The organism is Nocardia sp. NPDC051750 (assembly GCF_044453135.1).
Taxonomy (GTDB): Bacteria; Actinomycetota; Actinomycetes; order Mycobacteriales; family Mycobacteriaceae; genus Nocardia.
Window position 1 is genome coordinate 1,131,699 of record NZ_JBITCK010000002.1, and the last position, 113,502, is coordinate 1,245,200.

Below are 113,502 nucleotides of genomic sequence, written 5' to 3' on the forward strand. Positions count from 1 at the left end.
CCACCCCCCCCCCGGCCCCCCCCCACCCCGGCGTTTTGTTTGGGGTGTGGGGGGGGGGGGGGGGGGGGGGGGGGGGGGGCGCGGGGGGGGGGGGGGGGGGGGGGCCCCCCCCCCCCCCCCCCCCCGCCCTTCCGGCAGTGCGCGCCGGGTGCGTGGCCGACCGTGACGTTATGGCCATGACCGGCGACCGTGTGGCGCACTAGGGTAGGACCTTATGGCTTCGGACAATCCCGACGAGTGGTGGCAGCATGCCCCCGAAGGGCAACAGAACAAGAACTCCCCGTCGGGGCAGTGGCAGCAGGGTTATCAGTCGCAGGGTGGGCAGCAGAGCCCGGCGGCACCGTGGGGGCAGACCGCGGGGCAGGTTCCGCAGCCTCCTCCGCCGCAGGGCGCCTGGGAGGTTCCGCCGCTGGGTTCCGGCGGGCAGGGAGGCCCGCCCAGGAACAACGGACCGCTGATCGCGGTGCTGGCAGTGGTGGTGGTTCTCGTGCTGGTCGGTGTGGTCGGCATGGTGCTCCTACGGTCGGGGGGATCGCAGGAGAACACCGCCTCGGCGACGAGTGCGGCGACCGGAACAACCGACGCGACCACCACCTCGGCCACCTCTACCACCACCACGAGCGCCCCCGCGCCCGCACCGGGTACACCTGCCTTCGAGGAGGGGCTGACACCGGTTGTGCTGAGGGGCTCGACTTTCCAGGACGGTGAAGATACCTACACGATGGCCTTCAAGGACTGGCCGTTCGCCTTCCGGACGCCGGGCTCCTGGGGTTGTATGAAGGGCTCGGTGGACAAGATTCCGGATGCCCAGGCCTGGGGATGTGTCGACGAGGGGGATTCCTCGGCCGGTCAGCGGGTGAACCTTATCCTGCGCAAATGCCCGGCCACCTGTGATCCGGCGACCCGGGTGCAGTTCGACAACGACTGGTTCGACAAGGACGGCGCGGCCGAGCAGTTCGACCCCAACACGTCGTATGTGGAGACCGCTTCGAACGACAAGGGCAAGTACACCATCGATCTCAGCCGCTACATCGCCGCGGAGCAGGGCGGCGAACCGGTCTGGCAATTGGGCGTCTACGTGGAGTCTCCGTCGGCGACCAAGGATGCGGTCCTGAAGACGCTGAACGACATCCTGACGCAAACGCAATAAACATTTTTGTGATTTAGATCACACGCTGATAGTTTGCCAGGTGTTTGGCGACCACCCTTCGGCCGGGCACAATCATCACCGATACCGCTGCTTCCGGACCTCCGGGAGCGGCGGGAACGGTGATCATTTCGTTCGGTTCTACCTGAGTGATGTTGTGCCGGAGTGGATCCTCCGGCATGACACCTGTGGTCCGCGGTAGCCCACCAGTCCGGCGGATGCCGCGAGTTAACCGGGATATCGCATGGTGTCCCGCGCACCGACCGGCAGAAGGGTGGGCACGTGATCGGAATTGCACTGCGCCGGGGTATCGCCGGCCTGTTTCTCGCAACGGCCGTCACCGCGGTGGCGGCGGCACCGGGCTGGGCACAATCATCCGGAAGCGCCAGCGGATCGGCTTCCGGCTCCGGCTCGCTCAGCGCCAGCGGCTCGGCCGGCCTGCCGATATCGACCAGCAACGGTCTCGGCGCGCTGGCCGCCGCGACCTCGCAAACCGGGAAAATGTACGAATGGGGTGCCACCGGCCCCGATACCTGGGACTGCTCGGGACTGGTGCAGTGGGCATTCCGCCAGGTCGGGGTCATGCTCCCGCGGACCACCTGGGAACAGGCGAAAGTCGGTGCCGCGGTGCCGCTGCATGCACTGTCCCCCGGCGATGTGGTGATCATCAACCAGGACGCTTCCCATGTCGGGATCTACGCCGGGCTCGGGCAGGTGCTCAACGCCTACGGCGCCGGAGTACCGGTCGGGCTCACCCCGATCGGGCAGTTCTATGTGCACAGCATCCGGCGCTTCTGACCGGACCCCGATCGTTCCGGCCGCCGCCGGTCACTCCACCTGACGCCGCAGCAGCGGGCCGTAATCGGGATGGGCCAGCGCGGAGGCGAACTGCGCGATGAGATAGTCGCCGGGGTTGCCGGTGTCGTACCAGCGGCCCTGGATGACCTGGCCGTAGACGGCGTGCTCGGTGGCATAGGCGTTGATCGAGTCCGTCAGGTACACCTCGCCGGTGCGGTGGGTGTACCAGTTCTCGGTCTGGGTGCGCAGTTCGTCGATGATCCCGGGGGTCACGACATAGCCGCCGACCGCCGCGTACGCCGACGGGGCGTCCGCGGGCTTCGGCTTCTCCACCAGGCCGGAGATCCGCAACAGCCCGTCGTCGAGATCCTCGCGCACCACCGGGACGCCGTAGCGCTGCGATTCGTTCGGGTTCATCGGCATGAGCGCCAGCACCGGGCAGCCGGTGGATTCGTAGGCGCGGATGAGCTGCTGGGCCCGCGGCACATCGGCCACGAACACATCGTCGGGCCACAGCACCAGCATGGGTTCGTCACCGGCGGTACGTGCGGCATTCAGTACCGGCGTGCCGTTGCCGTACGGGCCGTGCTGGTCGAGATAGGTGATATGCCCGAGCCGGGACAGCTCCCCGACTTCTTCCACCGCGTCGGCATAGGCGCTCTTACCGTCGGCACGCAACTGGGCGACCAGTGCGGGATTCGGCCGGAAATGATCCTGGATCAGCGATTTTCCGCCGCTGACCACGATGGTGATATCGGTGATCCCGGAGGCCACCAGCTCGCGCACCGTATGTTCGATCACCGGTTTGTCGCCGACCGGAAGCATCTCCTTGGGGATGGCCTTGGTCAGCGGCAGCAGTCGTGAACCGATACCGGCAGCAGGAATCACGGCCTTGCGGATCTTCATGGTCCGAGTCTATGGCGCGCGGGCGCGCGCGGGGCCGAGGCCCCCTCGGCGGCAAGTCACGGTGGACGGCGGTCCTGCTCACCTTCCGCCTGTACGGTCCGGTCCGCGCTCCACGCTCATGAGCGCTGTCGGTGGTCCCGCGTAGATTCACGCCTATGGAGACCAGCGGAGTCGTGACCGGGGGCGCGGTGATGTGGAGCCGGGACCGGTCGTCCGGTCGTGAGTGACAGCCATCCGGTGGCGGGTTCCGGGCCGGTGGGGAACCCGTCCGCGGGCGAGACCGCGCGGCGCTGGGTGCTGCATATCGATATGGACGCCTTCTTCGCCTCCTGTGAACAGCTCACCCGCCCGACGTTGCGGGGCCGGCCGGTTCTCGTCGGTGGTACCGGTGCGCGGGGAGTGGTCGCGGGGGCCAGTTATGAGGCACGGGTGTTCGGGGCCCGTTCGGCCATGCCGATGCACCAGGCGCGGCGGCTGGTGGGAGTGACGGCGGTGGTGGTCCCGCCGCGCGGGGCGCTGTACGGCGTGCTGAGCGGTCAGGTGTTCGATACGTTGCGGGCCCGGATCCCGGTACTCGAGACACTGTCGTTCGACGAGGCGTTCGGCGAACCCGCGGAACTGGTGGGGGCGAGTGTGTCCGAGGTGGTGGATTTCTGCGCCGAATTGCGGGCGGCGGTGCGGGAACGAACCGGGCTGGTGGCCTCGGTCGGGGCCGGTGGTGGGAAACAGCTCGCCAAGCTCGCGTCCGGGATGGCCAAACCCGACGGGATCCGGGTGATCGCGCCGAGTGAGCAGCAGCAGCTGCTGGCCGGGCTGCCGGTGCGCAAACTATGGGGTATCGGGCCGGTGGCGGAGAGTCGCTTACGTGTGCTCGGGATCGAAACCGTCGGGGCGTTCGCCGCTCTGTCCGAGGTGGAGGCGGGATCGATCCTCGGCGGCAGTGTCGGTGCCGCGCTGCACCGGTTGGCTCGGGGGATCGACGACAGGCCCGTCGCCGAGCGTGCCGAGGCCAAACAGATCAGCGCCGAAACCACGTACGAGAGCGATATCGTGACGCTGGAGCGGTTGCGTCCGGCGATCACCGAGATGGCCGCGGCCGCGTACCGCAGACTCGTCCGGGACGGTCGCGCCGCGCGCACAGTGGTGCTGAAACTCAAACGCGCCGATATGAGTATCACCACGCGGTCCAGCACACTTCCCTATGCCACCGAGGATCTGGCCACGCTCACCGCGGCGGCGCAGCGGGCCGCGGTGGATCCGCGGGAGCTGGGACCCGTGCGCCTGGTGGGGGTCGGGTACGCCGGATTGTCGGCCATCCGGCAGGAATCGTTGTTTCCCGAATTGGACCGGGTGGGCGCAGGATCCGCGGACCCCGAAACCACCGCCGGTTCCGGCGAAACGGTCCGGTCGCCCGATCTCGCGGTCGATCCCGCTACCGCCGGAAGCCCGGTGCATCCGGCCGCCGCGCCGGAATTTGTGGCTACGGAGCAAGAGAGCTCTGTGGATTCGGTGAGATCTACCGTGGCCGGGCCGCCCGCCGAGGTTCCCGGGCAGACATCCGGCACCGTGCGCGCCGGGTCTGCCGAAACCGGCGATGCGGCCGTGGATTCGGGAGTAACCGCTGGTAGCGCCGTGGACTGGCGGCCGGGATCGGATATCTCACATCCCGAGTTCGGCTTCGGCTGGGTTCAGGGATCGGGGCACGGCCGGGTGACCGTGCGGTTCGAGTCCCGCTCGACAGGACCGGGTATCGCGCGTACTTTCGCTGCCGACAACACCGAGTTGCGCCCTGCGGATCCGCTCGGCAGCCTGTCCTGACATCATGCCGGGTAGGTTGGTCCGGGCAGCGTCGCCGGTTCCGGTGGAGCTGCCGCAGCGCACGACACCGAACCCCGAACGCAAAGGACGAGCAGTTGAACCTTCGCAAGACCGGACGTATCGCGATCGCCGGCGTGGCCGCCGTGGCCGCGCTGACCCTGACGGCGTGTGGTAGCGATGATTCCGACTCGGACACCACTGCCGCGAGCAGCACCACGGCCGCGGCCGAGACCACGGAGGCGGCCGCCGATACGCCGCCGGTGCCGACCGCGGCGGATCTGAACGCTCAACTCCAGCGCGCGCTCGACCCGGCCGTCCCGAACGAGGAGAAGCTGCAGATGGTTCAGGGCGCCGAGGCGGACCCGGAGCTGCCGTCGAAACTGAGCCAGTTCTACACCCAGTCGGGTGCCACGATCGAGGTCACCGAGGTTCAGGATTTCGGTACCGAGATCCAGGCGAAGGCCAACCTCACGCTGAACGGCCAGACCAATGTGGCCGATGTCCCGTTCGTCGCCGAGGACGGGGTGTGGAAGGTGCAGCAGCAGTGGACCTGCACCATGCTCGCCAACGCGCAGATCCAGTCGCCGGCCTGCGCGGCCTGAGTTTCGCGACCTCGAACCCGGCCGGTCCGCGTTGTGCGGACCGGCCGGGTTCGGTCTTTTCTGTGGACGCGGCGTCGTGGTCGGGGTCTGCGGATGAGCCGCACATGATGGGGCCCGTTAGGATTGCGCTCCGTGGCTGACACGATGGTGGTGGCGGCGCCCGAGCCGGCAGAGATCTCCGATAGTCCGCGACCTCCTTCACGGGGTGGCTGGGCCCGGCCGGTGGCGCTGGTGTCGGCACTGATCGGGGCCCTGCTGGCACTGTCGGTGCCGCTGCTGCCGGTGCGCGTGGACGCCGCGACGCTGACCTGGCCGCAGGCCGATTCCGCCGCATCGATCGAGGCGCCGCTGGTGGCCTACGCGCCGCTGAGTTTCGACGCCACTGTGCCGTGCGCCGCGATCCAGCAGTTGCCCGCCGGTGGTGTCCTCACCTCCACCGCGCCCTACGGCGCCGCCGACCTGGAACGTTACGGTTTCCTGGCCCGGGTCCGGCCGCCGACAGCCGAGGCGGGTGCGCAGCTCGATGTGGTGTTGCGCAACCAGTCGCTGTTCAGCGTCCCGGTGGCCGAGCTGGCGCCGGGGTGTGAACTCACCGTGGGTGCCGGGATGACCGAGACCGTGGCCACCCTCACCGGTCACGAATCGGTGGTGCTGGGCGGGGATTTCCGGCCGCAGCTGGTCGGGGTGTTCAGTGATCTCGGCGATCCCGCCGGTGTCTCCGTTGCCGCCGAGGTGGACAGCCGGTTCAGCTCCACGCCCACGCTGCTGAAGCGGATCGCGATCTGGTCCGCGGTGCTGGCGACGGTGATCTCGCTGGTCGCCCTGCACCGGCTCGACAGCCTCGACGGCCGGCGCGCCCGGCGTTTCCTGCCCGCGCGCTGGTGGACCTTCCGGCCGGTGGATTTCGTGGTGCTGGGCACCTTGGTGCTCTGGCATTTCATCGGCGCCACCACCTCCGACGACGGCTACCAGTTCGGGATGGGCCGCACCTCGCAGGCCGCGGGGTATATGGCGAACTATTTCCGGTACTTCGGGGTACCGGAGAATCCGGTCGGCACGCCGTACTACGACATCATCGGCCTGCTGGCGCAGGTGAGTACCGCCAGCCCCTGGGTGCGGCTGCCGACCCTGCTCGCGGGCATCGTGGCCTGGCTGGTGATCAGCCGTGAGGTGGTGCCCAGGTTCGGGGCCGCGCTGCACCGCAACCGGTTCGTCCCGTGGACCGGTGCGCTGGTGTTCCTGTCGGTCTGGTTGCCGTACAACAACGGCCTGCGCCCGGAACCGATCGTCGCCCTGGGCGTCCTGCTCACCTGGTGTTCGGTGGAGCGCGGGATCGCCACGCGGCGGTTGCTGCCGTTCGCGGTCGCCATTCTGATCGCGGCGTTCAGTTGTACCGCCGGCCCGCACGGGCTCATCTGCCTCGCCGCGCTGCTCGCCGGGTTGCGCCCGCTGATCAAGATCATCACGGCGCGGGCGCGGCGGGTCGGCTGGCTCGCGCAGCTGCTCCCGCTGGCCGCCGCGGGCGTTCTGGTCCTGGTCGTGGCCTTCGCGGACCAGCCGTTCACCGCCATGATGGAGATGCGCCGGGTTCACGAACTCGCCGGACCGCATGTGCTCTGGTACGACGAATACCTGCGCTACCAGTACCTGTTCATGGGGACGGTGGACGGTTCGCTGGCCCGCCGGTTCGGGATCTTCGTGCTGATCGCCGGGCTGGCCGTCTGCCTGCTGACCCTGCTGCACAAGGGCGGCCGGATTCCGACCGCCGCGGTGGGGCCCTCCCGCCGCATTCTGGGGGTCACCGTCGGCGCCATGGCGCTGATGATGACGACACCCACGAAGTGGACCCATCACCTGGGTGTGTTCGCCGGACTGGCCGGCGCGGTCGCGGTCCTCACCGCGGTGGCGGTCGGCCCGCGGGTGATGCGCGGGCCGCGGAACCGGGCGCTGTTCGCCGCCGGGGTCGCGTTCCTGATGGCGCTGGTGTTCTCCGGACCGAACGGCTGGTGGTACGTCTCCTCGTTCAGCATTCCGTGGTGGGACAAACTGCCGGCGGTGGCCGGTATCGGCGTCAACAAGGTCTTCCTGCTGGGCGCCGTACTGCTGCTGGCGCTGGCCGCGTGGTGGCATGTGCGCGCACCGGACACCGGGCACCACCGGATCTCCCGCTGGGGGTGGCGTTTCGCGAAGATACCGCCGCTCACGGTGGCGGCCGCGTTCATGGTGCTCTTCGAGGTCGCCTCGTTCGCCAAGGGTGCGATCAGCCAGTATCCGGCGTTCTCGCTGGCGAGTTCGAATCTGAGCGCGGTCGCCGGGAACGCCTGCGGGCTGGCCCCGCACGTCCTGGTGGAAACCGATCCGAATCGGGGCATGCTCGCGCCCCTCGCCGGTGACCCGGCGGCGACTCTGGCCGGTACCGGCACCGGTTTCACCCCGGCCGGTGTCGCGGGCAATCTGAGTGCCGACGCCGAGGAAGGCGCCGACGCCGCCATCGCCGATTCGATGGGTGACGCCGGCGCCGGCACCGATGTCGCCACCGGAACGGACAGTCCGGCACTGCCGTTCGGTCTCGACCCTGCAACTCCGGTGCTGGGTAGCGACCACGCCGACGGCCCGGCCGAGTTGACCAGCGGCTGGTTCCGGCTGCCGCCCGTCGCCGACCGCGCGGATATCCTCGCACTGAGTGCCGCCGGCCGGATCTGGTCGCGCGACGCCGACGGGGTGGTCACGCACGGACAGTCCCTCGAACTCGAATTCGGGTCCACCACCGCCCCGGGCGGATCGGCCACCGAACCCGTCGCGCTGCGCCGGGTGAACCCGATCGATATCGGCCCGGCCCCGTCCTGGCGCAATCTGCGGGTCCCGCTGGCGCCGTATGCGGATGCCGATACGGTGCGGATCGTCGCCGCCGACCGGGATCGTGACGCGCGGCAATGGCTGGCCTTCACCCCGCCGCGGATGCCGCAGACCCAGGATCTGAACACGGTCGTCGGCTCCACCGATCCGGTGCTGCTCGACTGGGCCGTCGGCCTGCAGTTCCCGTGCCAGCGGCCGTTCGACCACCGCACCGGAATCGCCGAGGTACCGAAGTACCGGATCCTGCCGGACCGAGTCGGTGCGCACGACACCAACCTGTGGCAGAACCACGACGGCGGCGGCCCGCTCGGCTGGACCGGGTTGCTGCTGCAGGCGCGCACCCTGCCGACCTACCTGGACCAGGACTGGGACCGGGATTGGGGTCAGCTCCAGCAGTTCCTGCCGATCGACCCCGACGCGGTCCCGGCCCGCCCGCGGATCACCCAGGAGGAGCATCCCGGCACCTGGACACCCGGCCCGATCAACGTCGCCTGGTGAGCCCCCGGTCGCCGCGCTCGATACGCTGACCGTCATGTCGACAACTGTGCAGGCTGTCGGGGAGTCCGGGCTCACCGCCGCCGAGGTGGCGCAGCGGCGCCGGGACGGGCTCACCAATGATGTGCCGGACCGGGCGAGCCGGTCGGTCCGCGATATCGTCCGGGCGAATGTGTTCACCCGGATCAACGCGATCCTGGGTGTGCTGTTCGTCCTGGTCATGGCCACCGGTTCGGTGATCGACGGAATGTTCGGGCTGCTGATCGTGGCCAACAGCGCGGTCGGCATCATCCAGGAGGTCCGGGCCAAGCGGACGCTGGACCGGCTGGCGATCGTCGGTCAGGCCCGGCCCACGGTGCGGCGGGACGGTCGGGCCGAGCAGGTCGCGCCCAAGGATGTGGTGCTCGACGATCTGATCGAACTCGGGCCCGGCGATCAGATCGTGGTCGACGGAGTGGTCGCGGAAGCCGAACTGCTCGAGGTCGACGAATCGCTGCTCACCGGCGAATCCGACGATGTGGCCAAGGAGACCGGCGCACAGGTGCTCTCGGGCAGTTTCGTGGTGTCCGGGTCCGGGGCCTACCGGGCCACCAAGGTCGGCAAGGACGCCTACGCGGCGAAACTGGCCGAGGAGGCCAGTAAGTTCACCCTCGTCGATTCCGAACTGCGCAGCGGGATCGACACGATCCTGAAGGTCATCACCTATCTGCTGATCCCCGCCGGGGCGCTGAGCATCTACAACCAGCTGGTTTCCAGCGGAGAGTCGTGGCGGCCCGCGGTCACCGGGATGGTGGCGGCGCTGGTGCCGATGGTGCCCGAGGGCCTGGTGCTGATGACCTCGATCGCGTTCGCGGTCGGCGTCGTGCGGCTGGGTCAGCGCCAATGCCTGGTGCAGGAACTGCCCGCGATCGAGGGCCTGGCCCGGGTGGACGTGGTGTGCGCGGACAAGACCGGCACGCTGACCGAGAACGGGATGCGGCTGGCCGAGCTCCGGATGCTCGATCCGGGCCCGGACGCGGAATCCGCCGCGCGGCAGGCGCTCGCGGCGATGGCGGCCGATGATCCGCGGCCGAACGCCAGTGTGCAGGCGATCGCGGAGGCGCTGCCGGATACGCCCGGCTGGACATACACCGCGGTGGCGCCGTTCTCGTCGGCCAAGAAATGGAGCGGTTTCTCCTACGGTGCGCACGGCGACTGGCTGCTGGGCGCCCCCGATGTGCTGTTGGACCGCGGGTCCGCCGATGCCCGTGCCGCGGAGGAGCTCGGCGGCGGCGGGCTGCGGGTTCTGCTGCTCGCGCGCGGCGACCGGGTCGTCGATGCGGCCGGTGCGCCCGGGACGATCACCCCGGTCGCCTTGGTCGTCCTGGAGCAGAAGGTCCGGCCGGATGCCCGGGAAACGCTGGACTATTTCGCGAGCCAGGACGTGTCGATCAAGGTGATCTCCGGCGACAACGCCGTTTCGGTGGGTGCCGTCGCCTCCTCGCTGGAGCTGCCCGGCGGCGACCGGGCGGTCGACGCGCGCACCCTGCCCGAGGATCGCGACGAACTGGCCGCGGTACTGGACGAGCAGACCACCTTCGGCCGGGTGCGCCCGGACCAGAAACGCGCCATGGTCGGTGCGCTGCAGTCGCGCGGGCACACCGTCGCGATGACCGGCGACGGGGTGAACGATGTGCTGGCGTTGAAGGACGCCGATATCGGTGTCGCCATGGGCGCGGGCAGTCCGGCTACCCGGGCGGTCGCGCAGATCGTGCTGCTGGACAACAAGTTCGCCACCCTGCCCTACGTGGTGGGGGAGGGCCGGCGGGTGATCGGCAATATCGAGCGGGTCTCGAATCTGTTCCTCACCAAAACCGTGTACTCGGTGTTGCTGGCGTTCCTGATCGGTGTGGCCGGAGTGGGCTCGCAGATCTTCGGCTACGAACCGATCGGCTACCCGTTCCTGCCGCGGCATGTGACGATCGCGGCCTGGTTCACCATCGGTATCCCCGCCTTCATTCTCTCGCTGGCGCCGAACAACGAACGCGCCCGCAGCGGTTTCGTCGGCCGGGTGATGCGGCTGGCCATCCCGTCCGGTGTGGTGATCGGCACCGCGACCTTCGTCGCCTATCTGATCGCCTACGCCGGCCCGGAGGCCAGTGACGCGCAGAAGATGCAGGCCGGAACCACCGCGCTCATCACTCTGATCATGATCGCGGTCTGGGTGCTGGCGATCGTCGCCCGCCCGTACAACTGGTGGAAGCTCCTGCTGCTGGTGGTGTCGGTGGTGGCCTATCTGGTGTTGTTCACGGTGCCGTTCACTCGCGAGTTCTTCGCCCTCGACCCCTCGAACGTCCGTCTCACCACGGCCGCCTTCGTCTGCGGCGCCATCGGAATAGTTCTGGTGGAGGTGGCTTGGTGGCTGAGCGCCACCGTGCGCGGCGAATCCCACAAACTGATCCCCGCCGCACCCGGCGAAGCCTGACCCGCCGGCCCGGCCGAGTTTCCGGGCATCGGATCGCGGCCTATGGTTCGGTCAGCGACCGACCCGGGCCGGGACGCGTGACACCGAACCCTACGACGTCAGGACACAGATGCCTACTTCTCCCGATGTACGGCCGGGCCGCCGTGACGAGATCACCGGTCTGGCACGCACTCTGGCCGCCGCCTTCCAGGACGATCCGGTGATGGAATGGGTCCTGCCGGACCCGCGGCAGCGCCTGCGGGGTGCGCAGCGATTGTTCGCCGCGCAGACCCGGCATCATCATTTCGCCTCCGGCGGTGTGGATATCGCGGTCGACCCCGCCGGTGCGATCAGCGGTGCCGCGCTGTGGGATCCGCCCGGGAAATGGAAGGCCTCACCCCTGTCGGAACTGCGGATGTTCCCGCAACTGGCCCGGGCGTTCGGTACTCGGCTGCTGGTGGGTAAACGCCTGGCGGACACCATGACCCGCGCGCATCCCGAGGAGCCCCATTGGTACCTCGCGACGATCGGCACCGATCCGGAGCGGCGCGGCCACGGATTCGGGCAGGCCTTGCTGCGGGCGCGGCTGGAACAGTGTGACCGCGAGGGGGTTCCGGCCTATCTCGAATCGAGCAAGGAGTCGAATATCGCCTACTACGAGCGGTTCGGCTTCGAGGTCACCGGCACGATCGGTATCCCGGACGGGGGACCGGATCTGTGGCCGATGTGGCGTGCGCCCCGGTGATCCGGCTGGTACCGCCGGCTGCGCGGCCGCGCGAGTAGCTCAGCGGGCGGATTCGGGCGTCCGGTTCCCGGCGCGGCGGGAGCGGCCCGGGGTGTGGCCGAGGATCTCCCGGTACACGTCGATGAACGCACTGGCCGAGGCCCATCCGCAGCGGCCGGCCACCGTGGTGACGGGCAGGCCCTCGGCGAGGAGTTGCACGGCGCGGTGCAGGCGTAGCTGGGTGCGCCACTGCGGGTAGGTCATGGCCAGTTCGGCCCGGAACAGCCGGGTGAGCGTCCGTTCGCTCGCGCCGATCCGGCGGCCCAGAGTGGCGAGGGTCCACACGACCGTCAGATCCTGCTCGACCAGTGCGCACGCCCGCCGCAGGCGTTCGTCCCGGGCGGCGGGCAGGCTCAGCTGCTGGCGTGGGCTACGCCGCAGCTGGTCGAGCAGGACCTGCTGGATGCGGTCCAGTTCGGGCTCCGGCAGATCCGCCGGGGCCGAGCAGGTGATCACGAGTTCGCGCACCAGGGCGGGTGTCGCGAGGACTGTGGGTGTGGTCCAGTCGCCGGCCCCGCCGGGGTGGAAGGCGACGCAGTGGAACCGGGTCGGGCCGTAGAAGTGGTGCTCGTGCCAGTGCCCGGCGGGGATCCAGATCGCGCGGTCGGCCGGTGCGATCCAGCAGCCGGTATCGGTGCGGACCTCCGCCGCGCCGGAACTGGCGTAGACCAGCTGGTGGTCGATATGCCGGTGCCGCTCGATCCGTGATCCGCCGGCGTGATCCCGCACCGAAGTCGGCGCGGGAGAAGGTTGGCTGGTTTCCGGCACAACATGGCATTTTATCGGAAGAAGACACCTCCCTCGCTTTCCTACGCTGAGCGCAGTGGGTAGTAGCGGGAAGGATCCGGTGGTGAGTACATCCGTCGAAACAGCGGTCGCGGTCCCTGGGGAACCGGTATGGAAACGCATGCGGTACTGGGTGTTCGCGCATATCGTCGACGACTTCTATCAGGGCCTGGTACCGGCGAGCATCCCGTTCTTCGTGCTCGAACGCGACTACAGCTACGTCGCCGCGTCCGGACTCGCCCTGGCCGCGACCCTCGGCAGCGCACTGCCCCAGCCGGTTCTGGGTGTCCTGGCCGACCGCCGGAGGTTGCTGTGGCTCGCGCCCGCGGGTCTCGCGGCGGCCGGGATCGGGGCCGGTCTGGCGGGACTGGCGCCCGCCTACCCGCTGGTGTGGACGCTGCTGCTGTTCTCCGGGCTGGGTGTCGCCGCATTCCATCCGGCCGCCGGGCGCGACGCCCGCCGCGCGGCCGGTGACAGCGCCACGGCCATGAGCCTGTTCGCCGCCGGCGGTAGTATCGGTTTCTTCCTCGCGCCCGCGCTCGCGACGCCGGCGCTCGTCGCCTGGGGCGTCGGGGCCACCGCACTGTTCATCCCGCCCGCGGTCCTCATGGCCTTCGTGCTGTGGCGTCACAACCAGCGCCGTGGCGCCCGCGCGACGTCCGCGGTCCGGGTGACCGGGCGCGACCGCTGGATGCCGTTCCTGGTGCTGACCGCGGTCGAGGTGATCCGCTCGGTGATATTCACCGGAATCAACACCTTCGTCGCCGTGTATTGGATAGTGCATCTGGGCGCCACACCCTTCACCGGTGGTCTTGCGTTGACCGCGTTCCTGGTCGGCGGGGTCGCCGGGACACTGGCCGGCGGCCGGTTGGCGGACCGGATCGGAATGCTCGGGACGATCCGGATCGGTTGCGCCGCGGCGTGTCCCGCGCTGATCGCGCTCCGCCTCGCCGATGACCCGGCGCTCGCCCTGGTGCTCGCGGCGATCGCCGGGATGACGGTGAACCTCCCGTTCGCGGTGTTCGTGAAACTGGGCCAGGACTATCTGCCCGCCCGCCCGGGCACCGCCGCCGGTGTCACCCTGGGGCTCGCGGTGAGTGTCGGCGGGCTCTTCGTTCCCGTCTTCGGAGCCCTGGCCGACCGCCACGGCCCCCAAGCCGTCCTGACGACCCTGTGCTGGATACCGCTCGGCGCGGCGTTGCTCTCGCTGCTGCTGTCCCGGCCCGATCCCCGTCCCGGCGTCGGGCCCGGCCGGCCGGGCACGACGTAGAAGATCGGAGGATGTTCTGTGTTCAGCTATCCCGGTAGCGATGGATGCCCGTTGTCGGCGACAACGGTCGGCAGCGGCGACCTCGACATCCTGCTGCTGCACGGCGGCGGTCCCGACCATCACAGTGTGCTGCCGCTGGCGCAGCGCCTGGCCGGTACCGGCCGGCGTGTCATCACCCCCGATATCCGAGGCTACGGCAGGTCGCGCTGCACGGATCCGGCTGCGCACACCTGGGACGTGTACGCCCGGGACACAGTTGCGCTGCTGGACCATCTCGGTACGGAGCGCGCGGTGATCGGCGGTATGGGGCTCGGATCTACCATCGCCGCGCGCGCTCTGCTGGCTCATCCCGCACGGTTTGTCGCCGCAATTCTGATCAGCGTGGAGGATATCGAGGACGATGCGGCGAAACGCGCCGAGACCGAACTCCTGGACGCCTTCGCGGCCACCGTGGTTACGCAGGGCATCGAGGCGGCCTGGGCTCCGATCCTGGGCGGGCTGGCCCCGTTGATCGGGAACCTGGTCCGCGAGGCGATCCCGCGCAGCGACCCGGACAGTATCGCCGCGGCCGCGGCCATCGGACGGGACCGCAGCTTTCGCAGCCCCGCCGAATTCGCCGCACTGACCGCCCCGGTGCTGGTCTTCCCGGGGATCGATCAGCGGCATCCCACCGCGCTGGCCGAGGAGCTGGTGCGGCGGATGCCTGCCGGACAGCTGGCTCCCCCGTTCGCCGGTGTACTCGGCACCGCCGATGAACTCGCCGCCGCGCTGGCGCCACGGATCGTGCGGTTCCTGGCCGAGACCGCTGTGAGCGGTGCGCCATAGAGCGCGAGATGGCTTGTGCGGAGGCTGTATTCGGAGCTGGAGTACCTTCGTGGCATGGAGGTTCTGCTGCACCAGATCGACGCGTTCGCCGACGCACCGTTCTCCGGTAATCCGGCCGCGGTCATGCCGTTGCCCACCTGGTTACCCGACAGCGTGCTGCAACAACTGGCCGAGGAGAACAACCTCGCCGAAACCGCGTTCTACACCTCGCGGTTACCTCCGGAGGCCGGGGCGCCGCCCGCGGACGGGCCCGCGTATCACCTGCGCTGGTTCACCCCGGCGGTGGAGGTGGCGATGTGCGGGCACGCGACGCTGGCCGGCGCCGCGCAGATCCTCACCGATATCGAGCCCGGCGAGGACCGGGTCAGCTTTTACACCCGCAGCGGCTGGCTGCGGGTGGAGCGCACCGACGACGATGTGTACATCCTGGATCTGCCGGCCGGGGCCTCGACCCCGGTGGATCCCGATCCGGCGCTGGTCGCCGCGCTCGGGGTGGAGCCCGTCCGGGCGTTCACGGGCGCCGACGAGGTGATCGTGGTGGATTCCGAGCGGCGGGTGCGCGAACTCGCGCCGGCTTTGCACTCTTTCCCGCCGGTTCCGCGGGGCGTGATCGTGACCGCGCGGGGTGACGAGGTGGATATCGTCTCGCGTTTCTTCGCGCCCGGGGTAGGGGTCCCGGAGGATCCGGTGACCGGGTCCGCGCATGCTCAGCTCGCGCCGTTGTGGAGCGCCGAGCTGGGGCGGGAGCGGTTCGTCGCGCGTCAGTTGTCCCGGCGGGGCGGCACGCTCGGGGTCGAGCTGGCCGGTGATCGGGTGTTGCTGAGCGGCCGGTGCCGCAGGTACCTCGACGGTGTGGTGACCCTGGACTCCTGAGTCAACCGGCCGGTACCGGGCCGTCGTCGGGCCGCGGGGCCACCGGGTCCGGGGAGTCGGGCAGCAGCGGCGCGACCGCGAACCGTTCGGCGACGGCGTCGGCCGGCAGGGCCTGGACCGCCCGGATACCGGGCCGACCGGCGAGGTCGCCGAGCTGCGGCAGCGACGCGTGCACGACCACGCCGGGGGAGCAGGCGCAGCCGGCGCGGAGTCGGGCGATCGACACATCCAGGACCTGGGCGCCGCGGGTACCGTCGGCGACGTACCGGCGGCGGTCGGCCAGCTGCCAGGCCGCATCCGCACCGGATCGCAGCAGCGTGGCCGGTCCGGCCGGAACCTGCACGGACGCGGGGGGCGTCGCGACCCGGGGGAGCGGCACCTGATAGAGCACCTGGCTCACCCGCACATCGCGCAGCAGGCCGGGGAGGACGGCGGGAGGCTGATAGTCGGTGAACGACACCAGTGCCCACCGGTTGCCGTCGTCGGCACCGGTCAGTGAGTCCCGGGCCCGGTCGAGATAGGCGGCGACGGATTCACCCGTATCGGGACCGAGCCGGTCGGTGGAGACGCCCTCGTCCCGCGGCGGATTCGTGACGCCGAGGACCACGACGACCACCGCGCAGACGGCGGCCGCCGCACCGAATCCGGCGGCACGCAGCGTGCCGCGGGTTCCGGCCGGTTGCGGGTCCGCGGGTGCTGTGTCGCCGGGCATGGGGAAGATCAAGCCTCGCGCAGTACGCGCAGCGCGTCGGCGAGGTCGTCCGGGTAGTCGCTGGTGATCTCGAGGTAGCGGCCGTCGGCAGGATGCTGGAAGCCCAGCGACCGGGCGTGCAGCCATTGACGTTGCAGGCCGAGCCGTTCGGCCAGCCGGGGGTCCGCGCCGTAGGTGAGATCGCCGCAGCAGGGGTGGCGGATCGCCGAGAAATGCACCCGGATCTGGTGGGTGCGGCCGGTTTCGAGATGGATATCGAGCAGGCTCGCCGCCTGGAACGCCTCCACCGTGTCGTAATGGGTGACGCTGGGCCGGCCGTCGGAGGTCACCGCGAACTTCCAGTCGTTACCGCGGGCGCGCCCGATGGGTGCGTCGATGGTGCCGCTGCTCGGATCGGGATGGCCCTGCACCAGTGCGTGATAGCGCTTGTCCACGGTGCGCTGTTTGAACGCCCGTTTCAGCACCGTGTACGCGTGTTCGGATTGCGCGACCACCATGACCCCCGAGGTGCCCACATCGAGGCGGTGCACGATGCCCTGCCGTTCATGGGCTCCGGAGGTGGAGATCCGGTACCCGGCCGCGGCCAGCCCGCCGACCACGGTGGGCCCGGTCCAGCCGACTCCCGTATGCGCGGCCACGCCGACCGGTTTGTCCACCGCGACGATATCGTCGTCGGCGTAGAGGATTTTCATCCCTTCGACCGGTTCGGCCTCGATGGTCAGCGCGCGCCGCGGTTCCGGGAACACCACTTCGAGCCAGGCGCCGGCGGTGAGCCGATCGGATTTCCCGGCGGGCAGGCCGTCCAGCTGGACCGAGCCGTCTTCGGCGAGCGCGGCGACCGCGGTCCGGGACAGGCCGAGCAACCGTGCGAGTCCGGCATCCACCCGCATTCCGTCGAGCCCGTCGGGGACGGGCATCGTCCTGGTTTCCCTCATGCGGCGGTGTCCTCCCCGGTGCGTGCGGCCGCGGCGGTGGGCGTGTCGGGGTCCGGGTCGGCGCTGGGTTCGGTGTTCTTCGGGGAAGGAGCCTCGGTGCGTTCGGTGTCCGTGGCAGGCGCCTTGTCACCGGTTGCCGCGGGCTCGGGCGTATTGCGGCGGTAGCGGGTGCCGTCGGGCTCGAAACCGAAGACCGTCAGCGCCACCAGTAGGATCGCGCCGCAGACGATCGAGGAATCGGCCACGTTGAACACGGGGAACGAGCCGACGGAGACGAAATCCACCACGTGGCCCTGCATCGGGCCGGGTGCGCGGAACAACCGATCGACCAGGTTGCCGAATGCGCCGCCGAGGACGCCGCCGAGGCCGATGGCCCACAGCGGTGACCGCAGGGTCCGGCCGATCCGCAGCACACCGATCACGACCGCGGCCGCGATGAGGGTCAGCAGCCAGGTCATTCCGGTGGCCATGGAGAACGCGGCGCCCGGATTGCGGACCAGGACGAGTGTGACGAAATCGCCGATCACCGGGATCCGTTCACCGGGCTGGATCTGCCGGACCACCACGACCTTGGTGATCAGGTCCAGGGTGAACAGCGTCACCGCGATCGCCAGCAGTAGAGCCAGCCGCTGCCGGGGCTGTTTTCCGCCCTCGGTCGGACGGTCGGGATCCTGCTCGCGCGTACGCCGGTCCTCACTCACGCCGACCATCATCTCTCGAGGCGACCGGGCGCGGCACGTGGCACCCGTTCCCGCGATGTCCCAGCCCATCCTCAGGTACGGCTCGTAGGCTGTCCGGCGTGACGGTGTTGTGTTCGCTTCCTCCGGCCCGCGTCGCGCGGTCCAGAGTGCTGATGCTGGTTCTTGCGCTGGGACTGACGACTTTCGGGGCCGGCTGCGCCGACGGCGGCGAATCGGCCACCGAGGCGGACGGTACCGAACCTCTGGGTATCGGCAAGGAGGTCACGGTGCCGATCGCTGCGGCGCAGGTCAGTATCGTGGACCCGGGTAGCGAACCCCGGTCGCTGCTGCGGCCCTCGTATTACGAGGGGACGATCCAGGCGGTCACGCTGAGCACCGATCACCGGATCCAGCAGCAGATCGATACGCAGCAGGTCCGCGACTTCTCCAGTCCCGCGCTGACCATCCCGATGACCGCCACCGCCGGCCCGGACGGGGTCGAACTGACCCTCGGTGAGGTGACCACCCCCGATCCGGCGCTGTCGGAAGCGCTCACCGCGGCCGACGGCTCCCATGCCGGGCTGGAGATGAGCGAGCTCGGTGGTATCACCGCGCTGCGGCTGGCACCCTCCCCGGAGACCTCCAACTCCGCGCGGGCGGCCTTGGAGCAGGCGTTCTATCAGGCCGTGTACCGGTCGATCACCTTCCCCGACGAACCGGTCGGGGTGGGCGCGGTCTGGCAGGTCCACCAGTCGGTGGGCGGCGGGGTGGACCTCGATCAGATCACCACGGCCACGCTGGCGGCCCGCGACGGCGGCCGGCTGTCCATCCATCTGGACGTCACCCAGACCCCGAAATCGAGTACCTGGGACCTGCCGAACGCGGCCGGGACCCTCGATATCGAGGACTACGCGATGCAGGGCAGCGGCGATATCACGGTCGATCTGGGGTTGCCGCTCCCGGTCGCCGGGACGATCAGCATCGGCGGGCATCAGTCGTACCGGAACCCGCGGACCTCGACCGAGCTGCGCCAGGTCATCGAGACGAACGTCAGCTGGGGCGGCTGACGCCGCCACATCACCGGCCGACTCCGCCTCAACGTCGCCGGGGTGGCCGGCGCCGCGAAGGCGCCGGTCAGCCGCGGTGCCGGCAGCCGGGGAATAAGCTCACAGGTGTCCGACAACCGATCCGAGACCGGAGGTCTTGTGATGTCTGATGTCTCCCCCGTACCCGACGGTTATCCCACCATTTCCCCTGGTCTGGCGATTGCGGGAGCCGCCGACGCGGTCGAGTTCTACAAACGGGTATTCGGTGCCACCGAGCGGATGCGGATCCCGGGCCCGGACGGCACGGTGATGCACTGCGAGCTCCTGATCGGCAATTCGGTCCTGATGCTCGGCGACCCGGCCCCGGATATGGCCTTCCGCGATCCGCATTCGATCGGCGGCACCCCGGTCAACCTGTACGTCTACGTGGCGGATATGGACGCCGCCTATGCCACCGCGCTGGGGGCGGGGGCCACCGAGATCAGCGCCCCGGAAACCCAGTTCTACGGTGACCGCACCGGTTCGTTCGTCGACCCGTGGGGGCATCAGTGGACGGTCGCCACCCATGTGGAAGATATCGAACCGGAGGAGATGCAGCGGCGGATGGATCAGCTCGGTTCCTGACCACATCACCGGACCCGCGCCCGCGTCCCGAGAGCGGTGACTACGATGAGCGCGTTGTAGTAGCGGGAAAGGTCGGGCGGATGCGGGTGCTGGCCGTGGATGACGAGCCGCCGGCGCTGGACGAGCTGCTGTATCTGCTGCGTGCCGAACCCACGGTGACCGAACTGCACGGCGCCACCGACGCGACCGGTGCGCTGCGGATACTGCGCGCGCACGGGGCCGACGCGGTGTTCCTGGATATCAATATGCCGGGGCTGGACGGGATGGAGCTGGCGGGCGTTCTCGCCGAATTCGCCGACCCGCCGGCGATCGTGTTCGTCACCGCGCACGAAGACCACGCCGTGGCGGCGTTCGATCTCGGCGCGGTGGACTATCTGCTCAAACCGGTCCGGCAGGCCCGGCTGAGCGCGGCCCTGCGGCGGGTCGCGGCACGCCGGGCACGCACCGGCGCGGACCCGGCCCCGGCGGGGACCAACGAGGTGATCCCGGTCGAGCTGGGCGGAGTGACCACCCTGGTACACCGGTCGCAGGTGAGCTGGGTGGAGGCCGAAGGCGACTACGCGCGGCTGCACACCGATACCGGCTCGCATCTGGTGCGCATCCCGCTCTCGGCGCTCCAGCAACGCTGGCAGGACGGCTTCCTGCGGGTGCACCGGTCGTATCTGGTGGCACTGGACCGGGTCACCGGCTTGCGTACGGTGGGCGCGGCGACCCGGGTCTGCCTGCGCGGGGCGGGGCAGGTGGAGCTGCCGGTGAGCCGGCGGCAGGTCCGCGAACTCAAGCAGCGGCTCGTCCACGGACCGCATTCGGACCGCCGATGATCGGCCCGCCGCCGAAACCGCCGCGGGAGCGGGTGGTGCTCGCCGAGCGGCGCGGGGCGCGCCGGGTGCGGACCCGAGTGGAGGTCGCCGAGCAGACCGAAATCGGGGTCGCGCTGATCGGCGGGCTGATCCGGGCGCAACTCGGGCTGGCGTTGAGCTGCGCGCTGGTGATGACGCTGATCCTCGCGGCGCTGCCGCTGCTGTTCCGGGTGACCGCGGTGGCCGAGACGGTGGTGCTCGGGATCCGGTTACCGTGGCTGCTGCTGGGCGGGGCCGCATACCCGCTGCTCTGGCTCACCGGCCGGATCTATGTGCGGCTCGCCGACCGCAACGAGCACGACTTCCTCGACCTCACCGGGGACTGACGTGAATTCGTCCGGTCTCACCGTGGCCGCGCTGCTGGCGGCGGCGCTCGCGACGGTGACCCTCGGTGTCTACGGAGTTCGCTGGGCGCGCACCACCTCCGATTTCCTGGTGGCCTCGCGCAGTGTGGGACCACGGTGGAACGCCGCCGCGGTGTCGGGTGAGTATCTCTCGGCGGCCTCGTTTCTCGGTGTGGCCGGGCTGATCGCCAAATACGGCGCCGACGCACTCTGGTATCCGGTGGGATTCACCGCGGGTTACCTGGCGCTGCTGCTGTTCGTGGCGGCACCGCTGCGGCGTTCCGGCGCCTACACCGTGCCCGATTTCGCCGAGTTCCGGCTGGGTTCGCCGCGGGCGCGCCGGTTCGCGGCCCTGGTGGTGGTGCTGGTGTGCGCTGTCTATGTGATCCCGCAGTTCCAGGGCGCCGGGCTCACCCTGCGCATTCTGCTGGGCGTCCCCGGCTGGGTCGGGGCGGTGGCGGTCGCGGCGATCGTGGTGGCGAATGTGGTGGGCGGCGGTATGCGCTCGATCACCCTCGTACAGGCATTCCAATACTGGCTGAAGCTGACCGCGGTGGCGTTGCCCGCCCTCGTCCTGCTGGTGCATTTCTTCGGCACCGGGCCGGGCGAGCGGGAGATCGGTACGGCGGCACCGCCGACGGTCGGTGAACGCACCACCGTGGAGGTGACCACCCCGGTGCTGGTGCAGTTACCGGCGCCGCAGTGGGTCGCGGTGCACGGCGAACTCGACGACCGGCCGGTGGACGGACCGGTCCTGCTGACCGCGGGGATCCATGAGCTGGCGCGCGATACCCGGCTCGTCCTCGAACCGGGGTCCGCCGTGCCGGTGGTCGCGGGGGCGCCGGCCGACGGCGAGCAGTGGTTGCGGCCGGGCGGCGGTTTCGCCGGACCCCACCCGCAATACCAGGTGTATTCGCTGATGATCGCGACCTTCCTGGGCACCATGGGGCTACCGCATGTACTGGTGCGCTTCTACACCAACCGCGACGGACGGGCCGCCCGGTCCACCGCGCTCACCGTGATCGCGATGGTCGGGGTGTTCTACCTGTTTCCGGTGCTGCTCGGCGTCTTCGCCCGCCTCTACGTACCGCAACTGCTGATTACCGGAACCTCCGACGCCGCGGTCCTGCTGCTGCCGGTCTCGGCGCTGGCCGGATTACCGGGACAGCTGCTGGCCGCGCTGGTCGCGGCGGGGGCGATGGCGGCGTTCCTGTCCACCTCCTCGGGCCTGGTGGTCAGTATCGCGGGGGTGCTGAGCACGGATGTGCTGCGCGGTCGGATCCGGGATTTCCGGTTGGCGGCGCTGGCCGCGGGGGGAGTGCCGCTGGGGTTGTCGCTGTTCGTGGTCTCGCTCGATCTGTCCCGCACCGTGGGGCTGGCGTTCTCGCTCGCCGCCGCGACCCTGTGCCCGCTGCTGGTGCTGGGGATCTGGTGGCGTGGGCTGACCGCGGCGGGCGCGGTGGCGGGACTGGTGCTCGGCGGGGTCGTGGCGGGCGGCGCGACAGCGGTGTCGGTATTCGGCGGGGTCTCCCACGATCTGGCCGGTGGCTGGGCCGCCGCGGTGCTCGGGTATCCGGCGGCGGTCGCGGTGCCGCTGTCGTTCGGGGCGATGGTGCTGGTCAGCAGGTTCACCGCGAAACCGCCGGACCTGGGCCGGGTTTTCGTCCGGATGCATGCGCCGGAGCGGCTCGGGATGGGCGCCGACCGGGAACCGGGATCGCGGCCGGACCGCTGAGATGCGCCGGCGGCCCGACCGTTCGTCGTGCCGCAGCGACCATTCACCGCACAGTCGCACACCTTCACCGAGTGACCGGCATCACATCTGTTGCCGCACTACCGGGCTCGCTAGCTTCATATGAGGTAACACACATCACATTGCGAGGACCGGTATGACCGATACGGATCTCGACGACAGCGGCGGGCAGCCCACGGCGCCCCCCGATTTCGTCGCAGTGCAAGCGAGTCCGGAGTTCGCCGAACTCCGTAACAGGCTGCGCCGCTTCATTTTCCCCATGACCGCCCTGTTCCTCATCTGGTACCTCGGCTATGTACTGCTCGGCGCCTACGCCCACGATTTCATGGGTACGAAGGTTGTCGGTGAGATCAACGTCGGGCTGCTGCTCGGCCTGGGCCAGTTCGTCTCCACCTTCCTGATCACCGGTCTCTACGTCCGGTTCGCCAATCGGGAACTGGATCCCCGCACCGCCGCGCTGCGCGCCGAACTGGAAGGAAGCGGGTCGTGACCATGCTGTACGCCGCCGACGGTACGGTCGGTAACCCCGCCGCCAATATCGGTATCTTCGCCCTGTTCGTCGTCGTCACGATGGTCGTGGTGTTCTGGGCGGGCCGCAACACCTCCGGCGCCACCGACTACTTCACCGGCGGCCGCGGATTCACCGGACCGCAGAACGGTATCGCCATCGCTGGCGACTACCTGTCGGCCGCGAGTTTCCTGGGTATCGCCGGGGCCATCGCGGTCTACGGCTACGACGGGTTCCTGTATTCGATCGGGTTCCTGGTGGCCTGGCTGGTCGCCCTGCTGCTGGTGGCCGAGATGCTCCGCAACACCGGCAAGTTCACGATGGCCGATGTGCTGAGTTTCCGGTTGCGGCAGCGCCCGGTACGCACCGCGGCCGCGATCACCACCTTGGCGGTATCGCTGTTCTATCTGCTCGCGCAGATGGCCGGCGCCGGTGGCCTGGTGGCGCTGCTGCTGGATGTGTCGAGTGAAGCCGGGCAGGCCGTGGTGATCGCCGTGGTCGGCGTCCTGATGATCGTCTACGTGCTGGTCGGCGGTATGAAGGGCACCACCTGGGTGCAGATCATCAAAGCGGTGCTGCTGATCGCGGGCGCCGCCGTGATGACCGTGATGGTGCTGGCGAAATTCGGGTTCAACGTCTCGGACATCCTGGGCGGGGCCCAGAGCGCCATCGCCGGCTCCGCCGACTCGAAGGTGGCCGCCCGCGATGTGCTGGCACCCGGTGCGCAGTACGGCGGCAGCGAGATGTCGAAACTGAACTTCCTGTCGCTGGGGCTGGCGCTGGTGCTCGGTACCGCGGGTCTGCCGCATGTGCTCATGCGCTTCTACACCGTGCCGACCGCCAAGGAAGCCCGCCGTTCGGTGGTGTGGGCGATCGCTCTGATCGGCGCCTTCTACCTGTTCACCCTCGTCCTGGGCTACGGTGCGGCGGCCCTGGTCGGCCCCGACAAGATCCTGTCCGCGGCCGGTGGGCAGAACTCGGCGGCGCCGCTGCTGGCCTTCGAACTGGGCGGGGTGATCCTGCTGGGCATCATCTCCGCGGTGGCCTTCGCGACCATTCTCGCGGTGGTCGCCGGGCTCACCATCACGGCCTCGGCATCGTTTGCGCACGATATCTACGCCAACGTGATCCGTCGCGGCAAGGTGGACGACAACGCCCAGGTGCGGGTCTCCCGGATCACCGCGGTGGTGATCGGCGTCCTCGCCATCGGTCTGGGCATCCTGGCCAACGGGCAGAACATCGCGTTCCTGGTGGCGCTGGCCTTCGCGGTCGCCGCCTCGGCCAACCTGCCGACGATCCTGTACTCGCTGTTCTGGCGACGCTTCAACACCCGGGGCGCGCTGTTCAGCATGTACGGCGGGCTGATCTCCACGATCGTGCTGATCGTGTTCTCCCCGGCCGTATCCGGGTCGGCGAGCGCCATGCTGCCGGATCTGGATTTCGACTGGTTCCCGCTGTCGAATCCGGGCATCGTCTCCATTCCGCTGGCCTTCGTGCTCGGCGTGGTGGGCACCTACCTCGGTGGTGACGACGAAGACCCGGTGAAGGCCGCGGAAATGGAGGTCAGGGCACTGACCGGCGTCGGCGCGGAAAAAGCCGTCGCGCACTGAATCCGGGACCCGGATACCGACCCACCGGTATCCGGGCGGATAATTCCCGGTGCAGGTACCGGCCGGACCCCGTTCTGTGAGGGTGAACGGGGCCCGGCCGTTTCTGTGTCACAGGGCCGGATTCCCGCGCGTCTGTGTCACAGGGCCGGATTCCCGCGCGTTTGTGTCACAGGGCCGGATTCCCGCGCGGAGTCAGGGCCGGATTCCGGCGCGGAACTTCGGTACCCGCATACTCACCCTCGTCCCCGCCCCGGGCGCGGTATCCACCACCAGGCCGTAATCGTTGCCGAACGCGGCGCGCAACCGGTCGTCCACATTGGCCAGCCCGATATGCGGCGCCTCGCCGCCGGTCCCCGCCGCGTCCAGGGTGCCCGAACGCAGAACCTCGGGGTCCATCCCGGCGCCGTCGTCCTCCACACTGATCACACAGTCGGTGCCGGCGTCGAGGGCTTCGATGGTCAGCGTGCCGCCGCCGGGCGTGCCCGCGATACCGTGCCGGACCGCGTTCTCCACCAGCGGCTGCAGCGCCAGGAACGGCAGCGTCACGCCGAGCACCTCGGGCGCGATCCGCAGCCGCACCTGCAGCGCGGACCCGAACCGGGCGCGTTCGAGTTCCAGATACCGTTCGATATTGCTCAGTTCATCGGCCAGGACCGTGTATTCGCCGGCGACCCGGAAGGAGTACCGGGTGAAGTCGGCGAAATCCAGGATCAGCTCCCGGGCCCGCGCGGGATCGGTGCGGACGAACGAGGCGATGGTGTTCAGCGCGTTGTAGATGAAATGCGGGCTGATCTGCGCGCGCAGCGCACGCACCTCGGCGCGGTCCAGCCGGGCCCGGGAGGCATCGAGTTCGGCCAGTTCCAGCTGGCCGCAGGCATAACGGGCCACCTCGGCGAGCGCGCCGAGGGTGCCGGGCCCGGGCGGGGCCGCGGTGACCATGCCCAGTGCTCCGGCCACCGCGTCGCTATCGGTGAGCAGCGGCTGGGCGACCAGTGTGCGACCCGGATGGTCGGGGTCCGGAAGGTGGACCATCACCGGGCGCCGGCCGTCGATCGCCCGCCGGGCCGCGTCGAGGAATTCCGCCGCCGGCACATGATGGGCGCCGTCCCAGGCGAGGAGTTCGCCGTCGGGATCGGTCACTCCCAACCCCTCCGCCCCGACGAGCGCTCGCAGATGGGGCGCGGCGTCCAGCGCCGAGGCCGGGGTCAACCCCTGGCGCAGCGAACGGGCAGCGAGCGACGCGGTATGCAATGCCGCGTGTACGGCCCGTTCGGCGGGGGTGGTGACCATCCGGCGCGGCCGCGCCCAGATCAGGAGTGCGGCCGCGATCAGCACGGCAGCGGCGGAGATCGCCACGACGGTCGTGGTCATCGCACCCTCTTATCGTTCCTGCCGTGCTCCCGGTGCCCGCCCGCTCAACCCAGGGGGCTACCCCGGGCTGGTGTACCGATCGTCCCCGACTCGCGCGAGCGCCGGCTCATGGCCCAGGTTCACCGGCTGTCGTTTCCGGCTCCTCCGCTGTCTCGCCGGTCGAGCCCCGAAACCGGCTCGCCGGCCGGGGCTGGTCATCGTCTCACGCTTCCCGCCGCAACCGCCATTGCTGCGGGAAACCTTCTCCGGAGGCGATAACCAGCCCGGGCCGGCGAGCCGTGCGAGCGATCGGCGCCGTCCGGTGGGGAAGTCGGATCTTCCGGCACCGGCCGCGCACCGTCGTCGTATTACCGGATGCCGGCGTTCACCCCCCGATACTCGGTGACGGTGAAGTCCACCGACCCGGGTTCGGGTACATGGGCGGCGCCGACCGTGACAGTTGCGGTGAACCGGCCGATACCGGGGTGGAACAGTGCCGACCGGCCGTCGTTCATCCAGTGACCCGGCCCGTTCGCGGTCTGCGTGACCGAACCGGTGGCGCCGGTATCGAGATTGCGCCAGTTCAGGGTGACCGGCAGGGTGCACGGTCCGACCCCGAACATGATGGTCGAGACGGTGAAGGCGGCGTGTTCGGGGTAGGCGTCGCCGGTGACGGAGGTATCGAGCTGGGCGGCACAGGCGCCCTGCGCGAGCGAGTAGACGGGCTGGAACGCGCCGCCGTCCGCCGCCGCGGGCGCCGCGGTGGCCGTGAGCGCCCCCACCACCAGCGCCGTCGCGGCCGCGGGGAGGGCGAACGCCGTGGTACGTGCTGTCATCGTTCACCTCGCTGGGTCGTTCGTGGGCTCGAGGGGGTCGATCGTCGGGTGCGATCGCTGTTCCGCTGCACCGGAACTCCGATCCGCCGATTGTGACGCGGCACGACCCTACCAGCGCCGGGCCGGGCCGGTGGCCGAATCGGCGTGCGCGCAGGCTCACCGGGAACGACACGCCCGATCCCGCCGGGCGCGCCGATCCGGCACCGAAGCTGTCGGTGGGTGCGCATAAACTCGCTACACCAACCCCCGCCGAGCCACTGGGAGGAAGGACAGTCTTGGCCGCCTCGTCCGGATTCGTTCATCTGCACAACCACACCGAGTACTCGATGCTCGACGGTGCCGCCAAGATCTCACCGCTGTTCGCCGAGGCCGAGCGCCTCGGGATGACAGCGGTCGGGATGACCGACCACGGCAATATGTACGGTGCCGCGGAGTTCTACAACTCGGCGAAGAAGGCCGGGATCAAGCCGATCATCGGCATCGAGGCGTATATCGCCCCCGCCTCCCGCTTCGACACCAAGCGCGTCCTCTGGGGCGATCCGAGTCAGAAGGGCGACGACGTCTCCGGTTCCGGCGCGTACACCCATATGACCATGGTCGCCGAGAACGCGACCGGCCTCCGGAACCTGTTCAAGCTGTCCTCGCTCGCGAGCATCGAGGGCCAGCTCGGCAAATGGGCGCGGATGGACGAGGAGCTCATCGCCACCTACGCCGAGGGCATCATCGCCACCACCGGCTGCCCGTCCGGCGAGGTGCAGACCCGGCTGCGGCTCGGGCACGAGCGCGAGGCGCTCGAGGCCGCCGCGAAGTGGCAGGAGATCTTCGGCAAGGAGAATTTCTTCCTCGAGCTGATGGACCACGGCCTGTCCATCGAGACGCGGGTTCGCTCCGGCCTGATCGAGATCGGCAAGAAGCTGGGTATCCCGCCGCTGGCCACCAACGACTGCCATTACGTGCACGAAACCGATTCGACCAATCATGAAGCGCTGCTGTGCATCCAGACCGGTAAGACGCTGTCGGATCCCAATCGGTTCAAATTCGGCGGTAGCGGCTACTTCCTGAAGTCGGCCGCGGACATGCGGGAACTCTGGGATGCCGAAGTGCCCGGGGCCTGCGACAACACGGTGCTGATCGGCGAACGCGTCGAGTCCTACGAGGAGATCTGGACCCACCGCGACCGGATGCCCAAATTCCCGGTCCCCGAGGGCGAGACCGAGGCGTCGTGGCTGCGCAAGGAGGTCGCGCGCGGGCTGGACTACCGCTTCCCGGACGGCGTCCCGCAGAAGTACCTCGACCAGGCCGAATACGAGATCGGCGTCATCCTGGAGATGGGCTTCCCGGCCTACTTCCTGGTCGTCGGCGACCTGATCAACCATGCCCGCGAGGTCGGAATCCGGGTCGGTCCCGGTCGTGGTTCGGCGGCCGGTTCGCTGGTCGCCTACGCGCTCAAGATCACCAATATCGACCCGCTGCCGCACGGTCTGCTGTTCGAACGGTTCCTCAACCCGGAGCGCGTATCGATGCCTGATATCGATATCGACTTCGACGATCGTCGCCGCGGCGAGATGGTTCGCTACGCCACCGAGAAGTGGGGGAGCGACCGGGTCGCCCAGGTGATCACCTTCGGCACCATCAAGACCAAGGCGGCCATCAAGGATTCGGCCCGGGTGCTGTTCGGGCAGCCGGGTTTCGCGATCGCCGACCAGATCACCAAGGCGCTACCGCCGCCGATCATGGCCAAGGACATCTCGGTTGCCGGGATCACCGATCCCGAACATGAGCGCTACAAAGAGGCCGCCGAGGTCCGTACGCTCATCGAGTCCAATCCGGATATCGCCAAGATCTACGACACCGCGAAGGGTTTGGAGGGCCTGATCCGCAACGCGGGCGTGCACGCCTGCGCGGTGATCATGTCGTCGGAGCCGCTCACCGACGCCATCCCGGTGTGGAAGCGGGCTCAGGACGGCGCCATCATCACCGGCTGGGACTATCCGTCCTGTGAGGCCATCGGCCTGCTGAAGATGGACTTCTTGGGCCTGCGCAACCTCACGGTGCTCGGCGACGCGATCTACAACGCCAAATCCAACCGCGGTGTCGATGTCGACCTGGACTCGCTGCCGCTGGACGATTCGAAGACCTTCGAACTGCTCGCCCGCGGCGACACCCTGGGCGTGTTCCAGCTCGACGGCGGGCCGATGCGCGACCTGCTGCGCCGTATGCAGCCCACCGCCTTCGAGGACATCGTGGCCGTCGGCGCGCTCTATCGCCCCGGCCCGATGGGCATGAACGCGCACAACGACTACGCCGACCGCAAGAACGGGCGCCAAGAGGTCAAACCGATCCATCCGGAGCTCGAGGAACCGCTGAGCGAGATCCTCGGCGAAACCTATGGTCTGATCGTCTACCAAGAGCAGATCATGCACGTCGCCCAGAAAGTGGCCGGGTACTCGCTCGGCCGAGCCGATATCCTGCGCCGGGCGATGGGCAAGAAGAAGGCCGAGGTCCTCGCGCAGGAGTTCGAGGGGTTCGAGAAGGGCATGCAGGACAACGGTTTCTCCAAAGCCGCCATCAAGGCGCTGTGGGACACCATCCTCCCGTTCGCCGGATACGCCTTCAACAAATCACATGCCGCCGCCTACGGCCTGGTGTCGTACTGGACCGCCTACTTCAAGGCCAACTATCCCGCGGAGTACATGGCCGCGCTGCTCACCAGCGTCGGTGACGACAAGGACAAGGCCGCCGTCTACCTGGCGGACTGCCGGCGCCTCGGGATCACGGTGCTGCCGCCGGATGTCAACGAGTCCGAGCACAACTTCACCTCGGTCGGCAAGGACATCCGCTTCGGGATGGGCGCGGTCCGCAATGTCGGTGTCAACGTGGTGTCATCGATCATCTCGGCGCGCGCGGAGAAGTCGAAGTTCACCGATTTCTCCGACTATCTGAACAAGATCGATGCGGTGGCCTGTACCAAGAAGGTCACCGAATCACTGATCAAGGCCGGTGCGTTCGATTCGCTGGGCCATCCCCGCAAGGGGCTGGCGCTCGTGCACTCCGATGCCATCGATGCCGTGATGTCCACCAAGAAAGCGGAGGCCATCGGCCAATTCGACCTGTTCGGCGGAATGGGTGAAGACGGTGACGAATCGATGGCCTCGGTATTCGATGTGAAGGTTCCCGACGAGGAATGGGAATCCAAACATCGCCTCGCCCTGGAACGGGAGATGCTCGGTCTCTATGTCTCGGGCCATCCTCTCAACGGTGTCGATCATGTGCTGGCCGCGGCGGCCGATACGCAGATACCGGTCATTCTGGAAGGCGATATCAAGGACGGCACCCAGGTGACCGTCGGCGGGATTCTCGCCTCGGTGAACCGCCGGATCAACAAGAACGGCCTCGCCTGGGCCTCGGCGCAGCTCGAGGATCTCACCGGCGGTATCGAGGTGCTGTTCTTCCCGCAGGCCTACTCCGTCTACGGCATGGATGTGGTGGAGGACGCGGTGGTGCTCGTGAAGGCCCGGGTCTCGATGCGTGACGACCGCGTCTCGCTCATCGCCAACGATCTCGCGGTGCCGGACCTGTCCGCGATCGGTGTCGCGAAACCCCTGGCGGTGACGATCTCGACCCGGATGTGCACCCGGGACAAGATCGGCGAGTTGAAGCGGGTGCTCTCCCGGCATCCCGGCACGTCGGATGTGCACGTGCGGCATGTGGGCGCCCGGGAGAAGACGACCCTGCTCAAATTGGACGACAGTCTCCGGGTGGAACCGTCCTCGGCGCTCATGGGCGATTTGAAAGCCCTGCTCGGCCCGGGCTGCCTGGCCTGAGACCGGGTCCTCGGCGGCGGGTCGTGCTCCGCGCCGCCGGCTGCTGCTCTGACGGGGTCTGGATGGCTTCTCGAGCCTCCGGGATTGCCCTGACCGACCGCGGACACCGCGGTGATCGCAATCGGGCCGGGCCCGTGATGTGTGTTCCTCGGCGCTACTGCGGGGCGACCGCGCCGAGGGCGGCGGCGTTGGATTCGTCCTGGTTGCCGAAGTTTGTGGCGACGGCGCCCACGCCGTCGCCGACTCCGTTCACCGCCTGGCTCAGCAGATCGAGGCCGGTGAGTCCCTCGTCAGCGGCGGGCTTGTACTTCTCGGCGAACTTCTGGCCGGTTTCGTCGCTGCCCCAGCATTCGCCTTCGCCGTTGATCACCGCGAGCGCCGCGTTCACCGCGTCGGCCACCTGATCGGCGACCTCGGCGATGGCGGGCCGGGCCGCCTGCAGGGCTTCCTCGTCGACCTCGAGTTCGCTCATTTCCCACCGTCCAGGTAGCCGCGGCCGCGGAAGTATTCGTCTTCGTCCTCCTCGGTCATCGGCTCGGCCGGGGGCGGGTTCGGTGACCGGGTCGGGGAACAGCGTGTCCACCAGGGATTTGATACTCGGCATCCCGGGCGCGATATCGGGGAGGTCCGGGACCTCGCCGGCCAGTGCGGCGACCGGTGCCCACGCCTGCTGGGAGAGTTCGCCGGCCTGCCGGGCCGCGTTCTGGACCGCCTCCAGGATCGAGCGCCCGAGCTTGTCGGGCGTGGATCGCTTGAACGCTTCCGCTGTCAGGTGCACATCCACCGGGATACCGGCGGTATTCGCATCGACGCGGACCAGATTGTCCGACGACCACACCGTCACTGTTGTCGCGGCCAGCCGCTGCTGGACCTCCGCCATTTCCGCTCGCTGCCGCTCGAACGTGACGAGCAGCTCGTCCACGCTCTCCCGCAGGATCTCGCTGGCTGCCTGGGTGGCCGCGCGATCCTCAGTGCCCGTCGGGTCGACCTTCCTGTTGTCGCGTCGGGTTCTTTCTACCTTCGACGCGCCCGATCACCCAATGGTTCCGTTCCGGCGTACCTCCGGGTCCGCTCCGGCCGTGCGCGGTGTGTTCAGCGAGCGACGGCGACACCGAGTGACTGGCTGTCGATGAACGCCGGTCCTTCCCCCGTGAAAATATCCAGTTCGCGGATCTCCAAGCCGGCGGCGCGGATGATGCCGGGGATATTGCGATCGAGATGGCATCCACCCGCGAGGCGCTGCTGGATCGGGTCGAGCCGGTGCTGCCAGCGCTGGACCGCGGGGTCGGGGGAGAGTCCGTGTTCGACGAAATGCACGGTGCCGCCGGGGACCAGGACGCGCCGTAGCTCGGCGAGGGCGGCGTCGATATCGGGGATGGTGCACATGGTCCAGGTCGACAGCGCGGTATCGAAACTGTCGGCCGGGAACGGCAACCGCTGACCGTCCAGGCCGGCGCGTTCGACGGAGACCCGGGCTCCGGCCAGCCGCCGGGCCGCCAGCTTCCACCCGAGATCGGCGGGTTCGACGGCGCTCACCGAGGTGACGGCGGCCGGATAGAACGGCACGTTCAGACCGGAGCCGAAGCCGAGTTCGAGCACGCGACCGGACAGCCCCGCGCACACCCGCTCGCGCAGCGGCTCGTTCACCTTCATCCCGCAGGCCACGTTCACGATGCGGGGAACGATATGGTCCCGGTAGATTCCCACGCCCTCCACTCTGGCACCCGGCGGGATCGAAAGCCATGGGTGAACACCCGGATCCGCTATCCTGGGGCCGAGTCAGGGAGGCCGGTCATGCCCATCAGGTTCCGTAAACGCACATCCTTCGGACCACTGAAATTCAATTACACCCAATCGGGTCTGTCGTCCTGGGGGATAAAGATCGGCCCGTGGTCGTGGAACTCCCGGACCAGGAAGAACAGCGTCGACCTGCCCGGACCGCTGAGCTGGCGGCAACGCTGAACCCGGGCTGCCGCGAAGATCAGAGCGGCCGCAGTTCGATCACCGCACCGCCCTGCTGCCAGGCCTGATAGATATCCGCCTTGTTCGGATTGCCGGCCGCGTCGAAGCCGATGCCGTTGTAGCAGGCGTTCTGCTTGTTGTCCCGGGCGATGACCTCGAACAACCGCATCACCTCCGCCTCGGCGGTGTGCACGAGCGGATCGAACTGTTCGGGCCGGCCGCCGCGGGTGATGGTCAGTGGTGTGCCGGGAGCCAGGTTCTTCACCCAGGGGCGCAGTGCGGTGCCGATCAGCAGCACCGAGCCATGTTTCGTATAGGCCACCGGGATATCGAAGGTCCGGCCGGTTTTCCGGCCCACCACGTGCAAGGTCATCAGGCGTTTGCCCACCAGCTTCGACAGCCCCGGCACCCGCAGCAACGTCCGGACGATCCGGTTGGTTCGCTCCTGGGATTCGCCGGGCTGCTCGGGTCCGGTGGTGCTGGGCGTCCCGTAGGGGTTGTCCTTCTTCTCCTCGCTCATGGCCCCAGTATCGGCCGTTCCGTTGCGCCGGACCACCGGGGACCCGAGCCGTGCCGTGGCAGATGATTCGGTTCTTCGCGGTTACAGCACTTGATCGAGGAAGCGGCGTAAGCGCGGCGTGCCGGCATTGTCGAAAAGGTCGTCGGGACTGCCCGATTCCACGACCTGGCCGGCGTCCATGAACACCACATGATCGGAAACACTGCGCGCGAAACCCATTTCGTGGGTGACCACGATCATCGACATACCGCCCGCGGCGAGTTCCGACATCAAGGCCAGCACACCCTTGACCAGTTCCGGGTCCAGCGCCGACGTGGCTTCGTCGAAGAACATGATGTCGGGTTTCATGGCGAGCGCGCGGGCGATCGCCACCCGCTGTTGTTGTCCGCCGGACAGATTGGTGGGCCGGGAATCGGCCTTCCCGGTGAGGCCGACGATATCGAGCTGTTCCAGCGCCAGCGCGCGGGACTCCTCCTTGCTCAGCCCGCGCAGTTTGCGCGGCCCCATCGCGATATTGTCGGCCACCGTGCGGTGGGGGAACAGGTTGAACTGCTGGAAGACCATACCGATCCGCTGACGCAGCCGGTCCGGATTCTCGGTGAGGACCGATTCGCCGTCGATCAAAATATCGCCGGCGTCCGGCTCGTAGAGCCGGTTGAGGACGCGCAACAGCGTGGATTTGCCCGAACCGGACGGACCGATCACGGTGGTGGTCTTACCGGCCTCGACATGGATATCCACACCCCGCAGGATCTGGTTGTGGCCCAGCCGCAGCTCCAGTCCGGTACCGGTCAGTGAGGCGCTCATCGGTTACCCACGCCCTTCCGTGATGGTCTGCTGCTCGACGGGGTCGATCGGCTGGTCCGGCCGCCCGGTGCGCATCCGGCGGTCGATGTAGTTCACCAGGTGCGTCAGCGGAATGGTCAGCAGGAGGTACACCAGACCCGCCGCGACCAGCGGGGACAGATTCCCGGTCTGCGCGTTCAGGTCCCGTCCCACGGCGAACAGTTCGCGCTGGGTCGCCAGCAGGCCCAGGAAGTAGATCAGCGAGGAATCCTTGATCAACGCGATGAACTGGTTCATCAGGGCGGGCAGCACCCGCCGCACCCCCTGCGGGATCACCACCAGCGTCATCGCCTGCCGGTAGCCGAACCCGATCGCGCGCGCGGCCTCGAGCTGGCCGGGCTCCACCGATTGGATACCGGAGCGGAAGATCTCCCCGATATAAGCCGAGGCGAGCAGTGCCAGCGCCACCGCGCCCAGCCAGTACGGGTTGTTGCCGGTGATTCCGCCGACCACCGGCCCGATACCGAGACCGATGATCAGGATGATGACCACCGCGGGCAGCCCGCGGAAGATATCGGTGTAGACGCGGGCCGGCCAGCGCAGCCACCGGGTCCGCGAGATCCCGGCGACAGCCAGCAGCATGCCGATGACGGTGCCCAGCACCCCGGAGACCACCGCCAGGATCAGGGTATTGGGCAGACCGGTCTTGAACAGGTCGGGAAACGCCTGCCGGTACAGCGACCAGTCGAAGAAGGTGTCGCGCAACTGTTCCAGAGTCGATTTCGGTGCCTGCCGGGTCTGCTCCTGCGGTCCGCGTTCGGCGGCGAGCGCCGCGAAATCCGGCAGCTGCGGGGCGGGCGCGGCCTTGGACCCGGGTTTCCAGCCGGGCGGCAGTTCCCGCGGCACCCAGTCGCTGTAGAGGCGCGCGTAGGTGCCGTCGGCGATCACCGCGTCCAAGCCGGCGTTGAGCGCGTCGATCAACGGCTGGTTGTTCTTCGCGACCGCCCAGGCGGCGAAATTGTCCAGGCTGAACGAATTTTCCACTACGGAGGTGGCGTCACCGGGCGCGATCGCACCCTCGGCCTGCGCGGACGGGGCGACCCAGGCGTCGACCTGGCCGGTTTTCACATTCGCGTAGGCCGTGTTGTAGTCGGGGAATTTCACCGGGTCCAGGCCCAGTTCGTTCACCACGTACTCGTCCTGCACGGTGCCCTGCACCACGGCGACCCGCGATCCGGGGCCCAGATCGCCGAATCCGCCTACCGGGCTTCCGTCCTTGACGACCAGTGAGAAGTAGCCGAAATCGTAGCCGTTGGTGAATCCGACCTGCTGACGTCGCGCGTCGGTGGTGGTGATGTTGGACGAGCCGACATCGAACCGCTTACCCGCCACCTGGGCCAGGAGTCCGGCGAATTCGGTGCCGGAGAACTGCACCTGCAATCCGAGCTTCGCCGCCACCGCCCGCAGCAGTTCGTTGTCGAATCCGGTGAAGGAACCGGCGGAATTCACGCAGATACTGGGCGGTGCGTCCGAGAGTGTGCCCACGCTCAGCACGCCTGGCCGGATCAGTCCCAGGCGGGAAATATCCACCGACTCGACGGGGGCGGCGGACGGGGTGGTGAACCGATCCTCGGACCCGCCGCCGGGCGCGCTCAGTCGCTCCGGCGCCGCCGAGGCCGCTTCGGGTCCGGGCGGCGCGCACAGATCACGGGCGGCGGTGTCTCCGCTGCCGCCACCACCGCAGGCCGTGGCCAGCAGGGCCACGGCGCACAGCAGCGCCGCGAGCAGCGCACGGGATCGCGGGGCGGGCAGTCGGGCCATGATCGACAACCCTAAACCCCGATCCGGCCGGGACCGGACACCGCCGCTGGTTCGCCCGGTGCGCCGTGCTGTGCCGCTCGAGCACGAGCGAACACCCTGCGGTGACGCTGCTCAGCGTGCGCTGAACAGCCGGCCGGGGGAACTGATCGTCGTGTACATCGAGGGGATCGGTGCCGGGCGGCCTTCGAAGAACGCCCGCGGCACGTCCACGAGCATCATGTCTATCTGCCGCTGCTCGATACCGCGGTCGAGCAGGTAGGGAAAGACGTCGTCGAACAGGTGGGTGTAGTGCCACTGCGGCAGGACCGCCTCGCGCACGGCCGGTTCCATCCAGTCGATATAGCAGTTGGCGTCCTGCGACAGGACCATCCGGCCGGTGTACCCGCGGCGCACCATTTCGATGAGCGTATCGGCGCGGGCCTCGAACGGGGTGTCGAGATTGAGCCCGAAGCGGTCCATACCCAGGACGAAACCGGCGTCTCCGAGAGCGGTCAGGTACTCCAGGTCCGTGGTGTCGCCGCTGTGGGCCAGCACGATGCGGCCGGGATCGACCCCTTCCTCCACACACATGACCCGTTTGACCTCGAGACCGGACCCGGAGTCGGCGTGCGTGTGCACGGTGATCGGCACCCCTGTCTCGTGGTGGGCCCGCGCGACCGCGCGCATCACCCGCTCCACACCGAGGGTGATCCCCGGGGCATCGACCGCGCATTTGAGCATGCCCGCCTTGACGCCGGTGCCGCCGATACCGTCGCGGATATCGCTGACGAACATCTCGACCAAGGGATCGGTGCCCTTCCCGCCCAGCCGATCCGGCGCCGGGCCGCGATGCCGGAGGTAGAACGGCAGGTCGTTGTAGGTGTACAGCCCCGTCGCGACCACCAGCTGCAGCGGAACCCGCTCGGCGATCCGGGCGATCCGGGGGATGTAGCGGCCCATACCCACCACTGTGGGGTCCACGATGGTGCGGACACCCGCCTCGTAGGCGACGGTCAACCGGCGCACGGCGTCGTCGACCCGCGCGTCCTCCGAACCCCATTCGGCCGAATAGTTCTGCTGCATATCGCTGCTGAGGACGAAAACGTGTTCGTGCATGAGGGTGACACCGAGGTCGGCAGTATCGACGGCGCCGCGGACGGTGTGGATCGAGGGCACAGCGAGCTCCTGGGTCGGACAGGACGGGGTGCGCGAATGCACCCCGCGGGCGGGGGATTCGAGTCGCGGCAAGACCGGTATGTGGTGTGGGTGATGGCCGGACCGGGCAACAATGGGCCGGTCGGCCGGATAACCGACCATACGGCGGGGACGATCGGGCAGACCATATTCCGGGGGCATGAAAGGTTGCCGGGCATTTGTGCGCACTGCACGATTCCGGCCCCGTTGGTGACCCGCGTGGCCGGATCGAGCGGTGCTCAGCGGTGTGCCGCGTCCGGGAGCAATACCGCGGCCCCGAGCCGGTGCGTCGCTTGAAGCGCCAGCCGCAGATGCAGATCGCCGTCCTGGGTGTGGTGGGAGCCGACCAGGTTCAGTGCCTGCCGGACGCGGTATTGCACGGTGTTGCGATGGACCGCCAGCTCCTGTGCGGCCGCCGCGTAACTGTTGTTGCGGGCCAGGAAAACGCGCAGAGTGTCGCGCAACCACAGGTTGCGCTGGTTGTCCACGGCGAGGGCACCGAGTTGCTCGGCGACGAATTCCCGCAGCGTCTCGATATCGCCCGCCATCAGCGCGGTGGCCGCCACATCGGCATAGGAGATCACGCGTTCGCCGCCGGGCCCGCCGAGCTGCGCTATCCGGCGGGCCCGCGCGGCCTGACCGGCCGCCTGCCGGAACCCGGTCACCCCCGCGGCGCAGCCACTGATCGCCATGCGGACCGGCAGCTCCCGCTCGGCCAGTACCCGTTCGATCGCGCGGGCATCGACGGTGATCGCGCGGGGGACCGAGAACCACAACCGGGCCTCGTGCTCGTCCACCGGGACCAGCAGGGTCCGGTGGACGCGCCCGAACAGACCCGCCAGCGCGGTCCGGAGCTGATCGAGCACATCTGCCGCGGTGGCGGTGCCGACCTGCGGATCGGTCCACGCGGTGGCGGCGAGATGGTGGCCGGTCAGCGGGTACTGCAGGGCCCGTTCCGCCTCCCCGATATCGACGGCCGCGCCGTCGAGCAGCCGGTTCACCCAGCGCTGCCGCAAGCCGCCCCGGCTGCCGACCCAGCGTTCGTGTTCCTGCTCGTGGGCGACGCCGACCTGCTCGCAGACCTGGTCGATATAGGTCGAGGTGCGATGGACGATGCGCATGATCACCGCGGCGGTGTCCGCCCCACCGAATTCGACCGCATACCGCATGGCGACGTCGAGAAAACCGGTCTGTCCGATCCGGTACGCGCGGATCAGGGCGGAGGCCGGGATATCGTTGCGGGCCAGTGCGCGGGCGGAGGTGAGGGCCCGCTCCGGAGCGCGGACCTCTGCCTCGTCCGCCCCGTTCCGGAGGAATTCGAGGACCGCCGACACATTGTCGCTCGTACTGGCGTCCGCCAGTTCGCGCAGCCGGGCGTCCTGCCCCAGGACCCGGACCCGGGCCCGGATCTCCGTCGACAGGTGCCGGACCAGTTCATCGCGTTCGTCGAGGATCGTCTGTGCGATCCGTTCGACCACGTCGACCTCGGATCCGTTACCCGCGTGCGCCACAGTGTCATCATCGCGTGCGCGGGGCGCGACGGCAGCGCCATCACACGATCCGTCGTGGGGCCCCCGAGGAGACGCGGCCCGGTCGAGCACCACCCGGTCATCCGCTGTGCGGAGCGCGCGGTGCGGATAGAGTTGGCGGGCAGGCGGGGGCCGGGTACGGACCGCGCGCGGCGGTGTTGTTGCAGGATCGACTCGGCACGGGGCAGTTGTATGAAGATTCCCGCCGGTGCGCCCGGGTGGTACGACGCGTGTACCCCGGAGGAACGCGCCAGTACGGTCGCGCTGGCGGCCTCCCGATGGAAATGGTCGGTGGTGTGGGCATCCCTGGCGTTCGCCGGCGTGGCGCTGGCCGCCTGTGTCGCGGTCAGCGGGTGGCTACCGGTGCCCTGGCCGGTGACCGGCGTTCCGCGCGGGGCGCTGGGCATCGCGATCTGCGCCCTGCTGCTCGATCTGGCCGTGCTGATTCCGAACAGTATGGCGTGGTCGCGGGTGGGCCGGGTGTTCTCCGGCGCCGCCCCGGAATCGGTGGTGCGTCCGTTCCGGTGGCTGCGCTGGCTGCCGACCTCGCTGGTCTCACTGTTCGGCACGGTCGCGATGCTGGTGGCGGGGGTTTTCCCGCTCGCCGCGCTGGGCGAGGGCGGTGTGCGCGGGGTGTCTTTCACCGGGTGGCTCACTGCCGTGGTGGCGGTGCTGTGTGTGACCTGCGGACTGTCGACGTTGTGGTTGAAGGTGATTCTCCGGCCCGTCCGGACGGGCCCCTGAGCGAGTTCGCCGGTCAGTTGAGCGGGCTGCGGCGTTCCAGCAGCACCGCGTCGCGCCAGCGGCCTTCGAAGCGGCCGATCCGTTCCCGGATGCCGACCGTGCGGAACCCGGCCGCGTGATGGACCGAGATGGCGGTCCGATCTTCGGGAAACAAGGTGGTCTGCAGCGTGCGCAGACCCGCTTCTTCGGCCGCGGTGACCTGGCGGCGCAGCAGCGCGGTACCGAGGCCCCGGCCCTCCAGTTCATCGGCGACCATCATGCAGCTGTCGGCGATATCGCGGTAGAACTCATGGCCGGATACCGGGGTGAGAGCGGCCCATCCGACGACCCGGCCGCCGCTTTCGGCGACCCAGCGGTGGTCCGGCAGCCACTGCTCGTCCAGGACCTCGCGGCTGGGGGCGTCGGTGGCGAAGACCGCGGGGTACACGGAGCCGCGGGCGGCGAAGATGGCCCGGATCGGGGCCCAGTCGTCGGCGGTCATCGCGCGGACCGTCACATCGCCGGGTAGATCGTCGGGGCAGGGCGGTTGCGGGGTGAGGATGCCCATGACCGCGTCGGCGGTATGGGGGAGTTCGGTGCACCGGTGCGGGTTGACGGTGACGAGTGTGGCGGTGCCCTCTTTGTGCACAGTGACGAAACCGGCGTCGGTGAGTTTGCGGACGTGATGGGACACGGTCGGCTGACCGATACCGAGTGCTTCGGCGATTTCGCCGATATGGATTCCGGCGGGGCTCGTGGCGACCTGGTGCAGCAAGCGAACCCGGGTGGGGTCGGCCAAGCAGGAAAACCAGCCGGCGTAGAGGGTCGCGTCGGCGACCGGGAGCGCATCGTCGCGCACCTGGTCCCGCACGATCGGCGGTCCCAATGAGGTCATGCGGCCCACTATATCCAGGGAAATATCCGTTTCGAGAAATATGCCGTTCGGGAGGTTTATCGAGTGTCTTCGATATTTCCGGGAGAAAACTTTCCGGGACCTTTTCGCCGCCTCGCGGTGACAATTTCGTTTCCTCGATCGGGAATTATCTCTTTCTCGGGGTCATGGCGCCGAGCGGCGTGGACCTCGCGGTGACCTCGGGGCAGCACACGGTATCGGGGATTCCGCTGCTGGGAAAGTGGCGTAGGGCGTTGCTCCGCCGATCGAGGTGGAATCGGCCGGTTCGGCCGCGATGTGCGGCCGAGTGCAGGTGAAATGGGGGAATGGAGAATAGTGCGTCGTCGGCCTGGAATTCGTGAACGGGCTGCTTTTCCTTTCCGCTGCCCGGTATGGCCGGCGCCGGGACCGGGAGAGGTGGATCTCCGGCGGGTCTCCGGTGGCGGCGCCGAGTGTCCCGGACAATTACATTCGCGTATAGCACGGAGCCACGGACTGCTGAGCTCACCGGATGTCGCGAACGAGGGTGCGTTCGGCCCTCACGCCGGTTACCGTCCGGGACGCCGTTGCCGGAACGTGCCATGTGACCTTACTGTGTAAGGATGAGCAGCGTCGCTTATTCCGGCACCGCCGGAGCAGAGTTTCGGCGGCTGACGTCCGCCTTCACCCGGGTCTACGGTGGCCGGAAGGGTGTCGGCGCGTCGCTGGCCGTCTATCGGCACGGGGAACCGATTCTGGATATCTGGACTGGGGAATCCGCGCCCGAGCGGGCGTGGACCCGCGATACCGGTGCCATGGTCTTTTCGGCGACCAAGGCGATCGCGTCCACGGTCGTGCACCGGCTCGCCGACCGCGGGCTGATCGATTACGATGCCCCCGTCGCCGAATACTGGCCCGAGTTCGGGTGCAACAAAAAAGATTGCATCACCGTCCGGCAGATCCTCACGCATTCGGCGGGGTTGTCGGGTGTGGGCACACTGGCCGCGCACGGGTCGGAACTGCTCGATCACGAACTCATGGCGCAGCGGCTGGCCGCCGCGACCCCCGACCGGCTGCTCGGCGTCCCCGCCTACCATGCGATGACCTACGGCTGGCTGCTTGCCGGACTGACCCGGGCCATCACCGGGGCCAGTATGAAGGAGCTGTTCGCACAGGAAGTCGCGGAACCGCTCGGTATCGAGGGTATCTACCTGGGCCGGCCGCCCGCGGGATCGCTGACCTTGGCCGCGGAAAGTTTCGGGACCGGGTTCGCCTTCGCCGGCACCCCGCGCGGAGCCCGGCTGGTCACCTTGTTGCAGAGCATCCCCGGCGTCCTCGGGGTGAGCAGCCGTTCGATGTTCATCCCGGGCGCGGAAGCCATTCTCGCCGGCCCGAACCCGCCGGTACTGGACAGCGAGATGCCCGCAGCCAACGGTGTGTGCACGGCCAACGGCCTCGCCGCCATGTACGAGCCGCTGGCCTGTGACGGTATGGCGGGTGGGCAGCGGTACCTGTCCGGGGCCACCATGCAGGCGATTCGCCGGATCGAACGGTACCGGCCGGATACCGGGCTCTTCCTCTACATGGGGCCGCTGTGGCATCTGGGCTACCACTCGATGCCGACCGTGGGCGCGCCGCGCGGCTTCGGCCATATCGGTCTGGGCGGCTCGTTCGGCTGGGCCGATCCGGACAGCGGGATCTCGGTCGGGTTCACGCACAACCGGCTGTCGCTGGACATGCTGGCCCTCGATCAGCCCGCCTTCGCCTGGCTGCTCCCGCTGGTGATGGCGGGCGCCCGGTCCGCCCGCCGGATCGCCCGCAGCGCGCCCCGGGAGGCCGCGGCCTGACCGGTCAGGTCAGGTAGCGGTAGGCCGGCGAGCCCGGTTCCAGCCGTTCGCACTGGATCGGCGACCGGGCGATCCGGTCCAGCAGTGGCTGCAGTCCGGTGCGTTCGCCCAGTTCCACACCCACCAGCGCGGCACCGGTTTCCCGGTTGTTGCGTTTGACGTATTCGAACAGCGTGATGTCGTCGTCGGGGCCGAGCACCTCGTCCAGGAACCGGCGCAGCGCACCGGGTTCCTGTGGGAAGTCCACCAGGAAGTAGTGCTTGAGACCCTGGTGCACGAGCGACCGTTCGATCACCTCGCCGTAGCGCGAGACATCGTTGTTGCCGCCGGAGACCAGGCACACCACCGTGGACCCGGGTTCCGGGGCCGCCTCGAGCAGGGCGGTCACCGCGAGCGCGCCGGCCGGTTCGGCGATGATCCCCTCGTTCTGGTACAGGCCCAGCATGGCCGTGCACACGGCGCCCTCGTCGACCCGCAGCAGCCGGAACGCTCCCGCACCGTGCGGGGATTCGGTGGCGGTGAGCAGCGGCAGCGAGGCATGGGTGACGACTCTGCCGCCGAATTCCGAGACCGCGTCGAAGGGGACCTTGCCGATCCGGCGTACCGCCGCGCCGTCGACGAACGGGTCGATGGTGGGCAGCGTGACCGGTGAGCCCGCGACCAGCGCCGCGGTCAGCGACGCGGCCCCGGCCGGTTCGACACCGAGGATCCCCGTCTGCGGCGAACGCTCGCGCAGGTAGGTGCCGATTCCGGCGAGGCATCCGCCGCCGCCGACCGGAACGACCACCAGATCGGGCGGCGTCTCGAGCTGGTCCAGGATCTCCGCCGCGATGGTGCCTTGACCCGCCGCGGTGCGGGTGTCGTCGAACGGGGGCACCATGGTGGCGCCGGTGCGCCGGACATCGGCGGCGGCCGCCGCGGCGGCGGCGTCGAAGGTTTCGCCGACCGCGATGAGCTCGACGAATTCGCCGCCGTGGACCCGGATGCGGTCGCGCTTCTGTTTGGGGGTGGTGGTCGGGACATAGATCCGGCCGGTGATTCCCATCGCCCGGCAGGCGAATGCCACGCCCTGGGCGTGATTGCCGGCGCTCGCGGTGACCACCCCGGCGGTCCGTTCGGGCTCGCTGAGCTGGATGACCACGTTGTAGGCGCCACGCAATTTATAGGACCGCACGACGGTGAGGTCCTCCCGCTTGAGATACACCTGCGCGCCGGTGAGCTGGGACAGCCGCGGGCAGAGTTGTAGCGGGGTCGGCTCGATAATTTCGGCGATGCGTTTGGCCGCGGCGTCGATCTCGTCCGCGGTCAGCGCGGGACGAGCTTCGGGCAGGTGGCTCAGCACATCGGACACCCGCTCCATGGTGCCACCCGCCGCCGCCGCGGACCGCGGCGGGTGGTCTGTACTGGGATTACGCTAACTTCGCCAGGGCTTCGCGGGCTAACTCAGCGTGGGGTCAGCACGAACACCGGGATCTGCCGGTCGGTCTCGAGCTGGTAATCGGCGTAGGGCGGGTAGGCGGCGACCGCCCGCTCCCACCAGATGGCCTTTTCTTCGCCGGATACCTCGCGGGCGGTGTAATCCTTGGTGACCGCGCCGTCCTGCAGTTCCACATGGGGGTGCGCGACCACGTTGTAGTACCAGACGGGATGCTTCGGCGCGCCGCCCAGGGAGGCGACGACCGCGTATTCGCCGTCGTGCTCGACCCGCATGAGGGCGGTCTTACGCAGCTTGCCGGACTTGTTCCCCACGGTCGTCAGCACCACGACGGGCATGCCCTGCAAGGTGGTGCCCTCGGTACCCCCCGAATTCTCGATCTTCTCGGCCTGCTCCCGGGCCCAATCGGAGGTGGACGGTGCATATTCTCCAGTCAATGGCATATCCCCCGAAACACCCCGGTGCCCGGTGATTGTTCCCGGAACAGGCCGGCCGGTTGTTCCGGCTCCCGGTGGGAAAGGGGTGCATCCGGATACTCCGCTGCACGGTTCGCCCTGGCCACCTGGTCGGCGAGTGCCCGTGATGTGTGTGCCGAAAGACAAAAGTTCGATGGACCGAACACCTGGTCTGCGGGTAGCCTGATCGCATGACCGCATCGCACACTCTCGATACCCGCGACGCCGTGCGCGCCGGGGCGGAGATCGATATCGCGGGGTCGCGCTGGCCGGTGTACAAACTGGAGGCGCTGGCAGCGGGGCTGCTGGCTCTCGTGGCCGCGGCGCTCGTACTCGGTTCGCCGCAGGCGGGGGTACTGCTCGGCGCCACGGTGGGCGCGGTGTTGTGGACGCTCGGCCGGTGGCGCGCCGCGCGATAGCGCGCGCAGGACCGGCGGTCCGCCTTCCGGGGGGTTGCGCTCGTACTACTCTGGGCCGAGCTGAACTTATGTCCAACTTGGTCCGGGTCGACAGTCCGGAGCCCCGACGTACACGCGAGCCGAGATATGAGCGATCGAGTACATGCCTTCACCGACGACGCGCTGGGCGACTGTGACGCCGTAGCGCTGGCGGAGCGGGTCCGGTCCGGTGCGGTGACTCCGGAAGAAGTGGCCGCGTCGGCACTCGCGAGGGCCGAGAAGGTCGATCCCCAGTTGCACGCGATCGCGCACCGCTGCCCGAGTCCGCGGCACCCGGCGCGCGATTCGGGGATCTGGTACGGAGTTCCGGCTTTCGTCAAGGACAATGCCGATGTGGCGGGTTTGCCGACCTGCCACGGCAGCGCCGCCATCACCCCGCATCCGGCGGGTAAGGACGACCGGTTCACCGCGCAACTGCTCAGTACCGGCGTGACCGTGCTCGGGAAGACAACCATGCCCGAGTTCGGTTTCACCTCCACCACGGAATTCGAGAGCGGCGATCCCACTCGCAACCCCTGGAACACCGAGTACACGGTCGGCGGCTCGTCGGGCGGATCGGCGGCCATGGTCGCCTCGGGTGTGGTTCCGGTGGCGCACGGTAACGACGGTGGCGGCTCGTTGCGGATCCCGGCGGCCTGCGCCGGGCTGTGGTCGTTGAAACCCAGCCGTTTCCGGCACCTGGACAATGCACAGGCGCGGCAGCTGCCGATCAAACTCGTCTCCGAAGGAGTGCTGACCCGCTCGGTACGCGATCAGGCCGCCTACCACGCGGCCGCCGAAAGCTATTGGCGCAACCCGAAACTCCCGCCCATCGGCACGGTGGAGGGTCCGTCGGACCGGAAACTGCGGATCGGGCTGCTCCTCACGGCGTGCAACGGACGCGAACCCGATGCCGAGACCGCCGCCGCGGTGCGGAGCACGGCCGAAATACTCGAAGCCGCAGGGCATTCCGTCGAACCCATGGCCTCGCCGGTGGCGCCGAGCCTGGTCGGGGATTTCCTGCGGTACTGGGGGTTCCTGGCGCAGATGTCGGGGGTCACCGGCAAATTCAGCCACGGCCGGAGCTTCGACGCCGCCCGTCTGGACGCCTTCACGAAAGGGCTCGCCGCGTCCTTCCGCCGGCAACTCCTGGCGACCCCGGGCGCGCTGTACCGGCTGAACAAGGCCCGCGCCGACTACGACGAGGTGCTCACCCGCTACGACGTGATCCTGTCCCCGGTGCTCACCCACACCACTCCCGAGCTCGGGTATCTGCGCCCGGGCGTGCCGTTCGACGAATTGCTGGAACGGGTCACGAATTTCGTGGGCTATACGCCGATCAACAATGTCACCGGCTCGCCGTCGATCGCGATTCCGGCGGGCCTCACCGACGCGGGCCTGCCCGTCGGGGTGATGCTCAGCGGTGCCTACGGCGACGAACGGACCCTGCTCGAACTGGCCTTTCTGCTGGAGGCGCAGCGGCCGGCGCCACGGATCACCGGAGCCTGACCGGCGGTCCCGGCGGGCCGGTGCTCAGCGCACCAGCAGCGCCACCGGCAGGCGGGCGAAGAGCTTTTCGGTGCGGGCGCGATTCTGGAAGGTGTGGCCGGTGAGCCGGTCGGTCCACGAACCGCCCGAGAGCTCGATATAGGTATCGCCCCAACCGGTTTCGCCGATCGCCACACTGTGCCGGGTCACCGCCACGATGATCTCCGGTTCCGCGCCGACCCGCCCGCGCCCGTAGGCCACCAGTTTGTCAGCGTGTTCGCCGTGTGCGAAAACGGGCGTGTAGGCACCGCCGACGAAACATTCCGGCCGCTCCCGGCGCAGCCAGAGCGCGTACGCCACCACCCACATCTTCGCGGCGCCGGTGATATCCAGCGGCGGGGTGGTGGTGAGGGTGTGCAACATCGCGGCCCGGGAGCCGAAATCCACTGGCCGGCGGTTGTCCGGGTCGACCAGGGAGTCCTCCCAGATCTCGCAACCCTGGTAGATGTCCGGGATGCCCGGCGCGCACAGCTGCAGCAGTTTCTGGCCCAGCGAATCCGACCAGGCGTGCGGTGCGAGATCGTGGGCGAGATCGGTGAGCTGGCGGCCCACCGGCCCGTCGATGACCTGGTCCAGCCAGGTGTGGACGGCGTTCTCGAAATCCAGGTCGGGTTCTTCCCAGGCGGTGTGCAGGCCGGATTCCCGCATCGCCTTCTCGGCGAACCGGTGCACCCGGTCGCGCAGCCCGGGCACGGACGAGGGCGGCCGGCCGTCGGCGGGCCACATCCCGAACATGTTCTGCAGCAGGAAGAGCGCGGTCGCGCCGTCGGGCGGGGGGAGTTTCTCCAGCCACAGGGTCACCGCGCGGGCCCACATCCGCGGAACCTGGGACAGGACACCGATCCGGGCCCGGACATCCTCGCCGCGTTTGGTGTCGTGGGTGGACAGCGTGGTCATCGAGGCCGGCCAGCGCAGCGCCCGCGAGGCGTTCCCGAGATGGAATTCGTTGACCGTGCGACCGAACCGGGCCGGGTTCCCGCCCAGTTCCTGCAGCGAGACCAGCCGCACCGCCCGGTAGAAGAGGATGTCCTCCACGGCTTTCGCACCGATTGCCGTGCTCACCTGATGGAACCGGGTCCACGCGGCACCGCCCCGGGTGATCGCAGTGACCAGCACGGACAGCGGCACCCGCAGTTCGGCATTGCGCTTTTCGACCTCGGCCAGGACCGCGCTGATCATCCCGGCCAGCGGTGTGTAATCGGCCCGGGCCACGGGCAGGAACGACAGCACCTCGATCGTGGCGTTGGTGAGCGCCATCGTGTCGAAATCCTGGGCGCCGGCGTCGTGTTTGATCGCGGCGACCAACCGGCGGACCTCCGGCAGCAGAATACTTTCGGCCACCGCGCGTTTGATGCGGTGCTCTTTCTCCCCGACCCACACCCGGTCGCTGCCGTGGCCGGTGATATGCCGCGACAGTTCGGTGAGGATCTGTTCCCCGGCGGGTTCGAGCAGGACACCACCGAAATCGGCGAGGGTGTCGTACCCGGTGGTGCCGTCGATCGGCAGGGTGGGGTCGAGAGGTTCGCGGTTCGCGAGCGTCTTCTCCACCAGCAGCAGGCGATTCGGCCCGATCAGCGCGCGCAGCCGCTGCAGATACTCGGTCGGATCGGACAGTCCGTCGGGGTGGTCCACCCGGACGCCGTCGATCAGATCGTGTTCGCACCAGGCCGCCAGTTCGCTGTGGGTGGCCTCGAAAACGTGCGGGTCCTCCTGGCGCAACGCGGCCAGTCCGTCGATCGCCAGGTAGCGGCGGTAACCGCAGATCCCGGATTTCCGGCTGACCAGCCGATAGTGCTGTTTGTCGTGAATGCGCAGGGCGTTGTCGCCGTCGGTGCCGGGCGCGATCGGGAAACGCAGTTCGTGCAGGGCCAGCAGCGGTTCGGGGCCGGACCGGTCGACGCTGAGCGCGGCCGGATCGTTCTCGCCGCGCAGTACCGGGAGCGCCAGGCGCCCGCCGACACCGTTACCCGGACTCCAGTCGATATCGAAGAACGTCGCGAACTGCGATTTCCGACCGTACTGCAGCACATGCCACCACCACGGGTTCTGCTGCGGATCCGCGACCCCCACATGGTTGGGCACCAGGTCCATGAGCAGTCCCATGCCGCGGTTGCGGACCTCGTCCGCCAGGGCCTTCAGGCCGACCGGGCCGCCGAGGGCGGGGGACACGGTGGTGGGGTCGGTGACGTCGTATCCGTGGGTCGAACCGCGCACGGCCGTCATCACCGGCGACAGATACACATGCGACACCCCGAGTTGCTGGAGATACTCCGCGATGGCCGCGGCCTGAGCGAAGGTGAGTCCGTCCGGTCGCAGCTGTAGCCGGTAGGTGCTGCGGACCGGAGTGAGGCGCGGAGTGGGGCGGAAGCGCGGCGGGTCTGCGGGCATACGGTTCTCGGTCGGGTCCTGAGGTGGCGCGGCGGACGGGTTCGGGCCGCGACTGCTGGGGTGCAGTGCGGTGGCGTGGGTCAGCGCGGATGGTAGGCGTGATCCCGCGGCCGGGTGATATCCGGCGATCTCCGCGGCGGTGCCGCACCCTCGGGCAGCGAATCGGACGCGTGCATGGTCAAGACCCTAGCGTTATTCCGGCGGAGTTCGGCCGGGGGCCGCTGGTCATCTGTTCAGTTCGGCTCGGCCGGGGTGAGCAGGCGGCGGCCGTAACCGGTTCGCCGGGCGATTGCGGCGAGACTTCCGAGTGTCAGGCGTTGCAGCCAGGGTGGTATTCCGGCGAGGTAGCCGTCCTGGAGTTCCCAGAGCAGGGCGAGTGCCAGCGGATTGCGCGGAACCCGGGAATCGGTGGTGGCGCCCGCTTCGTCCAGGGCGCTCCACAGCGCGAACATCTGCCAGTGCCGAAGCGGCGGCCGGATCTCGTGGTCCATCACCGTTCCGGCGGACTCGTTCCAGAACTCGTGCACCGCGCGGGCGGGTGCCGTGACGGTATCGCCCGGCCCCGCCAGGATTTCGCGGCCGTCGATCCGGAACCGCAGCGCGCCCCGGCGCACGGTCCATTCTTCGGCCAGTACCGGATGCCAGTGCGGCCCGGCCTGTCGGCCGGGTTCGCCGAGTTCGTGCTGTAAGCGCAGGTACGGGCCGCGTTCGTCGATGCCCTGGTCGAGCATCGTGACGCGATGGCCGTTGCGGAAGGTGAGGAGGACCCGGGATGCCATCGCTCAATTAGAAAGGTAACCTTCATAATATGTCAACACCCGAACCCGCATCCCTGTTGAAACTGCTCAGTCGCGCAACCCGGGCGGTGGAGGACGAACTGAACGCCGAACTACGTGCCCGGCTGGCCGCCCCCGACCTGCGTCCCGCGCACTACGCGGTGTTCCGGTATCTCGATCCGGCGGGTTCGCGGGTGGGGGAGCTGGCGCAGGCGGCGGGAATGACGCAGCAGTCGATGGGCGAACTGATCGGTCAGCTGGAACAGGCGGGCCTGGTGCGGCGGCAGGTGGATCCGGCCGACCGGCGGGCCCGGCAGGTGGTGTGCACCGATGCGGGACACGTGGCGCTGCGGCTCGCGGGCGAGCGTATCGCCGGTATCGAACGGCGGGTACGGGCGGACGTGGGCGACCTTGGTATGGATGAATTGCGGCGGCTGCTGGCTCGGGTGGCCGCCATTCTCGATCGGCGCGAAGCGCGGGAGGGGTCCGGTTCGGCGCGGTAGCCGGGCCGAGGCGGTGCAGTCCGGTGTGCCGGTAGCGGAGACGCTCCGAGTCCGGTGTGGGGCGATGTGCTCGGGAGAGGTGGATGTCCGTGAGCCGGTCGACCTGCCCGGTTCGGCCGGGGTGGAGCCGTGTGGCCCGCAGGGGCGCGCGTACCCCGGGGCGGTGGCGATGGTCGTTCTTCGGGGGTGAGCGGCGGCGCCGGGTCGGCGTTGGTAACTTGAACGGTGTTCAGGTCGCCCGCGGGTGGCCCCGTCTCCGAGGGAGAGGACCGCACCGTGACCGTTGTCCCCGCGGCGCTCGACGCCGCGCAGATCTCGGCGTTGGATGCCCGGCATGTGTGGCACCCCTACGGCGGTTTCCCGGCCACCACCGAACCGCTGGTGGTCACCTCCGCATCGGGTACCCGGCTGACCCTGGCCGACGGGCGTGAACTCGTCGACGGGATGAGCTCCTGGTGGGCGGCGGTCCACGGCTACCGGCATCCGGTCCTCGACGCGGCACTCGCCGAGCAGGCGCGGCGGATGAGTCATGTGATGTTCGGCGGACTCACCCACGAACCCGCCGTCCGCCTGTGCGAACTCCTGGTCCGGCACACCCCGGCGGGACTGGACAAGGTGTTCCTCTGCGACTCCGGCTCGGTATCGGTCGAGGTCGCGGTGAAAATGTGCCTCCAGTACTGGCGCTCGGTGGGGAAACCGGGCAAACGCCGCCTGCTCACCTGGCGCGGCGGCTATCACGGTGACACGTTCACCCCGATGAGCGTGTGCGATCCCGAGGGCGGGATGCATTCCCTGTGGACCGATGTGCTGGCCGACCAGGTCTTCGTCTCCGCGCCACCGCGGGAGTACCACCGGGACTATGTCCGCGAGCTCGAGGACGCTCTCGCCCGGCACGCCGCGGAACTCGCCGCGGTCGTGGTGGAGCCGGTCGTGCAGGGGGCCGGCGGGATGCGCTGGCACGATCCCCGCTACCTGGCCGATCTGCGACGCCTCTGCGACGAGCACGGTGTGTTGCTGGTCTTCGACGAGATCGCCACCGGATTCGGCCGCACCGGAACACTTTTCGCGGCCGAACAGGCCGGGGTGGCACCCGATGTCCTGTGTGTGGGAAAGGCGCTCACCGGCGGCTATCTGACCCTCGCCGCAGCACTGTGCACCACGGAGCTGGCCGAAACCGTCAGCGCGGCCCACGGTGGTCTCATGCACGGGCCGACCTTCATGGGTAACCCGCTGGCCTGCGCGGTCGCGGTCGCCTCGATCGACCTGCTGCTCTCCCGCGATTGGCGCGGTGAGGTGGAGCGGCTCGAAACCGGGCTGCGCGCGGGTCTGGCTCCGGCCCGGGAGCTGCCGGGTGTGCGCGATGTGCGGGTGCTGGGCGGTATCGGGGTGATCCAGCTGGACCACCCCGTGGATATGCGCGCGGCCACCGCCGCGGCCGTCGGCGCCGGCGCCTGGCTGCGCCCGTTCCGCGATCTGATCTACGCCATGCCGCCGTTCATCAGCGACACCGAGGATCTCGCCACCATCACCCGGGCGATGGTGGCGGCGGCGCGCACCTCGTCCTGAGCAGCCGGATCAGGCCGGGCGGTTCTGCTCGCGCGCTGTCGTCTCGGCGAACGCCCGGGCGTAGCGGGTTCCCGCGATCAGCAACAGGATGCCGACCACCAGGAACGCGGCGACCCGGATCAATCCGTCGAGCGTGGCCAGGTCGAACAGGAACAGTTTCGCCAGGGCTGCAGCGCTGACCAGCAGCCCGGACCCCAGGGCCACCTTCGCGGTGGCCGGCGTCTCGGCGCCCAGGTTCCGCAGCCCGTACTGCAGTGCGGCCAGCGCGCCGGCCATCCAGATGATGGTGGCGATACTGTGGCCGATCACGAATCCGTCCGCGGTGCCGGAGGCCACCCCGAACGACACCGTCGCGGCGGTCACCAGGTAGAGCGCCGCCGCGCTGCCGCCGATCCACAGCAGTGTCGTACCCGCTTCGTCGATGGACGGACCGAACGTCCGGCGCAGCGCCCACAATCCCACCGCGACGACCCCCAGCCCGGCGACCGCCGAGGCCGCGGCGCCGAGGGACAGGCCGGCGGCGCGAGCGGGCGCGGTCAGTGTTTCCGGGTCGGCGATCGCCAGGAAGGCCAGCGCACCCAGCGCCGCGTACCCGAGCCCCAGGAATACGGGCACCCGGTTCCGGGACTGCCCCGCGATCCCCAGGTAGCAGCAGGCGACGAGGAACAGCGCCAGCGGCAGTGTGCCGGCCGTGGTGACGCCCCAGCAGGTCTCCAGGAGCGCGAAGGAACCGCCGGTGGCCGCGACGATCGCGGTATGCCCCGGGATCCGGGCCCTGTCCCGGACTTTCGGCACCAGGGCCGTCGCGGCGACGGCCAGCAGGACAACGGCGTAGACCGACGAGATCGCGGTGGCGGCCGGCCGCTCGAACAGCGCGGGAGCCGCGAGTAGGGGCGTGATCGCCAGGGCGCAGGACATACTCGCGACGAGATCGCCGGGCCGGGTCCGGACCACCAGGACCGTACCGGCGAGCCCGACCGCGGCCATTGCCACCGCCGCGGTGAGTACCAGCGCCGGACGATTGCCGTCCGGCGCGTCGATCACATACGCGACGATCGTGAGATGCATGGTCAGCGCCGCCGGGACCGTCCGGACGAGATGCAGGAACGGCCAATCATGCCGGATCTGCACCGGCACACAGGCCAGTTGCAGGACGACCAGGAAGGCGAGCAGGGCCAAGTCGGTCGTGAGAAACGGCGCCAAGACGGCCGCGCCCGCGACAACCAGCGCCGCGAGCGGCTGGGAGCGCCACTGGACGGCCAGCCCGACCCCGGCCGCCGCGACCCCCAGCGCCGCGGCGAACCCGGGAATCGGGTGCAGCCAGCCGTATATCGTGGTCACCGCCACCACATCGAGGTAGGCCCCCGCGAAACCGGTAGCCGCGAGCGCTATTCCACCGACCCGGCCACCGGCGCGCCGATACACGCGCATCCCGGCACCCACCAAGGCGGCCGAGAGCACCGCCCCGGAGACCACCCGGGGAACCGGTCCGAAAATACCGGCCTGGGCGGCGAGAACCAGCAGCATCACGACACCGATGAGGGTGACGGCCACGCCGGCCACCGCGAGCACCCGGCTGATCACGCCCTCGCGCTGCCACCACGGTGTCCGCGGCGGCACCGGGCCGCGTACTCCCGGCGGCCGGGGCGGTACCGAGCCGGGATACGGGTGGCCGGCCCCCACGGCGCCCGGGTACTGCTGTACCGCTTCGCGATACATGCGTGCGGTCGTCGCCGGTCTGGTGGGAGGTTGCGGAGGTACGCCCCACGGCGCCCGGGCCTGCGCGGCCGGGCCGCCCTCGGTCAGCTCGCCCGAAGGCGCCGGCGCCGGGGTCCCGGATAGTGCGTGCACCGAATCGCTCTGGGGGGCGTGCCCCGGAGCGCCTTGTTCCTGTGCCGCGGACGCAGCGTGCGCCGATGTATCCGGGACGGGCCGGACCCCGTGTCCGGGGGTGGTCCGGTTCTCCGGTCCCGCGGTCGCTCCCGCCTCGCCCTGTTCGGCCTGCTCCGCGTGCGCCGGGGCGTCCTGGTCGGCGGCCTGGTGCGCGGATCGCTGTAGTGGCCGGGATGCTCGGTCCCGGTGACCGGGCGCGGCGCCTCCTGATATGGAGGTAGCCGCGCCCGGCGTATCCGGTGTGTGCACCCCGCCGACGCGCACACCGGTCGGCGGCACCGCCTCCGGCGATGCCGTGGTCTGCTCCTGCCCGGCCGATCCGGCTCGCGCTGACACTGCCGACAGCACTTGCTGGTGCAGTGATTCCAGATCGCGGCCCAGCGTGCCCAACTGACCGCCGAGCGCGGTGAAATCGCCGGCAAGAGAGTCGAACTCACCGGACAGCCGGGCGACCAGTGCCGGATCGATCGAAGTCGTCATGTTTCGATGGTCTGCCGTCGGCGCCCCGGGCGGATGAGTAGGACTACTCGGTACCGCGCCGGGATCTACCCTTTTCGGGTAGCGAGAACGTGCGGCTATTCGTCGAGGCCCTGTTCGATCACGTAGCGGGTGAGTTCCACCCGGTTCGCGAGCTGGAGTTTGCGCAACGTGGCCTGGACGTGGTTCTCGACGGTCCGGTGGCTGAGGTGCAGGCGGGTGGCGATCTGCTTGGCGGACAGTCCCTTGGCGACCAGGCGCAGGACCTCGGTCTCACGGTCGGTCAGCGCCGGCCGGTCCGGCGTACCGGGATCGCTGGGCGCGGTCGCCATCCGCCGGTACTCGCCCAGCACCAGACCGGCCAGTCCGGGGGTGAACACCGCCTGGCCGGCGGCCGTCTCGTGGACGGCGGCGACGAGTTCGGCGGCGGAGGCGCTCTTGACCAGGTATCCGGACGCGCCGGCTTTCACGGCGTCCAGGACGTCGTCGCGTTCGCCGGAGGCCGACAGCACCAGCACCCGGCTGTCCGGGGAGACCTGCAACACCTCGGCTGTGGCCCGGGCGCCGTTCCCGTCGGGTAACTGCATATCCATCAGCACCACTCGCGGACGCACCGCCGCGGCCCGCCGGACGGCAGTCGCGGTGTCCTCGGCGGTGGCCACCACCTGGAACCCGGCCGCGCCGAGATCGCGGGCCACGCCCTCCCGCCAGATCGGATGATCGTCGACGACCATCACCGAAATGGTCTCCGCCGCTTCGTCGGTCACGCCACCGCTCCTTCCCGAGTCGGGCGCCGTCCGCGCCCGGTCCGACGGGATCGGCCCGAATTCTTCGACGCGGCGCGGCCGGCTGCGGTTTCCACGCTAGCCCGGCCGGCGCCGGCGGTGCCCGATATCGCCACCGATCTGCCGGAAGAGCTCACGGCGTGCGGAACGCCCGGAAGGTCACGTGTGTCCGGGTGCGGAAGCCGAGCTTCTCGTAGAGAGCGATCGCGCCGGTGTTGGTTTCGACCGCATGGAGAAACGGTCGTTCGCCGCGGGCCGCGATCCGGGCGACGAGGGTGCGGATCAGGCGGGCGGCGTAGCCCTTTCCGCGTGCCTCGGGTGCGGTGCAGACCGCGCTGATCTCGGTCCAGCCCGGTGGCCGGAGACGTTCGCCCGCCATCGCCACCAGCGTGCCGTGCTCGCGGATGCCGAGGTAGGTGCCGAGTTCGTGGGTGCGCGGCCAGAACGGCCCCGGCCGGGTCCGCGCGACCAGGTCGAGCATCTCGGGCACACTGTCCGCACCCAGTTCGATCACCTCGGCGTCGCGCTCGTCGCGCGGGTGATCCGGGCGGCCGGCCCCGATCATCTGGCGGCCGTCGAGGACAAGCACCGGCTCCCAGTCCGCGGGTGGCAGCGCGGTGCTGCTGAACATATCGGCGACCGCACCCCGGCCGAGCAGGTGAGCCAGGTCGGCCCATGTTTGCGCATCCGGGTCGGCGCCGACCGCGGCGAAGGTCGAGACCTCCGGCAGATAGACGGCCGCCCGGCCGAGCCGGCGCGCCAGGTGTGCGTGCCGGCCGCGCAGTGATTCCCCCACCGGATCGTCCAGTCCGGTGGCACGGTCCACCGTCGCGCTGTATCCCTCGTCGTTCACCACACTGTGAGTATGCCGGGGCGCCGAGGCCCCTGCCGCGCCGGCCGAGAGCCCGGGAACCGGGGACAACGGGTTGCCTCGACCAGGTCGGCGCCGGCGACCCGGTCGGCCGCATTCGCCGGGAGGGGCGCCATCTGCGGCTCGTCCGGTTCGGTGGGTCCGGCCACTGTGGCCGGCCGTGAGATACGGTCGGTATACAAAGGTCGAACTGCGCGGTCGCACCGACCTCGCACGAGTTGTGCATCCGACGCAACCGAGAGGCGCCACATGCATTTCGGCAGGAAGTCCGTTCGCTCGCTCATCGTGGCCGGTGTCGTCGCGACACCGCTGCTCGCTGTCGCTCCGGCGGCGTCTGCGGAAGTTCCGTTGCTGAACGACGCCATCACGGCGACCAGCAGCGGTTTCTGCGCCGGCCATATCCATTTCGAGCTCGTCTTCGGGCCCGATACGCCGTATTTCGGGCTGATCAGCGCCCTGCACGGAATCGGTCCCTGCTCGGTCGAAGCTGCCGTGCACTGGCGCAACCTCGACTCCGGCGCGAGCGGGACTGTGCGGCAACGGGTCTACGGAACAGGCGGAACACAGATCACCTTCGATCCCGGTCCGGGCCGGATCGCCGGAACCATCACTACCGATGCCCTGCACCGGCCCGGCTCCTTCGAGTTCCAGCGCACCGCGCAATAACCGGTCCCGCCCAGGGTTTGGCGGTCGCCACCTGCCGCGGCTCTTCGGGGAAGGGCCGTTCGCTGCTCGGAACACGCCACGTGAGCCGATGTCACGATCGCGGAACCCGGAATTCCCATTCGGTGCCTTCGCCGACGGTACCGGCGGTGAGTAGTTCGGCGACGCCGCCGAGCGCGGTGAGGCGCCCGGTGATCGACCGGGAAACCCCCATCCGCCCTTCGTTTTCGGCCTCGGTGAGGCGGCCGGGCGGGATGCCGACCCCGTCGTCGCGGATGCTGACGATCAGCTCGGTTCCGGTGTCCTCCAGCAGGACGTAGGCGCGGGCCTCGGGACCGGCATGTAGTTCCACATTGGTCAGCGCGGCGGCGGTCGCGGCGGTGATCTCCTGGGCGGTCCAGCGGCCGATGCGGACCGGTTCGCCGGGGGTGGAGACCACGACACGGGGAGCGGAGTGTGCGGTGAGCAGGGGACGCAGGTCTACCGTGGTGTCGCCGGGGTCGGCACGGTCGCCGCCCTGTTCGGAGACGAGCCGGCGCAACGCGATCTCCTGCTCCCCCGCCCGGTGCGCCAATTCCGTTGCTGGTCCGCCGATCTCATCGCCGCGCCGTTTGATATAGGCCAGGATCTGCAGCACACCGTCGTGCACCTGCCGGGCCAAGCGCTCCCTTTCCTCGGCCGCGGCGGTGAGCCGGACCGCGCGCTGTAGTTGTTCCTGGGCGCGGCGCGCGGTGTTGGCGGCCAGGCCCAGCGCCAGGCCCACCGAGACCAGCACCGGTGCTGTCGCGTCGGCCCAGACGTCTTCGCCCCACTGCTGCCGCATAGTGATGATCGTTGCCGCGATGAGCAGACCCGAGGCGACTCCGGCGAGCGGTCCGCGAAGAATGGCGGCGGAGATGACCGCGTTCGCCGACCACATCGTGGTGGGCAGCGGCTGATGCCCGTGATACCAGGCGTAGTCGGCGACCAGCGGGGTGGCCGCGATCAAGCCGAGTACCACGAGATGGTCGCCCAGGGTGACCAGTGCGCGGGTGCGCACGGTGTCGGGGGTGTGCCACTGTGCCAGCAGCAGCGCGGAGATCCCGGACCAGATCACCATGAGTGCGATGAACACCCAGCTTAACCGCTGATTCTCGTAGTACTGCACCGACGCGATCTGCTGGCCGACCGCATACGCCAGCGTGACCAGCCGGAACGCCTGGACCGCACGCCACAGCGGTGCGGTGGCGGCATCGGCGGGATCGGGTTCGGTCGCCTGGGCCGGGCGCATCTGTTCCCTCCTGGTGCGTGCCGGACGAGTAGGTGCGGAGCGGGATTCCGACGGCGGCTTCGCGGTATCCGATTCCGCGGACCGGAGTCGGCGGGGCTCAGCCCGGTGTTATCCGTCCTTCGGTGCGGACGGCGGGTGTGCTGTCGACGCGGCCGACCATTCCGGTGGACTCCATCGTGGTACGGACGGCTTCGCCGTCGACGACTGCAACGGAGACGGCGTCCCGTGGCGGAGCGATGCCCGGGGTGATCCTGGTCGTGGCCATTCCTGGACTCTAGGCGTACCTCCGCCTCCGCTCCGGCCGTGCGCGGTCTGTGGATGGGCTTCGCCCAGCTGCGCCCCTGGTGCGTACCTCCGCCTCCGCTCCGGCCGTGCGCGGTCTCGCCCAGTTCGGCGTGTCAGGTAGTGATCGCGGCAGGGACCGGGCGAAACTCGCGATCGGTGGCGTCGGTGCCGAGATAACGCCGAGCCCAGTAGGGGGCGAACCAGCCGGGTGCCGTCGCCCGGAACCGGCCCGGGCTCCACGAACCCGCACCGGCGGGGACGGCGCCTACCAGTTCGGCGCCGGTGAGGCGCGGGAGGTCGGTGCGGTTGGTGCGCGTTGCGAGATCGGGTCGCTCGGGCCAGGAGCCTACGACCAGTCCCGCGCAGTGCACGCCGCTGTCCCACAGCGCCCGGGTGGTGAGCTCGGTGTGATTGAGGGTGCCCAGGCCGGGGGCGGTCACCACCAGGACCGGCGCCGCGAGTTCGCGGGCGAGATCGAGGAGAGTGAATTCCCCCAGGCGCACCAGGAGGCCGCCCGCACCCTCCACCAGGACCAGGCCGGCAGAGTCCAGGTCCGCTATGGCGGTGGCTGTTTCGTGCAGGGTGAGCAGGTCGGCGCCGCATCGGCGGGCTGCGGTATCCGGGGCGAGTGGGTCCGGATAGCGGGCCAGTTCGAGGGTGCGGGTGATCCCGGCGAGCGCGGTGATCGTGGCGAGATCGCCGGGTTCGGATGCCGCGACACCGGTTTGCGCGGGTTTGCAGACCGCGACGGTGCGTCCGGCGCCGCGGGCGGTGGCGGCCAGGGCAGCGGTGGTGACGGTTTTGCCGACCTCGGTGGAGGTTCCGGTGACGAACAGCAGGGTCATGCGGGTACCGCCCGGCTGTCGCGCGCTCGGGCCAGCACCGGGGTCAATACCGCGGCGAGGGTTTCGAGTTCGGCGGGAGTCAGGTCGGCGCGGGCGGTCAGGCGTAGCCGGGAGGTCCCTTCGGGCACCGACGGCGGCCGGAAACATCCCACCTCCACGCCCCGTTCGCGGCAGGCGAGGGCGGCGTCGTGGGCGATCTGCGGGTCGCCGAGGACGACGGGAACGACCGCCGAATCGGGGGCGGGGACCCCGGCGATCCGGGCGATATCGGCGGCGCGATCCAGCACCCGCTGCCCGAGTCCGGGCTCGCGGCGCAGGATCCGCAGTGCGGCCCGGGCCGCGCCGACCGCGCCGGGCGCCAGGCCGGTATCGAAGATCATGGTGCGGGCGGTGTCGACCAGATGCGCGCGCACCCGCTCACCGGCCAGCACGGCGCCGCCCTGGGCGGCGAGAGCCTTGGACAGCGTCGCGGTGACCACCACATCGGACTCGCCGGCCAGTCCGGTCTCCTGGACCAGTCCCCGCCCGCCGCGGCCGCGCACACCGAGCCCGTGCGCTTCGTCGACCAGCAGGACCGCACCGTGCGCCCGGGTCACCCGGTGCAGTTCGGCCAGGGGAGCGAGGTCGCCGTCGGCGCTGAAGACCGAATCGGTGAGTACCAGGGCGCGTTCCTCGGTGCGCTCGGCCAGCAACCGGGCGACCGCGGCGGTATCGCGGTGCGGTGCGATCGCGACCCGGGCGCGGGAGAGCCGGCACGCGTCCACCAGCGATGCGTGGCAGCCGGCGTCGGAGACGATCAGCGATCCGCGGCCCGCGAGTGCGGTGACGGCGCCGAGGTTGGCGGCGTACCCGGAAGCGAAAACCAGCCCGGCCGGGAACCCGGTGAATTCGGCCAGCTCGTGTTCGAGCAGCTCGTGATCGGTGGTTGTTCCGGTGACCAGCCGCGATCCGGTCGACCCGGCGCCCCACCGCTGTACTGCCGCGACCGCACCGGCCACGACCTCCGGGTGCCGGGTCAGTCCCAGGTAGTCGTTGGAGGCGAGGTCCAGCGCTGGTGAGCCCGCGATGCGCGGGCGTAGCCGCCGCCGCAATCCGGCGGTCACGCGGGCTGCCGCCCGGTCGTCGAGCCAGGCCAGGGGATCGGAGGTCACGAGAAAGCACCATACTTGAACACCGTTCAAGGTCGCACAGGTGCTGCCGGCGGCGGCGAAAGATGCAGCTCAGCGGATATCGGCGCCCAGTTGGTGCCGGATACCTGCAGTGAACAGTTGCAGGCCGAAATCGAAGCGGGCCGTCGGATCGGGGGCTTCGGTGAGGCCGGGGGAGTCGAGCGCGGGTTCGGACGGGGCCGGGAGGGCGCCGGCCGAGTCCATCTGCATTCGGGATTGTTCGTCGACGGTGTGCCCGAGCACGTAGTACAGGAGTGTGTAGGCGGCGAGTTCGGCCTGTTCACGGGGCATGCCGGCGCGGATCACGGTGCCGGCGAAACGTTCCCGGCCCTTGCTGGTGGTCAGGCGGGACGCGTAGGTGGCCGAGACCAGTTCCGCGCCGTCGCGGTAGGTGAGCAGGCAGTTGCGGAGCCGGTGCGCCAGTTCGGTCAGTGCGCCCGCCCAGTCGCTCGCGGTGACGGGATGGTCCATCGGCGCCAGGATCCGGTCCGCCACGGCGCCGAGTAGTGCCTGTTTGTTCGGGAAGTGCCAGTACAGCGCGCCGGGCTGGACCCGTAGCGCGCCCGCGAGCCGGCGCATGGTGAGGTCGGCGAGGCCGTACTGGTCGAGGATGGTGAGGGCCCCGTCCACGACGTCGTCTCGGTGTAGCTGCACAGTCCGTCCTCCCGGTGGCTTCGATGCGCCACTGACGCTACCCCAGCCTGAACGCTGTTCAATCTTTGCCGCTACCCTGTCCTGAACACTGTTCAAGTTCGGTGTCCCGGGTCGGCCGGGCACACCTCCCGACGAAGGGATTCGCCAGTGACCCAAGCCTCCGTCACCCCCGCCGCCGCGGTGCCCGTCGACGACGTGCTGACCGTTGCCCGGGAGCAGGTGCTCGAGCGCGGAATCGGGCTGTCCCGGGAACAGGTCCTCGCGGTCCTGCAGCTCGGCGACGACCGTCTCGATCAACTACTCGGGCTCGCCCACGAGGTCCGGCTGAAATGGTGCGGGCCGGAGGTCGAGGTCGAGGGCATCATCAGCCTCAAGACCGGCGGCTGCCCGGAGGACTGCCATTTCTGCTCGCAGTCCGGCCTGTTCGCCTCGCCGGTCCGGGCGGCCCGGCTCGATATCCCCAGCCTGGTCGAAGCGGCGAAGCAGACCGCCAAGACCGGGGCCACCGAGTTCTGTATCGTCGCCGCGGTCCGCGGGCCGGACGAGCGGCTGATGGCGGAGGTGGCCGCCGGCGTGGAGGCCATCCGGAACGAGGTCGATATCCAGGTCGCCTGTTCGCTCGGCATGCTCACCCAGGACCAGGTGGACCGGCTCGCCGCAATGGGCGTGCACCGCTACAACCACAACCTGGAGACCGCCCGCTCCTACTTCCCGAACGTGGTCACCACCCACACCTGGGAGGAACGCTGGGACACCCTGCGCATGGTGCGCGCGGCCGGGATGGAGGTCTGCTGCGGCGGGATCCTGGGGATGGGGGAAACCCTCGAGCAGCGCGCCGAATTCGCCGCCGACCTGGCTGCCCTCGAACCCGACGAGGTGCCGCTGAACTTCCTGAACCCGCGCCCGGGTACCCCCTTCGGCGACCTGGACGTCCTGCCCGCCGCGGACGCGCTACGGGCGGTAGCCGCCTTCCGCCTCGCGCTGCCGCGGACGATCCTGCGGTTCGCCGGGGGCCGCGAGATCACGCTCGGCGATCTGGGCGCCCAGCAGGGGATCCTGGGCGGGATCAACGCCGTGATCGTGGGCAACTATCTGACCACCCTCGGCCGTCCGGCCGAACAGGACCTGGATCTGCTCGGTGAACTCCAGATGCCGATCAAGGCACTCAACGAGACATTCTGATCGGCGGCGTCAACCGCGGAACGCCCGGTCTCATGAGTACTGTCGGCGATATGGACGAGCGCTACAACCCGTTCACGGGCACGCGGATCGTGCCCGGGCACGACGAGCCGGTCTCCCGGGCCGTCGCACTGGGACTCGAACCGCCGCGGTTCTGCGAGCACTGCGGCCGCCGGATGGTCGTGCAGATCGATCCGGACGGTTGGCAGGCCAGATGCTCGCGGCACGGGGTCATCGATTCCGCACGGCTGGAGCGGCGGTAGTGGTGGCCGGGGCGCGCGGGCGGGGAGTGCGCAAGGAACTGCGGGCCGCCGCCGTCCTGCTGGTCGCGGTGATCCTGTTGAGCCTGTTCGCGGGCGTGATCTGGGGTCTGCTGGCACCGACGGAACTGGTTCTGGTGGTCGAACCCGGCCGGGGCGCCACCCTGGTCGGGGAGAGCCTGCACCGGTTCGACGCGATGGCAATGTTCGCGGGCGCGGGTGCGGTGACCGGCGTGGTCTCCGCGGTCGCGGCGTGGCGGTGGCGGCGGATGCGCGGACCGGTCCAGCTCGTGAGCCTGTTGCTCGGTTCGGTGGCCGGGGCGTGGGCAATGGCGTGGCTCGGCGAAATCGTCAACGCCTGGGACAACCCGCGGCCGGATGATCCGCCGGTGGGCCAGATCGTGGCGCTGCCGGTCGACCTGGAGAGCCCGCTCGCGCTCCTGCCTCAGCCGCTGACCGCGGCGCTGGTCATCCTGATCCTGGCGGGCCTCAGCGCCACCGAGGACCTCGGCAGCGGGTACATGAGTCCCTTCGGGGAGTCGCGCCCCCAGCCCTATGCGGAGCCCGAGTACGACGAGGGCCCCTACGCCCAAGAGGCGGCCGATCGGGTGCCGCAGACCGTGCCTGCCGAGTCCGGATCGGCGGCGCCCTCCGTGGCCGCGCCGGTGCCGTCACCACAGGATTCGTCGTCTCCCGGGCCTTCGCTGTCGAAATAAGCCTTCGCCGGGCATGCCGCGCCATGGAGTCGCGAGTATCTGTCTCTCGAATCCATGTTGTGGACGACCTCGATGGAGATGCCGGTGTTGATCGATTCGGTGGCGGCGGTCTGCTGCTGTGATGTAGGTCATCCACTCACCCGTTGGGTCTTCGTGAGCAGTTCGCTTACTTGAAGGTGGGGTATCACACCGGAAAGTGTGTACTTGTCGGCGCCACCGCCGGTATCGACACTCGGCCTTGTGAACGAGACCGCGGAATTCCCCCGAACAGCCCGTACCGGAACGTCATCGGCCGGTCAGCAGGTTCCGGTCACCGTGCTCGGGACGGGGTCGATGGGTCGTGCCCTTGCCGAAGCCTTCCTGGCGGCGGGGCATCCGACCACCGTATGGAACCGCACCCCGCACCGAGCGGCTCCGCTGGTGACCGCAGGCGCCGACCACCGGCCCGCCCTCGCCGATGCCCTCGCCGCAAGCTCGGTGATCATCAGTTGCACCAGCACATTTCGTTCCGCACGTGAAATTTTGACGGGCGCGGAGCCCCAGTTGGCCGGACGAACCGTGATCACTCTCAATAGTGGCACCCCCACCGAGGCGCGGGAATTCGCGGCGTGGGTGCGGGCGTCGATATGTCCTGGCACGCTCCCATGCACGAACTGTTGCACCGAGCGGTGGCTCGAGGGCGGGGCGAGCAGAGCATCACCGCCTTGATCGAGCTCCTGACATCGGAACGCCCAAGTCTGTGATGGTCTCCACGAGCCCCGGTCCCGATTCGGTAAGGAAGCACCACAATGTCGCGAGAAGCCAGTTCAGTGACCGTTATCGGGCTGGGACCGATGGGGCGGGCGATGGTCGAATCATTGCGGGCTTCCGGCGTCGAGGTCACCGTCTGGAACCGTAGCCCCGAAAAGGCACATGCCATGAGAGAGTTCGGCGCTGCCCATGCGCAGACCGTCGCGCAAGCCCTCGAATCCGCCGAAGTGATCGTGGTCAGCCTGACCGACTACGCCGCTATGTATGACGTTCTGGAGACCGCCGTCGACCACCTGCCGGGCAAGACGATAGTCAACCTCTCGTCGGATACGCCGGAACAGACACGTGCTGCAGCGAGGTGGATCCGTGCCCGGGGAGGTCGATTCCTCGCCGGCGGCGTGTTGGCCGACGGCGCGGGCCTCGGGGCGCGGACGCTTTCATTTTCTACAGCGGCGAACGTGCGGTGTTCGATGCCTGTGCCGAGGTACTCCGTCCCCTCGGCCGGCCCGAGTACCTGGGCGTGGAAGCCGGGCTCGCGCAGCTGTACTACCAGGCCGTCTTCGCCATCTTCGTGTCCGGGCCGCTGGCCTTCGAACAAGCACTTGCCATGATCGATCGCTCAGGTGAGCCGATCGCGCGATTCCTGCCCTACGCGCAACAATCAATGGGTGATATGCGGGCTTTGTACGGCGCGGTTGCCACCATGGCGGCCGACACCGGCGGGTGGCGTGACATCGGACATCTGCGCATGATGACGGCCGGTGCCGGGCACGCGGCCGAGACCGCCGCCGCCGTCGGAGTGGACACGGGTTTGGCGCGCGCGGTGCAGAACCACTGGCTGCGCGCCTTATCCGAAAGCGAGCGAACCGGTGTACCGATATCGACCTTCCAGCTACTTCGAGGGTCTTCCTAGAATGATCGTTTCTCGAGCAGCCGGCCGCTCGGATGTTCGTTGCGAAATCGTGTCGGCAGTAGGCTGTCCGGCCCGAGGGTGCCCATCGCACACGGGGTCCGTGCCCGGTCGCCGTCCAGCGCAGCGGGATCGGGTGCCGCCCGGCGCGCGAACGCGCTCCGCCGGTCGTAGGCTGAGCGCGTTGGGCGCGACTGTAGGGAGACGATGGCGTGGGGTTCACCAGTGCACTCGTGGTGGAGGAGATCGATGGGGAGTTCTGGAAGGTCCGGGAGCCGCTGATCTATCAGGGCGCGGAGGAAACGTTCGAGATACCGGAGGGTTTCCGCACCGATTTCGCGTCGGTGCCGCGTCCGCTGGTGTGGTTGATCCCGCGGTACGGGGTCTACACCCGGGCGGCCATCCTGCACGATTACGTGTTGCGTACCGAAAAGGTCGGCAAGGCCGACGCCGACGGCCTGTTCCGGCGGGTGCTGCGGGAATGCGATGTCTCGCGGCCGCGGCGCTGGATGATGTGGGCGGCGGTGCGATTGGGGAGCAAGCTGGCGGGCATCTCCCCGGCGGCGTTCGTGGTGTGGCTGGTGATCGCGGTGCTGTCGGTCATATTTCTGGCGATTCCGACCGTGGCGGTCACGGTATTCCTGGTGCTGTTCTGGTTCATCGAATTGATCGCCTGGGTGGTGGATCGGGGCGCGCCGCCGGAACGCCGTACGCGGGTTCCACGGCCGCAGATGAAAACCTGAATCAGCCCGGGGCCGGTGTCCGGCAATGCTGCTCGGGTACCAGGATTCGAACCTGGACAACCGGAACCAAAATCCGGTGAGCTGCCGTTACTCCATACCCGATGGTTGACCGCGCCGGTCATCGTAACCGGCGGAATACGCTGCGGGCACCCGGTTTTCCGGTGCCCGGCAGCAGGGGACCGTTCAGGAGCGGGGGCGCAGCGCCGCGAATTCGTCGGTGACCCGCAGGCCGGAATCGGTGAAGCGGTAGACCGAGGCGGGGCGTCCGCCGGCCCGTCCGGGGGTGGCCGTATCTCCGGTGGGGGTGATCACCTTGCGCCGGGTCAGCACCCGCTGCAGATTCGTCGTGTCCACGTCGTAACCCAGTGCGGCGCAGTAGATCTCGCGCAGAGTCGACATGGTGAACCGGTCCGGTGCCAGGGCGAAGGAAATATTGGTGTAGGACAGTTTCGCGGCCAGGCGGGTGCGGGCGTGGCGCACCACGGTCCCGTGGTCGAACGACATCTCGGGGAGTGCGGACACGGGATGCCAGCGGGTGTCGGAGGGGAGCTGCGGGTCGGCGGTCAGTGGCACCAGGCCCAGGTATGCCGAGGCGATGCGGCGTGGCCCGGGCACTCGATCCGGGGCGCTGAATACCGAGAGCTGCTCCAGATGGTCGACCTCCCGCACATCGACCTTCTCGGCGAGCTGGCGGCGGGCCGATGTGTCCAGGTCCTCGTCGTTGCGCAGCCGGCCCCCGGGTAGTGACCAGGTGCCCTGCTGCGGGTCGAGGGCGCGCTGCCACAGCAGTACCGCGAGTTCGCTTCGCTGCCCCGGTGGGCGGCGGTCGATCATCCCGTCGCGTGCGCTCCCACCTGCGGCGATATTCGCTGGGAAGCGGCGAACCTGGAACACCGCGGTGAGCGATTCATGGATGGTGCTAAACTGGTCCACGTTTTCGATCATAAGTCGAAAACCTGGTTGAGTGCGAATCGGCGGAGTTGCCGGACGCACGAAGGAAGGAGCGACCATGGCGACGATGGGAGCAGAATTGGCCCCGGCGCCGGGTACCGCACTGCGGGAGCGGATCAGCGACGGGCCCTCGGGTTATACCGGGGTGGAGGCGACGCCGGAGTGGGCGGCCGAGGTGAAACGCCTGGCGCGACAGCGCAACGCGACGATTCTCGCGCACAACTACCAACTGCCGGAGATCCAGGATGTGGCCGACCATGTCGGCGATTCGCTGGCGCTCTCCCGGATCGCGGCCGAGGCGCCCGAGGACACGATCGTGTTCTGCGGGGTGCATTTCATGGCCGAAACCGCCAAGATCCTGAGCCCGGAAAAGACGGTGCTGATCCCCGACCAGCGGGCCGGTTGCTCGCTGGCCGATTCGATCACCGCCGACGACCTGCGCGACTGGAAAGCCGAGCATCCCGGCGCGCTGGTGGTGTCCTATGTCAACACCACCGCGGCGGTGAAGGGGCTGACCGATATCTGCTGCACCTCGTCCAACGCCGTCGATGTGGTCGCCTCCATCGACCCGGACCGCGAGGTGCTGTTCCTGCCCGACCAGTTCCTGGGCGCGCATGTCAAACGGGAAACCGGCCGGGAGAACATGCACATCTGGATGGGCGAATGCCACGTCCACGCCGGGATCAACGGTGACGAGCTCAACGAGCAGGCGCGCGCCCACCCGGACGCCGAACTGTTCGTGCACCCCGAATGCGGCTGCGCCACCTCCGCGCTCTACCTGGCCGGGGAAGGCGAATTCCCGGCCGACCGGGTGCACATCCTGTCCACCGGCGGCATGATCGACGCGGCTCGCGCGGCCAAGTCGAGCCAGGTACTGGTCGCGACCGAGGTCGGCATGCTGCACCAGTTGCGCAAGGCCGCACCGGGGATCGATTTCCAGGCGGTGAACGATCGGGCCGCCTGCAAGTACATGAAGATGATCACCCCGGCCGCCCTGCTGCGCTGCCTCGACGAAAACCGCGACGAGGTGCACGTCGACCCGGAAACCGCCGCGCAGGCCCGTAATTCGGTCCAGCGCATGATCGAAATCGGTAACCCCGGCGGCGGGGAATGACGCTGCCGGTCCGTGATCGGATCGGCAGTGGAGGACATGATGACCGGTGATCGGTGGGATCCCAGCTGGGAAGAACGCGCGGATCTGGTGGTGATCGGCAGCGGAGTCGCCGGGCTCACCGCGGCGCGTGCGGCCTCCCGCCGGGGGCTGCGCGTGCTGATCCTGAGCAAGGGCGGCCCCGGCGATACCGCCACGCAATACGCGCAGGGTGGTATCGCGGTGGTCGCTCCGCAGGGTGATTCGGTGGACTCGCATGTCGCCGACACCCTCGCGGCCGGTGGCGGGCTGTGCGACCCCGGCGCGGTCCGATCCATTGTGGAAGCCGGACCCGACGCGGTCGCCGCCCTCACCGACCTGGGCGCGGTCTTCGACCTCGGCCGCGACGGCCGGATCTCGCGGACCCGGGAAGGCGGGCACAGCACCCGCCGCATCATCCACGCCGGCGGTGACGCGACGGGCGCGGAAGTGCAGCGGGCGCTGTCGGCGGCTGGACTGCCCGTGCTGTTCGGGACGGCCGTGCTCGAGGTCGTCACGGCCGCGGGCGAGGTGCAGGGAGTGGTCGCGGTCTCCGGGCGCGGCCTCGGCTATGTGCATGCGCCGGCCGTGTTGCTCGCGACCGGTGGCCTCGGTCAGTTGTATGCGTTGAGTACCAACCCCTCCGGCGCCACGGCGGACGGGGTCGCGCTGGCACTGTGGGCGGGCGCGGCAGTGGCCGACCTCGAGTTCGTGCAGTTCCATCCCACGGTCCTGTACTCGCCGGGCGGGGCCGGACGGCAGCCGTTGATCAGTGAAGCGGTCCGCGGCGAAGGCGCGGTACTGGTCGATTCGCGGGGTGTGTCGGTGACCGCCGGGGTGCACCCGCGTGGCGATCTGGCGCCGCGGGACGTGGTGTCCCGGGCGATCGCCGCACGGATGCGGGAACTGAGTGAGGACCACGTCTACCTCGACGCCCGGTCCGTCGCCGATTTCCCCCGCCGGTTCCCGACGATCACCGCCTCCTGCCGGGCCGCCGGGATCGATCCGCGCCGCGACCTGGTGCCGGTCGCGCCGGCCGCGCACTACCAGTGCGGGGGTGTGGTGACCGATCTGCACGGTCGCACGGGAGTCCCCGGGCTGTACGCGGCCGGGGAGGTCGCGCGCACCGGGTTGCACGGAGCGAACCGGCTGGCATCCAACAGCCTGCTCGAGGGACTGGTGATGGGTGAACGTGCGGGCCTGGCGGCGCTCGAGCGGCTGGGCGAACCGGCGCGGGTCACCGGCTGGTCCACGGGTTCGCGGCCGGCGCTGCCGCGCGGTCCGGTCCAGCAGACAATGACCGAGCACGCGTCGGTGGTCCGCGACGGGTCCGGTCTCGCACAGGCCGCCCACACCCTGGCAACGACGGCCGCGCAGGTCGCCGGGGAGCGTCTGTCCGCAGACGGCCCCGCATACCGGAGGCGCGCAGACCTGGTCGCCTGGTTCGAGGACGCCGCCCTCACGGTGACCGCGCGGGCGATGCTGGTGGCGGCCGCCGCGCGTACCGAGAGCCGCGGCTGCCATACCCGCGCCGACCATCCGGTGCCGGTGGCGAACCCGGCGCGCCCGATCGTGGTGGGCGCGGACGCCACGGGCATACCCGAAGTTGTCTCCGAAGGCGCGGGGCCCGATGCAGTTGGTGACACATCGCAGCGGGTTGCCCGTGAGGCAGTTGCGCCCCACGCAGCTGTCGATGTCGCACCGCTGGCGGCGCCTTCGTGACCGGCGGATGCTCGGGCCGACTGCCAGGGGTTCATGCCTCATGGCCGGTGCTGTCGGATCAGGACGCCCCGTGTCGGGCGTCCGCACCGGGCGGCGGGACACATGGGACCCGCTGGCGCGGCACCGAAAAGCCCAGAGCTCGGGCCGGTACCCGGTGAACAAGGAACCGGGCCCGGCCCGCTGACCGAACGACCGTCCGCCGCCGCGCGCGGCGCACTCGGATATGAGGAGTTGACAATGACTTTGGACGCCGGGCTCGATTCCGAGGCGATCCGCGGGCTGATCCGCACCGCACTCGACGAGGATCTGCGGTACGGCCCCGATATCACCACCGCCGCCACGGTTCCCGCGGACGCAGTGGTGAAGGCCGCGGTCGTCGCCCGGCAGCCCGGCACGGTCGCCGGGATAGATATCGGCCTGCTGGTGCTGGACGAGGTGATCGGCGCCGACAGTTACGAGATCACCGAGCGGGTCCCCGACGGCACCCGCATTGCGCCCGGAGACACCGTCTTCGGTGTGGTCGCGCCGACCCGCGGCCTGCTCACCGCCGAACGCACCATGCTCAACCTGCTGTGCCACCTGTCCGGTATCGCCACCGCGACCACCGCCTGGGTGGATGCGGTCGCCGGAACGAACTGCCGGATCCGTGACAGCCGCAAAACCCTGCCCGGCCTGCGCGCCCTGCAGAAATACGCGGTCCGCGCGGGCGGCGGCGTCAACCACCGGATGGGCCTCGGCGACGCCGCACTCATCAAGGACAACCACGTGGTCGCCGCCGGTTCGGTGGTGAACGCCCTGCGCGCCGTACGCACCGCCGCCCCGGATATCGAATGCGAGGTCGAGGTCGACAACCTCGACCAGCTCGACGCGGTCCTCGCCGAGAACGTGCAACTGGTCCTCCTGGACAACTTCCCCCTCTGGCAGACCCAAGCCGCCGTCCAGCGCCGCAACGCCCTGGCCCCGGAAACGAAACTGGAATCCTCCGGCGGCCTGACCTTGGACATGGCCGCCGACTACGCCCGCACCGGAGTCGACTACCTCGCCGTGGGCGCCCTCACCCACTCGGTCCGAGTGCTCGACCTGGGCCTCGATATGTAGCGGCCGAGCGCGGTCACCACCCGGCGCCTGCGGTCGGCCTTGTCGGCGAAATCGGTAAGACGTTGCATACCTGACGGGTACGGGGCCCCCGGTTTCACACACTCGAGGTGATGAGGGCCTGTATGTACGGGTCGGTCGAGGCCGCCAGTCGGCCCGGCGAACCCTCGGCGCGTACCCGGCCTTCGTGCATGATCACCAGCCGGTCGGCGAAACCGGCGGTGACCAGCATCTGCACATCGTTGCTGATGGCGAGTACCGCGGCACCGGAGTCGGCGTAGTCGCGCAGCGACTTCCAGACGTTGTAGGCCGTTTCCCGGTCGAGTGAGGCGGCGGGGCCGTCCGCGATGAGGACGGCCGGGGCGGGTAGCAGGGCCGCGGCGAGCGCGGCGCGCTGGATCTGGCCCCCGGAATTCTGCTGGGGGAGCAGGTCCAGGGCGTACTCCGGATAGTGGGCTGCGGCGCAGGCTCGTGCGACGGTCCATGCCTGATGGCGCTGTTCCAGTTTTCGCAGCTGTGTGCCCACAGTCGCGTCGGACTCGAACGCGGTGACACCTTCCTGCGGCACATAGCCGACGACGGGTCCACGCAGGAGCGGCCACTGGTGATCGTGGACGACTTCGCCGTTGATCAGGACCTGCCCGCGACCCTGTGCGGTGGTAGGCAAGTGCCCGGTGAGAGCCGAGGCGACCATCGACTTACCGGCGCCGGGGCGCCGAGCACGGCAGTGATCCGGCCTCTGGGTACAACCAGATCTACGCCGGTGAGAACTGTTTCGCTCCATCGGCCGGTATCGATATGGACTGTGAGAGATCGCAGTTCGGCGGTCACGGGCAAGCCTTCGGACGAACGGCGTCGGATTCGTCAAGGTAGCACCGTGACCGCCGTGGGATGTGGTCGGGATTGGTCGATGTAGTCGTGCCCGCCGACGTAGAAGGTGTGGCCGGAGGTGACCGGGGCGTCGATCGCCCGGACGACGGCATCGGCGAACTGGGGCAGGGTGGGCAGCGGACCGGAGGAGCGGCGGGTGGCGACTGCGGCGGGATCGCGCCGTTCGAGGAGGCGGACGATGATCGTGCCGTCGAGCATATCGCCGGAGACGACGACGAACCCGATTCCGCGGGCGGCGAAATCCGGGATCAGGGCGCGAAGCGCGTGCTCGCCCGCGCGCTTCCCGGCGGCGACCGGCCCATATCCTGTGGGTAGGGCTCTGCCCTCGTGGTGGAAATGCGCTTGATGGCTGGTGACGAACACGATTCGCCCACCGGCAGGGATCAGCGGCAGGGCGAGTGTGGCCAGGCGGACCTGCGCGTCCCGGTTGAGTCGCAGGGCGTAGCCGGGGTCGGCATTTCGTTCCAGCCCGCCGGAGGCGTTCAGTACGAGCGCGTCCAGCCGGCCGAACTCGTCGCGGAGCCGGCCGAGCATAGTGGCCACGTCGGCGGCGTCGGACAGATCCGCGCCGATCGCCGAGGCGCTGCCGCCCGCGGAGATCACTCCGTCGACCACGGCCTGTGCGCGCTTGGCCTTTTCCCGGTAATTGACCACGACGTGGATGTCCGGTGCGGCCAGGCGTTGTGCTGTCGCCGCACCGACTCCGCGGGAAGCGCCTGTCACCAGCACCACCCGTCGTCGCGTCGAGTCCGATCGGTTCATCGAGATCCTCCCAGCTCCACAGTGCTTCTAATTCAGAACCAACTATGGTGCTTCGAAATGAGAAGCGCAAATGATGGGTCCGATGGGGTGGGGGACGCCGAGGAGCCCGCCCACGGGTCGATCCTGGCGGCGATCGACCTGCTCGGGCAGCGATGGATACTGCGGGTTGTGTGGGAACTCGAACCGGGACCGCTCGGGTTCCTGGAGTTGCGCCGCCGGATGGGGAACTGCTCGTCGAGCATGCTGTCCAACCGGCTGCAGCAGTTGCAGATGGCGGGGCTGGTGGAGAAACACGGGCCGAAAGGCGCCTATGAACTCACGACGGCGGGGGTGGGTCTCAGTGAAGCCCTGCAGCCGCTGTGGGACTGGTCCGAGTCCTGGGCTCGCGGTCGTTCCGGCGGTGTGTGGATGCGAGATAATGCGAAATGACCCGGAATATCGAACGACCAGGGATGCCGCGCGGAACATATCCGGGCTGAGTGCGGTTGCTCGTGTCGACCCTGGCGAAACGAGGAATTCTGTGCCGAAGCCTGCGGACAAGGCCTACCACTGGGACGGTGGCGAGCTGGATCTGGACCTGTACCTCGAGCGGATCGGGTACACCGGACCCCGCACCCCGACCCTGGCCGCGCTGCGGGCGCTGGTCGCCGCGCATACGACCGCCATACCGTTCGAGAACCTGGAAGCGGTACTCGGCCGGCCGGTGCCGTTGGACCTGGAAACGTTGCAGGACAAACTGTTACGGAACCGTCGCGGCGGTTACTGCTACGAGCATGTCACCCTGCTCGCGGCCGCACTGGAGCGGTTCGGGTTCGGGATCACCGGGCTGGCGGGGCGGGTCACCATGGGATCGGGCGGGCTGCGACCCGCGACCCACGCGCTGCTGCGGGTCACCGCCGGCGACGACGACCGGGTATGGCTGGTCGATGTGGGGTTCGGGGCCGGACCGCTCGAACCGTATGCGCTCGTCGACAGCCCCGGGGAATTCACGCTCGGAGAGTGGAGGTTCCGGCTCGAACGCGAGGTCGGCGAGCTGGAGACCGAACAGTGGGTGCTGCACCAGTTCGCCGGGCAGGGATGGGTGGACCGATACACCTTTACGCTCGCACCGCAGTACCGGGTGGACTACGGGGTCGGCAATCATTTCGTCGCCACCTCGCCACGGTCGCCCTTCACTCAGCGCCCGTTCGTCCAGCGCTTCCTGCCGGATGTTCACCACATTCTGGACGGACACACCCTGACCACCGAACACCCCGACGGCTCCAGCCGCTCGCGTGAGCTCGGGATCGGGGAGTTACGCGAGACGCTGGCCGAGGTTTTCGATATCGAACTCGACGACGAGGACTTCGCGGCGCTGGTCCGCAGACCTTGGGCCACCAACTGACCGCCGGGCACCCGGCCGCCGGCGTCCACAGTTTGTGGGTGTCGCCAACGGGCGGTTGCTAGATTGCCGTTATGGATGCCGCGCACCAGGGCGCCGCGAGCAGGCTGCGCAGTCTGCCGACGCGACTGATCAACCAGACCGCGCTACTCGCCGAGCGGGCGACCGAGCAGGCGCTGGCCGGGACGGGGTCGCGCCGGTACCACTTCGCGGTGCTGACCACGCTGCGCGACGGCGGCGCCAGCAGCCAAGCCGAACTCGGCCGCCGCACCGGAATCGACCGCAGCGATATCGTGGCCGTGCTCAACGACCTGGTCGCGCGGGGTTTCGTGCAGCGGTCCGCCGATCCCGACGACCGCCGCCGCAATATCGTCACGCTGGCCGACCTCGGCGGTGAACATCTCGATGAGCTGGACCGCAGGCTGGACGGCGCGCAGCAGGACCTGCTGGCGGCGTTGTCCGCCGCCGAACGACGCACCCTGGTTGCCTTGCTCGGCCGCATCCTCGACGACCATGCGGGCCGGAGCGCCGGGTCCTAGCCGGGACCGCTCCGATCGTGGGGTCGCCACCGGTGCGGTCCGATCAGCAGCTGCGGACCATGGTCCGCTGGTGGACCCGTCCGCCCAGGTAGCGCATCCCCGGCACCACGGGCGCTGGACCGTGCGGAGTGAAACCCATGCGTTCGAAGAACCGGACCGCCCGGGTGTTCTCGACCACGGTCTGCAGATGGCAGCCGGGCGAACCCAGCGACCGGAGCCGCTCGAACCACTGGTCCATCAGCCCGTCGGCGGCACCGGTGCCGCGGCCCTCGGGCGCGACATTGATGTGCAGATGCGCGGGCCAGCGTTGATCGTGGATTTCGCCGGCGGTCGGTGCCCGGCGCAGTGCCGCACCGGCGGCGTCCAGTGCGCTGCGTGCGAAGAAGGCGGCCGGCCCGGGGCGCAGGATCAGCCGGTGGGTGCGGATGGCGTCTTCGATCCGCCGGGTCTCGCTCGGGAAGACCGCCGTATCCACGCAGCCGGTGAGGTACCCGACCAGTACGCCGTCCGCTTCGGCCAGGAACAACGATTCCGGCTCGTGATCCATATACGGCTCGAGATAGATCTGCGCTTCGGATTCCGGATGGCCCCAGAGGGTTTCGGTCGGTGATCCCTGGGCCGCCCGCGTCGCGAGCTCTCGCAGCGCGGGTCGATCCTCCTCGTGGAAGGTCCGAATTCGCATACCGGACAATCTACCCCGCGCGCCGGGGGCGATCATGCGGTGAGTTCCCGCTCCACGGGGGTCCGGAACCGGGGGATCGGGCGCACCTCCCCATACCAGGCGGCGGCGCGTTCGGCTTCTCCCGCGATGAGTGCGCGCGCGTCGGCGCCGACATTCTCCAGCAGCCGGGTCACGATCTCGCCGTCTTTGCGCTGGGCCCAGCCGCCGACGATCCGGCCGTTGTACCAGATGCTCGGCCCGATATTGCCGTTGCGGTCGAACAGCTGTGGCTGATGGTCGCCCAGGTACCAGCCGCGTGACTGCCAGCCCATCGGCGTGGGGTCCAGCGCGGGCAGCAGGGCGGCCCAGGGTTGCGGGTCGGCGACCGGTTCGAGGTCGTCGGCGAGCAGGAGCCCGGGGGTGCCGTCGAGATCGACTTCTACCGTCTCGAGTTGGGTCAGCGCTGTGCGGACCTGACCGAGGTTCCAGCCCGTCCACCATTTGATGTCCGTGATCGGGGCCGGGCCGAACGCGTACAGCCAGCGCCGCACCAATTCGGTGCGGGCGACCTCGGTGGCGAGCTCATCGATCGGTGACGGCAGCCAGGATTCGATGGGCGCCCACGAGTATTGGCTGCTCGACCAGCTGCCGTTCGGCCGAGCCCGCACTATCCGGCCCTCGGTGCCGAGCAGGACCAGAACCCAGCTGGTGATACCGGTCGGCCGCGAATAGGACTTCTCCGGGTTCGTATCGATCTGGGTGCGCAGCTCGGGGACGTCCTTGCTCAGCTGAGCTCCGGTGGCCGACCCTCGAGCGAGTAGTGCGCGATGTGTTTTGTCGGCGACGGCCGCGAGCCAGCCTTCCGGGTCGCCGTCGCCGATCCCGGCCTGCGCCAGGTATTTCACGTAGGTGCGCCGTTGCCGGGCCGCCAGGTCGGGAGCGCAGGAGGCGTGCAATACCGGGGCCAGCTCGACCGGTGCGACGAACATGGTGCGCCGCATCGCGAGCATGCGAAGCAGCACGCGGTCCTCGTACAGCGCCCGCTCGACCTGTTCGGCCCCGGCTGTCCGGCCCCGGGCGGCCACCGACAAATGCACGGTCGCCGGGTCGGTGGCGTGCAATACCACCAGGGAGCGGGCGATCTCGGCCACATCGTCGCTGCGATACTCGGCCGCCAGCCGATGCCGTACCCCGAGCCGGGCCCGGCGCTGCGCCGTGGTGAAGGTGTACACCCGGCGCATGCTAGCGGCGCGCACCGACACCTGTTCCGGCATGCACGCCGACCGGGGGTTTCGTGCATTGACCGGGCGGGCTTCGTGCGTTGACCGATTGCCGGTTCGCGTGTTGGCGGCAGCCGAGGGCATCCGGTCCGTCGCCGACGCGCGTGCCGTAGGTTCGTGCACCGGCCAGTCGTGGGTTCGTGCGTCGACCGGCTGAGGTCTGTACGCCGACCGGGCCGCCGCTTCGCACGCCGACCGGTCGCCGCTCCGGAAGTCGGCAATCGGCGACAGGCACACCGATCAGGTGGGTGCGCAACCGACCTGCCGCGGTGTCGGCTGTGCACTCTGCCGCGGGTCGGCGATTCGCTGCGCGGCAGGCGAATTGCCGACCGGCCCAGCCGGGTTCCCGCGTCCGCGGGCCCGGCCGTGGAATATTCGATCTATGAGCAGACGCGCAGTGACCTATCTGGCCGGGGTGCTGCTCCCGGTGTTGACGGCAACCCTGCTGGCCGCCGCGCCGGCAGCCGCGACCGTGGCGTGCGCGGTGCATACGCGCCCGATCTCGGTGCCGGTCGACGGCGAACAGGCCACCGGCCTGCTCTTCGAACCACACTCCTGCGCGACCCGGGACACCCTGGTGGTCACCGCGCACGGGCACAAGGGGTCCGCGGCGCAGTACTCGGAATACCTGGTGTCGATCGCCGCGCGCACCGGTACGCCGATCCTGTCGATGGATCTGCGCGGCAGCCCGCAGTGGCGCACCGGCGAATGGAATCTGTGGGCCGGGTGGCGGGATCTGGTGGCGGCCACGCAGTGGTACAAGGGCGGGCATCCCGTCTCCCGTACCGTGCTGTGGGGCTGGAGCCTCGGCGCGATGACCACCGGTCTCGCCGCCGCCTACGGGCCGGCCGGACTGTTCGACTACTGGGTCGATACCTTCGGCCCGTCGAACCTGTTCACCCACTACCAGGGGCCGGCCGGCGACTATCCCGCGCTGCAGGCGCAGATCCGGCGCGACGCCGGGGGCTGTGCCCCGCTCGAATGCCCGATCGCCTATGCGGAACGGTCCCCGGCGCTGCAGGCCGGGCGGATGAACATCCGGCACGCGTTTCTCGTCCACGGTACGGCCGATGAGGTGGTGCCTTATACAGCCAGCATGCAGATGCGGGCTGCGCTCATGCTGGCGGGTAAACCGAGCACGATGTACTCCATCGTCAGCGGGCGAACCCTGCAGGGTGTCGTGGAACCGGGCCGCCACAATGTCGGCCCGGCCCTGTTCGAATCAGGGTGTGTGGTGGAACGGCTCGTCCTGGGCACCGAACCGCTCGGCACCAACCGTGACTACCTCGTCGATGTCGCGGCCGGAGTGGTCGCCGCCCCACCGGCACCGCCGAACGCGAAATGTGCCGCCTAGCAATATCGGTCAGCCACCGGCTTCAGAGTGACTTCACCCAGTTGGACAGCAACTGGGCTCCCGCGTCACCCGACTTCTCCGGATGGAACTGGGTCGCCGAGAGCGCACCGTTCTCGACCGCGGCCAGGAAACGGCTGCCGTGTTCGGTCCAGGTGAGTTTGGGTGCGGCGAGGTGTTCGCTGGGCGGGAGATCCCACGTGCGGGCCGCATAGGTGTGCACGAAATAGAAGCGGGTGCCCGGGTCCATTCCGGCGAACAGCACACTGTCCTGCGGCGCGTCGACGGTGTTCCAGCCCATATGCGGAAGTACCGGTGCCTCGAGCTTGTCGACGGTGCCGGGCCACTCCCCGCAGCCCTCGGTCTCCACCCCGAACTCCACCCCGCGCTCGAACAGGATCTGCATACCCACGCAGATGCCCAGCACCGGACGCCCACCGGCCAGCCGCTGGCCGATGATGCGTTCACCGCGCACCTCCCGGAGCCCCGCCATACAGGCGGCGAAGGCGCCGACCCCGGGGACCACCAGGCCGTCCGCGGCCAGGGCGGCCGAATGGTCGGCGGTCACCTCGACCTGTGCGCCGGCCCGGACCAGGGCGCGTTCGGCGGAGTGTAGATTGCCGGAGCCGTAGTCCAGTAGAACCACAGAGTTCACGGTGCTTCCTTAATGAGCGGGTACCGCATCAGAGTGCGCCCTTCGTCGACGGAACGCCCTGCACCCGGGGATCGGGTTCGACCGCGGCGCGCAGGGCGCGGGCGACCGCCTTGTACTCGGCTTCGGTGACGTGGTGCTGGTCGCGGCCGTAGAGCACCCGGACGTGCAGTGCGATGCGGGCGTTGAGCGCGATGGATTCGAAGACGTGGCGGTTGAGCACCGTCGAATACGGGGCGCCGGGGTCGTTGCGGCCGCGGACCGGGGTGCCGGGGATCACGGCGTGCAGCAGGTGGTCGGGTTCGCCGGTGTGCACGCAGTAGGGCCGGCCTGAGACGTCGACGGCGGCGTGCGCCAGCGTTTCGTCCATCGGGATGTAGGCGTCGCCGAACCGCCGGATGCCTTTTTTGTCGCCGAGCGCCTGCCCCAGCGCCTGCCCGAACACGATGGCGGTGTCCTCGACCGTGTGGTGGGCCTCGATCTCGATATCGCCGTCGGCGCGGACCGTCAGGTCGAAGCTGGCGTGGGTGCCGAGCGCGGTGAGCATATGGTCGTAGAACGGGACACCGGTGGCGATATCGGTCTGTCCGGTGCCGTCCAGGTTCAGTTCCACCACAATGCTGGATTCCTTGGTGGTGCGCTCCACTCGCGCGGTTCGGTTCATGCTCACTTCCGGTTGTCGATCAGCTGTGCGCGGTCAGTTGGGTGGCGGCCAGTTTCGCGCTGACCCGCAGGAATTCGTCGTTCTCCGCGGCCAGTCCGATGGTGACGCGCAGATGGCCGCCGATGCCGACATCGCGGATCAGGACCCCTTCGTCCAGGTAGTGCTGCCAGGCGCGGGGTGCGTCCCGGAAGGTCCCGAACAGCAGGAAGTTCGCGTCACTGGGCACCACCGCGAAACCGAGGCCGGTCAGTGCCCGCGCCACCCGGTCGCGCTGGGCGGCCAGCTCCGCGACACTCGCCAAGGTCTCGTCGGCGTGCCGCAGGGCCGCGCGGGCAGCCGCCTGGGTGACCACCGACAGGTGATACGGCAGCCGCACCAGCAGCAGCGCGTCGATCACCGCGGGGGCGGCGACGAGATAGCCGAGGCGGCCGCCGGCGAAGGCGAACGCTTTGCTCATCGTCCGGCTGACCACCAGTTTCGCGGGATAGCGGTCGATCAGGCCGATGGCGCTGGGTGCGGCGGAGAACTCGCCGTACGCCTCGTCGACAATGACGATGCCCGGCGCGGCGTCGAGGATCCGGGACAGTTCGGCGGCCGGGATACTGTGCCCGGTCGGGTTGTTCGGGCTGGTCACGAACACCACATCGGGCCGGCGTTCGGTGATGGCGGCGAGGGCGGCGTCGATATCGACGGAGAAATCCGCGGCCCGTTTCGCCTCGACCCATTCGGTGTCGATGCCTTCGGAGATGATCGGGTGCATCGAATACGACGGGACGAATCCCAGTGCCCGCCGGCCCGGACCGCCGAAGGCCTGCAGGAGTTGCTGCAGGATCTCGTTGGACCCGTTGGCCGCCCACACATTCGTGGCGCCGACCGTGATACCGGTCTGGCGGGTGAGGTAGGACGCGAGATCGGTGCGCAACCCGACGGCATCGCGGTCGGGGTACCGGTGCAGATCGGCGGCCGCGGCGCGGACGGCCTCGGCCACGTCCTCGACCAGCGCACGCGTCGGCGGGTGCGGATTCTCGTTGGTGTTGAGCTGGACCGGGACACTGAGTTGCGGTGCGCCGTACGGGGATTTACCGCGCAGATTCTCCCGCAGCGGGAGCGCGTCGAGCCCGATACCGGCGCCGGGCACCGCGGTGACCAGCGGGTTACCGGCGGTCACGACAGTGCCTCGAAACGAGCCCGGACGGCCTGCCCGTGCGCGGGCAGATCCTCGGCATCGGCCAGCGCCACCACATGTCCGGCGACATCTTTCAACGCCGCCTCGGTGTACTCCACCACGTGGATACCACGCAGGAAGGTCTGCACGCTGAGCCCGGACGAATGCCGGGCACATCCGGCCGTCGGCAGGACGTGATTGGATCCCGCGCAATAGTCACCGAGGCTCACCGGGGCGTACGGGCCGACGAAGATCGCCCCGGCGCTGCGCACCCGGGCGGCGACCGCCGGAGCCTGCGCGGTCTGGATCTCCAGGTGTTCGGCGGCGTAGGCGTTCACCACCCGCAGGCCCTGGTCGATATCGTCGACCAGCACCGTCCCGGACTGGGTTCCGGTGAGTGCCGCGGTGACCCGCTCGGCGTGTTTCACCACCGTCAGCTGGGTGGTCAGCGCGGCGTCCACCGCGTCGGCGAGGGCGGGGCTGTCGGTGACCAGCACGCTCGCGGCGAGGACATCGTGTTCGGCCTGGCTGATCAGGTCGGCGGCCACGTGGACCGGATCGGCGGTGGCATCGGCCAGGATGGCGATCTCGGTGGGGCCGGCTTCGGCATCGATCCCGACCAGGCCGCGGCAGAGGCGTTTGGCGGCGGTGACATAGATATTGCCGGGCCCGGTGATCAGGTCGACCGGCGCGAGCGCGCCGCCGTCGGTATCGGTACCGCCGTAGGACAGCAGTGCGACCGCCTGCGCCCCGCCCACGGCCCATACTTCCTCGACCCCCAGCAGCTGCGCCGCGGCCAGAATCGTCGGGTGCGGCAACCCGCCGAACTGCTCCTGTGGCGGCGAGGCCACCACCAGCGACTCCACCCCGGCCGCCTGCGCGGGCACCACATTCATCACGACACTGGACGGGTAGACGGCGTTACCGCCGGGCACATACAACCCGACCCGCTCCACCGGTACCCAGCGCTCGGTCACCGTGCCGCCCGGGACGACCTCGGTGGTGGTATCGGTGCGCCGCTGATCGGCGTGGACGGTCCGGGTGCGGGCGATCGCCACCTCGAGCGCCGAGCGGACCGCCGGATCGAGCCCGTCCAGCGCGGCGGCCAGTTCCGCCGCCGGAACACGCACCGTCGCCGGGGTGACGTGGTCGAATTTCGCACCGAACTCCAGCGCCGCGACCGCCCCGCGGTCGCGGACCGCTTCCACCATCGGCCGCACATGATGCAGTACCGAGTCCACATCGACCCCGCCGCGCGGCAGCGCGGTGCGCAACTGCGCGGTGGTGGGTGTGCGGCCGCGCAGATCGACGCGCGCGAGCTCGATACGGGAAGTCATGGTGGTATCGGTCCTTGTCCGGCTGACTTGGTTGACACGACCAGCCTAATAGGCGCAGTTGGGCGGAGCCCATCCGCAGCCCCGCGCACGGCCGGAGCGAAGGCGGAGGTACGCCTGACGGGCCGGTACCACCGGTTATTTGCGCGGTCCGGTTCAGACGATCCGGGTGAAGACGATATCCAGCTCGTGTTCCCAGGTGCGCGGGTCCAATTCGGACTCGGAGCGTTCCCAGGTGGCCCGGAGTGTGTTCCGGGTCTCGTCCAGGTTACCGGTGAGGCGCTGCGAATCTCCCGGAGCGTCGCGCCAGACCCGCCACAGCGGCCCGGTGACCGCCCCGTTGAAGATCCGGCGCTCACCGTTGCTGTCGTACTGCAGGACCTTCAGCCGCTCGGGATAGGCGTCGTCGACCCCCATGGCCCAGGTTCTTTCGATACCCGCCTCGGGCACCGTGTAGCGCACCAACAGGAAGGCCTCGCCGGCCAGCCACTCGATCGTCGTCCGCCCGACGACGGTGGGGTACCTGTCGGTCGTCGTCTTCCATTCACCGATCATCGCCGCCATCGCGGCGAGTGGCGAATCGGTCATCTGCGCGTCTCCCATCGGTGAAGCGAACTTCGGATGTTCAGCTGCAGCGGCGACGCAGTTCCGGAACGCCCTCGCCCTCGAGCTCACCGAGGACGACCGGCCGGCCCACCATGGCCAACGCTAGCGCTTCGCCGCGGCCCCGGACCACCGGCCCGGAACCCTTGACCCAGTCGAAATCTGTCGCGACGAACTGTAACCCCTCGGTGAGGCGCCAGGGGCGGGCGAACGGATCGGGCCGGTCGAGTACGGCCCGCAGCCGGTCGGCCGGGATATCGCGGTGCCGGCCCAGTGGGCGGCGGATGTCCTGCTGATGGACCAGCAGGTCGGCCAGCCCGAGGCGGGGCCACAGCCGGGAGACGGTGCGCGGGGCCGATTCGAATTCGGCCAGCAGTTCGACCGGCGTCCGGCGTGACCCCGCCGCGGCCATGGCGTTGTTGACGCCGTCGATGGAGCACCGATTGCGCACCGTGATCCCGAAGTACTCGGTGAGCGTGATCGCGTCGTAGCGGAGATGCCCGATCAGGTCACGCACCCGCCAGCCGGTGCACAGGGTGGGCGCATCCCACTCGGTCTCGGACAGATCTCGCAGCAATGCGATCATCTCGGCTCGCTCGGCGGCGAGCATTGCCCGAATGTTCATGCCGCACACCATAACCGGGAGCCGTCGTCGCCGACTCCGGTACGGGTCAGCGGGTATCGCTGTCGATGAGCAGCGTGCCGCCCGAATTCACCACCCGCAGTGTCGGATTGCGGGTCTGGCCGCCGTAGCTGAGGTCGTTCACCCGCATATCCACCGAGCCGTCGGGGTTGTTGCCCTTGAAGGCCTCGATCTGCTGGAAACTCTGCACGGTACGCGTCGACCAGTACTGTTCGAACTCCTGCCGGCTGCCGTAGACCTGCTGCGCGGCCGGTGTCAGCAGCCCCCAGGAACCGGCGGGATCCATGTAGAACTGTTCGAGCAACTGGCCGGCCTGCACCCATTCGACCTGGCCGCTGCTCGGCGTGGACCCCAGTGCCGGGTCGGTGGACGCCGGGGTATCGGCGGCGCGCGGCGCGGTGGATGTCACCGAGGTGTCGGCCCGGGCCGGGCCGCCGTCGTCGGAATCGGACGAACTGAAGAACAGCACACCGCCGACCACCGCGGCGCCGGCGATACCGCCGATGATCACCGCACGCCGGACGCCGCCGCCCGGCCGCGAATCCTCCGCGACGGGCTGGGTGGTGGTGGGGGGATGGTTCGGCGCCCGCCGCGAGGCCCGGGTGTCGTGCCCGTCGCGGTCCGCGCCACCCCGGGGTTCCGGACGCCGCCGCGGGCCCGCGGCATGCGCCGGGCCGCGCTGGTGGCCGGCCGCGGGGGTTTCCATCGTGCTGACGGCGGCGCCGCCGGCGTGGCCGTTGCGATCGTGCCCGTTGCGGTCGAAGGCCTCCCGGGCGGGCACGAAACCGGCGTGCTCGGCGCCTGCGCCGGGATATCCGGCGAACCGGGCCAGCTGTTCGCGGGCCTCCGCCATCGTGGGGCGCAACCGCGGATCGGCCTCCAGCAGATCGAGCAGGAAATCGGTGGCCGGTCCGGCGTTCTGCGGTTCGCTCACCTGACCGTTGGCCGCGGCGTAGAGCACCTTGAGCGGATTACCGGAACCGAACGGCGGTTCCCCCTCCAGCGCGTGGAACAGGGTCGCGCCCAGCGCGAACACATCCGCGGCCGGGGTGGGGTCGGCGCCGCGCGCGACCTCGGGGGCGAGGTAGGCGGCCGTCCCGCAGATCAAACCGGTTTCGGTGAGGGTCACATCGCCGGTGGCCCGCGAGATTCCGAAATCGGTGATCTTCACGGTGCCGTGGTCGTCGAGCAGGACATTGCCCGGTTTCACATCGCGGTGCACGATCCCGGCCTGATGGGCGGCGATGAGCGCCGCGGCCACCTGCTCACCGATCCGCGCGACCTGCGGCAGCGGCAGTGGGCCCCCGGAGGACAGCACCATCGCCATACTGCGGGATTTCATGTACTCCATCACCAGGCACGGATCGCCGCCGTGCTCGGTGATATCGAAGACCACGATGGCGTTCGGATGCTGGAACCGGGCCGCGTTACGGGCCTCCCGCGCCGCGCGCTGCCGGAGCACATCGCGCTCGGCGGGCGGCAGACTGGGTTTTATATGGATCTGCTTGATCGCCACCGACCGCTGCAGACGCTCGTCGACGGCACGCCAGACCACGCCTGTGCCGCCGCTACCAATCTGCTCGACCAGGCGGTAGTGATCCGCGATCAACTGACCGGTATCGATGACGCCTACTCCGAACCTTCTCGAAATCGTGACATGCCGCGTCGGTTCCCTTTCACACACGTCACGCGTCGGTGATCATGCACTCGTCCCGCATCGGTGACCATTGCACGCGTAACGCATCTGTGACCACTCACGCGTTCGGGACGAGTGTAGCGGGCACCTCGACCGGCCCAGTGGGTGATGTCACCTAAACCGGATCCCGGCCGGGAACCGACCGGCTCCGGTGCCGGCTCGCCCCGGCCGGGCGGGGCGGGCGAACATCGGGCTATTACGCTGTGACGAGTGAGTCTTGTGCTGCTGCCCGCTGTCGATGTCGCCAATGGAGAGGCCGTCCGCCTGGTACAGGGCGCGGCGGGGAGCGAAACCAGCTACGGTTCGCCCCGCGACGCCGCCCTCGCCTGGCAGGAGGACGGCGCCGAATGGGTGCATCTGGTGGACCTGGACGCGGCGTTCGGCCGCGGCTCGAACCGGGAACTCCTCGCGCAGGTGGTCGGCGAACTGGATGTCGCGGTCGAGCTGTCCGGCGGGATCCGCGACGACGACTCGTTGAAGGCGGCGCTGGCCACCGGCTGCGCCCGGGTCAACCTGGGCACCGCCGCGCTCGAGGATCCGGTGTGGTGCGCGCGGGCGATCGCGGAATACGGCGACCGGATCGCGGTCGGCCTGGACGTCCGGATCGTCGACGGCGAATACCGGCTGCGCGGCCGCGGCTGGGTGAGCGACGGCGGGGATCTGTGGGAGGTCCTGGAACGGCTCGAACGCGACGGTTGCTCCCGCTACGTCGTCACCGACGTCACCAAGGACGGCACCCTCACCGGCCCGAACCTGGACCTGCTGCGCGAAGTCTGTATGGCCACCGAAGCGCCGGTGATCGCCTCCGGCGGCGTCTCGGCCCTGGCCGACCTGACCGCGATCGCCGAACTGGTGCCCGACGGTGTGGAAGGCTCGATCGTGGGTAAAGCACTGTACGCGGGCCGGTTCACCCTGCCCGAAGCACTGGCCGCTGTCCGTTGACCGCGAAGAACGGGGACTCCAGGCGATGACCAGGGCGGATACCGAGCTGGCCGGTCTGCTGACCACGGCCGCCGAAGTCCTCGACGGAGTGTGTGAGCGGTTCCTCGAAGGACAGGGCGCGCCCAGTGCGGTGGCCAAGGGGTCCAAGGATTTCGCCACCGAATTCGATCTGGAGCTGGAACGCACCATCTCCGGGCAGCTGCTGGCCCGCACGGGTATCGAGGTGCACGGCGAGGAATTCGGCGGTCCCGCGCTCACCAGCGGTACCGCCTGGGTACTGGACCCGATCGACGGCACCTTCAATTACTCGAACGGTCATCCGCTCACCGGGACGCTGCTCGCGCTGGTCCGGGACGGGGAACCGGTGCTGGGCATGGCCTGGTTCCCGCCGCTGGACCGCCGGTACGCCGCCCTCGCGGGCGGCCCGCTGCTGCTCGACGGTGTCCCGCAGCCGCAACTGGCCCCGGGTCTGCTCGATGACGCGATGATCGGATTCGGTGCCTTCAATATCGAATCCACCGGCCGGGTGCCGGGACTGTTCCGGCACCGCGTCCTGGGCACGCTGAGCCGGTTGTCGTCCCGGGTGCGGATGCACGGTTCGACCGGGATCGACCTGGCCTTCACCGCCGACGGCACGCTCGGCGGTTCCATCGTTTTCGGCCACCATCCGTGGGACAACGCGGCCGGCGCGCTCATGGTGCGCTGCGCGGGCGGTGTGGTCACCGATCTCGAGGGCGCCGAATGGACCATCGAATCCGGATCGGTGCTGGCCGCCGCCCCCGGAATCCATGCCGAACTACTGGACATGATCGCCGCCACCCGCGGCGCCGAAGCCGCCCCGATCGGCGATGATCGCGATACGGCCCCCGAACCGCAGGCACCGGCCACCGGAGAGAAGCAATGAGGCGATACCTCCGCCTTCGCTGCGGCCTCCACCGACCGCAGGTAACAGCCATGAGGGAGAATCCATGAGCTTGGCGACGCGCGTCATCCCCTGCCTGGACGTCGATGCGGGGCGGGTGGTCAAGGGCGTCAACTTCCAGAATCTGCGGGACGCCGGCGACCCCGTCCAGCTCGCCGCCGCCTATGACGCGCAAGGCGCCGACGAACTCACCTTCCTCGATGTCACCGCCTCCAGCGGCGACCGCGCCACCATGTTCGATGTGGTCACCCGGACCGCCGAGCAGATCTTCATCCCGCTCACCGTGGGCGGCGGGGTCCGCACCGTGGCCGATGTCGACCGGTTGCTGCGCGCGGGCGCGGACAAGGTGTCGGTGAACACTGCCGCCATCGCCCGGCCCGAGGTGCTGCACGAGATGTCGCAGCGGTTCGGGTCGCAGTGCATCGTGCTGTCGGTCGACGCCCGCACCGTGCCCGACGGCGACCCGGACACCTCGTCGGGCTGGGAGGTCACCACACACGGCGGCCGCCGCGGCACCGGGATCGACGCGGTCGAATGGGCCGTGCGCGGCGCCGAACTCGGCGTGGGGGAGATCCTGCTCAACTCGATGGACGCCGACGGCACCAAGGCCGGGTTCGATCTGCCGATGATCCGCGCCGTCCGGGCCGCCGTGTCCATCCCGGTGATCGCCTCGGGTGGCGCCGGTGCGGTCGAGCATTTCGCTCCCGCGGTGCAGGCCGGTGCGGACGCTGTCCTGGCCGCCAGCGTCTTCCACTTCGGCGACCTGACCATCCCGCAGGTCAAGGACGCCCTGCGCGCGGACGATCTGGTGGTGCGCTGATGGGCCTGGATCCGGCGATCGCGGCCCGCCTCAAACGTAACGAGGCCGGTCTGGTGGCCGCGGTCGCGCAGGAGCGGGACACCGGCGCGGTGCTCATGATGGCGTGGATGGACGACGAGGCGCTGGCCCGCACCCTGGAAACCCGCCGCGCCACCTACTATTCGCGGTCCCGGCAGCAGTACTGGGTGAAGGGGGAGACCTCCGGCCATACGCAGTACGTGCACGAGGTCCGGCTGGACTGCGACGGCGATACGGTCCTGCTGGTGGTGGACCAGCAGGGCGCGGCCTGCCACACCGGAACACATACCTGCTTCGACAGCGACGTACTGCTCCCGCTCGACCGGGCGTAGTAGGGCAACCGCGGATCACACCGCGTCGGCCGGGGCCATCGCGCCGGGCGTGTAGCGCACGATCTCGATCCCGGTGATGAACCGATCGCCGAATCGGAAGCGGATGAGCGCGAACGGGTGTCCACCGGGCGCGATGACCGCGCCGGGGCCACCATCGACGAGAACGGGGACGGCGGCCCGGATCCGGTCGGCGAAGAACTTCGTCTCCTCGGCGATCGCCCCGGCGCCGCGGACGTCGCCCGGTGCGCCCGCCGGGAGCAGGCTGAGATCGGCTGTCCGGACGGCATCGGGGGCCAGCAGCGTGACGAGCCGGGCGATGTCACCACCGCGCGCGGCCGCCAGGAAGGCCGCCACGATCTCGAGATGTCCGGTGATCTCCGCCTGGTGTCCGGCCTCGGCGGGCCGGACGCCGCGCAGCCGGGAGCGTGCCCGGCTGGCCAGTTTCTTCGCCGCGGCCGGATTCGTGTCGAGCACGGTGGCGATCCGGTCGAACGGAACCGCGAAGAGATCGTGCAGGACGTAGGCCACGCGCTGGCCGGGGGACAGTTCGCCGAGTAGGACGAGCAGCGCCCGCGACACCTCCTCGCGGCGCAGGAACTCCTCGTCGACACTCGACTGCTCGCCGGGGACGTCGTCGAGCAGCAGCGGGAGTTCGCCGCGTCGCTCCCGGGCGCGGAGCAGGTCGAGGCACAGCCGGGCCGTGACGGTGGTGAACCAGCCGTCCGGGTTGACCACCTCGGACAGGTCGGCAGCCTGGACGCGGGTCCACGCGGTCTGCACCGCGTCCTCGGCATCGTGATACGAGCCGACGATCCGATGGGCCAGCGACAGCAACCGGGGCCGGGCCGCCTCGAATTTCTCGACGAGTTCCACGGAGTAGGTCACCTTTCGTGCGTGCCGGACGTCAGGAGGGGCGAGAGAGACAACCCGACGTGCACGACCCCTCGAGGAGACTTTCATGAGAGTACAGATCCCGCGCTCCGGCACCGGCGGGGCACGAACAGGTCCGGTCGCGACCGGCGCCGCCCCCGCCGATGGCGGCGCAGCCCTGCGCCGTGACCGCACCGCACCCGGCACCGAGCCGATCCCGGTTGCCGGAGACGCCACTGCGCTGCCGATTGTCGTTGTGCGGGCACGGCCTGCGGACGAGGATCGCAGCGCGCAGCCGGACGATCCCGATCTCGGTCCGTTCCCGGTGCGGATCGCTGCCGGCCAGGCCCCGGAATTTCCGGTGGCCCATGCGGCCGAGAGCATCACGGGGTGCTCGAATGTCCTGGGTTCGTCGCGACCGGCCGCACTGCCGGGGCGGTATTTCCGGTGACCGGGGCGCTGGGGACCGGCCTGTTCGTAGCGACAGTGGCCTGTCTGCTGCTCAATGCCGTCGAGGTGGCGGGCAAGGCAGTGCGGGCACGGTTCGTGATGCAGAACGCCGCCGAGGTCGGCGTGGCACCGCGGTGGATACCCTATCTCGCGGTGCTCGAGGGCGCCGGGGTGGCCGGACTGCTGGTCGGGCTGCTCGGCCAGTGGGCCATCGGACTGGCCGCTGCCGCCGGGCTGGTGCTGTTCTTCGTGGGAGCGATCGCGGTGCACGTCCGGTCGCGGGTTGTGTACAACCTCGCGTTTCCGGGAGTCTTCCTGGTTCTGGCCGTAGCCGCCGTCGCGTACTTCGCGGGGCAAGCCGGCTGACCGTCCGGGTGTCGAGCCGGCCGCGATACGCGGGCGGTGGGTTGCCCCGAGCGCCGGTGAAGCGGGAGTGCCCGGGTCAACGCGTGGAGTCGCCGGACACCGGTTGCGTGGTACCGAGCACAACGCCCAGATGGCTGGTGAGCGTGGTGCCGAGGTCGGCCAGGGCGGCGGTCTGCTGGTTGTCCAACCCGTCGAAGACCAGCCGGCGCACCACGTCCATGTAGCCGGGCGCGGTTTCCACGACCTTCTGGTGACCCTCGTCGGTCAGCAGCGCCAAGACGCCGCGCCGTCCCGTGGTCGCGGTGCGCGTGGCCCAGCCCATCCGCTCGAGTTTGGAGACCACATGCGACAGCCTGGATAGCGACGAATTTGCCCGATGCGCGAGCTCGCTCATCTGCAGCCGCCGGTCCGGCGCCTCCGAGAGCAGGGTGAGCACCCAGTACTCGAAATGAGTCACGCCGGATTCCCGCTGCAGATCGGTGTCCAACGCCCCCGGCAGGCGATTCAGCAATGCGACCACCGCGCGCCAGGCCCGTCCTTCGACCGGGTTCAGCCACTCCGTCACTAGTCCGCCTTCTGTCCGGCCCGGTGACGTTTGCGGCAGGGTCACCCGGCTGTAGAAGAAGTTTGCCACGACTTCGCTCGATCGTGTGTCATCTCGGAAACGAAGGTGAGGCCACTCACAGCGGGCGGCGCAGCGGCGGCGTTATTCGTCTTTTCCGTCGCGCAGGAACTCCAGCGCGCGGTCGGCGTGCACATTCGCGCGCAGTTCGCTGCTGATCACCGTGCGGATCGTGCGGTCGGTGCCGATGACGAAGGTATGCCGTTTCACCGGCATGAGTTTGCCCAGCAGGCCACGTTTGACCCCGTAGCTCTCGGCCACCGACCCGTCGGCATCCGACAGCAGCGGATACTCCAGCCGCTGCGCGCCCGCGAACCCGGCCTGGACGTCGACGGCGTCGGCGCTGATCCCCGCGCAGCCGGCCCCGAGGGCGGCGAATTCGGCGGTGAGGTCGCGGAAATGGCAGGCCTCCGCGGTGCATACCGGCGTATTCGCCGCGGGGTAGAAGAACAGGACGAGTGGCCCGTCGGCCAGCAGGGAATCGAGGGACCGGAGGGTGCCGGTCTGATCCGGGAGTTCGAATGCCGGGGCGAGCTGGCCGATCTGCATACCCGGACAGTACCGGGACGGCTGTGTCCATTGCGCATGAGCGGGGGCCCTGCGTGGTGACGCTGCGCTGCCGCCTCCGGGCCTGACCCGCTCATGCGGGGTGCGTCGCACGCCGTCGGTGCCCGGCTGGAATGATGGGTCGAATGCACGGCGCTCCCGCGACTACCACCCGCGAACGATTCCGCGAACTCGCCGCCGAACACCGGGTTGTCCCGGTGACGCGGAAGGTACTGGCCGATTCGGAGACCCCGCTGTCGGCCTACCGCAAACTGGCCGGCGATCGCGCGGGGACCTTCCTGTTCGAATCCGCCGAGAACGGACGATCGTGGTCGCGCTGGTCGTTCATCGGCGCCGGCAGTCCGTCGGCGCTCACCGCGGTCGACGGTGCCGCCACCTGGCTGGGTGCCACGCCCGCCGGTGCGCCCGCGGGCGGCGATCCCCTGGACGCGCTGCGTGAGACCCTCGAACTGCTGCGCACGGAGCGGTTACCCGGTCTGCCCCCGCTGACCGGCGGCATGGTCGGCTACCTCGGCTACGACGCCGTCCGCCGGATGGAACGGCTGCCCGAGCACGCGGTCGACGATCTGCGGCTCCCGGAGATGGTGCTGCTGCTGGCCACCGATCTGGCCGCGTTCGACCACCACGAGGGTGCCATCACCCTGATCGCCAACGCCGTGAACTGGAACGGCACGTCCGACAATGTGGACGCCGCCTACGACGACGCCCTCGCCCGGCTCGACCGGATGACCGCCGCCCTGGCCGCGCCCGCCGTATCGACCGTCTCGGTCTTCGATCAGCCCGAACCGGACTACCGGCGGGCCCGCACACCGGACGAGTTCGGTGCCGGTGTCCGCCGGCTGGTCTCGGAGATCGAGGCCGGGGAAGCGTTCCAGGTGGTGCTGTCGCAGCGGTTCGAAATGGACTACGGCGGCACCCCGATCGACCTCTACCGGATGCTGCGGGCCGCCAACCCGAGCCCGTACATGTTCCTGCTGCATATCCCGGACGGCGCCGGGAACACCGCGTTCTCCATCGTCGGATCCAGTCCGGAGGCGCTGGTGGCGGTGCAGGACGGGGTCGCCACCACGCACCCGATCGCGGGCACCCGCTGGCGCGGCGCCACCGAGGAAGACGATCTGCTGCTCGAGAAAGGCCTGCTGGCCGACGAGAAGGAGAACGCCGAACACCTCATGCTGGTGGACCTCGGCCGCAACGATCTGGGCCGGGTCTGTGTGCCGGGAACGGTGCGGGTCACCGAGTACCGGCATGTCGAGCGCTACAGCCATGTGATGCATCTGGTGTCCACGGTCACCGGCCGTCTCGCGCCGGGCAAGATCGCGCTGGACGCGGTCCGGGCCTGTTTCCCGGCGGGCACGCTGTCCGGTGCGCCCAAGGTCCGGGCCATGCAGTTGATCGAGGAACTCGAACCGACCCGGCGCGGTGTGTACGGCGGGGTGGTCGGCTACCTCGATTTCGCCGGGGACGCGGATACCGCGATCGCCATCCGGACCGCCCTGCTCAAGGACGGCACCGCCTATGTCCAGGCGGGTGCGGGTGTGGTGGCCGATTCCGAGGCCGAGTACGAGGACACCGAATCCCGGAACAAGGCGATGGCGGTGCTGCGGGCGGTCGCCGCCGCCGAAACCGTGCGTGCTTTCGGGGACGATGGATTCGAGGAACGGGAATCGATAACTGTCGCGTCCGGAGGCGGCGTATGACAGCGGAGAACAGTAACGCTGCCGACCGGCGGTCCGCCGGTGTGGCCGGGTCCCGGCGCGACGTGTCGGACGCCGGCGATGCCGCGACCGCCGGATCAGGAGCCGGGAGCAGCCCGGACATGACGGGATCCGGTAATGCGGCGCAGTCGCCCGGTGATGGTGCCGCCGAGTCGGTCGAGGGTGCGGCGGCGGATTCCGGCGCAGCGGCGCGGACCTCCGATGCCGGCCAGGGATCCGTCGCCTCGGGTGCGGGACGGCCCGGGCCCATCGATTGGGGCGACGAGGAGTTGCCTCCCGCCGCGAACGGGCCCGCTCCGGCCGCCCGGTATCCGGTCGCCGCGCTCGTGCTGCTCGCTGTGGGCGCTGCCGCACTCTGGGGGTCCTCCCGCCTCACCTGGGTCACGGTGACCTCGGCGGACGGCCTCACCGAACCCCGCACCGACGAACTGAACGGCGGGGTCTGGTTCGGTGCGCTGACGCCGCTGGCGCTGGTGCTGCTGGCCGCCATCGCCGCCGTGCTCGCCACCCGGGGGTGGATTCGCCGGCTGGTGGGTGTGGTGGTCGCGCTGATCGCCGCGGTGACCGCGGTTCCGGCGCTGGCGCTGCTCACCGGCTCCGGCGCCACCGAGCAGCGCGCCGCGGATCTGGCCGGGCTCCCCGGCCGCGCCCAGGTCCAAGAGCTGGTGACCGCGGGTGCCCCGGCCGCGCTCACGCTGTGCGGGGCGCTGGCCGCCTTCTGCGCCGGGCTGCTGCTGGCCCGCATGCCGGCCGATGCCAAACAGCTGTCCGGGAAATACGACAACCCCGCGACCCGGAAGGCCGCCGCGACCCGCGCCGTGCAGGGCGGCGTGTCCGGGGATGCGCTGCCGGAACGGGTGCTGTGGGATGCGCTGGATGCCGGCGCCGACCCGACCGACCCGGAAACACCGGCGGCGCCGTCCGCCGCGGCCGCCGGTGGAGCGGTCGCCGGACCGGACGGTGGAACGCCGGAATCTCCGGCCGGGGACGCGTCCGGCCCGCACAGCAGGGGGACCGCGGACCGGGCAGCGCCGGGGACGGCCGCATCGCCGCGGGGAGCGGAACCGGATGACGTCCCGTAGCAGGTGGGTCCGGCCGGGATCACCCGCCCCCGGCGTCGGCGCGTCACGGCCTGCCATTTACTCTTGTTCAGCATCGGTGAGACAGCGCCTGGGGGAATTCCTGCAGGCAGTAACTCGCGTCTCCCCAGAAAGGATTCGAGCCAGATGACTGTACTCGACTCGATTCTCGACGGGGTCCGCTCGGATGTAGCCGCTCGGGAAGCAGTGCTGGACTTTCCCGCGGTGAAGGCAGCGGCCGCCGCCGCCCCGTCGCCACTCGACGCGAAGGCAGCCCTCCTCGAAGACGGGATCGGCGTGATCGCCGAGGTCAAGCGGGCCAGTCCGTCCAAGGGCGCGCTCGCCGACATCGTCGACCCGGCGAGTCTGGCCAAGTCCTACGAGGACGGTGGCGCCCGGATCATCAGTGTGCTCACCGAGGGCCGGCGCTTCCACGGATCGCTCGACGATCTGGACGCGGTACGCGCGGCGGTCACCATTCCGGTGCTGCGTAAGGACTTCGTCGTGGGCCCGTACCAGATCCACGAGGCCCGTGCCCACGGTGCGGATGTGATCCTGCTGATCGTGGCCGCCCTGGAACAGGACACTCTGGCGTCGCTGATCGATCGCACCGAATCGCTCGGGATGACCGCACTGGTCGAGGTGCACACCGAGGAGGAGGCCGATCGTGCCCTCACCGCCGGTGCGAGCGTGATCGGTGTCAACGCCCGGAACCTCAAAACGCTCGAGGTCGACCGGGACTGCTTCTCCCGGATCGCGCCGGGATTACCCACCGAGGTGGTGCGGATCGCCGAATCCGGCGTTCGCGGCACCGCCGATCTGCTCGCCTACGCGGGCGCCGGCGCGGACGCGGTACTCGTCGGCGAGGGGCTGGTCACCAGCGGTGATCCCCGCGCCGCGGTCTCCGAACTGGTCACCGCCGGTACGCATCCGTCCTGCCCGAAACCGGCCCGGCGGGGGCGATGATGGCAACCTCAGGGTCGTCCACCAGCACCCCGTTGCCCGCCGCCAGCCAGGGGGTTTCGCAGCGCAGCGAGCACGAACCCGACGAGGGCGGCCATTTCGGCGTCTACGGCGGCCGACATGTGCCCGAGGCGCTGATGGCGGTGATCGAGGAGGTCACGGCCGAATACGACAAGGTCCGACTGGACCCCGCTTTCTTGAACGAACTCGACCGGTTGCAGCGTGACTACACGGGCCGCCCCTCGCCGGTGTTCGAATGCACGAGCCTGGCCGAACACGCCGGTGGGGCGCGGATCCTGCTCAAACGCGAGGATCTGAACCACACCGGATCGCACAAGATCAACAATGTGCTGGGGCAGGCGCTGCTGGCCAAGCGGATGGGCAAGACCCGGATCATCGCCGAAACCGGCGCCGGGCAGCACGGGGTCGCCACGGCCACCGCCTGCGCCCTGCTCGGCCTGGACTGCATCGTATACATGGGTGCCGTCGATACCGCCCGGCAGGCGCTGAATGTGGCCCGGATGCGGCTGCTGGGGGCCGAGGTCATCTCGGTGACCGTCGGCTCGCAAACGCTCAAGGACGCGATCAACGAGGCCCTGCGCGACTGGGTGACCCACGCCGACGACACCTACTACTGCTTCGGCACCGCCGCCGGCCCGCACCCTTTCCCCATGATGGTCCGCGATTTCCAGCGGGTCATCGGACTCGAGGCCCGGGCCCAGGTGCAGAGCCTCACCGGCCGGCTCCCCGATGCCGTCGCCGCCTGCGTGGGTGGCGGGTCCAACGCGATCGGCATCTTCCACGCCTTCATCGACGATCCCGGGGTCCGGCTGGTCGGCTACGAGGCCGCCGGTGACGGTGTGGACACCGGGCGGCACGCGGCGACCTTCGCCGGTGGTTCCCCCGGCGCCTTCCAGGGCGCCTACTCGTATCTGCTGCAGGACGAGGACGGCCAGACCATCGAATCGCATTCCATCTCGGCCGGCCTGGACTATCCCGGCGTGGGCCCGGAGCACGCGTTGCTGAAGGATATCGGCCGCGCGGAATACGTGCCGGTCACCGATACCGCGGCCATGGACGCCCTGCTGCTGCTCAGTCGCGCCGAAGGCATCATCCCGGCCATCGAATCCGCGCATGCCGTCGCCGGGGCGCTCGAACTGGGCCGTGAGCTCGGCGAGGGAGCGATCATCCTGGTGAACCTCTCCGGTCGCGGCGACAAGGATATGGACACCGCCGCCCGCTGGTTCGGGCTCTTCGACGATCCCGACAGCGGCAAGGAGAACGGCCAGTGAGTTCCGAATCCCGTCTCGGCGCCACCTTCGCGGCCTGCCGGGCCGATCGCCGCGCGGCGCTCATCGGCTACCTGCCGGCCGGCTATCCGGATCTCGAGGGCTCCCGCCGGGTGGTGCGGGCCATGGTCGAATCCGGCTGCGATATCGTCGAAATCGGGGTCGCCTACTCCGACCCCGTGATGGACGGGCCGACCATTCAGGCCGCGGCCGATCAGGCCTTACGGGGCGGCGTCCGGGTACGCGATGTGTTCTCCGTGGTCGAAGCCGTCACCGATGCGGGCGCTCAGGCAGTGGTGATGAGCTACTGGAACCCGGTGCTCAAATACGGGGTCGATCGATTCTCCCGCGATCTGGCCGCGGCCGGGGGAGCCGGCATCATCACCCCGAACCTGATCCCCGAGGAAGCCGGTGACTGGTTCACCGCCTCCACCGCGCACGGCCTCGATCGCATCTTCCTGGTCGCGCCCTCGTCCACCGAAGAGCGGCTGGCCGCCACCATCGATGCCAGTTCGGGTTTCGTGTACGCCGCGTCGACCATGGGCGTCACGGGTGCCCGGGACGCGGTCTCGTCCATGGCACCCGCGCTGTGCGGCCGGATTCGCGCGCACAGCGATATCCCGATCGGTGTGGGACTCGGGGTGCGCTCCGGGGCACAGGCCGCCGAGATCGCGGCCTACGCCGACGGTGTGATCGTCGGGTCGGCGCTGGTCACGGCCGCCGCCGAGGGTCTCGACGCGGTGCGCGCGCTGACCGCGGAGCTGGCCGGCGGTGTCCGGGCCGCCGCGGTCGCGTCCTGACCTGCGCACCCGTCCTGCCATGGGCGGAACGGGGAGTCGACGTACCCGGAGCAGCTGCCTGAGGTAGGGAGTCCCCGGACCGTCGTGACACTCGCGGGGCGGAGGCCGGACTTGCCAACGTAGCCGCCTGGACTACGGTTGCCCCCGTGACCGTTCTTGCCGTATCGGAGACCGCCTCGACCGCCGGAACCCCCGGCGGCGCCGTCCCGCCCGCCGCCGAACTGCTGGCCTACCTGCCCAGCCCGCCGCAGGGCGTCTGGGAACTCGGGCCGTTCCCGCTCCGCGCGTACGCGGTATGCATCATCCTCGGCATCATCGTCGCCATCTGGTGGGGCGAGAAGCGCTGGCGGGCCCGCGGCGGTGAAGCGGGCGCGGTCCTGGACGTCGCGGTCTTCGCCGTACCGTTCGGTCTCATCGGCGGCCGCATCTACCACGTCGCCACCGACTGGCAGAAGTACTTCGGTGCCGACGGCAACCCGATGGACGCCCTGAAGATCTACCAGGGTGGCCTCGGTATCTGGGGCGCGGTGTTCTTCGGTGCCATCGGCGCCTGGATCGCCTGCCGGATCTACAAGATCCCGCTGCCCGCCCTGGGCGACGCCATCGCCCCGCCGATCCTGCTCGCCCAGGCCATCGGCCGGCTCGGCAATTACTTCAACCAGGAACTCTACGGCCGCGAGACCGATGTGCCGTGGGGCCTGGAGATCTACCTGCGATTCGACGAGTCCGGCCGGCTGGACATGATGAACGGTGTCTCCTCGGGCGAGGTGCATTCCGTCGTGCATCCCACGTTCCTCTACGAATTGCTCTGGAACGTCGCGATCGTGCTGGCGCTGGTGTACATCGACCGGCGCTTCCGGATCGGGCACGGGCGCCTGTTCGCGTTGTACGTCGCCGGCTACTGCTTCGGACGGTTCTTCGTCGAACTCATGCGCGACGACGAGGCCACGCAGATCGCGGGTATCCGGATAAACTCGTTCACCTCCGCACTGGTGTTCCTGGTCGCGGTCGCCTACTTCCTGTTCGCCACCAAGGGCCGGGAGACCGCCGAACAACTCCGCCCCGGAGCCGGCCCGCGGCCGTGGCCGTGGCAATGGGGTGCCCTGCGCGCGGCCGGAGCCGCGGGCGCAACGTCCGCCGAAGCCGGCTCCGGTACCGGCGATTCCACCGAGTCCGGTGAATCCGCGGCCACCGACGCGTCCACGGAGACGACGGAGGACGCCGGCTCCGCGAAGCCGGCCGGGAGCGCGGAGGCGGCGAAATCCGTCGCGGACAACGACAGCGCGAAGCTCACCAAGGACGCGACGGACGCGACGGACGCGACGGACGCCGATCCCGCCGACCCGGAGACCGGAGCGCAGGACACCGCGGTCAGCGAATCCGCTGCCGCGGAAACGGATGCGGTGGCACAGCCGGATACGGATACGGATACCGATACCGCGGTCGCGGTATCCCCGGAGGCCGCGACCGCGGCACCGGATGAGACCGTGCTCGACAAGAACGGCAAAACCGCCGAATCTGCCGCCCCGCGAGCCGAATAGGGCGTCGCCCGGCGGACGGTGTGGTCCATCTGACACCATTTCGGGCAGGGGAGCGAGAAATCGGTTGTCCTCCACTACCGGGGGCGCCACGAAGGAGGAACAGTGACCGATCCGTACCAGCAGGGCGGACCTCAATACGGCCCGCCGGGGACCGGCCCGGATCTGAGCAAAGCGCCGGGAGCGCCGGGGTATCCGTCGCAGCCGCAGGCTCAGCCCTACCCGTCGCAGCCGCAGCCCTATCCGGGGCAGCCGCAGCCGTATCCCGGGCAGCCGGATCCGCAGTACGGCGCCGCCCCGGGCTACGGCCAGCCGGCGCCCGGCTACGGTGCGCCCATGGGGTACGACCCGGAGGCGCCGTACGGCCGCGATATGTACGGGGTGCCACTGTCGGACAAGCAGAAAATGGTGGCGGGGCTGCTGCAGATCTTCATCGGCGGATTCGGTGTCGGCCGGTTCTATCTCGGTGACACCGGGATCGCCATCGGCCAGATCTGCGCCACCATTTTCACCTGCGGTATCGCGGGACCGATCTGGGGTCTCATCGACGGCATCATGATTCTCACCGGAAAAGTCACCGATTCCTACGGTCGTCCGCTCCGGGACTGAGCGCACGAACACGCAGCGTATGCGGGCCCGCTGTCGGCGGGCCCGCATATCGCGTTTCCGGGACCGGAACCCGGCTCCGGATAGGTCTTCTCGCCGGGGGAGTTCGCCGCAAGCCCGGCCGATCCGCGGGCGTGTGGCGCCGGCGGTCGCGCGCCCGCCGCGCACACGGAATTTCGCCCTGGGTAACAGGACTGTCAAACCTGCGGTTCATCCTGAGACGGGCGGTGTTGGGCCGCTGTTCACCCAGAATTCCCTTCCGGCGGCCGCCCGCGGGCCGGGCGGGACGGAGTATCCCGGCAGGATTAGGCTCGACACGTGATGCGACGGACGAAGATTGTGTGCACCCTCGGCCCGGCCACTGCCACCGAGGAACGTATTCGAGAGCTCGTCGACAGTGGTATGGATGTCGCCCGGCTGAATTTCAGCCACGGCGAGCATTCCGACCACGCCGAGAACTACAAGAAGGTGCGGCAGGCCTGCGAAGATCTCGGCCGCGCCGTCGGCATCCTGGCCGATCTGCAAGGCCCCAAGATCCGGCTGGGTCGTTTCGCCGAGGAGCGGACCGTCTGGGCGACCGGTGAGACCGTCCGCATCACCGTGGACGATGTCGTCGGCAACCACGACCGCGTCTCCACCACCTACAAACAGCTCGCCGCCGACGCCAAATCCGGTGACCGGCTACTCGTCGACGACGGCAAGGTCGGGCTGGAAGTGATCCGCGTCGAGGGCAACGACGTGGTGTGCGAGGTGACCGAGGGCGGCCCGGTCAGCAACAACAAGGGTGTGTCGCTGCCGGGGATGGATGTCTCGGTGCCCGCCCTCTCCGAAAAGGACATCGAGGATCTGGAATTCGCCCTGAGCCTGGGTGTGGATTTCATCGCCCTCTCGTTCGTCCGCTCGCCGTCGGATATCGAGCTCGTCCACGAGGTGATGGACCGGGTCGGCCGCCGGGTGCCGGTGATCGGCAAACTGGAGAAGCCGGAGGCGATCGACAACCTCGAGGCCGTGGTGCTGGCATTCGACGCGGTCATGGTGGCCCGCGGCGACCTGGGCGTGGAACTGCCGCTGGAACAGGTCCCGATCGTGCAGAAACGGGCCATCCAGATGGCGCGGGAGAATGCCAAGCCGGTGATCGTGGCGACCCAGATGCTCGAATCCATGATCGAGAACTCCCGGCCCACCCGGGCCGAGGCCTCCGACGTCGCCAACGCGGTCCTCGACGGCGCGGACGCGGTGATGCTGTCCGGGGAGACCTCGGTCGGCAAATATCCGATCGAAACGGTGCGCACCATGGCCCGGATCGTGCACGCGGTCGAGACCGAATCGACCAGTGTGCCGCCCCTGACCCACACACCGCGGACCAAGCGCGGTGTCATCTCCTACGCCGCCCGCGATATCGGTGAACGACTCAATGCGAAGGCCCTCGTCGCGTTCACCCAGTCCGGCGATACGGTGCGGCGGCTGGCTCGTCTGCACACGCCGCTACCGCTGCTGGCGTTCACCCCCCTGACGGAGGTGCGCAGCCAGCTGGCGCTCACCTGGGGCACCGAAACCTTCATCGTGCCCACGGTGGACAGCACCGACGCGATGATCAAACAGGTCGATCAGGCCCTGCTCAGCATGAACCGCTACCGCAAAGGTGATCTCGTGGTCATCGTGGCCGGCTCGCCACCGGGTACCGTCGGGTCCACGAATCTCATCCACGTGCACCGTATCGGCGAGGAGGATCACTGAATGCTGTGGATATCGGGCATGGACGAGGGCCCTGCGTGGTTACGCTCCGCTACCGCCTCCGGGCCTGACTCGCTCATGCTGTGTCCATCGGGCATGAGCGAGGGCCCTGCGTGGTTACGCTGCGCTACCGCCTCCGGGCCTGACTCGCTCATGCCGGAAAACCGCGGAGTCGTTCGGTGAGTGCGCCGTTGCACGATCCGGCGACCGGCCGCCACTCCGATCTGGACACCCTGCTGGAACTGCTCGACCTCGAGGAGGTGTCCGAGGATGTTTTCCGTGGGCACCATCCGGAGAAAGTGGCCAGCCGGACCTTCGGTGGGCAGCTGGTCGCCCAGGCGGTGATCGCCGCGGGCCGCACGGCCGGGCACCGCCCGATTCATGTGCTCAACGCCCACTTCGTGCGGGGCGGCGATGTCAAGAAGCCGATCGACTTCCACGTCGAACGCCATCGCGACGGCCGGGCCTTCGCCAACCGCACCGTGACCGCGACCCAGGACGGCCAGGAACTGTTCGTCATGCTGGCCTCCTTCCAGGAGTGGGGCAAAGGCCTCGAACACGCGCACGAACGCCCCGAGGTGCCGGACCCGGAGACTCTGCCCCGGGTCCAGGAGAGCTTCGCCGGGTTCGAGGACAAGCTGGAGATGTTCGTCAACGCTCCGCACCCGATCGATATGCGCTACACCAACGATCCGGCCTGGATCCTCAAGGGCACGGGCGAGAAACTCAACCACAACCGCGTGTGGATGCGGGCCGACGGCACCCTGCCCGACGATCCGCTGCTCCACGTGGCGGCGCTGAGCTACTCCTCCGACACCACGGTGCTGGATTCGATCATCACCACGCACGGGTTGTCCTGGGGCCTGGACCGGATCGTCGCCGCCACGGTGAACCATTCCATCTGGTTCCACCGGCCGTTCCGGTTCGACGAATGGGCCCTGTACGCCACCGAGTCCCCCGTGGCCGCGGGCTCACGGGGGCTGGCGACCGGGCGTTTCTACTCCCGGTCGGGCGATCTGCTGGCCACCACGGTGCAGGAAGGCGTCATCCGGCATTTCCCGCCGCGGCGCTGAGGCGATCCCTCCGCCTTCGCTGCGGCCTCCGCTGACCGCATGCGTTGCTCTGGGCGAGCTTTGTGACCGTCGGCGAAGGTTCAGAGCCGCTCGGGCAGGAGCGGCTCGATATCGGCGTCCGTGCGCTGTTCGGCGCTGAGGGTGAACGGCGCCCCGGGCCCGACGGCGTCCAGGCCGCGCAGCAGCCGGTGCTCCAGCGCGCCGATATAGCCGTCGGTCAGCTCCGCCGGATCGCCGGCGAGGCTCAGCGCGATTTCGAAAGTCGCGTGGCCGTACGGTTCCGCGCCGGGATTCCCGGCGCGCCAGCGACTGTCGAATTCCCGGTGCCGGGAATCGTCCTCGGCGACCGGTAGCGTGCAACGCCACGCGCAGACGTCACCGTCGTCGAGATGTTCGGCGAGTTCCGTGCGCACGGAATCGACGAGTTGTTCCAGGGTTTCCGGTGTCACATAAACATGAAGCGAAACATCCGAAATGCGTTTCGGCATGCCTGATTCCTGTCGTGTGTCGAACCTGCAACGGGATTGGATTCTCGGATCGGTGTTCCGGACCGCGAGTGTAGTGCTCGCGGCCGGGAAAGTCAGGTCCCGCCCCGGTATCCGGTGCCATCGGGGCGCGGCGCGGCGTTCACGACTTCGTCGATGGCCGCTGCGCCGGGCGCGCGTTCACGCGTACCAGCCGGTGTGCTGGGCGGCGACGAGCGGAGAGAGCCGCTTCGGCGACGACGCCGGCTGCACCACCAGCGGCGGCCGCCCCCAGTTGTGGTGAGCGGCCGGCAGCGCCGCCGGCGCCAATGCCACCAGCAGCGGCACCAGCGCGTCGGCGATCTTGTCCCCGACCTCGCAGTACGCCTTCGCGGAAAGACCGATCGGATCGGCGATGTTCTCCCGTCCGACCAGCGACAGGTTGTCCCGGCTGCGATGCAGCTCGGCCACGGTGCGCGCCCCGGTGACCCGGGCGATCCGATGGGCCTCCAGCAAGGTGAAGGTCCGGGATCCTGCGGCGGCCGATTCGGCGATCTCGTCCCGGATGTTCTCAGTCATGGTGAGGACCAGATCCGCGCGATCGATATGCTCGGGTTTCAGCTTGCGGGCCCGGAAGTTGCCCGGGTCCCCGCCCAGCCCGGTGATGGCCTCGGCAGCCCGTGGTTCCACCGGGAAACCGACCAGCGCCCGGGTCCCCGCGCTTTCCGCGGTGATCCCGGCCAGCCGGTATTCGACCGCGATGGAGTGGGTGAGTCGTTCGGCGATCACCGAACGGCACACATTGCCATTGCAGACGAACAGGATGTGCATGCCGCTACGGTAATTCGCCCCTCCGCAGCTCAGAACCGCTGTTCGTCCAATATCACACCGCCGAGCCGGTGAATTCATCTCCTATTGGCATGCCGTTTTTCCGGCGGGCCGCCACGCGCGGGTTCCGGCGTCCGAGGCGTCGGTAACCGGTGCTGATGACGCTACCGGCTCCGCGACGGACCACCCGGGTCCGACGGTGTAACGTGCCTGCCTCCGAACGGCAGGGTTTGTCGTGTGCCGGACGGTGTTGCCGGAGCCGGCCTTCCTGGTGACGGAAAGCCCGGACTCCGCGGTGCGCCGTCAGGCTTCGGTCAACGGGAAGTGGCAGGCGGCGTACTGCCCCGGCCGGACCGCCCGGACCTGAGGCTCCTCGTCCGTACATCGTTGCTGGGCACGCGGGCAGCGTGTCCGGAACCGGCAGCCCTGTGGCGGTGCGAGCGGTGAGGGAAGATCGCCGGCCAGCGCGGGGCCCGCGAAACCCTCGTCCGGATCGGCGAGCGGAACCGAATCGAGCAACGCTCTGGTGTAGGGGTGTGCCGGGTGGTCGTACACCTCGACGGCATCACCGAACTCGCACACTTTGCCCAGGTACATGACCATGACGTTGTCGCTGATCGTTCGGATGACACCGAGATCATGACTGATGAACACCACGGTCAGGTCGTATTCGGCCTTGAGCTCGGAAATGAGATTGAGGATCTGCGCCTGCACGGAAACATCCAGCGCGGACACCGGTTCGTCGCAGATCAGCAGCCGGGGCTCGAGTGCCAGCGCACGTGCGATCGCGATGCGCTGGGCCTGCCCCCCGGACAACTGTCGCGGCAGCGCGCCGGCGAGCCGCTCGTCTATCCCTACCTTGGCCAGCACCTCCTTGGACGTCGACTCGCGTTCGTCCGCGGGCTTTCCGGCCACGGCCAAGCCCTCGACCACGATGTCGCGCACCGCCCTGCGCGGGTTCAGCGAGGCCACCGGATCCTGGAAGATCATCTGCATTTCCCGCCGCAGCGCCCGCATGCGGCGACCGTCGGCCTCGTCGATCTGCTCGCCGGCGAAGGCGATCCGGCCGGAGGTGAGCGTGTCCAGGCGGAGTACGGCCCGGCCGGTCGTGGACTTTCCACACCCGGATTCCCCGACGATTCCGAGGGTCTCGCCGGGCAGGACGTCGAAACTGACCGACGACACCGCCTGAACGGTCCCGCCGTCGGTGTTGTACTCGACCACCAGATCGCGCACGCTGAGCAGTGCCGGCTCGTCGCGCAGATGCGCGGTTCCGCTACCCGCCATGGATATCACCACCTGATTCGGAAAGGGCTGCTACGGGTTCGAGAGCCGGATGCGCACACGCCACCAGGTGGTCCGCGGCGATCTCGGTGAGCGCCGGACCGGGAGCCTCGCGGCACCCGTCGGTGACGTGATCGCACCGGGGCGCGAACCGGCATCCCGGCGGTGGTGCTGCCGGATCCGGCAGGCTGCCCTCGATCAGCCGCAGTGGCGCGTACCGCTGGTGGTCGATCGTCGGGGTGGCGCCCATCAGAGCCCGGGTGTATCGATGCCGAGGGGCGGTGAAGACCTGGCGGGTCGCCCCGCATTCGGCCAACCGCCCGGCATACATGACCGAGACCCGGTCGGTGCGACCGGCGACCACCGAGAGGTCGTGGCTGATCAGCATCAGCGACATCCCCCGGTCCCGCTGCACGCGGCGCAGCAGGTCGAGGATCTGCCGCTGGATCGTCACGTCCAGTGCGGTGGTCGGTTCGTCGGCGATCAGCAGATCGGGTTCGCAGGCCAGCGCGATCGCGATCATCACTCGCTGCCGCATACCGCCGGACATCTCGTGCGGGTAGTTGCGTAACCGCCGCTCCGGATCGGGCACCCCGACCTCCCGGAGCAGCTCGAGCGCGCGAGTGTTCGCTTCGGAACGGCCGATTCCGAGATGTTTACGCATTCCCTCGGTGAGCTGGCGGTCGACGCGCACCACCGGATTGAGCGACCGTCCGGGGTCCTGGAAGACCATGGCGATCTGCTTGCCCCAGATCTCGAGCTTCTCCTTCTTCGAGAGCGCGAGAATGTTCCGGCCCTGGAAGATCACCTCGCCGGAGCATCCGGCGCGGGGCGGGAACAATCCCATGATCGCCCGGGCCATCACCGACTTCCCGGATCCCGACTCGCCCACCACGCCCAGCGCCTGCGCGCGATCCACATCGAAGGACACATCGTCCACGGCCCGCACGACACCGCGTTCGGTATTGATATAGGTATGCAGGTTGCGCACCTGCAGATTCGGTTGAGCACTCATGGTCTCAGCTCTCCTAGGGTCGCGCTCGCTACTCGACGATCCACAGCTCCTCGGGCCGCACCGAACCGGCGCCGTACATGGTGAGGCCGCCGACGTTCTTCCCGGTGGCGGCGCCCGCGACAGTCCGGGTGTAGAAGATGGCGGGCACCAGTTCGATCAGCCGCTCCTGAACCGTCCGGTAGGCCGCCCCGCGCTGCTGCACATCCGTCGATATCCGGCCGGTGTCGAGCGCCTTGTTCAGGGCCGCATCGTCGACGCCGGCGGTATTCCGGCTCGAGTCACCGTGGAAGGCCGTCCACAGCCGCGGCTCGGGATCATCGAAGAACGCCCCGCCGGTCATCATGTCGAAGTCGTGTGTATAGCGCAGCTTGATCAGGTCGACGATATCGATGACCTTCACCTCGACCTCGACATTGTCGAACGCGCTGAGCTGAGCCTGCACACTCTCCGCCAGCAGCCGGTTCTCCGTCTGTGCGGTGGTGGTGTACAGGAACTTCACGGGCTTGCCCTCGGCCGCCAGCTCGTCGAACAACCGTTGCGCGGTCGCCGGATCGTGCGTGTCCAACGGCAGATCCTGCGCATAGTACGGAGAGGATTCACGGAACAAGGTGGTCGGGAGTTCCCCGCTGCCGTTGTAGATGGTCTGATTGAGCGCGTTCACATCGACCGCGGCCGCCACGGCCCGACGGGCGCGGATATCGTCGAACGGCGCCCGCCGCATGTTCATCGACAGGTGTTGTCCGCCGTGCAGCGGCGATACCGCGGTGGGGAAACCTTGGTTCTTCAGTTTTTCGATGCTTCCCCAGTTGGAGCTGATGATCACGTCCGAACCACCGCTGACCAGCGTGTTGAAGCCCTGAACAGAATCGCCGGAGGTGCGCAGCTCGATCCGGTCGAGGTACGGCTTGGGCGCATCCCAGTAGCCGGGGTTCTTCACCAGCTCGATCACATCCTGCCGGGCCCACCGCTGGAGGGTGAACGGGCCCGCACCCACCGGGTTGTTGTCGAAGGCCGCGCGCCCGGCCTGCAGCGCCTTCGGTGAGGCGATCCAGTTCATCGAACTTTCGACGAGGGTGTAGGCGAAATGCGGTACGGGGTGATGCATTGTTACCCGCAGCGTGGTCGGATTCACGACCTCGGACGACGCGATCACCGTCGCATCCTCGCGATAGGTCGATCCGTTGGCCGGGTCGGGAAAGCGGTCCCAGTTGAACTTCACGGCCGCCGCGTCCAGCGGAGTACCGTCGGTGAACCGCAGATCGGGCCGCAACGTCAACTCGAACGTGGTACCTCCGTCGTGCGTGGCGAAGCCCGTCGCCATGGTGTATTCGATCTTTCCGGTGTCCGGATTGTTGACCATCAGCGTCCCGTACAGGGCATTGCCGAGGAGGGCGTTGATCACCCACTGATTCCCCAGGGCCACCGGGTCGAGGGTGCGCGGTTCACTGATCTGGGTGATCTGTGCCGTACCGCCGGGCACCGGGTCGCCACCGGGGCCGGTTCCGGTTCCTGTTCCCGCCCCGACTCCGCCACAGGCGGCCAGGACGAGAGCGGTACAGCAGACAACGATCGAACGAAAGAGCGATGCTCGGAACATCATTGTTCCTCTCAGAAGAGAATCGAGGAGTGAATCGGTCACGGTTCCGTGTCCGGATGGTTTGCGGCAGCTAGTTCTCGACCCAGAGTTCCTCCGGTAGCAGCGACCCGTAGCCGTACTGCACGACACCACCGACATTCCTGCGGGTGACGACGCTCGGTTCGTTCCTGATCTGGAAGATCACCGGGACAAGAGCATTCAGTCGTTCCTGCACCCGGCGATACGCGTCGGTGCGCTGTTCGACCGTGGTTCCGGCCCGGCCGTCCTGCAGTGCCCGGTTCAACGCGGCATCGTCTATCCCGGACATGTTGCGCCGGGAATTGCGGTGGAATACCGACCACAATGCCGGTTCCGGATCGGTGAAGTTCGCCGCGGCTGTCGTCATATCGAAGTTGTTCGTCCGGCGCAGCTCGACCACTCCGGTGATATCCGTGACCACGACCGCGACCTCGACATTGGCGAACGCGCTGAGTTGCGCCTGCACGTTCTCCGCCAGCGCCCGGATCTCCGCGGTGGGACCGCTGGTGAAGGTGAACGAGACCGGCTTACCCTCGGCCGCCAACTCATCGAAAAGTCGTTGCGCGGTCGCTCGATCCGGCTGGGGGAGCGGTAATTCCGTGTGGAACGGCGACGACTCGCCGAACAGCGTCTTCGGGACCTGGCCGGCACCGCTGTAGATGCCGGTGTCGATGGCCTCGAGATCGATCGCCGCGGCGACCGCGCGCCGGGCACGCACATCGTCGAAGGGCGGCCGGCGCGTGTTCATGGTCAGGGTCTGCCCGCCGTGCAACGGCACCGTATCGGTCGGGAAACCCGCCTCGCGGGCCTCGGTGAGGCTCGCCGGGTTCGTCTCGATCACCAGATCGGCACCGTCACTGATCAAGGTATTGATCCGCTGCGTGGTATCGGCGTTGGTGCGCAGGGTGATCGCGTCGAGAAAGGGTTTGGGCGCATCCCAGTATCCGGGGTTCTTCACGAGCTCGATGGCATCTCCACGTGCCCAGTGCGACAGCGTGAAAGGGCCGGCCCCGACCGGGTGGCTGTCGAACTGTTGTCTGCCGGCCGCCAGCGCGGCGGGAGAGGCGATCCAATTCAGCGAGGTGCCGTATATCGCCTCCGCGAAGTTCGGAACCGGCTCGGTCATCCTGACGGCGAGCCGGGTGGCGTCGACCACCTCCGTCGAGGCCACCATCGATGCTTCCTGCAGAGAGGCCGATCCGCCGGCCGGGTCCTTGATCCGGTCCCAGTTGAATTTCACGGCCGCCGCGTCCAGCGGAGTACCGTCGGTGAACCGCAGATCGGGCCGCAACGTCAACTCGAACGTGGCACCCCCGTCGTCGGTAGCGAAGCTCTCCGCCATGGTGTAGGTGAGTTCGCCGGTCTCCGGATCGTTGATCATCAACGTCCCGAACAGGGCATTGCCGAGTAGTGAATTGAGCACCCACTGGTTGCTCAGCGTCACCGGGTCGAGGCTGCGCGGCTCGGTGATCTGCACGATGCGGGCGGTACCGCCGGGCACCGGGACGGTGCCCGCCGATTTTTCATTGCTAACACCACCGCACGCTGTCAGGAGCGATGCGAGGCACAGCAGGGCTGCGACGAGCAGACAACAGCGTCGGATCATCATTCGGTACCTCAGAGCTGAAACGGGGAGGGCACTTCGGAGTGGGCCGGGTCAGTCGCGCATCGTGCGATCGAACCGGCCACGCAGGTGGTCGCCGGCCTGGTTCAACGCGAACACGGTGCAGAAGATGACCGCGGCGGGCACGAAAACCATGTGTGGAGCAGTGGCGAGACTGTCCTTGCCGTCGGAGATCATTCCGCCCCAGCTCGGTGTCGGCGGCGGGATGCCCAGCCCGAGAAAGCTCAGCGATCCTTCCGCGACGATGAGCGCGGCCATGACGACCGGGAGATAGGCCAGCAAGGGTGGCAGCACATTGGGCAGGATCTCCTTGCCCAGGATCCGGCCGTGCCCGGCACCCATGTTCCGCGCCGCGAGGACGAACTCACGGGACGTCCAGGTCAGCGTGTTCGCCCGGGCGAGCCTGATGAACGACGGGATGATCACCAGCGACAGGCCGGCCACCAGCGTGCGCAGTCCCGGGGCGAAGACCGCGGTCAGCGCCATCAGCAGGATCAGCGGCGGGAACGCCAGCATCGTATCGCTGAGCAGCCGGATCCCGGAGTCCGTCCGCTTCTGGAAATAGCCGCCCAGCATCCCGATACTCGACCCGAGCGCCGATCCGAGAAGGGCCGCGACCGTGCCGATCAGCAACGACACCTGGGCGCCGTAGACGCACCGGGACACCATCGATCGCCCCAGGTTGTCGGTGCCGGCCAGCAGGTCGAGTGACCCGAGTTGCGGCGGTTGCCGGGGTGGGCCGATGGGGATCGAATACGACGCCAGGGGGAGTAGATCCGCAAAGATCGCCGCCGCGATCATCACGATCAACCAGGCGTAGGACAGGTACACCAGTATCGAGCGAGCTTTCCGCACCCGGGGAACATCCGGCTTCTTCGGTGCCTCGATCGGCTGCTCGAGCTCGATCTGTACTTGGGCTCGGGTCATACCGTGGCCACCTTCCGGACCCGCGGGTCGATCAGCTCATAGCTCGAGTCGACCAGGATGTTGATGACGACGTAGACGACCGCCATGAATGCCACGATTCCCTGCACCATGATGAGGTCCCGGGAAACGATCGAGGAGGCGAGCAACTGGCCCAGTCCGGGCAGCGAGAACAGGGTTTCGACGATCACCGTGCCGCCGATCAAGCGCCCGAGATTGATACCGGCCAGCGTGATCAACGAGAACGACGACGGCCGGAGCGCGTGCCGGAACATCACGTACCACTCGTTCATACCCTTGGCCCGGGCTGCCCCGATGAAATCCTCACGCAGGGTGGTCATCAGGTCCGTCCGCAACAGCCGGTGGAACGCGGCGATCTCCATCAACGCCATGGCCATGGCCGGCAGCAGGGCGGACTGCAGGTTCGCCCCGATCCCGTCTTCGATGCGGCTCCATCCCGTCACCGGGAACCAGCCGAGGCTGACGGCGAAGAAGTAGATGAGGACCGGACCGGCGACGAACGCAGGGACAGAAAGGAGGACGGAGGAGAGCGCGGCGGTCCCTCGGTCGACCGGACCTCCCGGCCGCATCACCGACACCACGGCGAGGAAGACCGCGCAGACCAACGCGATGATCAGTGACATGGCGGCCAGTTGGAACGTCACCGGTAACCGCTCCGCGATCGCCGTCGTCACCGATTGCCCGGTGAGCGGCGAGGTGCCCAGATCACCCTGGGCCGCGTTCCCGACCCAGTGCAGGTATTGCACCCACACCGGCTGGTCGAGGCCGAGTTTGCTGTTCAGCGCGGCAACAGCTTCCGGCGTAGCGGCGTCGCCGAGAATGACCTGAGCCACCGAGCCCGGTGCGAAACTCAAGAGCACCACGACCGCCAGGGTGACCAGGAGGACTACCAGTAGGCCTCTGCCCAAACGCCTCACGATGGAGAGCACCATCCACCTCCGCCTTTCACGAGCGCGCGACCGTTCGCCCGGTCACCTGCGAGGTGCCGGTTGCTTCTCGGTCTGATGCGGGCCGACGCGGCTTGTGAGAATTGGATTCTTCTCACAAAAGTATACGTTCGCGTCCGAGGTAGAATCATATTCTACCTCGGGGGAGTTGTACCGAAAAACGGTAAAAGAACTTCAAAGTCGCTGGTAGCGACCGCTTGTGGGCCATGCCGCCGGGGCTGCCGAGAGCCTTCTCGGCCACCGGCGGCGCGGGTGGTGCCGGCGGCCCATCGGCCCACCTGGCTCACTTCCTGCCTCGGACGGTCATCGGTGTATACCACCGGTGGGAAGGGGAGATGCTTGGGAACGAGCCGTCGTCCCGAAGGAGGAGTTGTCATCACCGAAGCCTGTACCGACGAGTTCACCACCGATTTCGGCGGCGAACGACATGCTGTGCCCCGGACTGTGCACCGTATGCCGGGTGCGTTTCCCTCGGTTGTCCTGGCGGCCGGCCGGCCGTTGACGCTGCGCGGTGCCGGGCACAGTTGCAACGGGCAAACGGTCACGGCAGATGATCTACTCGTCACCCACACCCCGGATTCCGGTGTTTCGCAGGTTCGGGACCTCGGGACCGGCCTGGTCGAGGTACCGGCCGGTATGAGCTGGTACGACCTCGAGCACTACCTCAATCGCCACGGCAGAGCCGCCCCGGTGCTCACCGATCATCTGCACGTCACGGTGGGTGGCACGCTGTCGGCCGGGGGATTCGGGATCAGGTCGGTACGCAACGGCATGCAAGTCGATCACGTCGAGCGAATCCAGGTGACCGATGGCACGGGTGCCAGCCGCTGGTGTTCACCTACCGAACATCCCGAGCTTTTCCGATTCGCGCTAGGTGGACTCGGCGCCGCGGGATTGATCGAACGGGCGGTCTTGCGCACGGACCCGTATCGCGAGTATGCCCATGTGCACCACCTCCGGCACGACACCTTGTCCGACCTGGTCGAGCACACGGAACGGATCGCGCAGCGCGACGAGGTGGACCTCTACTGTGGATCGTTGCGCCGGGGCGTCATACGTTCCAGCACCGGCTGGAATCGTGTGCCACGACGATGCAACGGGGCGGACTGCCGCACGGTTCGCACCGGACCTGCCGCCCGAAGCCCGCACACCAGGATCGTCGCTCCGGCCGCCGACAGGGTACGAATGTGGACCGACTACGTGGTGCCACCCGGTGCCCTGGCCCCGATGGTGGAGGCGCTGCGGACCCGCTGCCCGCTCGACCGGTTCCCGCTGATGCTGTACTTCCTGGTCGTACGCCGGGCCGAATCGGCAAGCCGCTTCGCCTTCGCACCGGCCGGCGCGCTTCCGGTGGCGATCGGTTTCGGTATATACACGACGATTCCCGACGACCCCGCCACGATCTCGACTGTCCGCCGGCTCTTCGGCGAGCTACTGGAGCGATGCTCCCGGCTCGGCGGACGCCCTTACCTGTACGGAGTACACGATCTCGATCCGGCGTCGGCCCAGCGGCTGTACGGGTCCGATATGCCAGGACTGGCGCGGCTACGCGCCGCTCACCGGCTGGAGCATGTCAACGCGCACCTACCGATAGTGCAGGCCACCGCAGCATGATCGGTCACACACAGCGCCCGCTGCTGTTTCTCGATGTCGACGGGCCACTTCTTCCGTTCGGTGAAGATCCCGAACGCGGCTGCCGGAATGTCGCGTCGGACTCGCGCTTCTCCCGGCTCAGCCTCGGGGCCGGCCGCCGGCTGGCGGAGCTGCCGTGTCAGCTGGTCTGGGCGACGACATGGGAAGACGACGCCAACTCCGAAATCGCTCCTCGGCTCGGGCTGCCACAACTGCCGGTCGTGCGCTGGCCGGAGCCCTCCGCTGAGCACGAGCGCGAGGATCGCTGGTTCGGGCTGTGCTGGAAGACCCGGACCCTGGTGGACCGGGCTGCCGGCCGCCCGTTCGCCTGGGTCGACGACGAGATCACCGACGCCGACCACACCTGGGTCTCCGCCCACCACCCCGGCCCTGCGTTCCTGCGGCACGTCGAGTCGTACCGGGGGCTCGGCGACGACGACTTCACAGCCCTCGATCGCTGGTTGCGGACAACCTGAGCCGCACAGTATCCACAGGAAACGACTAGTACTCCCTGATGGATGGGAATGGATGCCGGGGCGTGAGCTGCTGCGGACTGCGTGAGGCTGTAGGAGATGGGCCGGTTTCGGGAATACCCCCCGACCTTGGTGCCGAGTGTGGGACTCGAACCCACACGTCCTTTCGGACAACGGTTTTTGAGACCGTCGCGTCTGCCAGTTCCGCCAACTCGGCGCACCGGAGGGAAATGATAGCCCGCCATCGGCGGATTACCGAATGCGGGTCCGTGGGGGCGGGTGGAGGGGCGATATGCAGGGTATATGCGATGCCGTTCCAGGTGAACGGTAGTCTCTACAGCACCCGATCGCGTGGCGGCGGATCGACGGCCGAGGATCGGCTGGGTCCGGAGTCCGCGGTGCAGGGGATGAGGCATCGGAACCAGAGGGGTCGTTGATGGGCACTAGTGCGGACGCCGGGACGAAGCGCGTGGTCGTCGCCGAGGACGAGGCGTTGATCCGGATGGATCTGGTGGAGATGCTGACCGAAGAGGGCTACCGCGTCGTCGGTGAGGCCGGGGACGGGCAGCAGGCTGTCGATCTGGCGGTGGAGCACCGTCCCGATCTGGTGATCATGGATGTGAAGATGCCGCGGCGCGACGGGATCGATGCGGCTGCCGAGATCGCCTCGAAACGTGTTGCGCCGGTGGTGATCTTGACCGCATTCAGTCAGCGCGATCTGGTGGAGCGGGCCCGTGATGCCGGAGCCATGGCTTATCTCGTGAAGCCCTTCACCAAGTCCGATCTGGTGCCGGCGATCGAGTTGGCGGCCAGCCGGTTCCATGAGATCACCGCGCTGGAGAGCGAGGTGGCGAGCCTGGCCGAGCGGCTGGAGACCCGCAAGCTCGTCGAGCGGGCCAAAGGTGTGTTGATGCAGACCCAGGGGCTGAGCGAGCCGCAGGCCTTCAAATGGATCCAGCGCACGGCGATGGATCGGCGGACGACGATGAAGGCGGTGGCCGAGGTCGTGCTGGAGAACCTCGCACCGCAGTGAACCCGCGGTGAGCGGATGTAATCGTTTCGTCACCGGTTTGTGTTCGCGCAGGCCACACCCGGCGGGGAAGAGTTTACGGCCAGGTCATCTGCATGCGCCGAATGTCATGCGGGATCAACACACCGCGGTTATGTTTCTCCGTAGCCGACGTGATCGGCTTCCCCGGGCTCCCCGGGGTGGGATGAGGAACATAGGGGTTTGATCGTGCTTGGTTCGACATGGCTGTCCGGGCCCTCGCGGTACAGCCGTACCGCGCGTGGCCTGGTCGGTATCGGCGCCGTCGCGGCGCTCGTGCTCACCGGATGTAGCGATAAATCGACGGGTGCATCCGATTCCCCGGGCGCTGCCGGGGAATTGTCCATCCAGCCGGTGATGCAGATCGATGCGGCGGGCAACGAAGTGCCGGCTACCGACGCATCGGCTGCCGCGGATCCCGCCGGCGACGGTTCGGCGACCTGCGCGCCGGGTACCACCATCGCCATGGCGGGCGCGCTCACCGGCCCGGACGCCGCGCTCGGTATCAACATCGTCAACGGTGTGAACCTGGCCCTCGACCAGCACAACAAGGCCAATCCGGGTTGCAAGATCGAACTGAAGAAGTTCGATACCGAGGGCGATCCGCAGAAGGCCAGCCAGGTGATCCCGCAGATCGTCAACGATCCGTCGGTGATCGGCCTGGTGGGCCCCGCGTTCTCCGGGGAGACCAAGGCCACCGGCCAGATCCTCAGCGATGCCGGCCTGGTGGCGGTCTCCGCCTCGGCGACCAACGCCTCGCTCACCAAGAGCGGCTGGACGACCTTCTTCCGCGGTCTGGCCAACGATGATGTGCAGGGGCCGTCGGTCGCCAAGTACCTCACCGACAATGCCGGGTACAAGAAGGTGTGCGTGGTGCAGGACAACACCGACTACGGTGTCGGCCTGGCCGCGAGTATCACCCAGGGTCTCGGCGCGGCCGCCGATCCGGCCTGCGCGGCCTCGATCAAGAAGGGCGACAAGGACTTCTCGGCGACCGTCACCAAGATCGCCGCGGTGAAGCCGGACGCGATCTTCTACTCCGGCTACTACGCCGAGGCGGCTCCGCTGGCCCAGCAGCTGAAATCCGGCGGGGTGGACGCGGTGTTCGTCTCCGCCGACGGTACCAACGATCCGCAGTTCGTCTCCCAGGCCGGCGGTTCGGCCCAGGGGGCCGCACTGTCCTGCCCGTGCGGTCCGGCGCCGGAGGATTTCGCCGACCGGTACCAGCAGCTCAACGGGCAGGCGCCCGGTGTGTACTCGGTCGAGGGTTACGACCTCACCACCATCCTGGCCAAGGGGATCGACTCGGGTAAGGTCACCCGGCCCGATCTGCTGGAATTCGTCCGCAGCTACGACGGTCCCGGCCTGGCCCGCCAGTACAAATGGGATGCCACCGGAGAACTGGCCAACGCGCTGATCTGGATGTACGAGGTCAAGTAGCGGTCGCGCGGAGCGGCACGCAAGCCGGCGAAAGAACGGCGTGCGTGCCGCTCGCTCGCGCATGAGGGGACCGACTTGATGACGATGAGGGTTCGATGACAGCACTCTGGCCGGCCGGTGCGGTGCTACCGGCGACGGGTTCGATCGATATGGCCTATCTGGCCGATAGTTCGATCGATTTCAACTACGAAGGCGTGATCGATCAGTTCTGGCGGCTGACCGTGGACGGTTTGTCCTACGGCGCGATCTACGCCTTGGTCGCAGTGGGCTACACGCTGGTGTACGGCGTTCTGCGGCTGATCAACTTCGCCCACTCCGAGGTATTCATGGTCGGCATGTTCGGCCAATACGTGGGGCTGATGCTGCTGGGCTTCACGCCCAGTGGTGATATCTACAGCCAGGGCGTGATCCTGACGGTCACCTATCTGGCGCTGGCGATGGTTTTCGGGATGGCGGTCTCCGGT

The 113,502-nt window shown here is 68.9% G+C and carries 109 protein-coding genes, 2 tRNA genes and 1 pseudogene (1 of these 112 cut by a window edge); 60 read left to right on the forward strand and 52 right to left on the reverse strand.

What is annotated here, in order from left to right:
• The first annotated feature begins 214 nt into the window (after positions 1-214).
• Both ACIA75_RS12650 and ACIA75_RS12655 read left to right on the forward strand, forming a co-directional pair.
• A complete protein-coding gene (locus tag ACIA75_RS12650) occupies positions 215-1,150 on the forward strand; it encodes a hypothetical protein (RefSeq protein ID WP_397103052.1) in 936 nt (311 codons plus the stop codon).
• Between the two features lie 279 nt (positions 1,151-1,429).
• A complete protein-coding gene (locus ACIA75_RS12655) occupies positions 1,430-1,945 on the forward strand; it encodes an NlpC/P60 family protein (protein WP_397103054.1) in 516 nt (171 codons plus the stop codon).
• A 30-nt stretch (positions 1,946-1,975) separates the two neighbouring features.
• Here ACIA75_RS12655 and ACIA75_RS12660 read toward each other — a convergent pair whose 3' ends face one another.
• Positions 1,976-2,851, reverse strand: a complete 876-nt coding sequence (locus ACIA75_RS12660; protein WP_397103056.1) for a UTP--glucose-1-phosphate uridylyltransferase — start codon at positions 2,849-2,851, stop codon at positions 1,976-1,978.
• A gap of 219 nt (positions 2,852-3,070) precedes the next feature.
• Here ACIA75_RS12660 and ACIA75_RS12665 point away from each other — a divergent pair, with 219 nt between their 5' ends.
• The 5 genes from ACIA75_RS12665 (at position 3,071) to ACIA75_RS12685 (ending at position 11,810) form a co-directional block, all read left to right on the forward strand.
• Positions 3,071-4,669: a DNA polymerase IV gene (locus ACIA75_RS12665; RefSeq protein ID WP_397103058.1), complete on the forward strand. Its 1,599-nt coding sequence runs from the start codon at positions 3,071-3,073 to the stop codon at positions 4,667-4,669.
• Between the two features lie 95 nt (positions 4,670-4,764).
• The gene (locus ACIA75_RS12670) at positions 4,765-5,271 is read left to right on the forward strand and encodes a hypothetical protein (RefSeq protein WP_397103060.1); all 507 of its coding nucleotides are present in this window, start codon (positions 4,765-4,767) and stop codon (positions 5,269-5,271) included.
• A 144-nt stretch (positions 5,272-5,415) separates the two neighbouring features.
• Complete coding sequence (locus ACIA75_RS12675; protein ID WP_397103484.1) at positions 5,416-8,625, forward strand: arabinosyltransferase domain-containing protein; 3,210 nt, start codon at positions 5,416-5,418, stop codon at positions 8,623-8,625.
• A gap of 34 nt (positions 8,626-8,659) precedes the next feature.
• Positions 8,660-11,086, forward strand: coding sequence for an HAD-IC family P-type ATPase (locus ACIA75_RS12680; protein WP_397103062.1), 2,427 nt, complete (start codon positions 8,660-8,662; stop codon positions 11,084-11,086).
• Between the two features lie 109 nt (positions 11,087-11,195).
• Positions 11,196-11,810, forward strand: a complete 615-nt coding sequence (locus ACIA75_RS12685) for a GNAT family N-acetyltransferase (RefSeq protein WP_397103064.1) — start codon at positions 11,196-11,198, stop codon at positions 11,808-11,810.
• A gap of 39 nt (positions 11,811-11,849) precedes the next feature.
• On the opposite strand, the gene ACIA75_RS12690 is transcribed toward ACIA75_RS12685, so the two are convergent.
• Positions 11,850-12,617 carry a helix-turn-helix domain-containing protein gene (locus ACIA75_RS12690; protein WP_397103066.1) on the reverse strand — a complete coding sequence of 256 codons (768 nt, stop codon included), beginning with the start codon at positions 12,615-12,617 and terminating at the stop codon, positions 11,850-11,852.
• Between the two features lie 139 nt (positions 12,618-12,756).
• Between ACIA75_RS12690 and ACIA75_RS12695 the strand changes: the two genes are divergently transcribed.
• Genes ACIA75_RS12695 through ACIA75_RS12705 form a run of 3 tightly spaced genes read left to right on the forward strand, consistent with a single transcriptional unit; the run spans position 12,757 to position 15,603 of the window.
• The gene (locus ACIA75_RS12695; RefSeq protein ID WP_397103486.1) at positions 12,757-13,905 is read left to right on the forward strand and encodes an MFS transporter; all 1,149 of its coding nucleotides are present in this window, start codon (positions 12,757-12,759) and stop codon (positions 13,903-13,905) included.
• A gap of 18 nt (positions 13,906-13,923) precedes the next feature.
• Complete coding sequence (locus ACIA75_RS12700) at positions 13,924-14,730, forward strand: alpha/beta fold hydrolase (protein WP_397103068.1); 807 nt, start codon at positions 13,924-13,926, stop codon at positions 14,728-14,730.
• Positions 14,731-14,784: 54 nt separating this feature from the next.
• Positions 14,785-15,603, forward strand: a complete 819-nt coding sequence (locus tag ACIA75_RS12705; RefSeq protein WP_397103070.1) for a PhzF family phenazine biosynthesis protein — start codon at positions 14,785-14,787, stop codon at positions 15,601-15,603.
• 1 nt (position 15,604) lies between these two features.
• Here the strand turns inward: ACIA75_RS12705 and ACIA75_RS12710 are convergent, their stop codons facing one another.
• Genes ACIA75_RS12710 through lspA form a run of 3 tightly spaced genes read right to left on the reverse strand, consistent with a single transcriptional unit; the run spans position 15,605 to position 17,963 of the window.
• On the reverse strand, positions 15,605-16,315 hold the full coding sequence (locus ACIA75_RS12710; protein ID WP_397103072.1) for a hypothetical protein: 711 nt from the start codon (positions 16,313-16,315) through the stop codon (positions 15,605-15,607).
• Between the two features lie 8 nt (positions 16,316-16,323).
• Positions 16,324-17,250: an RluA family pseudouridine synthase gene (locus ACIA75_RS12715; RefSeq protein WP_397103074.1), complete on the reverse strand. Its 927-nt coding sequence runs from the start codon at positions 17,248-17,250 to the stop codon at positions 16,324-16,326.
• Positions 17,247-17,963 (reverse strand): signal peptidase II, encoded by a 717-nt coding sequence (gene lspA, locus ACIA75_RS12720; protein WP_397103076.1) that lies wholly within the window; start codon positions 17,961-17,963, stop codon positions 17,247-17,249. The genes ACIA75_RS12715 and lspA overlap by 4 nt, the downstream gene beginning before the upstream one ends.
• A 140-nt stretch (positions 17,964-18,103) precedes the next feature.
• Here lspA and ACIA75_RS12725 point away from each other — a divergent pair, with 140 nt between their 5' ends.
• From ACIA75_RS12725 to ACIA75_RS12755, 7 genes are all read left to right on the forward strand, one after another.
• Positions 18,104-18,997 carry a hypothetical protein gene (locus tag ACIA75_RS12725; protein WP_397103078.1) on the forward strand — a complete coding sequence of 298 codons (894 nt, stop codon included), beginning with the start codon at positions 18,104-18,106 and terminating at the stop codon, positions 18,995-18,997.
• Between the two features lie 141 nt (positions 18,998-19,138).
• Positions 19,139-19,600 carry a VOC family protein gene (locus ACIA75_RS12730; protein WP_397103080.1) on the forward strand — a complete coding sequence of 154 codons (462 nt, stop codon included), beginning with the start codon at positions 19,139-19,141 and terminating at the stop codon, positions 19,598-19,600.
• An 80-nt stretch (positions 19,601-19,680) separates the two neighbouring features.
• Positions 19,681-20,421 carry a LytR/AlgR family response regulator transcription factor gene (locus ACIA75_RS12735; RefSeq protein ID WP_397103082.1) on the forward strand — a complete coding sequence of 247 codons (741 nt, stop codon included), beginning with the start codon at positions 19,681-19,683 and terminating at the stop codon, positions 20,419-20,421.
• Entirely contained in the window at positions 20,418-20,786 is a 369-nt protein-coding gene (locus tag ACIA75_RS12740) for a hypothetical protein (protein ID WP_397103084.1), read from the forward strand. The genes ACIA75_RS12735 and ACIA75_RS12740 overlap by 4 nt, the downstream gene beginning before the upstream one ends.
• Before the next feature lies 1 nt (position 20,787).
• Complete coding sequence (locus tag ACIA75_RS12745; RefSeq protein ID WP_397103086.1) at positions 20,788-22,539, forward strand: cation acetate symporter; 1,752 nt, start codon at positions 20,788-20,790, stop codon at positions 22,537-22,539.
• 154 nt (positions 22,540-22,693) lie between these two features.
• The gene (locus ACIA75_RS12750) at positions 22,694-23,047 is read left to right on the forward strand and encodes a DUF485 domain-containing protein (protein ID WP_397103088.1); all 354 of its coding nucleotides are present in this window, start codon (positions 22,694-22,696) and stop codon (positions 23,045-23,047) included.
• A gap of 2 nt (positions 23,048-23,049) precedes the next feature.
• The gene (locus tag ACIA75_RS12755) at positions 23,050-24,675 is read left to right on the forward strand and encodes a cation acetate symporter (protein WP_397103488.1); all 1,626 of its coding nucleotides are present in this window, start codon (positions 23,050-23,052) and stop codon (positions 24,673-24,675) included.
• 192 nt (positions 24,676-24,867) lie between these two features.
• On the opposite strand, the gene ACIA75_RS12760 is transcribed toward ACIA75_RS12755, so the two are convergent.
• On the reverse strand, positions 24,868-26,046 hold the full coding sequence (locus ACIA75_RS12760) for a sensor histidine kinase (RefSeq protein WP_397103090.1): 1,179 nt from the start codon (positions 26,044-26,046) through the stop codon (positions 24,868-24,870).
• Between the two features lie 347 nt (positions 26,047-26,393).
• On the reverse strand, positions 26,394-26,861 hold the full coding sequence (locus ACIA75_RS12765) for a hypothetical protein (protein WP_397103092.1): 468 nt from the start codon (positions 26,859-26,861) through the stop codon (positions 26,394-26,396).
• Positions 26,862-27,136: 275 nt separating this feature from the next.
• Between ACIA75_RS12765 and dnaE the strand changes: the two genes are divergently transcribed.
• Complete coding sequence (gene dnaE, locus ACIA75_RS12770) at positions 27,137-30,685, forward strand: DNA polymerase III subunit alpha (protein WP_397103094.1); 3,549 nt, start codon at positions 27,137-27,139, stop codon at positions 30,683-30,685.
• Positions 30,686-30,839: 154 nt separating this feature from the next.
• Here the strand turns inward: dnaE and ACIA75_RS12775 are convergent, their stop codons facing one another.
• Together ACIA75_RS12775 and ACIA75_RS12780 are read right to left on the reverse strand one after the other, a co-directional pair.
• Positions 30,840-31,607 carry a YbaB/EbfC family nucleoid-associated protein gene (locus ACIA75_RS12775; protein WP_397103096.1) on the reverse strand — a complete coding sequence of 256 codons (768 nt, stop codon included), beginning with the start codon at positions 31,605-31,607 and terminating at the stop codon, positions 30,840-30,842.
• Between the two features lie 170 nt (positions 31,608-31,777).
• Complete coding sequence (locus ACIA75_RS12780; RefSeq protein ID WP_397103098.1) at positions 31,778-32,392, reverse strand: class I SAM-dependent methyltransferase; 615 nt, start codon at positions 32,390-32,392, stop codon at positions 31,778-31,780.
• Between the two features lie 87 nt (positions 32,393-32,479).
• Between ACIA75_RS12780 and ACIA75_RS12785 the strand changes: the two genes are divergently transcribed.
• Positions 32,480-32,647, forward strand: a complete 168-nt coding sequence (locus tag ACIA75_RS12785) for a DUF4236 domain-containing protein (protein ID WP_397103099.1) — start codon at positions 32,480-32,482, stop codon at positions 32,645-32,647.
• Between the two features lie 19 nt (positions 32,648-32,666).
• Here the strand turns inward: ACIA75_RS12785 and ACIA75_RS12790 are convergent, their stop codons facing one another.
• From ACIA75_RS12790 to ACIA75_RS12810, 5 genes are all read right to left on the reverse strand, one after another.
• Positions 32,667-33,167 (reverse strand): hypothetical protein, encoded by a 501-nt coding sequence (locus ACIA75_RS12790; protein WP_397103101.1) that lies wholly within the window; start codon positions 33,165-33,167, stop codon positions 32,667-32,669.
• Between the two features lie 81 nt (positions 33,168-33,248).
• Positions 33,249-33,974, reverse strand: coding sequence for an amino acid ABC transporter ATP-binding protein (locus ACIA75_RS12795; RefSeq protein ID WP_397103103.1), 726 nt, complete (start codon positions 33,972-33,974; stop codon positions 33,249-33,251).
• A gap of 3 nt (positions 33,975-33,977) precedes the next feature.
• Entirely contained in the window at positions 33,978-35,774 is a 1,797-nt protein-coding gene (locus ACIA75_RS12800; protein ID WP_397103105.1) for an ABC transporter substrate-binding protein/permease, read from the reverse strand.
• A 111-nt stretch (positions 35,775-35,885) separates the two neighbouring features.
• Positions 35,886-36,929, reverse strand: a complete 1,044-nt coding sequence (locus ACIA75_RS12805) for a phosphotriesterase (protein WP_397103107.1) — start codon at positions 36,927-36,929, stop codon at positions 35,886-35,888.
• Positions 36,930-37,186: 257 nt separating this feature from the next.
• The gene (locus tag ACIA75_RS12810; RefSeq protein ID WP_397103109.1) at positions 37,187-38,458 is read right to left on the reverse strand and encodes a PucR family transcriptional regulator; all 1,272 of its coding nucleotides are present in this window, start codon (positions 38,456-38,458) and stop codon (positions 37,187-37,189) included.
• Between the two features lie 210 nt (positions 38,459-38,668).
• On the opposite strand from ACIA75_RS12810, the gene ACIA75_RS12815 reads away from it, so the two are divergent.
• On the forward strand, positions 38,669-39,220 hold the full coding sequence (locus tag ACIA75_RS12815; RefSeq protein WP_397103111.1) for a hypothetical protein: 552 nt from the start codon (positions 38,669-38,671) through the stop codon (positions 39,218-39,220).
• Between the two features lie 13 nt (positions 39,221-39,233).
• On the opposite strand, the gene ACIA75_RS12820 is transcribed toward ACIA75_RS12815, so the two are convergent.
• Positions 39,234-40,094 carry a helix-turn-helix domain-containing GNAT family N-acetyltransferase gene (locus ACIA75_RS12820; RefSeq protein WP_397103113.1) on the reverse strand — a complete coding sequence of 287 codons (861 nt, stop codon included), beginning with the start codon at positions 40,092-40,094 and terminating at the stop codon, positions 39,234-39,236.
• 599 nt (positions 40,095-40,693) lie between these two features.
• Here ACIA75_RS12820 and ACIA75_RS12825 point away from each other — a divergent pair.
• Positions 40,694-41,917: a serine hydrolase domain-containing protein gene (locus ACIA75_RS12825; RefSeq protein WP_397103115.1), complete on the forward strand. Its 1,224-nt coding sequence runs from the start codon at positions 40,694-40,696 to the stop codon at positions 41,915-41,917.
• A 4-nt stretch (positions 41,918-41,921) separates the two neighbouring features.
• On the opposite strand, the gene ilvA is transcribed toward ACIA75_RS12825, so the two are convergent.
• Positions 41,922-43,277 carry a threonine ammonia-lyase IlvA gene (gene ilvA, locus ACIA75_RS12830; protein WP_397103117.1) on the reverse strand — a complete coding sequence of 452 codons (1,356 nt, stop codon included), beginning with the start codon at positions 43,275-43,277 and terminating at the stop codon, positions 41,922-41,924.
• Positions 43,278-43,360: 83 nt separating this feature from the next.
• Entirely contained in the window at positions 43,361-43,795 is a 435-nt protein-coding gene (locus tag ACIA75_RS12835) for a nitroreductase family deazaflavin-dependent oxidoreductase (RefSeq protein ID WP_397103119.1), read from the reverse strand.
• 203 nt (positions 43,796-43,998) lie between these two features.
• Between ACIA75_RS12835 and ACIA75_RS12840 the strand changes: the two genes are divergently transcribed.
• A complete protein-coding gene (locus ACIA75_RS12840) occupies positions 43,999-44,226 on the forward strand; it encodes a hypothetical protein (RefSeq protein WP_397103121.1) in 228 nt (75 codons plus the stop codon).
• 126 nt (positions 44,227-44,352) lie between these two features.
• Positions 44,353-45,753, forward strand: coding sequence for an amidase (locus ACIA75_RS12845; RefSeq protein ID WP_397103123.1), 1,401 nt, complete (start codon positions 44,353-44,355; stop codon positions 45,751-45,753).
• Between the two features lie 24 nt (positions 45,754-45,777).
• On the opposite strand, the gene treY is transcribed toward ACIA75_RS12845, so the two are convergent.
• Positions 45,778-48,180 carry a malto-oligosyltrehalose synthase gene (treY, locus tag ACIA75_RS12850; protein ID WP_397103124.1) on the reverse strand — a complete coding sequence of 801 codons (2,403 nt, stop codon included), beginning with the start codon at positions 48,178-48,180 and terminating at the stop codon, positions 45,778-45,780.
• A 233-nt stretch (positions 48,181-48,413) separates the two neighbouring features.
• Entirely contained in the window at positions 48,414-48,959 is a 546-nt protein-coding gene (locus ACIA75_RS12855; protein ID WP_397103126.1) for a cupin domain-containing protein, read from the reverse strand.
• A gap of 29 nt (positions 48,960-48,988) precedes the next feature.
• Here ACIA75_RS12855 and ACIA75_RS12860 point away from each other — a divergent pair, with 29 nt between their 5' ends.
• Positions 48,989-49,459, forward strand: a complete 471-nt coding sequence (locus ACIA75_RS12860) for a MarR family winged helix-turn-helix transcriptional regulator (protein ID WP_397103128.1) — start codon at positions 48,989-48,991, stop codon at positions 49,457-49,459.
• A 276-nt stretch (positions 49,460-49,735) separates the two neighbouring features.
• Entirely contained in the window at positions 49,736-51,025 is a 1,290-nt protein-coding gene (locus ACIA75_RS12865; RefSeq protein WP_397103130.1) for an adenosylmethionine--8-amino-7-oxononanoate transaminase, read from the forward strand.
• Positions 51,026-51,034: 9 nt separating this feature from the next.
• Here ACIA75_RS12865 and ACIA75_RS12870 read toward each other — a convergent pair whose 3' ends face one another.
• The 3 genes from ACIA75_RS12870 to ACIA75_RS12880 form a co-directional block, all read right to left on the reverse strand.
• Positions 51,035-53,398 carry a DUF2339 domain-containing protein gene (locus ACIA75_RS12870; RefSeq protein WP_397103132.1) on the reverse strand — a complete coding sequence of 788 codons (2,364 nt, stop codon included), beginning with the start codon at positions 53,396-53,398 and terminating at the stop codon, positions 51,035-51,037.
• Positions 53,399-53,493: 95 nt separating this feature from the next.
• On the reverse strand, positions 53,494-54,129 hold the full coding sequence (locus ACIA75_RS12875) for a response regulator (RefSeq protein WP_397103490.1): 636 nt from the start codon (positions 54,127-54,129) through the stop codon (positions 53,494-53,496).
• A 184-nt stretch (positions 54,130-54,313) separates the two neighbouring features.
• The gene (locus ACIA75_RS12880) at positions 54,314-55,036 is read right to left on the reverse strand and encodes a GNAT family N-acetyltransferase (protein WP_397103134.1); all 723 of its coding nucleotides are present in this window, start codon (positions 55,034-55,036) and stop codon (positions 54,314-54,316) included.
• 264 nt (positions 55,037-55,300) lie between these two features.
• Between ACIA75_RS12880 and ACIA75_RS12885 the strand changes: the two genes are divergently transcribed.
• Entirely contained in the window at positions 55,301-55,717 is a 417-nt protein-coding gene (locus tag ACIA75_RS12885; protein WP_397103136.1) for a hypothetical protein, read from the forward strand.
• A 91-nt stretch (positions 55,718-55,808) separates the two neighbouring features.
• Here the strand turns inward: ACIA75_RS12885 and macS are convergent, their stop codons facing one another.
• The 5 genes from macS to ACIA75_RS12910 all read right to left on the reverse strand — a co-directional run bounded on the left by macS (position 55,809) and on the right by ACIA75_RS12910 (position 59,937).
• Positions 55,809-56,984: a MacS family sensor histidine kinase gene (gene macS, locus ACIA75_RS12890; protein WP_397103138.1), complete on the reverse strand. Its 1,176-nt coding sequence runs from the start codon at positions 56,982-56,984 to the stop codon at positions 55,809-55,811.
• 97 nt (positions 56,985-57,081) lie between these two features.
• Entirely contained in the window at positions 57,082-57,249 is a 168-nt protein-coding gene (locus tag ACIA75_RS12895; protein ID WP_397103140.1) for a hypothetical protein, read from the reverse strand.
• Between the two features lie 133 nt (positions 57,250-57,382).
• Entirely contained in the window at positions 57,383-58,114 is a 732-nt protein-coding gene (bioD, locus tag ACIA75_RS12900) for a dethiobiotin synthase (protein WP_397103142.1), read from the reverse strand.
• Positions 58,111-59,265: an 8-amino-7-oxononanoate synthase gene (locus ACIA75_RS12905; RefSeq protein ID WP_397103144.1), complete on the reverse strand. Its 1,155-nt coding sequence runs from the start codon at positions 59,263-59,265 to the stop codon at positions 58,111-58,113. Before ACIA75_RS12905 ends, bioD begins: the two co-directional genes overlap by 4 nt.
• A gap of 69 nt (positions 59,266-59,334) precedes the next feature.
• Positions 59,335-59,937, reverse strand: coding sequence for a TetR/AcrR family transcriptional regulator C-terminal domain-containing protein (locus ACIA75_RS12910; protein ID WP_397103146.1), 603 nt, complete (start codon positions 59,935-59,937; stop codon positions 59,335-59,337).
• Positions 59,938-60,117: 180 nt separating this feature from the next.
• Here ACIA75_RS12910 and bioB point away from each other — a divergent pair, with 180 nt between their 5' ends.
• From bioB to ACIA75_RS12945, 7 genes and pseudogenes are all read left to right on the forward strand, one after another.
• A complete protein-coding gene (gene bioB / locus ACIA75_RS12915; protein ID WP_397103492.1) occupies positions 60,118-61,119 on the forward strand; it encodes a biotin synthase BioB in 1,002 nt (333 codons plus the stop codon).
• Between the two features lie 32 nt (positions 61,120-61,151).
• Positions 61,152-61,379 carry a hypothetical protein gene (locus ACIA75_RS12920; protein WP_397103148.1) on the forward strand — a complete coding sequence of 76 codons (228 nt, stop codon included), beginning with the start codon at positions 61,152-61,154 and terminating at the stop codon, positions 61,377-61,379.
• Positions 61,379-62,092, forward strand: a complete 714-nt coding sequence (locus ACIA75_RS12925; RefSeq protein WP_397103150.1) for a DUF2567 domain-containing protein — start codon at positions 61,379-61,381, stop codon at positions 62,090-62,092. Before ACIA75_RS12920 ends, ACIA75_RS12925 begins: the two co-directional genes overlap by 1 nt.
• Before the next feature lie 333 nt (positions 62,093-62,425).
• Complete coding sequence (locus tag ACIA75_RS12930) at positions 62,426-62,800, forward strand: NAD(P)-binding domain-containing protein (protein WP_397103494.1); 375 nt, start codon at positions 62,426-62,428, stop codon at positions 62,798-62,800.
• Positions 62,801-62,937: 137 nt separating this feature from the next.
• Positions 62,938-63,225, forward strand: a pseudogene (locus tag ACIA75_RS12935) (NAD(P)-binding domain-containing protein); the annotation flags it as partial.
• Positions 63,226-63,305: 80 nt separating this feature from the next.
• The gene (locus tag ACIA75_RS12940) at positions 63,306-63,755 is read left to right on the forward strand and encodes a hypothetical protein (protein ID WP_397103152.1); all 450 of its coding nucleotides are present in this window, start codon (positions 63,306-63,308) and stop codon (positions 63,753-63,755) included.
• Positions 63,756-63,964: 209 nt separating this feature from the next.
• Positions 63,965-64,495: a DUF1353 domain-containing protein gene (locus ACIA75_RS12945; protein ID WP_397103154.1), complete on the forward strand. Its 531-nt coding sequence runs from the start codon at positions 63,965-63,967 to the stop codon at positions 64,493-64,495.
• 31 nt (positions 64,496-64,526) lie between these two features.
• Here ACIA75_RS12945 and ACIA75_RS12950 read toward each other — a convergent pair.
• Together ACIA75_RS12950 and ACIA75_RS12955 are read right to left on the reverse strand one after the other, a co-directional pair.
• Positions 64,527-64,597, reverse strand: a tRNA-Gln gene (locus ACIA75_RS12950).
• Positions 64,598-64,678: 81 nt separating this feature from the next.
• On the reverse strand, positions 64,679-65,440 hold the full coding sequence (locus ACIA75_RS12955) for an NUDIX domain-containing protein (protein WP_397103156.1): 762 nt from the start codon (positions 65,438-65,440) through the stop codon (positions 64,679-64,681).
• Positions 65,441-65,504: 64 nt separating this feature from the next.
• Here ACIA75_RS12955 and nadA point away from each other — a divergent pair, with 64 nt between their 5' ends.
• The 3 genes from nadA to nadC all read left to right on the forward strand — a co-directional run bounded on the left by nadA (position 65,505) and on the right by nadC (position 69,395).
• Positions 65,505-66,560, forward strand: coding sequence for a quinolinate synthase NadA (gene nadA, locus ACIA75_RS12960; protein WP_397103158.1), 1,056 nt, complete (start codon positions 65,505-65,507; stop codon positions 66,558-66,560).
• A gap of 39 nt (positions 66,561-66,599) precedes the next feature.
• Positions 66,600-68,297 (forward strand): L-aspartate oxidase, encoded by a 1,698-nt coding sequence (locus ACIA75_RS12965; protein ID WP_397103496.1) that lies wholly within the window; start codon positions 66,600-66,602, stop codon positions 68,295-68,297.
• 237 nt (positions 68,298-68,534) lie between these two features.
• Positions 68,535-69,395 (forward strand): carboxylating nicotinate-nucleotide diphosphorylase, encoded by an 861-nt coding sequence (gene nadC / locus ACIA75_RS12970; RefSeq protein WP_397103160.1) that lies wholly within the window; start codon positions 68,535-68,537, stop codon positions 69,393-69,395.
• Between the two features lie 94 nt (positions 69,396-69,489).
• Here nadC and ACIA75_RS12975 read toward each other — a convergent pair whose 3' ends face one another.
• Positions 69,490-70,086 carry an ATP-binding cassette domain-containing protein gene (locus ACIA75_RS12975; RefSeq protein ID WP_397103162.1) on the reverse strand — a complete coding sequence of 199 codons (597 nt, stop codon included), beginning with the start codon at positions 70,084-70,086 and terminating at the stop codon, positions 69,490-69,492.
• 170 nt (positions 70,087-70,256) lie between these two features.
• Entirely contained in the window at positions 70,257-71,045 is a 789-nt protein-coding gene (locus tag ACIA75_RS12980; protein WP_397103164.1) for an SDR family oxidoreductase, read from the reverse strand.
• A 57-nt stretch (positions 71,046-71,102) separates the two neighbouring features.
• Between ACIA75_RS12980 and ACIA75_RS12985 the strand changes: the two genes are divergently transcribed.
• The 3 genes from ACIA75_RS12985 to ACIA75_RS12995 all read left to right on the forward strand — a co-directional run bounded on the left by ACIA75_RS12985 (position 71,103) and on the right by ACIA75_RS12995 (position 72,965).
• Complete coding sequence (locus tag ACIA75_RS12985; protein WP_397103166.1) at positions 71,103-71,474, forward strand: winged helix-turn-helix transcriptional regulator; 372 nt, start codon at positions 71,103-71,105, stop codon at positions 71,472-71,474.
• A gap of 91 nt (positions 71,475-71,565) precedes the next feature.
• Entirely contained in the window at positions 71,566-72,429 is an 864-nt protein-coding gene (locus tag ACIA75_RS12990; protein ID WP_397103168.1) for an arylamine N-acetyltransferase, read from the forward strand.
• Positions 72,430-72,500: 71 nt separating this feature from the next.
• Positions 72,501-72,965 carry a MarR family winged helix-turn-helix transcriptional regulator gene (locus ACIA75_RS12995; RefSeq protein WP_397103170.1) on the forward strand — a complete coding sequence of 155 codons (465 nt, stop codon included), beginning with the start codon at positions 72,501-72,503 and terminating at the stop codon, positions 72,963-72,965.
• Between the two features lie 43 nt (positions 72,966-73,008).
• Here the strand turns inward: ACIA75_RS12995 and ACIA75_RS13000 are convergent, their stop codons facing one another.
• Together ACIA75_RS13000 and ACIA75_RS13005 are read right to left on the reverse strand one after the other, a co-directional pair.
• Positions 73,009-73,647 carry a GNAT family N-acetyltransferase gene (locus tag ACIA75_RS13000; protein ID WP_397103172.1) on the reverse strand — a complete coding sequence of 213 codons (639 nt, stop codon included), beginning with the start codon at positions 73,645-73,647 and terminating at the stop codon, positions 73,009-73,011.
• A gap of 32 nt (positions 73,648-73,679) precedes the next feature.
• Positions 73,680-74,858 (reverse strand): winged helix DNA-binding domain-containing protein, encoded by a 1,179-nt coding sequence (locus ACIA75_RS13005; protein ID WP_397103174.1) that lies wholly within the window; start codon positions 74,856-74,858, stop codon positions 73,680-73,682.
• Between the two features lie 430 nt (positions 74,859-75,288).
• Between ACIA75_RS13005 and ACIA75_RS13010 the strand changes: the two genes are divergently transcribed.
• Entirely contained in the window at positions 75,289-76,260 is a 972-nt protein-coding gene (locus tag ACIA75_RS13010) for an alpha/beta hydrolase family protein (protein WP_397103176.1), read from the forward strand.
• A 22-nt stretch (positions 76,261-76,282) separates the two neighbouring features.
• Here the strand turns inward: ACIA75_RS13010 and hisH are convergent, their stop codons facing one another.
• The 7 genes from hisH to ACIA75_RS13045 all read right to left on the reverse strand — a co-directional run bounded on the left by hisH (position 76,283) and on the right by ACIA75_RS13045 (position 82,927).
• Positions 76,283-76,903, reverse strand: a complete 621-nt coding sequence (gene hisH, locus ACIA75_RS13015; protein WP_397103498.1) for an imidazole glycerol phosphate synthase subunit HisH — start codon at positions 76,901-76,903, stop codon at positions 76,283-76,285.
• Positions 76,904-76,940: 37 nt separating this feature from the next.
• Positions 76,941-77,573 carry an imidazoleglycerol-phosphate dehydratase HisB gene (gene hisB / locus ACIA75_RS13020; protein WP_397103178.1) on the reverse strand — a complete coding sequence of 211 codons (633 nt, stop codon included), beginning with the start codon at positions 77,571-77,573 and terminating at the stop codon, positions 76,941-76,943.
• A gap of 19 nt (positions 77,574-77,592) precedes the next feature.
• Positions 77,593-78,741 (reverse strand): histidinol-phosphate transaminase, encoded by a 1,149-nt coding sequence (locus tag ACIA75_RS13025; RefSeq protein WP_397103180.1) that lies wholly within the window; start codon positions 78,739-78,741, stop codon positions 77,593-77,595.
• Positions 78,738-80,075 carry a histidinol dehydrogenase gene (hisD, locus tag ACIA75_RS13030; RefSeq protein ID WP_397103182.1) on the reverse strand — a complete coding sequence of 446 codons (1,338 nt, stop codon included), beginning with the start codon at positions 80,073-80,075 and terminating at the stop codon, positions 78,738-78,740. Before hisD ends, ACIA75_RS13025 begins: the two co-directional genes overlap by 4 nt.
• Before the next feature lie 153 nt (positions 80,076-80,228).
• Positions 80,229-80,660, reverse strand: coding sequence for a hypothetical protein (locus tag ACIA75_RS13035; protein WP_397103184.1), 432 nt, complete (start codon positions 80,658-80,660; stop codon positions 80,229-80,231).
• Between the two features lie 37 nt (positions 80,661-80,697).
• A complete protein-coding gene (locus tag ACIA75_RS13040) occupies positions 80,698-81,300 on the reverse strand; it encodes a maleylpyruvate isomerase family mycothiol-dependent enzyme (protein ID WP_397103186.1) in 603 nt (200 codons plus the stop codon).
• A gap of 46 nt (positions 81,301-81,346) precedes the next feature.
• On the reverse strand, positions 81,347-82,927 hold the full coding sequence (locus ACIA75_RS13045) for a protein kinase (RefSeq protein ID WP_397103188.1): 1,581 nt from the start codon (positions 82,925-82,927) through the stop codon (positions 81,347-81,349).
• 297 nt (positions 82,928-83,224) lie between these two features.
• Between ACIA75_RS13045 and priA the strand changes: the two genes are divergently transcribed.
• The 4 genes from priA to hisI all read left to right on the forward strand — a co-directional run bounded on the left by priA (position 83,225) and on the right by hisI (position 86,048).
• On the forward strand, positions 83,225-83,956 hold the full coding sequence (priA, locus tag ACIA75_RS13050; protein WP_397103190.1) for a bifunctional 1-(5-phosphoribosyl)-5-((5-phosphoribosylamino)methylideneamino)imidazole-4-carboxamide isomerase/phosphoribosylanthranilate isomerase PriA: 732 nt from the start codon (positions 83,225-83,227) through the stop codon (positions 83,954-83,956).
• 25 nt (positions 83,957-83,981) lie between these two features.
• The gene (locus ACIA75_RS13055; RefSeq protein WP_397103192.1) at positions 83,982-84,860 is read left to right on the forward strand and encodes an inositol monophosphatase family protein; all 879 of its coding nucleotides are present in this window, start codon (positions 83,982-83,984) and stop codon (positions 84,858-84,860) included.
• A 64-nt stretch (positions 84,861-84,924) separates the two neighbouring features.
• The gene (gene hisF / locus ACIA75_RS13060; protein WP_397103194.1) at positions 84,925-85,698 is read left to right on the forward strand and encodes an imidazole glycerol phosphate synthase subunit HisF; all 774 of its coding nucleotides are present in this window, start codon (positions 84,925-84,927) and stop codon (positions 85,696-85,698) included.
• Positions 85,698-86,048: a phosphoribosyl-AMP cyclohydrolase gene (gene hisI / locus ACIA75_RS13065; RefSeq protein WP_397103196.1), complete on the forward strand. Its 351-nt coding sequence runs from the start codon at positions 85,698-85,700 to the stop codon at positions 86,046-86,048. Before hisF ends, hisI begins: the two co-directional genes overlap by 1 nt.
• 15 nt (positions 86,049-86,063) lie before the next feature.
• Here the strand turns inward: hisI and ACIA75_RS13070 are convergent, their stop codons facing one another.
• On the reverse strand, positions 86,064-86,921 hold the full coding sequence (locus tag ACIA75_RS13070; protein ID WP_397103500.1) for a sigma-70 family RNA polymerase sigma factor: 858 nt from the start codon (positions 86,919-86,921) through the stop codon (positions 86,064-86,066).
• Positions 86,922-87,006: 85 nt separating this feature from the next.
• Here ACIA75_RS13070 and ACIA75_RS13075 point away from each other — a divergent pair, with 85 nt between their 5' ends.
• Positions 87,007-87,369, forward strand: coding sequence for a hypothetical protein (locus tag ACIA75_RS13075; RefSeq protein ID WP_397103198.1), 363 nt, complete (start codon positions 87,007-87,009; stop codon positions 87,367-87,369).
• Positions 87,366-87,734 carry a DoxX family protein gene (locus ACIA75_RS13080; protein ID WP_397103200.1) on the forward strand — a complete coding sequence of 123 codons (369 nt, stop codon included), beginning with the start codon at positions 87,366-87,368 and terminating at the stop codon, positions 87,732-87,734. The genes ACIA75_RS13075 and ACIA75_RS13080 overlap by 4 nt, the downstream gene beginning before the upstream one ends.
• Positions 87,735-87,810: 76 nt before the next feature.
• Here ACIA75_RS13080 and ACIA75_RS13085 read toward each other — a convergent pair whose 3' ends face one another.
• Positions 87,811-88,299, reverse strand: a complete 489-nt coding sequence (locus ACIA75_RS13085; protein ID WP_397103202.1) for a MarR family winged helix-turn-helix transcriptional regulator — start codon at positions 88,297-88,299, stop codon at positions 87,811-87,813.
• A gap of 141 nt (positions 88,300-88,440) precedes the next feature.
• Positions 88,441-88,905: a peroxiredoxin gene (locus tag ACIA75_RS13090; RefSeq protein WP_397103204.1), complete on the reverse strand. Its 465-nt coding sequence runs from the start codon at positions 88,903-88,905 to the stop codon at positions 88,441-88,443.
• Positions 88,906-89,048: 143 nt separating this feature from the next.
• Here ACIA75_RS13090 and ACIA75_RS13095 point away from each other — a divergent pair, with 143 nt between their 5' ends.
• The 9 genes from ACIA75_RS13095 (at position 89,049) to ACIA75_RS13135 (ending at position 99,723) form a co-directional block, all read left to right on the forward strand.
• Positions 89,049-90,623, forward strand: coding sequence for an anthranilate synthase component I (locus tag ACIA75_RS13095; protein ID WP_397103206.1), 1,575 nt, complete (start codon positions 89,049-89,051; stop codon positions 90,621-90,623).
• On the forward strand, positions 90,620-91,723 hold the full coding sequence (locus ACIA75_RS13100) for a TIGR02234 family membrane protein (RefSeq protein WP_397103208.1): 1,104 nt from the start codon (positions 90,620-90,622) through the stop codon (positions 91,721-91,723). The genes ACIA75_RS13095 and ACIA75_RS13100 overlap by 4 nt, the downstream gene beginning before the upstream one ends.
• Positions 91,724-91,867: 144 nt before the next feature.
• The gene (gene trpC / locus ACIA75_RS13105; protein ID WP_397103210.1) at positions 91,868-92,686 is read left to right on the forward strand and encodes an indole-3-glycerol phosphate synthase TrpC; all 819 of its coding nucleotides are present in this window, start codon (positions 91,868-91,870) and stop codon (positions 92,684-92,686) included.
• Complete coding sequence (gene trpB, locus ACIA75_RS13110) at positions 92,686-93,975, forward strand: tryptophan synthase subunit beta (protein WP_397103212.1); 1,290 nt, start codon at positions 92,686-92,688, stop codon at positions 93,973-93,975. The genes trpC and trpB overlap by 1 nt, the downstream gene beginning before the upstream one ends.
• Positions 93,972-94,772 carry a tryptophan synthase subunit alpha gene (gene trpA, locus ACIA75_RS13115; RefSeq protein ID WP_397103214.1) on the forward strand — a complete coding sequence of 267 codons (801 nt, stop codon included), beginning with the start codon at positions 93,972-93,974 and terminating at the stop codon, positions 94,770-94,772. Before trpB ends, trpA begins: the two co-directional genes overlap by 4 nt.
• Positions 94,773-94,918: 146 nt before the next feature.
• The gene (gene lgt, locus ACIA75_RS13120; protein ID WP_397103216.1) at positions 94,919-96,313 is read left to right on the forward strand and encodes a prolipoprotein diacylglyceryl transferase; all 1,395 of its coding nucleotides are present in this window, start codon (positions 94,919-94,921) and stop codon (positions 96,311-96,313) included.
• A gap of 102 nt (positions 96,314-96,415) precedes the next feature.
• Positions 96,416-96,919: a TM2 domain-containing protein gene (locus ACIA75_RS13125; RefSeq protein WP_397103218.1), complete on the forward strand. Its 504-nt coding sequence runs from the start codon at positions 96,416-96,418 to the stop codon at positions 96,917-96,919.
• Positions 96,920-97,234: 315 nt separating this feature from the next.
• Complete coding sequence (gene pyk, locus ACIA75_RS13130) at positions 97,235-98,653, forward strand: pyruvate kinase (protein WP_397103220.1); 1,419 nt, start codon at positions 97,235-97,237, stop codon at positions 98,651-98,653.
• A gap of 176 nt (positions 98,654-98,829) precedes the next feature.
• A complete protein-coding gene (locus ACIA75_RS13135) occupies positions 98,830-99,723 on the forward strand; it encodes an acyl-CoA thioesterase (protein WP_397103222.1) in 894 nt (297 codons plus the stop codon).
• An 80-nt stretch (positions 99,724-99,803) separates the two neighbouring features.
• Here the strand turns inward: ACIA75_RS13135 and ACIA75_RS13140 are convergent, their stop codons facing one another.
• The 8 genes from ACIA75_RS13140 to ACIA75_RS13175 form a co-directional block, all read right to left on the reverse strand.
• The gene (locus ACIA75_RS13140) at positions 99,804-100,211 is read right to left on the reverse strand and encodes a hypothetical protein (protein ID WP_397103224.1); all 408 of its coding nucleotides are present in this window, start codon (positions 100,209-100,211) and stop codon (positions 99,804-99,806) included.
• A gap of 177 nt (positions 100,212-100,388) precedes the next feature.
• Positions 100,389-101,018 (reverse strand): low molecular weight phosphatase family protein, encoded by a 630-nt coding sequence (locus ACIA75_RS13145; RefSeq protein ID WP_397103226.1) that lies wholly within the window; start codon positions 101,016-101,018, stop codon positions 100,389-100,391.
• 300 nt (positions 101,019-101,318) lie between these two features.
• Complete coding sequence (locus ACIA75_RS13150) at positions 101,319-102,302, reverse strand: ABC transporter ATP-binding protein (protein WP_397103228.1); 984 nt, start codon at positions 102,300-102,302, stop codon at positions 101,319-101,321.
• A complete protein-coding gene (locus ACIA75_RS13155) occupies positions 102,292-103,314 on the reverse strand; it encodes an ABC transporter ATP-binding protein (protein ID WP_397103230.1) in 1,023 nt (340 codons plus the stop codon). The genes ACIA75_RS13150 and ACIA75_RS13155 overlap by 11 nt, the downstream gene beginning before the upstream one ends.
• Before the next feature lie 28 nt (positions 103,315-103,342).
• Positions 103,343-104,911: an ABC transporter substrate-binding protein gene (locus ACIA75_RS13160; RefSeq protein ID WP_397103232.1), complete on the reverse strand. Its 1,569-nt coding sequence runs from the start codon at positions 104,909-104,911 to the stop codon at positions 103,343-103,345.
• A gap of 70 nt (positions 104,912-104,981) precedes the next feature.
• On the reverse strand, positions 104,982-106,406 hold the full coding sequence (locus ACIA75_RS13165; RefSeq protein ID WP_397103234.1) for an ABC transporter substrate-binding protein: 1,425 nt from the start codon (positions 106,404-106,406) through the stop codon (positions 104,982-104,984).
• 180 nt (positions 106,407-106,586) lie between these two features.
• Positions 106,587-107,480, reverse strand: a complete 894-nt coding sequence (locus tag ACIA75_RS13170; protein WP_397103236.1) for an ABC transporter permease — start codon at positions 107,478-107,480, stop codon at positions 106,587-106,589.
• Entirely contained in the window at positions 107,477-108,430 is a 954-nt protein-coding gene (locus ACIA75_RS13175; protein ID WP_397103238.1) for an ABC transporter permease, read from the reverse strand. Before ACIA75_RS13175 ends, ACIA75_RS13170 begins: the two co-directional genes overlap by 4 nt.
• A gap of 354 nt (positions 108,431-108,784) precedes the next feature.
• On the opposite strand from ACIA75_RS13175, the gene ACIA75_RS13180 reads away from it, so the two are divergent.
• Both ACIA75_RS13180 and ACIA75_RS13185 read left to right on the forward strand, forming a co-directional pair.
• Positions 108,785-110,059, forward strand: coding sequence for an FAD-binding protein (locus ACIA75_RS13180; protein WP_397103240.1), 1,275 nt, complete (start codon positions 108,785-108,787; stop codon positions 110,057-110,059).
• Positions 110,056-110,553 carry an HAD domain-containing protein gene (locus ACIA75_RS13185; protein WP_397103242.1) on the forward strand — a complete coding sequence of 166 codons (498 nt, stop codon included), beginning with the start codon at positions 110,056-110,058 and terminating at the stop codon, positions 110,551-110,553. The genes ACIA75_RS13180 and ACIA75_RS13185 overlap by 4 nt, the downstream gene beginning before the upstream one ends.
• A gap of 127 nt (positions 110,554-110,680) precedes the next feature.
• Here ACIA75_RS13185 and ACIA75_RS13190 read toward each other — a convergent pair.
• Positions 110,681-110,767 (reverse strand) — tRNA-Leu (locus ACIA75_RS13190).
• A 219-nt stretch (positions 110,768-110,986) separates the two neighbouring features.
• Between ACIA75_RS13190 and ACIA75_RS13195 the strand changes: the two genes are divergently transcribed.
• From ACIA75_RS13195 to ACIA75_RS13205, 3 genes are all read left to right on the forward strand, one after another.
• Positions 110,987-111,583 (forward strand): ANTAR domain-containing response regulator, encoded by a 597-nt coding sequence (locus ACIA75_RS13195; RefSeq protein WP_397103244.1) that lies wholly within the window; start codon positions 110,987-110,989, stop codon positions 111,581-111,583.
• A gap of 204 nt (positions 111,584-111,787) precedes the next feature.
• Positions 111,788-113,038, forward strand: a complete 1,251-nt coding sequence (locus ACIA75_RS13200) for a branched-chain amino acid ABC transporter substrate-binding protein (protein WP_397103246.1) — start codon at positions 111,788-111,790, stop codon at positions 113,036-113,038.
• A 149-nt stretch (positions 113,039-113,187) separates the two neighbouring features.
• Positions 113,188-113,502, forward strand: partial view of a branched-chain amino acid ABC transporter permease gene (locus ACIA75_RS13205; RefSeq protein ID WP_397103502.1) — the 5' end (the start) only. It continues 699 nt past the right edge of the window; only the first 315 of its 1,014 coding nucleotides appear in the window; the start codon lies at positions 113,188-113,190; the stop codon falls past the right edge of the window.

Excerpts from the sequence above, each read along its gene's own strand:
- ACIA75_RS13185 (WP_397103242.1), top strand. The coding sequence starts at position 110,056 with ATGATCGGTCACACACAGCGCCCGCTGCTGTTTCTCGATGTCGACGGG.
- ACIA75_RS12680 (WP_397103062.1), top strand. The coding sequence starts at position 8,660 with ATGTCGACAACTGTGCAGGCTGTCGGGGAGTCCGGGCTCACCGCCGCC.
- ACIA75_RS13195 (WP_397103244.1), top strand. The coding sequence starts at position 110,987 with ATGGGCACTAGTGCGGACGCCGGGACGAAGCGCGTGGTCGTCGCCGAG.
- ACIA75_RS12790 (WP_397103101.1), bottom strand. The coding sequence starts at position 33,167 with ATGAGCGAGGAGAAGAAGGACAACCCCTACGGGACGCCCAGCACCACC.
- ACIA75_RS12660 (WP_397103056.1), bottom strand. The coding sequence starts at position 2,851 with ATGAAGATCCGCAAGGCCGTGATTCCTGCTGCCGGTATCGGTTCACGA.
- ACIA75_RS12795 (WP_397103103.1), bottom strand. The coding sequence starts at position 33,974 with ATGAGCGCCTCACTGACCGGTACCGGACTGGAGCTGCGGCTGGGCCAC.
- ACIA75_RS12730 (WP_397103080.1), top strand. The coding sequence starts at position 19,139 with ATGTCTGATGTCTCCCCCGTACCCGACGGTTATCCCACCATTTCCCCT.
- ACIA75_RS12840 (WP_397103121.1), top strand. The coding sequence starts at position 43,999 with ATGACCGCATCGCACACTCTCGATACCCGCGACGCCGTGCGCGCCGGG.
- ACIA75_RS12820 (WP_397103113.1), bottom strand. The coding sequence starts at position 40,094 with ATGACCTCATTGGGACCGCCGATCGTGCGGGACCAGGTGCGCGACGAT.
- ACIA75_RS12965 (WP_397103496.1), top strand. The coding sequence starts at position 66,600 with ATGACCGGTGATCGGTGGGATCCCAGCTGGGAAGAACGCGCGGATCTG.
- ACIA75_RS13040 (WP_397103186.1), bottom strand. The coding sequence starts at position 81,300 with ATGAACATTCGGGCAATGCTCGCCGCCGAGCGAGCCGAGATGATCGCA.
- ACIA75_RS12845 (WP_397103123.1), top strand. The coding sequence starts at position 44,353 with ATGAGCGATCGAGTACATGCCTTCACCGACGACGCGCTGGGCGACTGT.
- ACIA75_RS12975 (WP_397103162.1), bottom strand. The coding sequence starts at position 70,086 with ATGGTCGCCTCGGCTCTCACCGGGCACTTGCCTACCACCGCACAGGGT.
- ACIA75_RS12740 (WP_397103084.1), top strand. The coding sequence starts at position 20,418 with ATGATCGGCCCGCCGCCGAAACCGCCGCGGGAGCGGGTGGTGCTCGCC.
- trpC (WP_397103210.1), top strand. The coding sequence starts at position 91,868 with ATGACTGTACTCGACTCGATTCTCGACGGGGTCCGCTCGGATGTAGCC.
- ACIA75_RS12815 (WP_397103111.1), top strand. The coding sequence starts at position 38,669 with ATGAAGATTCCCGCCGGTGCGCCCGGGTGGTACGACGCGTGTACCCCG.
- ACIA75_RS12755 (WP_397103488.1), top strand. The coding sequence starts at position 23,050 with ATGCTGTACGCCGCCGACGGTACGGTCGGTAACCCCGCCGCCAATATC.
- hisF (WP_397103194.1), top strand. The coding sequence starts at position 84,925 with ATGAGCTTGGCGACGCGCGTCATCCCCTGCCTGGACGTCGATGCGGGG.
- ACIA75_RS13075 (WP_397103198.1), top strand. The coding sequence starts at position 87,007 with ATGAGAGTACAGATCCCGCGCTCCGGCACCGGCGGGGCACGAACAGGT.
- ACIA75_RS13055 (WP_397103192.1), top strand. The coding sequence starts at position 83,982 with ATGACCAGGGCGGATACCGAGCTGGCCGGTCTGCTGACCACGGCCGCC.
- hisI (WP_397103196.1), top strand. The coding sequence starts at position 85,698 with ATGGGCCTGGATCCGGCGATCGCGGCCCGCCTCAAACGTAACGAGGCC.
- ACIA75_RS12685 (WP_397103064.1), top strand. The coding sequence starts at position 11,196 with ATGCCTACTTCTCCCGATGTACGGCCGGGCCGCCGTGACGAGATCACC.
- ACIA75_RS12760 (WP_397103090.1), bottom strand. The coding sequence starts at position 26,046 with ATGACCACGACCGTCGTGGCGATCTCCGCCGCTGCCGTGCTGATCGCG.
- ACIA75_RS13090 (WP_397103204.1), bottom strand. The coding sequence starts at position 88,905 with ATGCAGATCGGCCAGCTCGCCCCGGCATTCGAACTCCCGGATCAGACC.
- ACIA75_RS12695 (WP_397103486.1), top strand. The coding sequence starts at position 12,757 with ATGCGGTACTGGGTGTTCGCGCATATCGTCGACGACTTCTATCAGGGC.
- trpB (WP_397103212.1), top strand. The coding sequence starts at position 92,686 with ATGGCAACCTCAGGGTCGTCCACCAGCACCCCGTTGCCCGCCGCCAGC.
- ACIA75_RS12980 (WP_397103164.1), bottom strand. The coding sequence starts at position 71,045 with ATGAACCGATCGGACTCGACGCGACGACGGGTGGTGCTGGTGACAGGC.
- nadC (WP_397103160.1), top strand. The coding sequence starts at position 68,535 with ATGACTTTGGACGCCGGGCTCGATTCCGAGGCGATCCGCGGGCTGATC.
- ACIA75_RS12920 (WP_397103148.1), top strand. The coding sequence starts at position 61,152 with ATGAGTACTGTCGGCGATATGGACGAGCGCTACAACCCGTTCACGGGC.
- ACIA75_RS12675 (WP_397103484.1), top strand. The coding sequence starts at position 5,416 with ATGGTGGTGGCGGCGCCCGAGCCGGCAGAGATCTCCGATAGTCCGCGA.
- nadA (WP_397103158.1), top strand. The coding sequence starts at position 65,505 with ATGGCGACGATGGGAGCAGAATTGGCCCCGGCGCCGGGTACCGCACTG.
- ACIA75_RS12895 (WP_397103140.1), bottom strand. The coding sequence starts at position 57,249 with ATGGCCACGACCAGGATCACCCCGGGCATCGCTCCGCCACGGGACGCC.
- ACIA75_RS13150 (WP_397103228.1), bottom strand. The coding sequence starts at position 102,302 with ATGGCGGGTAGCGGAACCGCGCATCTGCGCGACGAGCCGGCACTGCTC.
- ACIA75_RS12875 (WP_397103490.1), bottom strand. The coding sequence starts at position 54,129 with ATGGTCGTCGACGATCATCCGATCTGGCGGGAGGGCGTGGCCCGCGAT.
- ACIA75_RS13000 (WP_397103172.1), bottom strand. The coding sequence starts at position 73,647 with ATGCGAATTCGGACCTTCCACGAGGAGGATCGACCCGCGCTGCGAGAG.
- ACIA75_RS13035 (WP_397103184.1), bottom strand. The coding sequence starts at position 80,660 with ATGACCGATTCGCCACTCGCCGCGATGGCGGCGATGATCGGTGAATGG.
- ACIA75_RS12985 (WP_397103166.1), top strand. The coding sequence starts at position 71,103 with ATGAGAAGCGCAAATGATGGGTCCGATGGGGTGGGGGACGCCGAGGAG.
- ACIA75_RS12715 (WP_397103074.1), bottom strand. The coding sequence starts at position 17,250 with ATGAGGGAAACCAGGACGATGCCCGTCCCCGACGGGCTCGACGGAATG.
- ACIA75_RS13145 (WP_397103226.1), bottom strand. The coding sequence starts at position 101,018 with ATGCACATCCTGTTCGTCTGCAATGGCAATGTGTGCCGTTCGGTGATC.
- ACIA75_RS12785 (WP_397103099.1), top strand. The coding sequence starts at position 32,480 with ATGCCCATCAGGTTCCGTAAACGCACATCCTTCGGACCACTGAAATTC.
- ilvA (WP_397103117.1), bottom strand. The coding sequence starts at position 43,277 with ATGGAGCGGGTGTCCGATGTGCTGAGCCACCTGCCCGAAGCTCGTCCC.
- ACIA75_RS12930 (WP_397103494.1), top strand. The coding sequence starts at position 62,426 with ATGGGTCGTGCCCTTGCCGAAGCCTTCCTGGCGGCGGGGCATCCGACC.
- macS (WP_397103138.1), bottom strand. The coding sequence starts at position 56,984 with ATGCGCCCGGCCCAGGCGACCGAACCCGATCCCGCCGATGCCGCCACC.
- ACIA75_RS13095 (WP_397103206.1), top strand. The coding sequence starts at position 89,049 with ATGCACGGCGCTCCCGCGACTACCACCCGCGAACGATTCCGCGAACTC.
- ACIA75_RS13100 (WP_397103208.1), top strand. The coding sequence starts at position 90,620 with ATGACAGCGGAGAACAGTAACGCTGCCGACCGGCGGTCCGCCGGTGTG.
- ACIA75_RS12860 (WP_397103128.1), top strand. The coding sequence starts at position 48,989 with ATGTCAACACCCGAACCCGCATCCCTGTTGAAACTGCTCAGTCGCGCA.
- ACIA75_RS12735 (WP_397103082.1), top strand. The coding sequence starts at position 19,681 with ATGCGGGTGCTGGCCGTGGATGACGAGCCGCCGGCGCTGGACGAGCTG.
- ACIA75_RS12955 (WP_397103156.1), bottom strand. The coding sequence starts at position 65,440 with ATGATCGAAAACGTGGACCAGTTTAGCACCATCCATGAATCGCTCACC.
- ACIA75_RS12800 (WP_397103105.1), bottom strand. The coding sequence starts at position 35,774 with ATGGCCCGACTGCCCGCCCCGCGATCCCGTGCGCTGCTCGCGGCGCTG.
- ACIA75_RS12870 (WP_397103132.1), bottom strand. The coding sequence starts at position 53,398 with ATGACGACTTCGATCGATCCGGCACTGGTCGCCCGGCTGTCCGGTGAG.
- hisB (WP_397103178.1), bottom strand. The coding sequence starts at position 77,573 with ATGAACCGAACCGCGCGAGTGGAGCGCACCACCAAGGAATCCAGCATT.
- ACIA75_RS12705 (WP_397103070.1), top strand. The coding sequence starts at position 14,785 with ATGGAGGTTCTGCTGCACCAGATCGACGCGTTCGCCGACGCACCGTTC.
- bioD (WP_397103142.1), bottom strand. The coding sequence starts at position 58,114 with ATGACCCTGCTGTTCGTCACCGGAACCTCCACCGAGGTCGGCAAAACC.
- ACIA75_RS12765 (WP_397103092.1), bottom strand. The coding sequence starts at position 26,861 with ATGACAGCACGTACCACGGCGTTCGCCCTCCCCGCGGCCGCGACGGCG.
- treY (WP_397103124.1), bottom strand. The coding sequence starts at position 48,180 with ATGCCCGCAGACCCGCCGCGCTTCCGCCCCACTCCGCGCCTCACTCCG.
- hisD (WP_397103182.1), bottom strand. The coding sequence starts at position 80,075 with ATGACTTCCCGTATCGAGCTCGCGCGCGTCGATCTGCGCGGCCGCACA.
- ACIA75_RS13010 (WP_397103176.1), top strand. The coding sequence starts at position 75,289 with ATGAGCAGACGCGCAGTGACCTATCTGGCCGGGGTGCTGCTCCCGGTG.
- ACIA75_RS12885 (WP_397103136.1), top strand. The coding sequence starts at position 55,301 with ATGCATTTCGGCAGGAAGTCCGTTCGCTCGCTCATCGTGGCCGGTGTC.
- ACIA75_RS12650 (WP_397103052.1), top strand. The coding sequence starts at position 215 with ATGGCTTCGGACAATCCCGACGAGTGGTGGCAGCATGCCCCCGAAGGG.
- ACIA75_RS12835 (WP_397103119.1), bottom strand. The coding sequence starts at position 43,795 with ATGCCATTGACTGGAGAATATGCACCGTCCACCTCCGATTGGGCCCGG.
- ACIA75_RS12855 (WP_397103126.1), bottom strand. The coding sequence starts at position 48,959 with ATGGCATCCCGGGTCCTCCTCACCTTCCGCAACGGCCATCGCGTCACG.
- ACIA75_RS13160 (WP_397103232.1), bottom strand. The coding sequence starts at position 104,911 with ATGTTCCGAGCATCGCTCTTTCGTTCGATCGTTGTCTGCTGTACCGCT.
- lspA (WP_397103076.1), bottom strand. The coding sequence starts at position 17,963 with ATGATGGTCGGCGTGAGTGAGGACCGGCGTACGCGCGAGCAGGATCCC.
- ACIA75_RS12995 (WP_397103170.1), top strand. The coding sequence starts at position 72,501 with ATGGATGCCGCGCACCAGGGCGCCGCGAGCAGGCTGCGCAGTCTGCCG.
- ACIA75_RS12725 (WP_397103078.1), top strand. The coding sequence starts at position 18,104 with ATGCTGGTTCTTGCGCTGGGACTGACGACTTTCGGGGCCGGCTGCGCC.
- ACIA75_RS12750 (WP_397103088.1), top strand. The coding sequence starts at position 22,694 with ATGACCGATACGGATCTCGACGACAGCGGCGGGCAGCCCACGGCGCCC.
- ACIA75_RS13155 (WP_397103230.1), bottom strand. The coding sequence starts at position 103,314 with ATGAGTGCTCAACCGAATCTGCAGGTGCGCAACCTGCATACCTATATC.
- ACIA75_RS12710 (WP_397103072.1), bottom strand. The coding sequence starts at position 16,315 with ATGCCCGGCGACACAGCACCCGCGGACCCGCAACCGGCCGGAACCCGC.
- ACIA75_RS13175 (WP_397103238.1), bottom strand. The coding sequence starts at position 108,430 with ATGGTGCTCTCCATCGTGAGGCGTTTGGGCAGAGGCCTACTGGTAGTC.
- ACIA75_RS12825 (WP_397103115.1), top strand. The coding sequence starts at position 40,694 with ATGAGCAGCGTCGCTTATTCCGGCACCGCCGGAGCAGAGTTTCGGCGG.
- ACIA75_RS13140 (WP_397103224.1), bottom strand. The coding sequence starts at position 100,211 with ATGCCGAAACGCATTTCGGATGTTTCGCTTCATGTTTATGTGACACCG.
- ACIA75_RS13170 (WP_397103236.1), bottom strand. The coding sequence starts at position 107,480 with ATGACCCGAGCCCAAGTACAGATCGAGCTCGAGCAGCCGATCGAGGCA.